Below are 115,343 nucleotides of genomic sequence, written 5' to 3'. Positions count from 1 at the left end.
CAACCGCGCGACGAAACGCTTCCTGCACCCCTTCGTCGGCCTTCTGGAGCTGGACTGCGAGGTCATGCTCAGCCATCTGCACCACCACCTCCTGGTCGTGCACACGGCGCGACCGGGCACGGAGGCGTACGAGCGGCTGCAGTTGTTGCGGGTGGTGGGGTTGCAGGACATGTCCCCCGCTGCGAGCGGGTGAACTCAGAAGCCCAGCTTGCGCAGCTGCCTCGGATCGCGCTGCCAGTCCTTCGCGACCTTCACGTGCAGGTCCAGGAACACCGGCGTGCCGAGCAACGCCTCGATCTGCTTCCGGGACTTGATCCCGACGTCCTTCAGCCGCTTGCCCTTGGGCCCGATGATGATGCCCTTCTGGCTGGGGCGCTCGATGTAGACGAAGGCGTGGATGTCGAGGAGCGGCTTGTCGGCGGGGCGGTCCTCGCGGGGGAGCATCTCCTCGACGACGACGGCGATGGAGTGCGGGAGCTCGTCGCGGACGCCCTCCAGCGCGGCCTCGCGGATCAGCTCCGCGATCATGACCTGCTCGGGCTCGTCGGTGAGATCGCCCTCGGGGTAGAGCGCCGGCCCCTCCGGCAGGAGCGGGACGATCAGGTCGGCCAGCAGGTCCACCTGCTTGTCGCCGACCGCCGAGACCGGCACGATCTCGGCCCACTCGAAGCCCAGCTCCTTGCCGAGCTGGTCGATCGCGATGAGCTGCTCGGCGAGGGTCTTGCTGTCCACCAGGTCGGTCTTCGTGACGATCGCGATCTTCGGCGTCTTCTTGATCGACGCCAGTTCCTTCGCGATGAAGCGGTCACCGGGGCCGAGCTTCTCGTTCGCGGGCAGACAGAAGCCGATCACGTCGACCTCGGCCCAGGTGGTGCGCACGACGTCGTTGAGGCGCTCGCCGAGCAGGGTGCGCGGCTTGTGCAGCCCAGGGGTGTCGACCAGGATCAGCTGGGCGTCGGGCCGGTGCACGATCCCGCGCACCGTGTGCCGCGTCGTCTGCGGCTGGTTCGCGGTGATCGCGACCTTCTGGCCGACCAGAGCGTTCGTAAGGGTGGACTTGCCCGCGTTGGGGCGGCCCACGAAGCAGGCGAAGCCGGCGCGGTGGGGTGCCTCCGACGATGCCGACGGCTCGGATGACTTGCTGCGAACGCTCATGGCGCCCATTCTCCCTGATCCAAAAGCCCCTGCCGCACAAGGGAGCGACCACCCCCTGTCGTGTGAGCTTCCGGAAACCCTCACGCAACGAAACCTCACGGAAACACATCCGTACGCGACCAGAAACGCGCGCCCGTGAATCTCTGACAAGCCCCCACACCGTTGGAGACCACCGTGCCTCTCGCCGCCGCAAGCGTCGACACCGGCGACACCGCCTGGCTGCTCGCCGCCACCGCACTCGTGCTGCTGATGACACCGGGCCTGGCCCTGTTCTACGGCGGCATGGTCCGCACGAAGAGCGTCCTCAACATGCTGATGATGAGCTTCGTGGCCATCGCCCTCGTCACGGTCGTATGGCTGGCCTGCGGGTATTCGCTCGCCTTCGGGGACGACGCGGTCGGCGGGCTCATCGGCGGGCTCGACCACGTCGGTATGGCCGGTCTGGGACCCGACAGCGTCCAGGGCACCGTCCCCACCCTCCTCTTCGCCACCTTCCAGCTCACCTTCGCGATCATCACCGCCGCGCTGATCAGCGGTGCCGTCGCCGACCGGGCCAAGTTCGGTGCGTGGGTGGTGTTCGTGCCGGTGTGGGCGCTCCTCGTATACGTTCCCGTCGCCCACTGGACCTGGGGCCCCGGCGGCTGGATCCTCGAACACCTCGGCGCCCTCGACTTCGCCGGCGGTCTCCCCGTCGAGATCACCTCCGGCGCCTCCGGACTGGCGTTGTGCCTGGTCCTCGGACCGCGGCTCGGGTTCAAGAAGGATGCCATGCGGCCGCACAACCTGCCGATGGTCGTGCTGGGCGCGGGGCTGCTCTGGTTCGGCTGGCTCGGGTTCAACGCCGGCTCGGCGCTGGGCGCGAACGGCCTTGCCGCCGCCGTCTTCCTCAACACCCTCGCCGCCGGCTGCACCGGTCTGCTCGGCTGGCTCTTCGTCGAGCAGAAGCGGGACGGTCACCCCACCACCCTGGGCGCCGCGTCCGGCGCGGTCGCCGGGCTCGTCGCCATCACGCCGTCCTGCGGCTCGGTCTCCCTGCCGGGCGCGCTCGTGATCGGCCTCGCCGCCGGTGTGGTCTGCTCGTACGCCGTCGGCTGGAAGTTCAGGTTCGACTACGACGACTCCCTGGACGTCGTCGGCGTCCACCTCGTCGGCGGTGTCATCGGCACCCTGCTGATCGGCGTCTTCGCGACGGCCACGATGACGGGCGGGGCCGAGGGACTGCTCTACGGCGGCGGACTCACGCAGCTCGGCAAGCAGCTGGTGGCGATCGTGGCCGTGGCGGCGTACGCCTTCCTCGTCACCTATGGCATCGCCAAGGTCATCGACAAGGCCATGGGCTTCCGGGCGAGCGAGGAGCAGGAGCACACCGGCCTGGACCTTACGGTGCACGCCGAGAGCGCCTACGATCACGGGGTCCTGGGGCACGGCGCCCCGGTCACCGCGTCCGTCTCCTCTTCCGTTCCCGCCGCGCAGAAGGTCAAGAAGCAGGCATGAAGCTGATCACCGCGATCGTCAAGCCGTACCGGCTCGACGAGGTCAAGACCGCCCTCCAGGAGATCGGTGTGCACGGTCTGACCGTGACCGAGGCCAGCGGCTACGGCCGTCAGCGCGGCCACACCGAGGTGTACCGCGGCGCGGAGTACCAGGTGGACCTGGTACCGAAGGTCCGGATCGAGGTCGTCGTGGACGACGCGGCGGCCGACGACGTCATCGACGCCATCGTGAAGGCCGCCCAGACCGGCAAGATCGGCGACGGCAAGGTCTGGGCGCTGCCGGTTGAGACGGTCGTACGGGTACGGACGGGCGAGCGCGGCCCCGACGCGCTGTAAGCGCCGGGCGTCGAGACCGCGCCTGTCGTCAGCGCGTCACGCGCGCCGGGTGTGTCAGTCGAACACGAACGGGCCCGGCGACTGCGGCCCGGTCGCCGTGCACGTGATGGTGATGCCGAAGACGGTCATCTGCAGCGAGCCGCCGAAGGCCTCCAGGCTGTCCCCGGAGGCGACGGTGCCGCTGAGCGGGCCGACCTGGACGGGGTCGCCGGCGGCCATCGCCGGGTTCTCCGTGCCGGAGAAGGAGGCGGTGCCGCCGCTCGCCTTGACGAGGGTGAGCGTCGAGGAGATCGAGTCCTCCCCGAGCGCGATCGGCGCGGTGATCGCGGAGGAGTTGACGGTGATCGTGGCAGCGGTGCCGTTCTGCGTCGCGGTGAGGGTGGCCTCGCCGCCGCCGAAGCTGCCGCAGTCGGCGGTGATGGTCGCGGTTTCGGGGGTGACGGCGAGGGCGGCGGGCGCGAAGGCCAGTCCGGTGACCGCGAGGGCCCCGGTCAACAGCGCCGCACCTGCTCCGATTCGCGTTCGTCTCATGGGGATGAGCTCCCTTCCCGGGTGGGGAATTGCCATGTGGGGATGGACGGGAAGTGCTTGAGCAGGCCCTCGGCCGCAGGCGAGCGTGGTGCGGGACGCTCGCGTGGGGGGTGAATCTGACGGTCCGTCGGAACTGCTGTTTCCATTGATACGCGTGAGGCGGAGCCCGGCAAGGGTGATTTCCGGACGACGACAACCGCTCTCTTTCCGGGCCCTTCCGCCCCGGGACAGCGGAGTGTGACCGCCCGGGTACGGCCGCGAGAAGGCCGTTCCGCCCATGGACCAGCTCATGAACCAGCCCGTGAAAACGGCCACCGCGAAAAGGCCTACGGCGTTGTCAGTCCCCCGGCGTACTCTTGAAATCGCCAGGCCGCCCACGTGGCAGGCGAGTCGTATCTAGGAGGATGAGCAGGCCTACAGAGCCGGCCCATGACTCAGACACCCACAGCTCACACCCCCGCGCAGGGGAACGCACGAGCACAGTTCACCGTCCCCGCCCAGCACCCCATGGTGACCGTCCTGGGGTCCGGCGACTCGCTCCTGCGCGTGATCGAGAAGGCCTTCCCGGCGACCGACATCCATGTCCGGGGCAATGAGATCAGCGCGGTCGGCGACTCCGCGGAAGTCGCCCTCGTACAGCGCCTGTTCGACGAAATGATGCTGGTGCTCCGCACCGGGCAACCGATGACGGAGGACGCAGTGGAACGCTCGATCGCCATGCTCAGAGCAAGTGAGAACGGCGAGCAGGACGGCCAGGAGACCCCGGCCGAGGTGCTCACCCAGAACATCCTCTCCTCGCGCGGCCGCACGATCCGCCCGAAGACCCTCAACCAGAAGCGCTACGTCGACGCGATCGACAAGCACACGATCGTCTTCGGCATCGGCCCCGCCGGTACGGGCAAGACCTACCTCGCCATGGCCAAGGCGGTGCAGGCCCTGCAGTCCAAGCAGGTCAACCGCATCATCCTGACCCGGCCTGCGGTGGAGGCCGGTGAGCGGCTGGGATTCCTGCCGGGCACGCTGTACGAGAAGATCGACCCCTACCTGCGCCCGCTGTACGACGCGCTGCACGACATGCTCGACCCCGACTCCATCCCCCGGCTCATGGCCGCCGGGACCATCGAGGTCGCGCCGCTGGCGTACATGCGTGGCCGGACCCTCAATGACGCCTTCATCATTCTCGACGAGGCCCAGAACACCAGCCCCGAGCAGATGAAGATGTTCCTCACCCGCCTCGGCTTCGACTCGCAGATAGTCATCACCGGTGACGTGACCCAGGTCGACCTCCCGGACGGCACCAAGTCCGGTCTGCGGCAGGTGCAGGACATCCTGGAGGGCGTCGAGGACGTCCACTTCTCCCGGCTCTCCTCGCACGATGTCGTCCGGCACAAGCTGGTCGGCCGTATCGTCGACGCGTACGAGAAGTTCGACAACCAGCACGGCACCCAGAACGGCACGCACAAGGGCCGCGGCGGCAAGGCCGGGCACAAGGGGAAGTAGAGAACACGCGCGACCATGTCGATCGACGTCAACAACGAGTCCGGAACCGAGGTCGACGAGCAGGCGATCCTCGACATCGCCCGCTACGCGCTCGCGCGGATGCGCATCCACCCGCTCTCCGAGCTCTCGGTGATCGTCGTGGACGACGACGCCATGGAGCAGCTCCACATCCAGTGGATGGACCTGCCGGGGCCCACCGATGTCATGTCCTTCCCGATGGACGAGCTGCGGCCGCCCTCGAAGGACGATGACGAGCCGCCCCAGGGGCTGCTCGGCGACATCGTGCTGTGTCCCGAAGTCGCCGCCAAGCAGGGGGCGGAGGCGCCCACCCAGCACTCCATGGACGAGGAGCTCCAGCTGCTCACCGTCCATGGGGTGCTGCATCTGCTCGGGTACGACCACGAGGAGCCCGACGAGAAGGCCGAGATGTTCGGCCTGCAGGCCGCCATCGTGGACGGCTGGCGTTCGGAGAAGGGCCTGACCGGGCCCTCCCCCGCCCCGACCGTGTCATGAGCATCCCCCTCATCTCCGGGGCGATCGCCCTCGTGGTCGTCGCCTGGCTCGCCGCCTGCGCGGAGGCGGGCCTGGCGCGCGTCTCCAGCTTCCGCGCCGAGGAGGCCGTACGCAGCGGGCGGCGCGGCAGCGAGAAGCTCGCGCTGGTCGCCGCCGACCCGACGCGCTATCTGAACGTCGCGCTGCTGGTGCGCGTGGCCTGCGAGATGGCGGCCGCCGCGATCGTGACGTACGCCAGCCTCCAGGAGTTCGACAGCACCACCGAGGCGCTCCTGGTCGCCATAGCGGTGATGGTCCTGGTGTCGTACGTCGCCGTCGGGGTCTCCCCGCGCACCATCGGCCGTCAGCACCCGCTGAACACGGCGACGGCGGCGGCGTATGTGCTGCTGCCGCTCGCGCGGATCATGGGGCCGATCCCGTATCTGCTGATCCTCATCGGCAACGCGCTCACGCCGGGCAAGGGCTTCCGCCGCGGTCCGTTCGCCTCGGAGGCGGAGCTGCGGGCGCTGGTCGACCTCGCCGAGAAGGAGTCGCTGATCGAGGACGAGGAGCGCCGTATGGTGCACTCGATCTTCGAGCTGGGCGACACGCTGGTGCGCGAGGTCATGGTCCCGCGCACCGACCTCGTCGTCATCGAGCGCTACAAGACCATCCGCCAGGCCCTCACCCTCGCGCTGCGCTCCGGTTTCTCGCGCATACCGGTCGTCGGGGAGAGCGAGGACGACGTGGTGGGGATGGTGTATCTGAAGGACCTGACCCGCAAGACGCACATCTCCCGGGACGCGGAGAGCGAGCTGGTGTCGACGGCGATGCGGCCCGCGGTGTTCGTGCCCGACACCAAGAACGCCGGTGATCTGCTGCGCGAGATGCAGAAGGAGCGCAACCACGTCGCCGTGGTCATCGACGAGTACGGCGGCACGGCCGGCATCGTCACCATCGAGGACATCCTCGAGGAGATCGTCGGCGAGATCACCGACGAGTACGACCGTGAGCTGCCGCCGGTGGAGGAGCTGGGCGAGGACCGGCATCGGGTCACGGCGCGTCTGGACATCACCGACCTCGGCGAGCTGTACGGCCTCGACGAGTACGACGACGAGGACGTGGAGACGGTCGGCGGGCTGCTCGCCAAGGCGCTGGGCCGGGTGCCGATCGCCGGGGCGTCGTCGGTCGTGGAGCTGCCCGACGGCCGTGCGCTGCGGCTGACGGCGGAGGCGGCGGCGGGCCGCCGGAACAAGATCCTGACGGTACTGGTCGAGCCGGTGGGTCCCGTGGACTCCCCGGAGAAGGAGACGAAGCCGGAGTGACCCCTCAGGAACTGCGGACCCTCTGTCTCTCCTTCAACGCGGCTGTGGAGGACTTCCCCTTCGCTCCGGAGATCTCGGTCTTCAAGGTGCTGGGCAAGATGTTCGCCCTGAGCTGGATCGACTCCCGCCCCCTCAAGGTCAACCTCAAGTGCGACCCGGAGGACGCGGTGCGGCTCCGCGGTGAGCACGAGGGCCTGATCATCCCCGGCTACCACATGAACAAGCGGCACTGGAACACCGTCACGGTGGACGGCGAGCTCCCGGACCGCCTGGTCCGGGAGCTCGTCGAGGACTCGTACGACCTCGTCGTCGCCGGTCTACCGCGAGCCGAGCGGCTCCGCCTCGACCGCCCCTGAGCTGTCCGCCGCTGAACCGGCAGCTCGCCGGGTCCGCAGGCCGAGTGCGATCAGGGCCGCGGTGACCAGCAGGATCCCCGTGTTGAGGGCCATGACCGTGCGGGTGCCGGACAGCAGGTCGTCGGCGGTGGTCGCGAGGACGCCCAGCAGCGGGATGCCGACCGTGAGGCCGACCTGCTGGGTGGAGGTGACCAGGCCGGTGGCCAGGCCCTGCTCCTCGTCGGGGACGCCGGAGGTGACCGTCAGACCGTAGGAGATGATCGCGCCCAGGTGGAACATGCTCGCCAGCGAGACGGCGGCGGTGGCGAGCCAGACGGACCAGGTGTGGGCGTTCAGGAACAGCAGGCCCGCGATGAAGGCGCCCTGCCCGGCCAGCGAGACGACCAGGGTGCGGCGCGCGCCGAGACGGCTGACGAACCGCGGGGTCAGTGCACCGGCGATCACCGACATGACGCCCTGGAAGCCGAAGACCAGGCCCGTCTCCCAGGCCGACAGGTCCAGGATCTCCTGCAGGTACAGGGTGAGCACGAAGATCACCGTCGACATCATCGAGAAGGTGACCAGACCGCCCAGGTTGCCCCACGCGACCGTGCGGCGGCGCAGCATCGGCAGGGAGACCAGGGGTGCCTCGGTGCGGGACTCGACGACCACGAAGGCGGTGAGGAGCGCGATGCCCGCGATCAGGGCCACGATGACGTCGACGCGGCCGAAGCCGTGGTCGGCGGCCGTCGTCAGGGCGTAGATCAGGGACAGCAGACCACCGGTGACGGTGATCGCGCCGGGCACGTCCAGCCGTGGGCGTTCCGGGGTGCGGGACTCAGGCAGCAGGCCGGGCGCGAGCGGCAGCACGACCAGCGCGAAGAGCGCGAGCAGGGCCATCGTGGAGCGCCAGCCGAGCGCGTCGGTCAGGACGCCGCCCGCGACCATGCCGATGGTGAAGCCGAGGGACATGAGCGTCCCGGAGATGCCGAGGGCGCGGGCGCGGGCCGGCCCCTCGGCGAAGGTGGTCGTCAGCAGGGACATGCCGGTCGGGACGATGACCGCCGCGCCGAGGCCCTGGAGGGCGCGTCCGGTGAGGAACGACGCGGGGTTCCAGGCGAACGTCGCGAGCACCGAGGCCGCGGCGAACAGGGCGAGGCCGGTGAGGAACAGTTTGCGGCGGCCGTAGAGGTCGCCGATGCGGCCGAAGAGGAGCAGGAATCCGCCGGACGGCAGCGCGAACGCCGTGACCGCCCACTGCAACGCCGACTGGCTCATGCCGAGGTCGGCGCCGAGGACGGGGAGGGCGACGTTCAGGACGGAGAAGTCGAGCGCGACCATGAACTGGGCGGCGCACAGGACGAACAGGACGAGTTTGTCGCGCGTCGACATCCGGGGGGTGTCGAGCGGCGGGGTCGGGAGGGAGCCGGGGGTGGGACTGGTGGTGGGACTGTCGGTGTCGATCGCCATGGGCAAGAGCCTGCTGCCGTCGGAATAGCCGTGGGGAGCGGGAAGTTGTCCTGGTGGTGGCACCACCAGCCAACAGGACGAGGGGGATTCGTACGTGGCGCAGGACACGCTGAGGAGCAGACGGCGGAGTGAGCTGCGGGAGTTCCTGATGACCAGGCGGGCCCGGGTGACGCCGGCCGAGGCGGGTCTGCCGGACGGTGGAGCGCGGCGCCGGACGCCGGGGTTGCGGCGTGAGGAGGTCGCGGTGCTCGCCGGGGTGGGTGCGTCCTGGTACCAGTGGCTGGAGCAGGGGCGGGAGATCTCCGTGTCGCCGCAGGTGCTGGACTCGGTGGCGCGGGTGCTGCGGCTGAGCAACGCCGAGCGGCGGCACCTGTATCTGCTGGCCGGGATGAATCCGCCCGAGCGCGAAGTGGCGCCCGAGAAGCAGGACATGTGCGACGGGCTGCGGCGGCTGATCGACGCGTGGATGCCGTATCCGGCGCACATCATGGACCGGTACTACAACGGCGTGCTGTACAACGACGCGGCGGCGACGGTGCTCGGCATGCGGCCCGGCAAGAACTGGAACTGCCTGCTCGACTTCTTCACCGATCCGATGTACCGGTCACGGTCGAGGAACTGGGAGCGCAACGCCCGCACGGTCGTGGCACAGTTCCGCGCCGCCTGCTCGGCCTCCCCCGACGACGAGGGGTTCCAGTCCGTGCTGGCCGAGGCGAAGGCGTCCAGCCCGGAGTTCCGCGAGCTGTGGGAGCGGCGGGACATCGAGGACGCCGGGCAGATCCGCAAGGAGCTGGACCATCCGCTGGTCGGGCTGCTGTGCCTGGAGTCGAGCGTGATGCAGATGCCGGCGCGGCCCGATCTGTCGATCGTCCTGCATACGCCGCTGGACGAGGCGAACACGGCGGCGAAGCTGGCGTGGCTGGCGTCGCCGGAGGGGCGGCGCGGGGCGATGTACCCCGTGGCCGGTTAGGCCGTACCCGGTGGCCGGTCGGGCCGTACCTGGTGGCTGGTTGGGCCTGCCCGGTAGCCGGTTGGGCCGCCCTACCCCGTGGCCGGTCCGGTCCGTCGCCGCTACGTATGCTCAGGTCATGACCGACAACAGCGCGCTCGACCCCGAGGACCGCAAGATCGTCACCCTGGCCCGTTCCGCGCGGGCCCGCAACGGTGTGCCCGAGGGGGCGGCCGTACGGGACGACACCGGCCGTACGTATGTTGCCGGGACCGTCGCCCTGGACTCGTTGCGGCTGAGCGCGCTGCGGACGGCGGTGGCGATGGCGGTGGCCTCCGGGGCGAAGTCGCTGGAGGCGGCGGCGGTCGTGACGGAGGCGGAGGCGCCGTCGGCGGAGGACCTGGCCGCGGTGCGGGACCTGGGCGGTGCCGAGACGCCGGTGTTGGTGGCGGGGCCGGACGGGGCGGTGCGGGCTACCGTGACGGCGGGCTGAGGTCCGGAGGGGTTTCGCCCCCGCCGCCCCTACCCGTCCCATCACTGGGGGCTGCCGCCCCCAGACCCCCGCTTCGGCCCTTAAGGGGCCTCGTCCTCAAACTCCCCCAGAGGGGGGACCCCCAGACGGGCTGAAATGCCCAGGCCTGCGCTTCAGGCCCGGGCCGCCGCCGTGATGTGGCTCAACACGCAGCGCCAGCCCTCGTCACCCCGTACGAAAACGTCGGTCGTCCACTCGTCGGCGTCGAAGCGCTCGCCCTTGTAGTGGGCCGTGTTCGTCACCCGGGTCGTCAGGACCGCCGAGTCGCCGTACACCTGGATCCGGGGCTCGCCGACGAGTTGGAAGGCCGAGTGGGTCAGGTCGCCGGATTCGACGTACGTCAGGAACTGGGCCTTGGTGGAGATGCCCGACTCGGAGACGATGACCCAGTCGTCGGCCATGAAGTCGGCGATGCGGGTGGGGTCGTTGGAGACCATGGCTGCCGCCCAGGCGTGTGCGAGGGCGGCGAGGCGGTCGGCGTCCGGGGGCTCCGGGGCCGTGTGCGCGTCGTCGCTCATGGGCGGATGGTAACCAGGGTCGGCCTGCGCGGCGCCCGGAGAGCGTCCGAGGGGCGGGTGTCGGTGCCCGGTGTCACGCTGGGGTCAGACGAGTCTGCGAAAGGGCGTCGCCATGATCACCACTGACCTCACCCCCGGCTCCCCCTGTTGGCTCGACCTCGGTGCCCCCGACGTCCGGGCCGCCGCGGCCTTCTACGGCGCGGTGCTCGGCTGGGAGTACGAGTCCATGGGCGAGGCGGAGGACTTCGAAGGCGGGATGTTCAAGAAGGACGGCAAGACGGTCGCCGGGCTCGGCAAGCTCACCGAGGAGGGGGCGCGCTCGGCCTGGATGATCTACTTCACCGTCACCGACGCGGACGCCGCGAAGCAGGCGGTCGAGGGTGCGGGCGGCTCGGTGCGGGTCGCGCCGATGGACCTTGAGGACTGGGGTCGGATGGCGCAGTTCAGCGACCCGCTGGGCGGCCAGTTCGCGGTCTGGCAGCCGGGGAAGGACTCGGGCTTCGAGCTGGCGGACGAGTCGGGGTCGCTGTCGTGGACCGAGCTGTACACGAGCGACGCGGGGGCCGCGAAGGAGTTCTACGGCACCGTCTTCGGCTGGCAATACAGCGATATGGAGCTGCCGGGCGGCGGGGGCGCGTACACCCTCATCACGCCTGCCGGTCAGCCCGAGGAGCGGATGCAGGGCGGCCTCATGGAGCTGCCCAAGGAGAACCTCGCGCTGGCGGGCGGGCTGCCGTACTGGCACCCGGTCTTCAATGTCGACGACTGCGACGCCGCGGTCGCCAAGGTCACGGAGAGCGGCGGCAGCGTGCAGATGGGGCCGGAGGACGCGGAGGGGGTTGGCAGGCTGGCCGTGTGCCTCGATCCGTCCAACGCGGACTTCGTGGTGCTGAAGCCGGCGACGCCCGGCTGAGGCCCCCTGCATCGAAGCATCGAGGAGCGTCACCGTCGGCCTGCGCTGTCACGCCAACCGTCTGAACCCGATCGTCGGCACCGCCCGCCGCAGCGGCCACGCTCTCGTCGCCTCCTCCGGCACCAGGTCCGCCAGGAACGCGTACCGGCGCAGGGCCTCGGGGTCCTGCCGGTCATGGGACTGCACCTGGCGCCACCACGCGCCGATCTCGGCCCAGCCGGGGGCCGACAGGGAGCCGCCGAACTCCTGGACCGAGAGGGCGGCCGTCAGGCCCGCGAAGGCGAGGCGGTCCGCCAGCGGCCAGTCGGCCAGAGTGCCGGCTACGAAGCCGGCGACGAAGACGTCCCCGGCGCCGGTCGGGTCGAGGGCCTCCACCTCGATGGCCGGCACCACGGCCGTCTCCCCGGTCCGGCCGTCCACGGCGTAGGCGCCCTCCGCGCCGAGGGTCACCACGGCCACCGGGACGTATGCCGTGAGGGCGTGGGCCGCCTCGCGGGGGCACTCGGTGCCCGTGTAGCGCATGGCCTCCTGGGCGTTCGGCAGGAACGCCTCGCAGTGCTCCAGGTCGGCCAGCCCGGCCAGATCCCACGCCCCGGTGTCGTCCCAGCCGACGTCGGCGAAGATGCGGGCGCCCTTGCTCGCGGCCTGCGCGATCCAGGGGGCGCGGGTGCCCGGCACCAGGGAGGCGACGGCGGCACGCGCGCGTGGGGGGCAGTCGGGCGCCGGTTCCTCCGGGGGCGGCTCATGGCCGTGGGAGACCATCGTGCGCTCTCCCTCGTACGCCATCGAGACCGTCACCGACGAGTGCCAGCCCGGCACCGTGCGCGACGGCGAGAGGTCGATGCCCTCGCCGTGCTCCAGCGCGTCCCAGCAGTACTCGCCGTAGTGGTCGTCGCCGAAGGCCGCCGCGAGCGACGTCTTCAGGCCGAGGCGGGCGAGGGCCGTCGCCATGTTGGCGACCCCGCCGGGGCTCGACCCCATCCCGCGCGCCCAGGACTCGGTCCCGCGCACCGGGGCCGAGTCGAGGCCGGTGAAGATGATGTCGAGGAAGACCGGGCCCGTGAGGTACACGTCCCAGGGCGGGTCGGCGGGCGTGCGCAGGCCGGCGAGGGGGTCGACCTGGGCCCGGCGATACGGCCCCGCCGCCTTGGACAGCGGTCTCTGGGGCGAGGGTCCCTTCCCATTGGGCGCGGTGGGCGTGGTCACGGTGCGCTCCCTGACGTGGTGCTGATCTGGCCAGTGTGCACCACGCCACCGACAACGCCACGGCGATCTTGCCCGATCCACCCCGTCCGGGCAGGTAGTCGGCAGGTCGGCGGCCTCCTACCAGCGCGGCACCGTCGGCGTCACCCACCCCGGCTCGGCGATCCGCATCGCCGCCGCGTCGTCGCGTTCCCGCAGCGAGCCGTCGTCTTCCAGCCACCGCCGGTGCAGCTCGGCGAGGCGGTCGCGGTCCAGTTCGACGCCGAGGCCGGGCGCGTCCGGCACGGCGACCTTGCCGTCGTCGAAGGTGAGGCGCTCGGTGAGGACGTCCTCGGACTGCCAGGGGTAGTGGGAGTCGCAGGCGTGGTGGAGGTTCGGCACGGTCGACGCGACGTGGGTCATCGCGGCCAGGGAGATGCCCAGGTGGGTGTTGGAGTGCATGGACACCCCGACGCCGAAGGTGCGGCAGATCGCCGCCAGTTGCTGGGTGTTGCGCAGCCCGCCCCAGTAGTGGTGGTCGGAGAGGACGACCTGGACGGCGTCCTTGGTGAACGCCTCCTTGATCTCCGTGAACGTCGTCACGCACATGTTGGTCGCCAGCGGCACCCCGCTCAGCGCGGCGACCTCGGCCATGGCGCCCGTACCGAGCGTCGGGTCCTCCAGGTACTCCAGGACGTCCCCGAGCTCCCGCGCCACCTGCAGCGAGGTCTCCACGGACCAGGCCCCGTTGGGGTCGAGGCGCAGGGGGTGCCCGGGGAAGGCCTCCGCGAGGGCCCGTACGGCGGCGATCTCCTCCTCCGGCGCGAAGACACCGCCCTTGAGCTTGAAGGACGTGAACCCGTACCGCTCCTTGAACCTCCGCGCCTGCTCCACGACCCCGGCCGGATCGACGGCGGCACCCCAGTCGTCCTTCTCCGCGGGCACGCCCTCCGGATGGTCGGCCCACTTGTAGAACAGGTACGCGCTGTACTCGACCGCGTCCCGCACCTTGCCGCCGAGCAGCGCGTGCACGGGCAGCCCGAGCGCCTTGCCGAGGGCGTCGAGGCAGGCGACCTCGAAGCCGGAGATGACGGACAGGCGCAGCTTGTCGGCGGTCTGGACGCCGCGCAGCCCGCCGACGTCGACCTGCCCGGAGACCCGGGACTGGTCGACGGCCACCTCGTCCGCGACGACGAACAGGCCGTTGAGGTCGGCGACCTGACGCCCGATCAGCTTCTCCGCGAACGGCCGGGCGAGTTCCAGGTACTTGGTGTCGCCGTACGTCTCGCCGACCCCGACGACCCCGTCCGCCGTCTCGACCTCCACGATCAGCCGGGGCGTGTACGGCTGGTGCACGCCCTGGGTGTTCAGCAGGGGCGGGTCGGCGACCAGGATCGGCGTCAGGCGGACATCGGTGATCGTGAGGTTCACAGTGCGGCTCCTGCGAGGTCGAGTCCGGCGGTGAGCAGGGTGCGCAGGTCGGCCAGATCGGCGGCCGACGGGTCGGTGAGCGGGGCGCGTACGGGGCCGACGGGGCGGCCGCGCAGCCGGGCCGCCGCCTTCACCAGTGACACGGAGTATCCGGGCACCCGGTCGCGCAGTTCGACGAGCGGGACGTAGAAGTCGCGCAGCAGCTTGTCGACCGTGCCGTGGTCGCCGGCCTGGAGGGCGGCGAAGAAGGCGTTCGCGATCTCGGGGGCGAAGGCGTGGACGGCGGAGGAGTAGGCGGGGACGCCGACGGTGGCGTAGGCGCGGGCCTGGATCTCGGCGGTGAGGGCGCCGTTGAAGAAGAGGAAGTCCTCGGGGGCGGCGAGGGTGAGGCGCTGGAGGCGGTCGAGGTCGCTGTGGCCGTCCTTGAGGCCGATGACGTTCGGGATGTCGGCGATGCGCTTCAACGAGGCGACCGTGAAGGCGACTTGGCCGCGCTGGTAGGCGATGAGGGGGAGGCCGGTGCGGGCCGCGATGTGCTCCAGCTGGGCGACCAGGCCGTCCTGCGGGGCGGCGATCAGATAGTGCGGCAGGACGAGGAGGGCGTCGGCGCCGGCCTCCTCGGCGATGCGCGCGAACCGGACGGCCTGCGCCCAGCCGTACCCGGTCCCGGCGACGACGGGCACGCGCCCGCCCGACTCCTCGACGGCGATCGAGACGATCTGCCGGTACTCGTCCTCGTCCAGCGAGAAGAACTCGCCGGTGCCGCAGGCGGGGAAGAGGGCGCCGGGGGCGGTGGCGAGCTGTGCGGCGACATAGGCGCGGAAGCCGTCCGGGTCCAGCGAGCCGTCCTCGTGGAAGCTCGTGAGCGGGAACGACAGGACGCCCTGCGCCATGCCGTCCCGCAGTCGCCGGGCCGTGTCCGTATCGAGGCTCACCCTCGTCATCTCCCCATGTAGACGTCATCCACGTATGAAAATGGAGATTAGATACGCGAACGCCGACCGTCAATGGCGCGGTCGAGCCGATTCGAGCCGATTACGATCGCCCCATGTCAGAGACAGGTGGCGTCCGCGAGGTGAAGTCCGCGGCGCGGACGGTCGAGTTGCTGGAACTCCTCGCCGCGCGCGGCGACCGCCCGGCACGCCTCCAGGAGCTGGCCGACGAGCTGGGCGTGCCGCGCAGCTCCATGTACGCGCTGCTGCAGACCCTGATCGCGCGCGGCTGGGTCCGCACCGACGTCACCGGCTCGCTCTACGGCATCGGCATCCACGCCCTGCTCACCGGCACCACCTACCTCGACTCCGACCCGCACGTCCGGGCCGTACGCCCCTATCTCGACGAGGCGTCCGACGCGCTGGGCGAGACGATCCACCTGGGGCGGCTGGACGGCCGGGACGTGGCGTACCTGGCGACGCGCGAGTCGCACGAGTACCTGCGGACCATCAGCCGCGTCGGCCGGCGCCTCCCGGCGCACGCGGGGGCGCTGGGGAAGGCCCTGCTGGCGGAGCGCCCTGACGCCGAGCTGGCCGAGGGCCCGTACGCGGCCCTCACCCCCAACACCCACACCACCCGCGAGTCCCTCGCCGCGGACCTCGGCGAGGTACGGGCGCGCGGCTACTCGGTCGACCGCGAGGAGGGCGTCCCCGGCATCGTCGGCTTCGGCTTCGCCCTGCGCTACGACATCCCGGCCCAGGACGCGATCAGTTGCTCGGTGCCGGTGGCGCGGCTGTCGGCGGGGCACGAGGAGCGGATCGTCGCGGTGATGCGGGAGATCAGGGCGAAGATCGAGGCGACGGTTCCGGGTGGCGGCGGGTCGGTGCACTGGCGCAGGTGAGGCCCGGGGACAGGGCACTTACGGGGCACCAGCGGGCCACTTGCGGCGCCCTCGAATACCCGCCCTCCGCCACCCCAAACAGAACGTGCCCCACATCACACAGCCCGCACTTCTTCGGGCCTCCCCCTCCTTGATACAAATTCTCCGCGCGTTCCTGTCCGTCGACGGCCTGCGCTCCTCCCCCTCTTGGCTCCTCCTGAGCCGCTCCTTTCGCATGCCCTGGGAACGCCCGTGTTCGCCCCCCGCACCACCCCCTGGCCCCTCGTCGCCCTTTTCACGGCCGGGTACCTCGCCCCGTATCTGCTGCCGACCGTCGTCGGCAGGCTCGACGCCGGGCTTCCGCTCTCCCCCACCCAGGCGGGTGCCGTCGGCAGCGCACTGCTGCTGAGCTCGGCGTCCGCCGGGTTCGCGCTGGCCTCGCGCGTCGACCGGATCGGGGCCCGCCGACTGGCCCGCGTCGGCCTCACCCTCGCGCTCATCGGCTACGGCGGGGCGGCCCTAACGCACCCCGTACCGGCCGTCGTCCTCGGCGTGCTCGTCGGCGGCTTCGGATCCGGTACGGCCACCGCGGTCGCCGCCACCCGCATCGCCGCCCAGCCCGACCCGCACCGGGCCACCACGGTCGGCCTCCTGGGCGTCTCCGCCCTCGCGGGCGCCGTCTATCTGACGGTCCCCCACCTCGGCCCCGGCCACGGCCTCCCGCTCGCCGCGATCGCCCTCACCGCGCTGGCCGTGTGGCCGCTGACAGGCCGTCTCCCGGCCGGCACGGCCAGGTCGCACCAGAGCGGTTGGGACAAGTCCCCCCTCCCTTGCCGCCGCCAGGGCCTGACCCTCGCCGTCTGCATGCTGTGCTGGTCCCTCGCCCAGAACTCCCTCTGGGGCGTCAGCGGCCGGATCGGCCTGACCCAGGCGCAGCTGACCGAGGCCACGGTCGGCGCGGTGTTCGCCGTCGCGCTCGGCGCCGGGCTGCTCGGCGTCACCGGGGCGGGCGCGCTCGGCCCGCGCCTGGGTCGCGCGCTGCCCATCGGAGTCGGTACGGCCCTCATCGCGGCCTGCATCGCGCTCAGCGCGTCCGCCACCGACCTGCCGACCTTCGCGACCGGCGAGATCGCCTGGAACACGCTCTACCCGATCGTCCTGTCGTACGTCATCGGCCTCGCCGCCTCCCTCGACGGGCGCGGCCGCTGGGCGGTGCTCGTCGGTTCGGCGTCGTCGCTGGGCACGGCGGCGGGCCCGCTGACCGGGAGCGTGCTGTCGGCGCAGGCCGGGTTCCCGGTGATGGGGGCGGTGCTGGCGGTCGGACTGCTGGTGATCGCCGTACCGCTGACGGTGGTGGCGCTGGGTGCGGGCAGGCGCCCGCTGCCGGTGGTGGAGATCCCGGTGGAGGCACCTGCCTACGACAAGGCAACCGCGGCCTGAGCGCCCTGGAGGGGCACTGAGCTAGGGGAACTCGTACGCCTCGACCTCCGCGAGATACCTCTCCCGCCGCTCCTCGTCATCCTCCAGGAAGGACGCCACAAAGGAGTTCCGGGCCAGCTCGCGCAGCCGGTCCTCGGTCAGGCCCAGCGCCGAGCGCACCGCGTCGAAGTTGTCGCCCGCGTAGCCGCCGAAGTAGGCCGGGTCGTCGGAGTTGACCGTGCACATCAGCCCGGCGTCGAGCATGGCGGGCAGGGGATGGTCGGCGAGGACGTCGACGGTACGCAGCCGCACGTTCGACAGCGGACACAGCGTCAACGGCACCCGCTCCCGCACCAGCCGCTCGACCAGCGCCGGATCCTCCATGCACCGCAGCCCGTGGTCGACGCGCTCGACGCCGAGGACGTCGAGGGCCTCGGTGATGTAGGCGGGCGGCCCCTCCTCGCCGGCGTGCGCGACGCGGCGCAGCCCGAGGGCGGCGGCGGCCTCGTAGACCTCGCGGAACTTCACCGGCGGGTGTCCGACCTCGGCCGAGTCCAGGCCGATGCCGGTGATCCGGTCGAGATACGGCTCGGCGGCCCGGAGCGTCTCCATGGCCGACTCGGCGGAGTCGTCGCGCAGGAAGCACATGATGAGCCGGGTGGAGATGCCGTGGTTCGCCTGGCTGCCCGCCAGCGCCCGCCACAGCCCCTCGACGACCGTGCCCAGCTCGACGCCCCGCTTGGTGTGGGCCTGCGGGTCGAAGAAGATCTCCGCGTGCCGCACACCCTGGGCGGCGGCGCGGGCGAGGTAGGCGTTCGCGAGGTCCGCGAAGTCCTGCTCGGTACGCAGGACGGCCATGAGCTCGTAGTACAGGTTCAGAAAGGACTGGAGGTCCTCGAACTGGTAGGCCTTGCGCAGCTCGTCGGTGTCGCCGTACGGCAGCTCGACGTGGTTGCGGGCGGCCAGTTCGAAGGCGAGCTCGGGTTCGAGGGTGCCTTCGATGTGGAGGTGCAGCTCTGCTTTGGGGAGGGGCATCGAAGCATCGTACGGCGAGGTCAGCGCCGCTTCGGCAACGGCACCCGCAGCAGGTCGTGCGCCACGGTCAGCTCCCCGTCGAACCCGGCCTCCCGGGCCTGCCGCTCGAACTCGTCGGGCTCGGTGTAGCGCTGGCTGAAGTGGGTGAGCACGAGATGCCGTACACCGCAGTCGACGGCGACCCGAGCGGCTTGACCAGCCGTCAGATGCCCGTGCTCCTCGGCGAGTTCGACGTCCTCGTCCAAGAAGGTGGACTCGATGACGAGCATCTCGCAGCCGTCGGCGAGGGTGTACACGCCGTCGCACAGCCGGGTGTCCATGACGAACGCGAACCGCTGCCCGCGCCGCACCTCACTGACGTCGTCGAGCGAGACCCCACGGAGCACCCCTTCCCGCTGGAGCCGCCCGACGTCCGGCCCCTTGATGCCGTGCGCGGCGAGGCGGTCGGGCAGCATGCGGATCCCGTCGGGTTCGACGAGGCGATAGCCGTACGACTCGACGGGGTGCGACAGCCGGGCGGTGTGCAGCGCGTAGCCGCCGGTGTCGGCGATGACCCCGTCGGCGCTGATGGGCGCCTCGGCGATGTCGACGGTCTCGCGGTAGGCGGTGGCGTAGCGCAGCCGGTCGAAGAAGCGCTGCCCGGAAAGCGGGTAGTGGGCGGTGAGGGGATGCGGCACCTTGTCGAGGTTGATCCGCTGGATGACGCCGGCGAGGCCGAGCGAGTGGTCCCCGTGGAAGTGGGTGACGCAGATCCGGTTCAGGTCGTGCGCGGCGACTCCGGCACGGAGCATCTGCCGCTGGGTGCCCTCGCCGGGATCGAAGAGGATGCCCTCGCCGTCCCAGCGCAGCAGGTACCCGTTGTGGTTGCGGTGGCGGGTCGGGACCTGGCTCGCGGTGCCGAGGACGACCAATTCACGTACGGACACGGCTACTTCGACTTACTTCCGGTTATCCAGGGGGCCACTGCATACCGCGGCCGCCGATGATGTGGGCGTGGGCGTGGAAGACGGTCTGCCCGGCGCCCGCGCCCGTGTTGAAGACGATGCGGTAGCTCTCCAGCTTGTCCTCGTCGGCGACGGCCTGGGCCTCACGCAGGACGTCCGCGGCGAGGGTCGGCTCGGCGGTGGCGAGGGTGGCGACGTCCGGGTAGTGCGCCTTGGGGATGACCAGGACGTGGGTGGGCGCCTGGGGGTTTATGTCCCGGAAGGCGACGGTCGTCTCCGACTCCCGCACGATCGTCGCCGGGACGTGCCCCTCGACGATCTTGCAGAACAAGCAGTCGTCCTGCGGCTCCCCTGCCATGTTCCCTCCGGGGGTTGGGCGCGTGGTGTACGTGGGGCATCGTATCGTCGTCGGGTGCGGGTGCGTGGGGGTTGATCGCGCAGTTCCCCGCGCCCCTAGGTGGGCAAACTGGGCGGCGTTTTGGCCGGCCGTTGCTCCAGTGCCTCCCACGCGATCCTGATCGCCTCGTCCAGTTGGGCGTCGCGCCCCTCCACCCAGTCCTGCGGGCGCTGGAGCACCTCCACGTCCGGATCCACCCCGTGGTTCTCCACGTCCCAGCCGAAGCCCTCCAGCCAAATGGCGTACTTCGGCTGGGTGATGAGCGTGCCGTCGACCAGGCGGTAGCGGCTGTCGATGCCGATCACGCCGCCCCATGTCCGCGTTCCCACGACCGGGCCGAGACCCAGTGCCCTGATCGCGGCGTTGACGATGTCCCCGTCGGAGCCGGAGAACTCGTTCGCCACCGCCACCACGGGGCCGCGCGGGGCGTCCATCGGGTAGCTGTTCGGCCGCATGCCGCGCGGCAGTTCCCAGCCCACGATCCGGCGGGCCAGCTTCTCCACGACCAGTTGGGAGGTGTGTCCGCCGCCGTTCTCGCGGACGTCCACGACGAGGCCCTCCCGGGCCACCTCGACCCGGAGGTCACGGTGGATCTGGGCCCATCCGGGCGCCTGCATGTCCGGTACGTGCAGATAGCCCAGCCGTCCGCCGGACTTCTCGTGGACGTACGCCCGCCGGTCCGCGACCCACGCGTGGTACCGCAGCGGCTGTTCGTCCGCGATCGGGACCACGACCGCGTGCCGTACGTCCCCGCCGCCCGACGGCGAGATCGTCAGCTCCACCGCCTTGCCCGCCGTGCCGACCAGCAGCGGCCCGGGCCCGGTCACCGGATCCACCGGCACCCCGGCCACGGCGACGATCGCGTCCCCTGCCCGCACCGCGACCCCCGGTGCGGCCAGCGGCGCCCGGGCCTCGGGGTCGGAGGTCTCCGACGGCAGGATGCGGTCGATGCGCCAACTCCCGTCCGGGTGGCGGGAGATGTCGGCGCCGAGGAGGCCCTGCCGGGCTCCGCCGCCCTGTCCGCCGCGCGGCGAGACGTAGGCGTGCGAGGTGCCCAGCTCGCCCTGCACCTCCCACAGGAGGTCCATCAGGTCGTCATGGGTCGCCACGCGGTCGACGAGCGGGCGGTACCGGTCCAGTACGCCCGCCCAGTCCACCCCGCTCATGTCCGGCCGCCAGAAGTGGTCCCGCATGATGCGGCCGGTCTCCTCGAACATCTGGCGCCACTCCGCCGACGGGTCGACCGTCTGCCGTACCCGCGACAGGTCCACGGTGATGTTCGAGTCGCTGTCCTCGTCGCCGGAGGCCCGCCGGTCGCTCGGTACGACCTTGAGCCGGCTGTCGGTCCACAGCAGCACCCGCTTGCCGTCGCCGCTGACCTCGAAGTGGTCGGCGTCGTCGGCGAGATGCTCGACGCGCCGCTGGAGAAGGTCGTAGCGCTCCAGCTCGGTCTTGGGCTCGGGGTCGTCGGGCGTGGCCCGGGAGGCGCCGAGGGCGCCGCGCACGGGGTGCCGCAGCCACAGGACGCCGTCCTTCGCGGCCCGCAGGTTGGTGTAGCGGGCGGCCTCGACCGGGAACGGCACGATGCGGTCGGCGAGGCCTTCGAGGTCGATGCGGGTGGTCGGGGTGCCCTCGCTGTCGGGCGTCTCGTCCTTGTCGGGCGCGTCGAAGGGGCGGCCGTGCCGCTGCGGGCCGAAGGGGGACGGGGTGGTCGCGGCGAGGGTGATCAGGTGCGGGCGGGAGCCGACCACGAAGGCGAGGTCGAAGACGTGCTCGTCGTAGACCGGGTCGAAGGCCCGCGTCGACAGGAACACCAGGTGCTTGCCGTCCTGGGTGAACGCGGGCGCGTAGTCCTGGAACCGCAGCGGGGTCGCCTCGGAGACCGACAGGTCGGTGGTGTTGGCGAGCTTCAGCTGGGACAGCGGGCGCGGGCCGGGGTGCGACCAGGCGAGCCAGGCCGAGTCGGGCGAGAAGACCAGCCCGGACACGTCGCCGTCCGCGCTGCGGTCGACCTCGCGCACCTCGCCGCTCTCCCGCTCGACGAGCAGCACCCGCCCGTCGTGCGCGGCGACCGCGGCCCGGCTCCCGTCGGGCGCCATGGCGAGCCCCAGCACCCGCCCGAGCTGCCCGGCGGCGAGCCTGCGCGGCGTGGCCCCGGGCGCGAGCCCCGTCGCCGGGGCGAACTCCAGCGCGTCGTCGCCCTCCGCGTCCGTGACCCAGACGACCCACTCCTCGCCGTCCGCCCGGAAGGTACGGGGCCGCCGGGCCCGTACCCCCGGCTCGGCGGCGAGCGCACGGGCGGGACCGGAGCGGTGGGTGACCCAGTGCACGGTGCCCCGGACGGCGACAGCGCTGCCGCGCGCGGTGTGGTCCGGGGCCGCCGACCCGAACCAGCGGCCGGCGTTCACCGGGAACGGCTGCCGGTCGGTGCGCTGCCCGCCGAGCCGGATGTCGAGCCTGCGCGGCTCGGCCCCGTCGAGGTCGTCGAGGAGCCACAGTTCACCGGCGCAGGCGTAGACGACGCGGGTGCCGTCGCTCGCGGCGTGCCGGGCGTAGAAGCCGTCGAGGGGGGTGTGCCGCCGTAGGTCGGATCCGTCGGGGAGGGAGGAGTACACCGCCCCGACGCCCTCGTGGTCGGAGAGGAAGGCGATGCGCTCCCCCACCCACACCGGGTACTCGATGTTCCCGTCCAGCTCCTCGTGCAGCCGTACGAAGTCCCCGGTGCCGTCCGGGTCGATCCACAACTTGCCCGCCGTACCGCCCCGGTAGCGCTTCCATCGCGCGGCCTCCAGTCCCATGGGCGCGGAGGCGAGCACGAGGTGCGGCCCGTAGGCGACATCGCCGACGGGGCCGTACGGCAGCGGGGTGGCCGGTCCGCCGTCGAGCGGGACCGTGTGGGCCCAGCTGCGGCGGCTGCCCGCCTGGCCGTGGGTGGTGATCGCGAGGACATGGCCGTCGGGGGTCCAGCCGCGCACCCGGGTCTGCCCGCTGCCCCAGTGGGTGAGCCGCCTCGACGGGCCGCCGTCGACCGGCGCGATATGCACCTCGGGGGCGCCGTCACGGGTGGAGGTCCAGGCGACGGTCGTCCCGTCGGGCGAGATGCGCGGCAGGGTGACCGGCACGTTGTCGGCGCTGACCCGCCAGGCCCGGCCGCCGTCGAGCGGGGCGAGCCAGACGTCGTCCTCCGCGGTGAAGGCGACCAGGTCGCCGTGCGGATGCGGATACCGGAGATACGAAGACGCGGTCGGGGTCGGGGACGAGGACGCGGCCGAGGTCTGTGTCACCCGATCACCCTAAGCAAGGGCGGCGGCCACGGACAGCCCTTTGGATCACTTGCCCGAACTCCCCCGCGGGCCCGCTCACTTGCCCTCCGGCCAGCAGTTCGGGTGCTGCTTGCAGTAGACGGTCTTGGTCACGGTCACCGTGACGGTGGGCCCGGGCTGCTGCCCGTTGCCCGGGTTGACGGGCGAGGGCTCGGAGTCGCAGTCGCCCAGCCCGTTCACATGGAACCACTCCTTGCCGTCGATCTTGGCGACGAGGTCCCCGCGCACACAGGAACCGCTCACGGCCCGGGTGATCCGGCCGGTGACGACGATGTCCTTGCCGTCCTTGGTCTCACCCTCGCAGTCGACCTTGACCACGGTGTTCTCGGTCGCGCTCGGCGCAGCGGAGCCGCCCTTGCCGCCCTCGTACGAGCCCGTGCAGTTGAGCCACTGCACCTCGGCCTTCTGCCGCTCCAGCTCCTTGGTCACCGTCTGGTCGGTCGTGAACGCCACGGTCGCGCTGCTCAGCCCGCCCGGATCACAGGCGACCGCCCCGCCGACGGCGACCACGGCGAGACCCGCCACGCCGGCCACCCGTGCCCCGTAGGTGCGACGACCGGCGGGACGTGTGCGACCCGTGGTGCGACCCGTGCGGCCCCAAACCCTCCTGAATGCCCCCATGGACGGCAGCCTGCCACTGTCCCGGCCGACGCGATAGAGCGCATACGGACACTCCCTGCTCTCGCACGTCACAATCGAGTGGCCCCGCCCCGACCCGCCCGACCGCCCCTGCCCGGAGGACCGTTGGCCCCCTCGCGGATCCCCGCCCGCACCCTGCCCGCGCCGCGCACCTCGGACGACGCCGACCGGTTCGGCGCGGACGGGCCGACGGCCCCGGCGGAGGGGCCGCCCGCGCCACCGCGCCGGCGCCGGGTGCGGATGCTCGTCGACGTGGTCGCCCATCCGGATGAAGTGGCGTATGTGACCGCCCTGTTCGAGGAGCGCGGCTGGACCGTGCGTCCGGCGGAGGACGACGAGGCGGCACCCGCCGGTGCGCATCGCAGCACGCTCGTCGTCGAGGTCCGGCTGCACGGAGCCCGCCTCGGCGCCCTGCGCACGGCCACTCTGGAGGTGGAACGGCTCGCCCAGCAAGCCGAGTTGGGCGCGTGGGTGCGGGACGCGGCCCTGGTCGAGCACGAGCGGCCGGCCCGGACGACGTACTACGTGCACCGCGCGCTGCCGACGCTGGGGCGGCTGTGGATCCGGTTGGGCGGGGCGGACGAGCAGCGTGCCGTGACCGTGCCGGCGGGCCCGCGCTCCCGGGAGGAGGCGGCGGCCGAGCTGGCGGCGCGTCCGCTGGGCGGCCGTCCCTTCGACGCCGAGGCGCACGGGCTGCGGGTGCCGGGCCACTCGGACGCGGACCCGCCCCGCGACGAGACCCCGCACGAGCGCCGGGTCCGGCTGGCCTGGCTGGCGGAGGGAGTGGCCGGCGTCGTCCTCGCCGTCGTCTGCGGGATGTACGTCGTCTGGGCCGACGGGGCCTGGAAGCTGCTGCCCGCGCTGCTCAGTCCGGCGGGGGCCCTGCCGCTGGGCCGCACTCTCAAGGAGACGCGGACCCGCGGGCCCGGCGTCCAGTGGGCCGCGGGAGTCGCCGGCACCACGGCGCTGGCCGCCTTCGGGGCCCTGGTGGGCCACGACACCGTGCCCCGGGTGCTGTGGGCGAGCGCGCTGGTGCTCGCCGTCGGCGCCTCCACCGGCGCGGGGGTGGTCCTCGCCCTGCGCCGCACCATCTTCATCCGGCACGCCGCCTGGCTGGTGCCGCTGTCCGTGCCGGTGCTGTGGTCGATGGTGGGCTGGCTGGGCGGGCAGATGCACGACGCGTACCTGGACCGCTTCGACATCCGCTTGGAGGCGGTGCCCGCACCGCGCCTCGGCACGTATCTGGTGGCCGCCGAGCCGATGGGCCTCGCACTGGGCAGCGCGCTGTTCGTCGTGGCGATCGTGGGCTGGCTGCGCCACTTCCACTTGGGGCGGGACGCCAACGGCCGCTTCTTCGCCGTCGTCCTGGCGACGCTGATCGTCGCGGTCTACGCCCTGGGCGCGGTCGCCCTGGGCATCGGCAAGGCGGCGAGCGCGGCGGGCCGGGACGCCGAGAACGCCGCCCGGCAGGGCATCCAGCCGCCCGACTACTTCGGCATCTACGGCCACTTCATGTGCCTGCGCCCGGTGGATGCCGGCAAGCCCGTGGCGGTGGAGAACGGCCCGGTCGCCACCGGCCGTCCTGTGGTGTCCTTCGGCACGTCCGGCGAGTGGATCTGGCTGTGGGACCCGGCCCGCAACAACGGCAAGGTCCAGGAGTCCTTCGCGGTGCGCCGCGAGGACGTCCAGCTGGTCCCGGCGAAAAACCCGGAGACCGGGCGGTGCCCGGCGCCGTAGCGTGGCCGGATGCGATCCGATCGCCGACTGCGCAGGCTCGTCGTGGACGAGCGGACGACGTACCTCTGGAGTGTCCGGCACCAGCATGGGGACGCGGAAGCCTGCCGTGAGGTCCTCCACCTGACCCTCGACGGTGTGCGCACCCGCGTCGTCTTCCGGGAGGGAAGGGGCCAGGCCATCTCCGGCGGCTACAGCTACGTCGGATGTGTGGCGACCGGGCCCGGGAAGCTGCTCAACCTGCGCGAACCCGGTGTCGTACGCGGAATCGTCGACGAGGCGACCGCCCGCGGACTCCTGCCGGGGACCGCGGAGTTGGACGGCTGGGAGCTGTTCGACGCCGTCCTCAGCCGCGCAGCAGCAGCCACTCCTGCAGTTCCACCAGGTTCCCCTCCGGGTCCTTGAGGTGGGCGACCCGCATCCGGTCGGTCATGGGGGCGGGGCCGTGCAGCAGGGTCGCGCCGCGGGAGGTGATCTGCGCGCAGTAGGCATCCAGGTCGTCCACCCGCAGGACGACCAGGGAGCGGTGGCCGGCGGGGGCGTCGCCGAGCTCGCCGAGGACCTCGGCCATCAGGGCGCGGTCCTGAAGCGCGATGCCCGCCGAGCCTACGGCGGGACTGAACTTCTCGTACGGCCCGTTCACCGCGCCCGACTGCGGCTTCAGCCCCAGGACCTCGGCGTAGAAGCGGTAACAGGCGGCGAAGTCGCTGACCAGCAGCCGTACTTGGGCGAGTTCCACGGCGAACGTCCCTCCCGGTTCAGGACCAGCGGCCGGTACGACCGAGGAGCAGTGCCGTCGCCGCGGTTCCGGCGGTGGAGGTGCGCAGGACGGTACGGCCCAGACGGTACGCCTTGGCGCCCGCCTCCTCGAAGAGGGCCAACTCCTCGGGGGACACGCCGCCTTCGGGCCCGACGACGAGCACGATCTCGCCCTCGGCGGGCAGTTCGGCGGTCGCGAGCGGCTCGCTGCCGTAGTCGCGTTCCTCGTGCAGTACGGCGGCGAAGTCGGCCTTGGCGAGAAGGGCGGCCACCTGCTTGGTCGTCGCCGCGTCCGCGACCTCGGGAAAGCGCAGACGCCTGGACTGCTTGCCGGCCTCGCGGGCCGTGGCACGCCACTTGGCGAGCGCCTTGAGGCCGCGGTCGCCCTTCCACTGGGTGATGCAGCGGGCGGCCGACCAGGGCACGACCGCGTCCACGCCGGTCTCGGTCATCGTCTCGACCGCCAGCTCACCGCGGTCGCCCTTGGGGAGGGCCTGGACGACGGTGATCCGGGGGCTGGGCTCGGGCTCGACCGGGAACTCGAAGGGCTCGACGACCAGATGGTCCTTGCCCGACGCGCTGAGAACGACCCCGGCCGCGCCCCGGCCCCGCCCGTCGGTGAGCACCACGTCCTCGCCGGACTGCAGCCGGCGTACGGAGACGGCGTGCCGTCCCTCCGCGCCCGTCACGTCGATGATCGAGCCGGGGCCCACGCCCTCCAGGGAGTCGACCACGAACACCGGCGCGGTCATCGGATCCCTCCGCCCGACAACGCTGTCGCCGCGGCGTCCAACTCGGCGACCAGCACCTCCACCAGCTGCCCGGCGGGCATCTCACGTGCCATCCGGTGCCCCTGCCCCGCCCACAGCGCCATGCCCTGCGGGTCGCCGGAGGAGGCGGCCTTCTTGCGCACGGGCGAGGTGAGGTGGTGGACCTCGGGGTAGGCGGCGGGGGCATACGGCCCGTGCTCTCGCAGGAAGCGGTTGACGAGGCCGCGGGCCGGGCGACCGGAGAAGGCGCGCGTCAGCTCGGTGCGGACGAACAGGGGGTTGGTCAGCGCCTGCTTGTGCAGGGCGTTGGCGCCGGACTCCGGGGTGGCGAGGAAGGCGGTCCCCAGCTGGGCGGCTGAGGCGCCGGCGGCCAGGGCGGCGGCGATCTGGCTACCGCGCATGATGCCGCCCGCTGCGACGATGGGCAGGCCGACGGCCTCACGGAACTGCGCGATCAGCGACAGCAGTCCGATGCTGGTGCCGTCGGTCTCGGGGTTGTCGCGATGCGTCCCCTGATGGCCGCCCGCCTCGACGCCCTGCGCGATCACCGCGTCGGCGCCGGCCCGCTCCACGGCGAGGGCCTCGTCGGGGGTGGTGGCGGTGACGAGGGTGAAGGTCCCGGCACGCCGGAGGGACTCCAGCACCTCGCTGCTGGGGACGCCGAAGTGGAAGGAGACGACGGGCACCGGGTTGTCGAGCAGCACGGCCAGCTTGGCCTCGTACCCGTCGTCCCGCCCGCTGTCCGGGTCACCCAGCTCGGTGTCGTACCAGGCGGCCTCGCCGGCCAGCTGGTGCGCGTAGACGTCGACGGCGGCCTTGTCGGCGTACTCGGGCTGCGGCATGAAGAGGTTGACCCCGAAGGGCTTCGTGGTCAGCCCTCGCAGCTGCTTGATCTCCTGGTACATCCCGTCGGCGGTCTTGTACCCGGCGGCAAGGAACCCGAGCCCACCCGCCTCGGACACGGCCTGGGCGAGATGCGGCACGGAGACGCCGCCCGCCATGGGGGCCTGCACGATCGGATGGGGGAAGAGATCGGTCAGTGCGGAGGACATGACGGCATGTTGTCACGTCCCCCGAACAAGTCCGAATCGGCCCTGCCCCATGCACGGGGCGGGGCCGGACCACCGGGTCAGCGACCGTTGAACGCGTCCTTCAGCCGGGAGAACAGCCCCTGCTGCCCCGGCTGGAACTGCCCCTGCGGCCGCTCCTCACCGCGCAGCTTGGCCAGCTCCCGCAGCAACCGCTCCTGCTCCGGATCCAGCTTGCTGGGCGTCTGCACCTCGACGTGGACGATCAGGTCGCCCCGCCCGCCGCCGCGCAGATGCGTCACGCCCCGCCCGTGCAGCGGAATCGACTGCCCGGACTGGGTACCCGGCCGGATGTCGACCTCCTCAAGACCGTCCAGCGTCTCCAGCGGCACCTTCGTACCGAGGGACGCCGCGGTCATCGGGATCGTCACCGTGCAGTGCAGGTCGTCGCCGCGCCGCTGGAAGGTGGAGTGCGGCAGCTCGTGGATCTCGACGTACAGGTCACCGGCGGGACCGCCGCCCGGCCCGACCTCGCCCTCACCGGCGAGCTGGATCCGCGTGCCGTTGTCGACACCGGCCGGGATCTTGACCGTGAGGGTCCGACGGGACCGTACCCGGCCGTCGCCCGCGCACTCGGGGCACGGCGTGGGAACGACCGTTCCGAACCCCTGGCACTGCGGGCAGGGACGGGACGTCATGACCTGGCCCAGGAAGGACCGGGTGACCTGGGACACCTCACCGCGACCGCGGCACATGTCACACGTCTGAGCGGAGGTGCCGGGGGCGGCCCCCTCGCCGTTGCAGGTGTTGCAGACGACCGCGGTGTCGACCTGGATGTCCTTCGTCGTACCGAAGGCCGCCTCGTCGAGCTCGACCTCCAGCCGGATCATCGCGTCCTGGCCGCGCCGGGTGCGCGAGCGCGGACCGCGCTGGGACGCCGTACCGAAGAACGCGTCCATGATGTCCGAGAAGTTCCCGAAGCCGCCCGCGCCGAAGCCGCCCGCGCCCGCGCCGCCCGCCTGGGACAGGGGGTCGCCGCCTAGGTCGTAGACCTGCTTCTTCTGCGGGTCCGACAACACCTCGTAAGCGGCGTTGATCTCCTTGAACCGCTCCTGGGTCTTCGGATCGGGGTTGACGTCCGGGTGCAGCTCGCGGGCGAGCCGCCGGAAGGCCTTCTTGATCTCTTCCTGCGACGCGTCGCGACGCACGCCGAGCACGGCGTAGTAGTCCGTGGCCACTTACGACTCCGCCAGGATCTGTCCGACGTAACGTGCCACTGCGCGTACCGCTCCCATCGTTCCCGGGTAATCCATGCGGGTCGGTCCGACCACGCCGAGCTTGGCGACTGCCTCGCCGCCCGAACCGTAGCCGACCGACACGACGGACGTGGAGTTGAGTCCCTCATAGGCGTTCTCGTGACCGATGCGTACGGTCATGCCCGAATCCCCGGCCTCGCCAAGCAACTTGAGGAGCACGACCTGCTCCTCCAGTGCCTCCAGGACCGGCCGGATGGTGAGGGGGAAGTCATGTCCGAAGCGGGTGAGATTGGCGGTGCCGCCGATCATCAGCCGCTCCTCGTTCTCCTCGACGAGCGTCTCCAGGAGGGTGGAGAGCACGGTCGAGACGGTGCCGCGGTCCTCTACGTCGAAGGCCTCGGGAAGGTCCTCGACGAGCGTCGGCACATCGGTGAAGCGCCGCCCCGCGACCCTGCTGTTGAGCCGCGCGCGTAGATCCGCGAGCGAGGCCTCGCCGAAGGGCGCCGGGCAGTCGACCATCCGCTGCTCGACCCGCCCGGTGTCCGTGATCAGCACGAGCATCACGCGCGCGGGTGCGAGCGAGAGCAACTCGACGTGCCGGACGGTGGACCGGGTCAGCGACGGGTACTGCACGACGGCGACCTGCCGCGTGAGCTGCGCGAGCAGCCGCACGGTCCGCGCCACGACGTCGTCCAGATCGACGGCGCCGTCCAGGAAGTTCTGGATGGCGCGCCGCTCCGGCGGGGTCATCGGCTTGACGCCGGCGAGCTTGTCGACGAACAGCCGGTAGCCCTTGTCGGTGGGGATGCGCCCGGCGCTGGTGTGCGGCTGGGCGATGAACCCGTCGTCCTCCAGGGCTGCCATGTCGTTGCGAATGGTCGCCGGGGAGACGCCGAGGTTGTGCCGCTCGGTCAGGGCCTTCGACCCCACCGGCTCCTCGGTCCCGACATAGTCCTGGACGATGGCGCGCAACACCTGGAGCCTGCGTTCACTCAGCATCTCGCGCACACCTCCAGTCGTTCCCTTTGGCACCTTGCCTGGCACTCTGTCCGTCCGAGTGCCAGCCGTCCCCGGCCCAGTGTACGGCGGTGGGGTACGCCCCGGGCAAGGCCGGTCCGGCACCGCCGTGCTGGACGGAGGTGTCTTGGCTAGCGTCGCGGTATGACGGTGACTTGGGAAGAGCTGGGGTGGGAGCGGCTGGCGGCCGGGGTCGGGCGGTGCCGGCTTCCGGGGTGGGACTGCACGGTGGGGCTGGTCGTCGGGGACGGGACGGCGTTGATCGTCGACGCGGGGTCGAGCCTCGGGGAGGGCGTGCGGCTGCGCACCCAGGCACAGTGGCTCGCCGGTCACCGTGTGACTCATCTCGCGCTGACGCATCCCCACTTCGACCATGTCTTCGGGGCGGCGGCGTTCGCGGGTGCGGAGGTGTACGCCGCGGTGGGCATGGACACGGTCCTCGACGGACGGCACGCGCGCGACGAGCTGCGCGGGGACGCGGTCCGCCACGGCCTGGACGCCGCCGCGGCGGAGGAGGCCGCGGACGCGCTGGTCCACCCCCACCACCAGGTGAGCGGCGAGTGGACCCTCGACCTGGACGGCGGCCACCAGGTCCTGCTGGCGAACGTGGGCCCGGCCCACACCGCCCACGACCTGGTGGTGCTCGTGCCGGGCGATCCCGAGGTGGTCTTCTGCGGTGACCTGGTGGAGGAGTCCGGCGAACCCCAGGCCGGCCCCGACGCCGTACCGTCCCACTGGCCGGCGGCCCTGGACCGCCTGCTGGAGCTGGGCGGCGAGGACGCACTGTACGTGCCCGGTCACGGAGCGGTGGTGGACGCGGCGTTCGTACGACGCCAGCGCGACGCCCTCGCGGCCCGTTTCGGCGTGTCGCGGTGATCCGTACTCCACCCGGCCCAGTCTTTCTCCTATCGTCATCCGAATGCGCCAGTACTCGCCGGACCTGACTCCGCCCTGGAAGAAGCCCAAGCCGGTGGCGGAGGTACCCGCCGACCCGGGCCTGGTCGTCGAGGAGGCGGGCACGGGTTTCTGCGGTGCGGTGATCCGCTGTGAGGCGGGCACGGTGACCCTGGAGGACCGCTTCGGCAAGCACCGGGTGTTTCCGCTGGAGCCGCGCGGGTTCCTGCTGGAGGGCAAGGTGGTGACCCTGGTCCGGCCGACCTCCTCGGCTCCGGTACGTCCCGCCCGCACGGCCTCCGGTTCGGTCGCCGTCCCGCAGGCACGCGCGCGCGTGGCCCGAGCCGGCCGTATCTACGTCGAGGGCCGCCACGACGCCGAGCTGGTCGAGAAGGTCTGGGGCGACGACCTGCGCATCGAGGGCGTTGTCGTGGAGTACCTGGAGGGCGTGGACGACCTCCCGTCGATCGTCGCCGACTTCGCGCCCGGGCCGGACGCACGACTGGGGGTGCTGGTGGACCACCTGGTCCCCGGCACCAAGGAGTGGCGCATCGCCGAGTCGGTGACGAGCGAGCACGCGCTGGTCGTGGGCCACCCGTACATCGACATCTGGGAGGCGGTGAAGCCGTCGTCGCTGGGGATCGCGGGGTGGCCTCGCGTACCGCGCGGACAGGACTGGAAGACGGGGGTGTGCCGGGCGCTGGGGTGGCCGTCGGAGAACACCGGGGCGGTGTGGCAGGCGATTCTGCAGCGGGTGGGGTCCTACAAGGACCTGGAGCCGGAGTTGCTGGGGCGGGTGGAGGAACTGATCGACTTCGTGACGGCTCCGGCGTAGAGCCGTCACGTCCCTCAGTCCACCAGGTCCCGCACCACCGCGTCGGCCAGCAGCCGCCCCCGCAGCGTCAGTACCGCGCGTCCTTCGTCATACGGCTCCTGCTGCAGAAGTCCGTCCGACAGGGCGCGGCGGGAGGCCCTCAGGCCGTCCTCCCGCAGCAGCTCCAGCGGTGCCCCCTCCAGCAGCCTGAGCTCCAGCAGGATCCGCTCCACCCTGCGGTCCTCCTCCGACAGCAGCTCGCGCCCGGCCCCCGGCGACCGCCCCGCCGCCAGAGCCGCCGCGTAGGCCCCGGGGTGCTTCACGTTCCACCAGCGCACACCGCCCACGTGGCTGTGGGCGCCGGGACCGGCTCCCCACCAGTCGGCGCCCCGCCAGTACAGCTCGTTGTGCAGGCAGCGGGCGGCCTCGGAGGTCGCCCAGTTGGACACCTCGTACCAGTCGAAACCGGCCGCCGTGAGCGTCTCCTCGGCGATCAGGTACCGGTCCGCATGGACGTCGTCGTCCGTCATCGGGACCTCGCCCCGGCGGATCCGACGGGCCAGCTGGGTGCCCTCCTCGACGATCAGGGCGTACGCGCTGACGTGATCCGGCCCGGCACCCAGCGCCGCCTCCAGCGAGGCCCGCCAGTCGTCGTCCGACTCGCCCGGCGTGCCGTAGATCAGGTCCAGGTTGACGTGCTCGAAGCCCGCCGCGCGGGCCTCCGCGACGCAGGCCTCCGGGCGCCCCGGTGTGTGCGTGCGGTCCAGGACCTTCAGCACATGCTGCCGCGCGCTCTGCATGCCGAAGGAGATCCGGTTGAAGCCGCCCTGCCGGAGGGTGGCCAGGTAGGCCGGGTCGACCGACTCCGGGTTCGCCTCCGTGGTGATCTCCGCGTCCGGCGCCAGTCCGAACTCGTCGCGGATCGCCCCCAGCATCCGTACGAGATCGTCGGCGGCCAGCAGCGTCGGCGTACCGCCGCCCACGAAGACCGTACGGACCTCGCGCGGGTCGTCGCCGAGGACCTTGCGGGCCAGCCGGACCTCGTCGACCAGCGTCTCGGCGTAGTTGTCGCGGGACGCCAGCACCCCGCCCGTGCCGCGCAGCTCGGTCGCCGTGTAGGTGTTGAAGTCGCAGTAGCCGCAGCGGGTCGCGCAGTACGGGACGTGCAGGTAGAAGCCGAGGGGGCGGTCGGCGGACCCGACGAGCGCGGACGCGGGGAGCGCGCCGTCGTCGGGAACGGGCTCGCCGTCGGGGAGTGCGGAGGGCATGGGTTCCATTGTCCCGTACCCCGCCGGTTGCTCGGGCCCACCGGTTGCCCCCGGCTATTCGGCCTGGAGCACCAGCAACGCCAGATCGTCCTCCGGAGGCTGGCCGCCGAACTCGTGCACCAGCCTGCGGATCCGTTCCGCGATCAGCTGGGCGTTCAGTCCCGTGCACCCGGCGAGCGCGGTCGCGAGGCCGTCGCCGTCGTCGAACTGGCGGGAGCCGCTGCGCCGCTCGGTCACCCCGTCGGTCACGCACAGCAGGGTGTCGCCGGAGCGCAGCTCGAAGGTCTCGCTGGTGTACGTCGCGTCCTCGACGACCCCGAGCAGGGTCTGCGGCTGAGCGGCCGTGTGGACCTCGCCGCCCGCGCCGAGGAGGAGCGGCAGGGGATGACCGGCGGAGGCGAGGGTGCAGCGGATACCGCCGTCGAAGGGGGTCAGTTCCCCGTACAGCAGAGACAGGAAGCGGGTCTGCGGGTCGTCGCCGGGGACGACCGGGCCCACCAGCGCGCGGGCGGCGGCGTCGGCGGCTTCCGTGGCGTCGTCGAGGAGGAGCTGGTTGAGGCGGTCGAGGACGTCGGCGACCCGGTAGCCCTCGCGGGCGAGGAGCCGCAGCCAGGGGCGGGCGATGCCGATCACCACGGCCGCCTCCGGGCCCTTGCCCTGGACGTCGCCGATGGCGAAGCACCAGCGGCCGTCGCCGGCCGGGAAGAGGTCGTAGAAGTCACCGCTCGGGCCGCCCTTGTCGCACGGCTCGTACACCAGGGCGCTGGCCACGCCGGGGATCTCCGCGACCGCGCCGGGCAGCAGCCCGCGCTGCAGCACCCGGCTGATGGTGGCCTGCCGGGCGTACTGGCGGGCCGCGCCGATGGCGAGGGCCACCCGGCGGCTGAGGTCCTCCACGAGCCCGGTGACCTCGTCGGGGAAGCGGTCGAGGCCGGCCCGCCCGATGACCAGCGTGCCCAGCGGGCGGCCACCGGCGATCAGGCGGTACGCGAGCGCCGTCCCGCGGATCCCGCGCTCGCCGAGCGCCTCCGCGGGCCACGGATAGCCGACGGGGCCGGTGCGATGGTGGTCGGACGGCTGCGGCGGCTCCTTCTCCAGGGCGCGGCGGAGCTCCTCGATGAGGCTCTCGGAGCCGTGCCAGACGCGGGCGAGCTTGGGCCCGGCACCCGCGGCGCCGTCCAGCGGCCTGCCGGCCCCGCCCCCGCCCTCGTCGGACCGGGGGTATCCCCAGCGCCCGGCGACCTCGTCCTCCAGCCACACTGCGCACCAGTCCGCGAGCCGCGGCACGATCAGTTGGCCGGCGAGCGCGGCGACCAGGTTCTCGTCGAGCTGCCCGGCGAGCAGGTCGGATGCCTCGGCGAGGAAGGACAGGGCGCCCCGGTTGAGCCAGTCCCGTTCCCGCTCGGGGCGATGGGGGTATGCCGGGTACGCCGGGTACACCGGCTCGCAGGGGTCTCCTTGGTCCAGCGAGGCCGAGAGCGGGGATGAAGCGGAGAGCTGGGACGAGGTCGTGAGCGGGGGCGGCTCCGGCGCGAGGATCTCGGCGACGCGCAACTCGCGCTCCAGCGCACGCTCCTCGGCGTATGTCTCGATGTCGTCCCTGCCCGCCACGGGATCCTCGGCGGGCAGCCGGGCCCACACGGTCTTGGCGCCGGTGCGGTAGGTGACCCCCCAGGACTCGGCGAGCCGGGACACCAGCCGCAGGCCGCGGCCGTACTCCGGTGTCTCGTACGGCGCGTCGACCTCGCCGTCGCGCGGGGCGCGCGAGGGGTGGTGGTCCAGTACCTCGACGAGGAGGGCGCCGGTGTCCTCCTCCAGCCGGCAGGTGAGCTCGACATCGGTGCCGGCGTGCACGACGGCATTGGTGACCAGTTCGCTGACGGCCACGACGGCGTCGTCGACGAGACGGTCGCTGACGCGCTCGGTGCCGGGGAGCCCCGAGGTGGCCCATTCGGTGAGGGCTGCGCGCACGAGGGAGCGGGCGAAGCCCGGGGAGAGAGGGGTGCCGGGGAGGGTGGTGCGGGTTTCGGGGCACGGGTGGATGTCGCGGCCCGCGCGCGGGCGCGCGCCCTCTGGCGCAGGCGCAGGCGCAGGCGCATCAGAGGCACGGGTAACGGTTTCCCGTTGCACCGGAATGGCCCCCATGGACAGCTCCCCGAGCGGTTCGGACGAATACACCTCAGTCGACGCCGACAGAGTGACAGACTGGCCACGCCCATAAGCACCGAGTTACCGAAGTGGGCCGCCATGAGTGAGAACCGTGCTACGCGTGTGCTCGAAGACGGACATAAAGACGGTCAAATTCGAGCATCGGAACTGCGCCCGCTGCTCGCCGCGATGACCGCGGCGCGCGACGGCGACTTCCGCCGGCTCCCGGAGACCGGCGAGGGAGTGGTGGCCGAACTGACGGCGGCCTTCAACCAGATCATGGACCGGAGCATGCACTTCAACGGCGAAGTGCAGCGGGTCAAACGGGAGTTGGTACGGCACGGCAGGCTCGACGAGCGGCTCTCGGCGAGCCCGGGCCAGGGCGACTGGACGACCCGCGTCAACGACGTCAACCACGTGCTCGACGCCCTGGTGGCCCCGGCGGCGAACGCGACGCGCGTGCTGGACGCGGTGGCCGGCGGTGACCTCACCCAGCGCGTCGATCTGCACGACGGCAGCCGCCAGTTACGCGGTGACCTGCGCCGCCTGGGCCGGGCCGTGAACAAGATGGTCGATCAGCTCTCCCTGTTCACCGGTGAGGTGACCCGGGTCGCCCGCGAGGTCGGCACCGAGGGCCGGCTCGGCGGCCGGGCCAAGGTGACGGGTCTGTCGGGCAGTTGGCGGGACGTGACCGAGGCGGTCAACACGATGGCGTCCCGGCTGACGGCTCAGGTGCGCGACATCGCCCTGGTGACCACGGCCGTGGCCCGCGGCGACCTGACCCGTACGGTCACCGTCGAGGCGACCGGCGAGCTGCTCGAACTCAAGCTGACCGTCAACACGATGGTGGACCAGCTGTCCGCCTTCGCCGACGAGGTCACCCGCGTCGCCCGCGAGGTCGGCACGGAAGGGCAGCTGGGCGGGCGGGCCCAGGTGCGCGGCGTCAGCGGCGTATGGAAGGACCTCACCGACAACGTCAACTTCATGGCGTCGAACCTGACCTCCCAGGTCCGCAACATCGCCCAGGTCACCACCGCCGTCGCCAACGGCGACCTGAGCCAGAAGATCACCGTCGACGCCCAGGGCGAGATCCTCGAACTGAAGTCGACCATCAACACGATGGTGGACCAGCTGTCCGCCTTCGCCGACGAGGTCACCCGCGTCGCCCGCGAGGTCGGCACCGAAGGAAACCTCGGCGGCCGGGCCCAGGTGCGCGGCGTCAGCGGCGTATGGAAAGACCTCACCGACAACGTCAACTTCATGGCGGACAACCTGACCTCCCAGGTCCGCAACATCGCCCTCGTGTCCACGGCCGTGGCGCAGGGCGACCTCGGCAAGAAGATCACGGTGGAGGCGAAGGGCGAGATCCTCGAACTCAAGTCGACCATCAACACGATGGTGGACCAGCTCTCCGCCTTCGCCGACGAGGTCACCCGCGTCGCCCGCGAGGTCGGCACCGAAGGAAACCTCGGCGGTCAGGCCCAGGTCCGGGGCGTCAGCGGCGTATGGAAAGACCTCACCGACAACGTCAACTTCATGGCGCTGAACCTGACCTCGCAGGTCCGCAACATCGCCCAGGTGACGACGGCCGTGGCCAACGGCGACCTGTCGAAGAAGATCACCGTCGACGCACGCGGCGAGATCCTCGAACTGAAGGACACCGTCAACACGATGGTGCAGCAGCTGCGCGCCTTCGCCGACGAGGTCACCCGCGTGGCCCGCGAGGTCGGCACCGACGGCCGGCTCGGCGGGCGGGCGCAGGTGCTGGGCGTCTCCGGGGTCTGGCGGGACCTGACGGACAACGTCAACTACATGGCCGACAACCTGACTTCCCAGGTGCGGAACATCGCCCAGGTCACCACGGCCGTCGCCAACGGCGACCTGTCCAAGAAGATCGACGTGGACGCGCGCGGCGAGATCCTGGAGCTGAAGACCGCCATCAACACGATGGTCGACACCCTGTCCTCCTTCTCCTCCGAGGTCACCCGCGTGGCCCGCGAGGTCGGCTCCGAGGGCCAACTCGGCGGCCAGGCACGGGTGGAGGGCGTGTACGGCACCTGGAAGCGCCTGACGACGAACGTGAACGAACTCGCGTCGAACCTGACCACCCAGGTCCGCGCGATCGCAGAGGTAGCCTCCGCCGTGGCCCAGGGCGACATGTCCCGCTCGATCACGGTCGAGACGCGGGGCGAGGTCGCCGAGCTGAAGGACAACATCAACCTGATGGTGGCCAACCTGCGCGAGACGACCCGCGCCAAGGACTGGCTGGAGTCCAACCTGGCCCGCCTCGCCGCCCTGATGCAGGGCCACCGCGACCTGATGGAGGTCGCCGACCTGCTGCTGCGCGAGCTGACCCCGCTGGTGAACGCCCAGTACGGCGCGTTCTTCCTGGCCGACCCGGACGAGGAGGGCGCCTCGCTGCGGGCCGCCGTTCCGGCGAAGGGACTCGCGTTCATCGCCGGGTACGGCTCGGCGCAGGGCAAGACGATCGAGACCGGCGGTCTCCCGGTGCACGGCCTGGTGCGGCAGGCGGCCAGCGAGAAGAAGCGGATCCTCGTCGAGGAGGCCCCGCCGGACTACATCAAGATCAACAGTGGGCTCGGCGAGGCGGCCCCCACCAGCGTCGTCATCATCCCGATCCTCTTCGAGGACAAGCTCCTCGGCGTGATCGAGCTGGCGTCCTTCTCGCGCTTCTCCGATGTGCACCTGGCGTTCTTCGACCAGTTCGTGAACACCATTGCCGTCGCCATCAACACGATCATCGCCAACTCCCGTACGGAGTCGCTGCTCGGCGAGTCCCAGCGCCTGGCCATGCAGCTCCAGGAACGCTCGGACGAACTCCAGATGCAGCAGGCGGAGTTGCAGCGCTCGAACGCGGAACTGGAGGAGAAGGCGGCCCTCCTGGCGACGTCGTCGCAGTACAAGTCGGAGTTCCTGGCGAACATGTCGCACGAGCTGCGCACGCCACTGAACTCGCTGCTGATCCTGGCCCGCCTGCTGTCGGACAACCCCGACGGCCATCTCTCCGACCAGGAAGTCCAGTTCGCGACGACGATCCACCGCTCCGGCTCCGACCTCCTGCAACTGATCAACGACATCCTGGACCTGTCGAAGATCGAGGCGGGCCGGATGGACGTACGCCCGAAGAAGCTCCCGCTCATCAAACTCCTCGACTACGTCCACGCCACATTCCGGCCCCTCACCCTGGACCGGGGGCTCGCCTTCGAGGTGTCGGTCGGCGAGGACGTGCCGCGCGAGATGTACTCGGACGAGCAGCGCCTGCAGCAGATCCTGCGCAACCTCCTCTCCAACGCGATCAAGTTCACCGCGACCGGCCGGGTCGAGCTGCGGGTGAACCGGGTGAAGGACCCCGAGCACCACTACGTCCGCGAGGGCGACGACGTGATCGCGTTCGCCGTGTCCGACACCGGCATCGGCATCGCGCAGGAGAAGCTCCCGGTGATCTTCGAGGCGTTCCAGCAGGCCGACGGCACCACCAACCGCAAGTACGGCGGCACGGGACTCGGCCTGTCCATCAGCCGGGAGATCGCGGGCCTGCTGGGCGGCCGTATCATCGCCGAGAGCGAGCCCGGCGAGGGCTCCACGTTCACGCTGTACGTCCCGGTCGTCAGCCCCGGTCACGCGGCCACCGGCCCGGTCCCCGAGGACCGTCTGCTGCCGGTGCCGGAGCAGTTGTCCACGGAGCCCTTCACGGCCACCCACGACGCGGACGAGACCTGGCCGACCCCGGTCAAGCTGGAGGCATGGCAGACGGGGCGGGCGGGCCGCGTGCTGCCCGGCCGAAGGGTGTTGATCGTCGACGACGACATCCGCAACGTCTTCGCGCTCACCCACGTCCTGGGCCGGGTCGGCATGCCGGTCCTGTACGCGGAGAACGGCCGCGAGGGCATCGAGACACTGGAGCGCAACCCGGACGTCGAACTCGTCCTGATGGACATCATGATGCCGGAGATGGACGGTTACGAGACGATCTCCGCCATCCGCCGCACCCCACGCTGGGCCGACCTGCCCATCGTCGCGCTGACCGCGAAGGCCATGCCCGGAGACCGGGAGAAGTCCATCGCGCGGGGCGCCCACGACTACGTACCGAAGCCGGTGGACGTGGATCAGCTGCTGACCGTCGTCTGCGACCTCCTGGACCCCGAGGGCGCGGAACGCGGAGCTGACGCCGCGCCACCGGAGTACACCGCAGAACCGGGACCGAGCGCCTCCGAGGAGGAAGAGGTCCCGCCGACCATCACCGAATGAGGCCACAACACCATGAGCGCTGAGGCAACGACCGACGAGCGTGCCGGCATCCTCCTGGTCGACGACATGGAGGACAACCTGATCGCGCTGGAGGCCGTCCTGGGGTCCCTCAACGAGCCGCTCGTCCGCGCGCGTTCGGGCGAGGAGGCGATGAAGGCGCTGCTGCGCCAACGCTTCGCCCTGGTCCTGCTCGACGTCCGCATGCCGGGCATGGACGGCTTCGAAACAGCCACCAACATCAAACGGCTCGACCAGACGAAAGACGTCCCGATCATCTTCCTCACCGGAGCGGAGGACGACCCCGGCTACGCCTTCCGCGGCTACGCGACCGGCGCGGCGGACTACTTGACCAAGCCGTTCGATCCGTGGGTGCTGCGGGCGAAGGTGACGGTGTTCCTGGACCTGTACCGAAAGAGCCGGGAGTTGGAACGCTTGCTGAGCCGGGAGCACGGCCACAGCAAGGAGCTGAGCATCCAGCTGGCAACCCTGGAGGAACAGTTGTCCGGCGACACACCCCCGAACCTGACGGACCTACGCGCGAGGGTCCACGAGATACGCCGGCTCATCGGCTAGGGGTGCGCGTCCCGACCTGAAGGGGCGCGGGGCTGTATCGATTTGCGGCTCCGCCGCGTGGGCGCGACCAGCCACAACGGACCGGCAGTCGCGCACAAGCCCCGCCACCCCTCCCCGTAGGCGCTACGCCTCCCGCGTACCCGCGTACATCTCCTCGATCAACCCCTTGTACTCCCGCTCCACAACCGGCCGCTTCAACTTCAGACTCGGCGTGATCTCCCCGTGCTCCACATCGAGATCCCGCGGCAGCAACCGGAACTTCTTGATGGTCTGCCACTTCTGAAGCCCGGCGTTGAGCTGCTTCACATAGCCGTCGACCATCTCGACGGTGGCCGGCGCGGCCACGATCTCCGCGTACGACTTCCCGGCCAGCCCGTTCTCCTCGGCCCACACGAGAATCGAGGGCTCGTCCAGCGCGATCAGCGCCGTGCAGAAGTTCCGGTCGGCGCCGTGCACCAGGATGTTGGAGACGTACGGGCACACCGCCTTGAACTGCCCCTCGACCTCGGCCGGCGCGATGTACTTGCCGCCCGACGTCTTGATCAGGTCCTTCTTGCGGTCGGTGATGCGCAGGTACCCGTCCGGGGACAGCTCACCGATGTCGCCGGTGTGGAACCAGCCGTCGGACTCCAGCACCTCGGCGGTCTTGTCCGGCAGCCCGTGGTAGCCCTCCATGATGCCGGGCCCGCGCAGCAGGATCTCGCCGTCGTCCGCTATGCGCACCTCCGTGCCGGGCAGCGGCTTGCCGACCGTGCCGGTGCGGTAGGCCTCGCCCGGGTTGACGAAGGACGCGGCCGAGGACTCCGTGAGGCCGTAGCCCTCCAGGATGTGGATGCCGGCGCCCGCGAAGAAGTAGCCGATCTCCGGGGAGAGGGCGGCCGAGCCGGAGACACACGCGCGCAGGTTGCCGCCGAAGGCCTCGCGGATCTTGGCGAAGACGAGCGTATCGGCGACCTTGTGCTTGGCGGCGAGGCCGAACGGCGCGGAGTGGGTGCCGGTGCGGCGGAAGTTGTCCTGGGTGACCTTGGCGTACTCGCGGCCGACCTCGGCGGCCCACTGGAAGATCTTGTACTTGGCGCCGCCGCCCGCACGGGCCTTGGCGGCGACCCCGTTGTAGACCTTCTCGAAGATGCGCGGCACGGCGGCCATGTACGTCGGCTGCACGACCGGCAGATTCTCGATGATCTTGTCGACGCGGCCGTCGACGGCGGTGACGTGCCCGACCTCGATCTGGCCGGAGGTGAGCACCTTGCCGAAGACGTGCGCGAGCGGCAGCCACAGGTACTGCACGTCCTCGGCACCGACCAGCCCGGTCGCGGCGATCGCCTTCGCCATGTACGCCCAGTTGTCGTGCGGCAGCCGTACGCCCTTGGGGCGGCCGGTGGTGCCGGAGGTGTAGATCAGGGTGGCGAGCTGGTCCTTGGTGATCGCGCCGACGCGCTCCCTGACCAGCTCGGCGTCCTTCTCCAGCCGGGCCGCGCCGCGCTTCTCCAGCTCGTCCAGGGTGAGGATCCAGTCGGCGGTCTCGACACCGGCGGCGTCGATCACGACGACATGGGTGAGGTTCGGCAGCTCGGCGCGCTTCTCCTTGGCCTTGGCCAGCTGCGCCGCGTCCTCGGCGATCAGCACCCGGCTCTCGGAGTCGGCGAGGATGAACGCCGACTCGTCGGCGTTGGTCTGCGGATAGACGGTGGTGGTGGCCGCGCCGGCGCACATGATGCCCAGGTCGGCGAGTATCCACTCGATCCGGGTCGAGGAGGCGAGGGCCACCCGCTGCTCGGGCTGGACGCCCAGCTCGATGAGCCCGGCCGCGATCGCGAAGACCCGCTCGGCGGCCTGCCCCCAGCTCAGCGACTTCCAGTCGTCCGGGCCCTGGGCGGTGGCGGCGGGCACCGGATAGCGGTACGCCTCGGCGTCCGGCGTGGCCGCTACGCGCTCCAGGAAGAGGGTCGCCACGCTCGGCGGGCGGTTCTCGATCAGTGTCTGTGTGTCGCTCACGACATCCTCCGGGGCCCGCGACAGTGCGGCTGGCTCAGGTTGCGGCTGTTGTTTAACTCGCGAGTAACTATCGAGCAGGGATCAGAGTAGATGCCGACCGGCCGGTGCGTAAGGGGCGGCGGGCTGTCACTTCCTACAGAGGAAAGCGGAGGGCCCGCCACACTACGGCGCGACGGGCCCATGGAATCGGTACACCTCGGGACTATTTCTTGCCCTTGCCCGATCCCGCGCTGTCATCACTGCTCAGAACGGCGATGAAGGCCTCCTGCGGAACCTCCACGGAACCCACCATCTTCATCCGCTTCTTGCCTTCCTTCTGCTTCTCCAGCAGCTTCCGCTTACGGGAGATGTCACCGCCGTAGCACTTGGCGAGGACGTCCTTGCGGATGGCACGGATGGTCTCGCGGGCGATCACCCGGGAGCCGATGGCGGCCTGGATGGGTACCTCGAAGGCCTGCCGGGGGATCAGCTCGCGCAGCTTGGCGACGAGCCGCACACCGTACGCGTACGCCGCGTCCTTGTGCGTGATCGCGGAGAAGGCGTCCACCTTGTCGCCGTGCAGCAGGATGTCGACCTTGACCAGGCTGGAGGTCTGCTCGCCGGTGGGCTCGTAGTCGAGCGAGGCGTACCCGCGGGTCTTGGACTTCAGCTGGTCGAAGAAGTCGAAGACGATCTCCGCGAGGGGCAGCGTGTAGCGGATCTCGACCCGGTCCTCGGACAGGTAGTCCATGCCGAGGAGGGTGCCGCGCCGGGTCTGGCACAGCTCCATGATCGAGCCGATGAACTCGGTCGGCGCGAGGATCGTGGCGCGTACGACGGGCTCGTACACCTCATTGATCTTGCCCTCGGGGAACTCGCTCGGGTTGGTGACGGTGTGCTCGGTGCCGTCCTCCATCACGACCCGGTAGACCACGTTGGGCGCGGTCGCGATCAGGTCGAGCCCGAACTCGCGCTCCAGCCGCTCGCGGATCACGTCCAGGTGGAGCAGACCGAGGAAGCCGACGCGGAAGCCGAAGCCGAGCGCGGCGGAGGTCTCCGGCTCGTAGACCAGGGCGGCGTCGTTGAGCTGGAGCTTGTCGAGGGCCTCGCGCAGCTCCGGGTAGTCGGAGCCGTCCAGCGGATACAGACCGGAGAAGACCATCGGCTTCGGGTCCTTGTACCCGCCGAGCGCCTCGGTGGCCCCCTTGTGCTGGCTGGTGACGGTGTCACCGACCTTGGACTGGCGGACGTCCTTCACGCCGGTGATGAGGTAACCCACCTCACCGACGCCGAGCCCGTCGGCGCCGAGCATCTCGGGCGAGTTCGTCCCGATCTCCAGCAGCTCGTGCGTGGCGCCGGTCGACATCATCTTGATGCGCTCACGCTTGTTGAGCTGGCCGTCGATGACACGGACGTACGTCACGACACCGCGGTAGGAGTCGTAGACGGAGTCGAAGATCATCGCGCGGGCGGGGGCGTCCTTGACGCCGACCGGTGCCGGGACCTCCTTGACCACCTTGTCGAGCAGCGCGTCGACGCCGAGGCCGGTCTTCGCGGATACCCGCAGGACGTCGCTCGGGTCGCAGCCGACGAGGTTCGCGAGTTCCTCGGCGAACTTCTCGGGCTGCGCGGCCGGCAGGTCGATCTTGTTCAGTACGGGGATGATCGTGAGGTCGTTCTCCATCGCCAGGTAGAGATTGGCGAGGGTCTGCGCCTCGATGCCCTGGGCGGCGTCGACGAGGAGGACGGTGCCCTCACAGGCCGCGAGCGACCGCGAGACCTCGTAGGTGAAGTCGACGTGCCCCGGGGTGTCGATCATGTTGAGGATGTGCGTGTTGCCGGGTTCGTGGGTGGGAGCCCACGGCAGCCGCACCGCCTGGGACTTGATCGTGATGCCGCGCTCGCGCTCGATGTCCATCCGGTCGAGGTACTGAGCACGCATCTGCCGCTGCTCGACCACACCGGTCAGCTGAAGCATCCGGTCGGCGAGCGTGGACTTGCCGTGGTCGATGTGCGCGATGATGCAGAAATTGCGGATCAGAGCCGGGTCGGTACGGCTCGGCTCGGGCACATTGTTAGGGGTCGCGGGCACGCAGGGTCCTGTCTCTTGAGGCGCCTTATGCCTCGGGTCGGATCTATACGTAGGTTCCATGGTCCCACGGGCGGCGACCGGGGGACGTTTTGGGCCGTCGGCCGGGCCACTGGTAGCCTGGGTGGCTGTGTCTCATGCCCTCTCAGCACGAGGCACTGAACATGACAAGGAAAGTGATGCGAAGGCACGTCCAGTGCTCGCACGCATCTCTACGTTGAAGAGGCTCATTCGTGGCGAACATCAAGTCCCAGATCAAGCGGATCAAGACCAACGAGAAGGCTCGGCTGCGCAACAAGGCCGTCAAGTCCTCCCTGAAGACCGCGATCCGCAAGGCCCGTGAGGCCGCTGCCGCGGGTGACACCGAGAAGGCCACCGAGTACCAGCGCGCTGCCGCGCGTCAGCTCGACAAGGCCGTCGCGAAGGGCGTCATCCACAAGAACCAGGCCGCCAACAAGAAGTCGGCGCTTGCTTCGAAGGTCGCTTCCCTCAAGGGCTGAACCCCTTATCTGGTCTGATCGCCGGAAGGACCCAGAGCGGGCCCTCTCTCATCCGCTCCCGACCGGCACCCCGGATTCGCACGCGGCCTGCGTTCGCCACGCGGGTGCGAATCCAGCAGCCTGATCCGAAGGCCCCGGCACCTCGCCCTTCCCCAGGGCGCGAGCCGGGGCCTTCGGCATGCCTGCGTCACGTCCAGAATTCGTCGGCCTTGTCGATGTCCGAGACGCACTCGTCGAGATCGGTGATCTTGTCACCGACGATCCGGAAGACGATGCCGCCGTTCTCGTCGATGTGCTTGTCGCCCCGGTCCGCGGTGAAGCGGTGCACGGACATGGCGTGCCCACGTCCGTCGACGAATATGTCGCGCAGCTCGACCTGGAACGACCCGCCCGTCTCCGAGTAGAGCCGGCCGTAGTACCCGTCGAGGATCGAGTCGATCCCCTTGAAGTCCCCCGAGAGCGGATGGGAACCGGGCACGTGGTGCGCACAGTCCCCGGTCATCATGGAGCGCAGAGTGTCCATGTCTCCGCGCTGGAATGCTTCGTAGCCCTTGCGGACGAGCGCCGCGTGCGGGTGTTCAGCCATGGCGGTCGCCACCTTTCCCCAATCCGGCGATGAACGACTGATACACCCGATTCTCCTCCTCACCTGGCGATGGGAGGGGCCCTCCTCTGGGGGAGGGCATGCCAGACCCCGCGACGCCGGGATGATCCGCCGGACAGGCCCTAGCCACGCCCTCTGGACCGAGCCGCCCTCGCGATCGTCACGACCGCCTTCTCCAGGGCGTACTCGGGGTCGTCCCCGCCGCCCTTCACACCGGCGTCGGCCTCGGCGACCGCCTGCAACGCGACCGCCACTCCGTCCGGCGTCCACCCCCGCATCTGCTGCCGGACACGGTCGATCTTCCAGGGCGGCATGCCCAGCTCCCGCGCAAGGTCGGCGGGGCGCCCGCCGCGGGCCGAGGACAGCTTCCCGATGGCCCGCACGCCCTGCGCGAGCGCGCTGGTGATCAGGACCGGCGCCACGCCCGTCGCCAGCGACCACCGCAGCGCCTCCAGCGCCTCCGCTGTCCGCCCCTCGACCGCCCGGTCGGCGACGGTGAAGCTCGACGCCTCCGCGCGACCCGTGTAGTACCGCCCGACGACCGCCTCGTCGATGGTCCCCTCGACGTCGGCGACCAGCTGACTCACCGCGGCCGCCAGCTCCCGAAGATCGCTCCCGATGGCATCGACCAGCGTCTGACAGGCCTCGGGCGTCGCCGACCGCCCGGTCGCCCGGAACTCCTGCCTGACGAACGCCAGCCGATCCGCCGGCTTCGTCATCTTCGGGCACGCCACCTCCCGCGCCCCCGCCTTACGGGCGGCATCGAGCAGCTTCTTGCCCTTTGCCTGACCGGCATGCAGCAGCACCAGGGTGATCTCCTCGGCGGGCGACCCCAGATATGCCGTCACGTCCTTGATCGTGTCGGCCGACAGGTCATGCGCATGGCGCACGACCACGACCTTGCGCTCCGCGAACAGCGAGGGACTGGTCAACTCGGCCAGCGTGCCGGGCTGCAGCTGGTCCGGAGTCAGCTCCCGCACGTCCGTGTCGGCATCGGCGGCCCTGGCGGCAACCACCACCTCCCGCACGGCACGATCGAGCAGCAGCTCCTCCTGACCCACGGCGAGGGTCACGGGGGCTAGGGGGTCGTCATTCGCAGTCTTCCTGGCCATCGCGTAAAGCATGGCATGGGGGACTGACAACGGGGGCGGCACCCGTATGCGCCTGGGTTGCGGGCAGCGGGACCGGCGTAGCCGACCGGACGATCGGAGGGGCTGCGTGGCCCACGCCGGGCCGACCGCAACGCCCGGCACCGGTCAAGCTACGAACTACGGCTCCTCCCGCCACCCGTCCCACTCCCCCGCGAACTCGTCCAGCTCCCCCGGATCCAGCCGCCCTGCCTCGTCCCGCAGCACCACCAGCCACTGCGCGTCCTCGGCATCGTCCTCTCCGGCCAGCGCATCCCGCACCAGCCGCGGCACCTCGTCGACCCCGAACCGCTCCCCGAGCGCCTCCGCGGCCTCCTCCGCCGCGTCACGATCGGGCAGCACCAGCACATGTCTCACATCGCTCACGGAGCAATTCTCAGGCACCGCCGAGACACGAACGCCCACCGAGTCCCGCGCACGAACAGCCCCCGGTGGCGGTGGCGGCGGCCCAGAGCGACCCCGAGCGCCCGTCCAACCCACGGTGCGATTCGCCCGAGTCGCCTGAGTCACCCGAGTCACCCAAGTCGTCCGACTGCGCCGACCCGATTCGCCTGAGCGAGGCGACTACCTCCGGCGCGACCCGCCCGAGCTACTTGACCATCCCCGGCACGATTCACCCGAGCGACTTGACCACCCGCGGCAGGATTCGCCGGAGCGGTCAGACGCCCCGGTCCGTTCTCCCGAGCGGCCCCCGGCCCAATCAGCCGTCCCGGCTCGGTTTCCGCACCGCCGGCACCCGATCCAGCTCGATCCCGAACCGCTCCCGGTACACCCCCAGCACCTCCTCGTCCGTGCCCAACTCCCTCGCCTCACGTGTCCCGTCGGCCGCCGTCGTCTTGAACGTGCGCCCGCTGAGCGTGATCCGCCCTCCTTCCTCCGTCACCCGCGAGCAGATCAGCGACTGCGTGAAGTGCGACCCCGGCGAGGTGCTGTGCCACCACGCCCCCACCACGAAGTCGCCCAGCACCCGAGGCCGTCGCTCCAGCCGGTACTCCGGCCTGCCGTCCATCACGACCTCCAGGTCCGCCGCCTCCGCCGCGTCATGCCCGCCGCGCACCCCGGCCGTGTCCGGCCCGGCCTCGACGATCCGGAACACGCCCGCCGGATCCACCTGCTCGCCCCGCGCCTCGAACGCCAGCGGATAGTGACTGTGCGCCCCGAAGCCGACGTCCGCCAGCCACGAGCCCCCGTCCACCGTCCCCACCTTCAGCGCCATGTGGTCGTAGGGAATCCCGAGCTGCCCCTCCTTCCCGTGCACCCGCGCCGCCAGCAGCGTCACGTCGAAGCCCAGCGCCGTGAGCAACACCCCGAACGCGCCGTTCAGTTCGTAACAGAACCCACCCCGTCCGGCCCCCACCACCTTGTCCAGCAGTCGCTTCTCCTCCAGCACGATCTCCTCGCCGAGATGGATGGAGAGGTTCTCGAAGGGCACGGTCTGCAGATGGCGCACATGCAGCTCGCGCAGCACATCCACCGTGGGCCACGCCGGGTGCTCGACCCCCAGGCGGCTGAGATAGGCATCAACCTCAACGGAATCCATGCCCTCAGTCTCCCGCCACCATGAGCTCCGCGCCCGCACCCGCGACCGCCAGCGCCCCGTCCTCGTCCGTCCGCAGCACCACCGCGCCCTGCGCCCGCAGCGCCGCGACGGTGCCGGGAGCCGGGTGGCCGTACGGGTTGTCCTCACCGCAACTGATCAACGCCAGCCGCGGCGCCGCCCGCCGTATGAGCTCCGGGTCCTGGTACGCCGAGCCATGGTGGGCGACCTTGAGCACATCCACGCCGCTCAGCAGCGCCCCGGCCGGCGATCTCAACAGCGCCCGCTGGGCCAGGGGTTCGAGATCCCCGAGCAGCAGGAGCCGCAGCCCGGCCGACCGGACGAGCAGGGTGACACTGGCGTCGTTCGGACCCTCCGGTTCCGGCACCGGGTGGGGCGGTGGCCACACCACCTGCCAGCTCAGGGCCCCGGTGCGCCGCGCCTCTCCGGCGGCGGCCCGTGTCACGGGGATGCGGTGGGCGGCGGCCTCCCTCCGTACGAACTCCACTTGGTCCACGGGCTCTTCGTGCCCCGTCGCCTCGATCGCGCCCACCTCACGCCCACGCAGCACGCCGGGCAGGCCCGCGACGTGGTCGGCGTGGTAGTGGGTCAGCACGACGAGCGGGATCCTGGTGATCCCGAGCGTGCGCAGGCACCGGTCGACCAGCGTCGGGTCGGGGCCGGCGTCCACGACCACGCCCGTGCCCTCGCCCGCCGCGAGTACCGTCGCGTCACCCTGCCCCACATCGCACATCACGAACCGCCACCCGGGCGGCGGCCACCCCGTGACCACCCTGGTCACCGGCGGCGGCTGGAGCACCACCAGCAGGAGCAGCGCCCCGCAGACACCGCACCACCAGGGGTGCCGTGACAGTCGCCGGCCGGCCAGCAGGACGACCACCGTGGCGAGCGCGAGCAGTGCCGCCCCGGTCCAGCTGCCGGGCCAGTCCACGCCCGCTCCGGGCAGTGCCGCGCCCGTCCGGGCGACGTCCGCGATCCACCCGGCCGGCCAACTCGCGCACCAGGCCAACGCCTTGGCCACCGGCATCGCGAGCGGTGCCGTCGCCAGGGCCGCGAAGCCCAGCACCGTGGCCGGTGCGATCGCGAACTCCGCGAGCAGATTGCACGGCACCGCCACCAGGCTCACCCGAGCCGACAGCACCGCCACGACCGGCGCGCACAGGGCCTGCGCGGCAGCCGCGGCCGCCAGCGCCTCGGCCAACCTCGGCGGCACCCGGCGCCGGCGCAACGCCGCGCTCCAGCGGGGCGCGAGGGTGAGCAGGGCGCCGGTGGCGAGCACGGAGAGCAGGAAGCCGTAACTGCGGGCCAGCCACGGGTCGTACAGCACCAGCAGCAGGACGGCCGTCGCCAGCGCCGGGATCAGTGATCTACGGCGTCCGGTCGCCAGGGCCAACAGCGCTACCGCCCCGCAGGCCGCGGCCCGCAACACGCTGGGGTCCGGCCTGCACACGACGACGAACGCGAGGGTGAGGCCTCCGCCGAGCAGCGCGGTCGTCCGCAGGGAGATGCCGAGGCGTGGCGCGAGGCCACGGCGCTCGACCCGCTGGGCCAGGCCGGGTGGGCCGATGAGCAGGGCGAGGATGATCGTGAGGTTGCTGCCGGAGACGGCGAGTGTGTGCGCGAGATCGGTCTCCTTGAACGCCTCGTCCAGCTCCGGGGTGATCCGCGAGGTGTCCCCCACGACCAGCCCCGGCAGCAGCGCCCGCGCGTCCCCCGGCAACCCGTCGGTCGCCTCCCGCAACCCGCCCCGCAACCGCCCCGCCAGCTGCTGCGCCGCAGTCGGCTGCCCCACGACCTCCGGCACGGCAGGGTCGCGCACCCGCAGCACAGCCGCGATCCGGTCCCCGTCGTCCAGCGCGGGAGCGAGGCGAGCGGTCACGCGCAGCCGCGTGGAGGGGAGGAGCCGCAGCCAGGGCGAATGCCGGTCAGCAGCGGACCGGGGTGTTCGGTTGGGGTCCTGGGACGTTCGGTCGGGGTCCTGGTCGGCGTCCTGGGTTCGGTCGACATCGGATGATGTTCGACCGGCGTCGTCGGCGGACCCCCATCCCCCGTCGACGATCATCAGCACCGGTGCCCGAGTCACCACCGTGCCGTCCGCCTCCTCTACGCGCCGTACATCCGCGTTGACCAGCACGGAGGCCGGTGCCATGTGATTCCCCCTGATCCGGGGCCGGGTGAGCCGTGGATCGGAGGTGACCTCGACCTCGGCGGTCACGGTGGCGTACTCCGCCGCCAGCCCCGGCACCGGTCCGCGCCGCAGATCGGCCCCATGGAGCCCGGCGGAGAGGGCTGCCGCGGCGACGCAGAGCAGGACAGCGGCGGCGGAGGTGCGGGGCCAGGTGAATCGCGCGGGTGCGGGGTCCTGCCTGTGCGGCTGCTTGAGCGGACCCGGCGAAGAATCCCGCCCCGCGGCTGCGTCCCGCACGGTCGCATGACCGGCGCGTCCATCCCCTCGCCGCCTCAACAGCAGCACGCCTGCCGCGACCAGGCATAAGACCGCCCCGCCAGCCACCCACACCGATGAGGCATCCAGCATCAGCGCCGCAGTTGCCCAGGCGGCAAGAGCGGGTGGGACGAGTCGAAGGTCCGTCGGTCCTTCCTGTCGGGGGTGGGACTCGCCGAGCCGGCTTCCGGACGCGGCGTGAACGGCGGCGCGGGAGGGCGCGGGGTCGAGTGTGCGGGTGGTTCCGCGGGCGGTTTCGCGGGCGGCTCCGCGGGCGTCGTGGCTCATGGCCGTACGAGATTCCGGAGGTCGGCGAAACGGCGGGCGCCGATGCCGTTGACTTCTTGCAGCTCGTCCACCGAGCGGAAGCCGCCGTGCTGGGTGCGGTAGTCGAGGATGTGCTGGGCCAGCACAGGACCGACGCCCGGGAGGGTGTCGAGCTGGTCGACGGTGGCCGTATTGAGGGAGACCGGCGCGGCGGGCCCCGCACCGGCGACGGCGGCAGCACCCGAGCCGGTGCCGGGCGCTGCCCCGGGGACGGCGGCCGGAGCGCCGACGATCACCTGCTCGCCGTCCACCAGGAACCGGGCCCGGTTGAGGCCGTCGGTGTTCGTGCCGGGACGCACCCCACCGGCCGCGCGCAGTGCGTCCGTGACACGCGAGCCCGCCGGGAGGCGATGAATCCCCGGCTCACGGACCTTGCCGCTGACGTCCACCACGATCTGCGGCGCAGCCGTGCCCTCGGCACCCGGCACACCGGCCGCCGACGCACCCGCTGCGGGCCCCTCACCTGGCTCCCCGTCCCCGTACGGGGCCGCCGCCCGCACCACCTCGGGCGCCCGCACGGACTGCGCTCGGCCGCTCCAGAAGTGCTGCGCGGCGAACCCGGCGGCCAGGACGAGCACCACCGTGAGCGCGACCACGCTCCGCCGCTCCAGCCCACACCTCGCCTGCAACCAGACCGGCATCCGCTCCCGCACCGCCAGCCCGGCCCGCGCCCGCCACTCCCGGGTGCCGGAGTCACCACTCCCGGCATCAGCGCGGTGACCGGCCCCTGCGACCGCACCGGCATCTGCCGTACCCGGATCCGGCACGGCACCGGCATCTGCCGTACCCGAATCCAGCACCACACCGGCACCCGCATCACGCGAGCCCAACACCACATCCCCACGCGGGACATCGGAGTCCACAGGGACATCAGCAGACGGACCCCCTGGACTCACGCCCGCATCCCCGCGCCGGGGATCGGGACTCACGCCCACATCCCCACGCCGGGGATCGGGACTCACCCTCACACCAGCCGACAGCGCACCGAGCCCCGCCCCCACTCCACGCCGCAGGCCCCCGGATTCCGCCTCCCCACCAGCCCCAGGCCCACCCGGTCGCCCCACCGCCCCACCGGCCCCAGGCCCACCCGAACCCTCGGACCAGCCGCGGGGCCCGTCCTCCGCCTCCTCCCTCGGCGGCCCCGCCCCCGACTCCCCCCACTCCCCGGCCCGTTCGGCGAAAATCACCTCCGCCCGCCGGCGCAGTTCCTCCGCCGATGCATACCGTTGCTGCCGCGCCCGACCTCCCGCATGCAGGCGTCGGTGGCGAGCACGGACGTCGGAGTGAGGGCCGCGGCCCGGGCCGCTGGTCACAGTCGTCGTGCGTGTGCGTGTGCCCGTACGGGGACGTGATCGAAATGCCATGCGACGAGCATCGGACACCTCGCCCCACCCGCGATGATCTTGCTCAATTCCCGGGGATTACCGCCCAGTTGTGGATAACTCCGCCACCCACACGAGTGGCTTCAAGAGACTCCGAGTGGCTAACCGCCGGAAACGCCCGTCACCGCGGCGAAACCACAACCCCCAACAACCCAGGCCCCGTATGCGCCCCGATCACCGCCCCGACCTCACTCACATGCAGATCGGCCAACCCCGGCACCCGCGCCCGCAACCGATCCGCCAGCGCCGACGCCCGGTCGGGAGCGGCGAGATGGTGCACCGCGATGTCGACCTGTGCGCTGCCCGCCCGGTCGGCCGCGATCTCCTCCAGGCGGGCGATCGCCTTGGATGCCGTCCGCACCTTCTCCAGAGGGCCGATCCGGCCGCCCTCCAGCTGCAGCAGCGGCTTCACCGCGAGCGCGGAGCCCAGCAGGGCCTGCGCGGCGCCGATGCGGCCACCGCGGCGCAGATAGTCGAGGGTGTCGACGTAGAAGTAGGCGGCCGTCGCCCCGGCTCGCTTCTCGGCGGCCGTCACCGCGTCGTCCATCGTGCCGCCCGTCTCCGCCGCCTCGGCCGCGGCGAGCGCGCAGAAGCCGAGCGCCATGGCGATCATCCCGGTGTCCACCACCCGCACCGGCACCGGCGCCTCGCGCGCCGCGAGGACCGCCGCGTCGTAGGTGCCGGAGAGCTCGGCGGACAGGTGCAGGGAGACGATGCCGGTGGCGCCGGACTCGGCGACCTTGCGGTAGTGCTCCGCGAAGACCTGGGGGCTGGGGCGCGAGGTCGTGACAGGGCGTCGCTTCTGCAACGCCTGAGCGAGGGAACGGGTCGAGATCTCGGTGCCCTCGTCCAGCGCCTGATCGCCGAGGACCACGGTCAGGGGTACCGCGGTGATGCCGTGGCGCTCCATCGTCCGCGGCGGCAGGTAGGCCGTTGAATCGGTGACGATCGCGACATGGCGGGACATGAGCTGGAGGTTACCTGGCGTAGCGCCCGGGCGGCAGCCCGACCCCGCTCACCCGGTCATGCCTTGACCTGATCATCGACTGCTCACACAGGCTCAAGTCGTGCTCTCGGGGCGGGTCTTCTTCTGCCAGGGGTACGTCGGGCGCGGGCCGGACGGGGCGATGGCGGGCCTGGTCGGCTCCTCGGCCCGCTGCGTCCGGGGGCTGTCCGGCCAGGTCTGCTCGGTCGTCGCGGTCTCGGGGGCCGGGGCCTCCGGCCACGGGGGCGGCGTCGACGACGGAGGCGGCGCCGACGGAGACTGCGACGGCGAAGGCTTCGACGGCTGAGACTGCGCCGATGCCTGCGACGAATGCTCCGTCGCGGGCTCCGCCGGGGAGGGCTCCGTCGTCTGCCAGTGCCGCAGGGCGCCGGTCTCCACGTCGATCTGCGCGCTGAGGCTGTCCAGGTCGTCTTCGGCGAAGCGGTGGGCGCGGTCGCGGACCGCCCAGCGCAAGGCGTCCGCCGACTGCACGATGCGCTCCGTGCGCTCGCGCAGGTCGGGCAGTCGCTCGGTGAGCGTCGAGCGGTCGGGGTCGGATTCCAGGCGTCGCAGTTCGGCGTCCAGTTCGTGCCCGTGCGCGCTGAGGCGCTGGAAGAGGCCCAGGGACTCCTTGAGGGACTCGTCCTCGGTCGCGCCCGCGTGCAGCGCGTCCTGGGTGGCCCGCATGGAGGTGCGCAGCTTCAGCCGCAGCTGGGCGATCTCACCGACCGGGCCCGGCTGGGCGAAGGACTTGGCCCGCAGGGTGTGGTCTTCGACGGTGCGCCGGGCGTGGGTGATCGTCTCGTCCACACGGCGCTTGGCGGCGCCGACCACCTTCACCGTGGCGTACGCACCGAGCGCCACGAAGAGCACGAAAAGCAGGGCGACGACTGCGATCACTGCTTCCACGAGCTCCTCCTCCGGCCGACCACGGCACATGCCGTGTCACTCTTCAACGGTAAACGCAGCGGGCAGGCCCGGAGTTCCAGCAGAACCCCGAACCTGCCCGTAGGGGATCACCCCGAGCCAAGATCACCCGGAGACATCCGCCACACTCACGGCGATTCCGAGCCGTCGCAGGCTCAAACCGCCGGACAATGCCTACGCCGGAACGATGTTCACCAGCTTCGGCGCCCGCACGATCACCTTCCGGATCCCGGCCCCGTCCAGCGCCGCCACGACCTTCTCGTCGGACAGCGCGACCTTCTCCAGCTCCTCCTCGGAGATGGCCGGCGAGACCTCCAGGCGGGCCTTGACCTTGCCCTTGATCTGTACGACGCAGGTCACGGTCTCGTCCATGACGTACGCCGGGTCGGCGACCGGGAAGTCCTGGTGGACCACCGAGTCGGTGCGGCCCAGCTTGCGCCACAGCTCCTCGGCGATGTGCGGGGCCAGCGGCGCGGCCATCAGCACCAGCGCCTCGGCCACGGAGCGCGACACCGCGCCGCCCGCCTTGGTCAGGTGGTTGTTCAGCTCGGTGACCTTGGCGATGGCGGTGTTGAACCGCATGCCCTCCAGGTCCCCGCGCACGCCGTCGATCGCCTTGTGCAGGGCACGCAGCGTGTCCTCGTCGGGCTCGGCGTCGACGACCGTCACGTCACCGGTCGTCTCGTCGACCACATTGCGCCACAGCCTCTGCAGCAGTCGGAACTGGCCGACCACCGCGCGCGTGTCCCACGGCCGGGAGACGTCCAGCGGGCCCATCGCCATCTCGTACAGCCGCAGTGTGTCGGCGCCGTACTCGGCGCAGATCTCGTCCGGAGTGACCGCGTTCTTCAGGGACTTGCCCATCTTGCCCAGCAGCCGGGAGACCTTCTCGCCCTGGTAGTAGTACGCGCCGTCGCGCTCCTCCACCTCGGCGGCCGGCACCGCGATGCCACGGCTGTCGCGGTAGACGTAGGCCTGGATCATGCCCTGGTTGAACAGCTTGTGGAACGGCTCCGCCGAGGAGACGTGCCCCAGGTCGAACAGGACCTTGGACCAGAAGCGCGCGTACAGCAGGTGCAGCACGGCGTGCTCGGCGCCGCCGACGTACAGGTCGACGCCACCGTGCGGCTGGCCCTCGCGCGGACCCATCCAGTACTGCTCGATCTCCGGGTCGACCAGCTTCTCGCTGTTGTGCGGGTCCAGGTAGCGCAGTTCGTACCAGCAGGAACCGGCCCAGTTGGGCATGGTGTTGGTCTCACGCCGGTACCGCTTCGGGCCGTCGCCCAGGTCCAGCGTGACGTTGACCCAGTCCTCGTTGCGCGACAGCGGCGTCTCGGGCTGGGTGTCGGCGTCGTCCGGGTCGAAGGTGCGCGGCGAGTAGTCCTCGACCTCGGGCAGCTCCAGCGGCAGCATCGACTCGGGCAGGGCGTGGGCGATGCCGTCCTCGTCATAGACGATCGGGAAGGGCTCGCCCCAGTAGCGCTGGCGGCTGAACAGCCAGTCACGCAGCCGGAAGTTGACGGTGCCCTCACCGACACCGGACCGTTCCAGCCACTCGGTGATACGAGCCTTGGCCTCGGCGACGCCCAGGCCGTCCAGGGACACGCCCTCACCGGTGGAGTTGATGATCTTCGCGTCGTACGACCCGAAGGCGTCCTCCCACGTCGAGGTGTCCGTGCCCCGGCCGTCCGTCGGCTCGACGATGCAGTGGATCGGCAGCTCGAAGGCGCGCGCGAACTCGAAGTCACGCTGGTCGCCGCAGGGTACGGCCATGATCGCGCCGGTGCCGTAGCCCATCAGGACGTAGTCGGCGATGAAGACGGGGACCTTGTCGCCGTTGACCGGGTTCGTCGCGTACGAGCCGATGAAGACACCGGTCTTGTCCTTGGCCTCGGCCTGGCGCTCGACGTCGGACTTCGAGGCGGCCTGCGCGCGGTAGGCGGCGACGGCCTCGGCGGGAGTCGCGTGACCGCCGGTCCACACGTCGTGGGTGCCCTCGGGCCAGGCGTCCGGGGTGAACTTGTCGACCAGGGGGTGCTCGGGGGCCAGCACCATGTAGCTCGCGCCGAACAGGGTGTCGGGGCGCGTGGTGAAGACGGTGATGCGCTCGCCGTCCACGGGGAAGTCGACGCGGGCGCCCTCGGAGCGGCCGATCCAGTTGCGCTGCTGCAGCTTGATGGCCTCGGGCCAGTCCAGCTCGTTCAGGTCGTCCAGCAGCCGGTCGGCGTATGCGGTGATCCGCATGTTCCACTGGCGCAGCTTGGCCTTGAAGACCGGGAAGTTGCCGCGCTCGGAACGGCCCTCGGCGGTGACCTCCTCGTTGGCCAGCACGGTGCCCAGGCCGGGGCACCAGTTGACCGGCGCGTCCGAGGCGTACGCCAGTCGGAACCCGCCCAGGACGTCGGCGCGCTCGGCGGTGCTCAGCTCGCTCCACGCGCGCGTGTGCCCCGGTACGGCCCGCTCACCGGACTCGAACTCGGCGATCAGCTCGGCGATCGGCCGGGCCTTCTTCGCCTCGTCGTCGTACCAGGAGTTGAAGATCTGCAGGAAGATCCACTGGGTCCACTTGTAGTAGTCCGGGTCGATCGTGGCGAACGACCGGCGCTTGTCGTGGCCCAGGCCCAGCCGGCGCAGCTGGACCTTCATGTTCTCGATGTTGGCCTCGGTGGAGACACGCGGGTGCGTGCCGGTCTGCACGGCGTACTGCTCGGCGGGCAGGCCGAAGGCGTCGAAACCCAGGGTGTGCAGGACGTTGTGGCCGGTCATGCGCTGGAAGCGCGCGAAGACGTCGGTCGCGATGTAGCCCAGCGGGTGGCCGACGTGCAGGCCCGCACCGGAGGGGTACGGGAACATGTCCATGATGAACTTCTTGGGCCGGGCGACGACCGCGGGGTCACCCGCCAGGTCACCCTTCGGGTTCGGCGCGGCGTACGTGCCCTCGGCGTCCCAGAAGTCCTGCCAGCGTGCCTCGATCTCGGCCGCCACGGCGGCCGTGTAGCGGTGCGGCGCTGCTGCCTCGGCGGCGGCAGCGGGGTTCGTCTCGCTCATGATCCTCAAAGCTCCATCGATCGTCTCTGCCAACGGCTGCGGTTCCCTGGAAACGAAAAATCCCCTCGCACAGGAGGGGACGCCGCGCCGATTCCGACCATCCGATTCACCCGGTGGTCGGGACTGATCAGCGCGGCCCGCTAAGCAGAAGGCGTACGGCACGCATGGCGTCAGGGTACCGCAGCGCCGGATCGGGTCGCGACGGGCTTCCGGTGGAGCTCGCGGCGGGCTTCCGGAAGGGCCGCGCGATGAACAACAGGGCCCTCGTTTGCGTACCTCAGAGTTGTGAAGACCTCGAAAAGTTGAACAGCGCTCAACTGTTACCTGGCGTAACAGTCACTAAGGGGCATCACAAGCCCCGCACAGCCCGTAGATAACAACGCAATAACTCAAACGCCGTACCCACCGGTATGGAGCCACTTAGAGTGCGGCAGCGGGACCGCCTTCCCGAACCGCTCGGAGTTGCCCCCATGAACCCTCGTCGTAGTAACAGTTCGCTCCCCAGGACGGGCCGGTCGGCCTACGGGGTGGCGACCGCTGCTGTTCTGCTGCTCATACCCCTGGTCGTGTTCCTCGGCGGCGCCTGGCTCCAGGAGTTCCTCAACTTCGGCGCCGGTGTCCTGTCGCTCGTCTGCCTCACCTGCTCGGTGATCTGGGGCCTCGTCGCCCAGGACCGGATGATCCTCAACACCCGCCAGCGGATCATCGCGCAGGGCATCCACCGGGTGACCGCCGTGGCCTCGATCGCGTTCCTTCTGGTGCACATCGGCGTCAAGCTGGCCCTGGACCACGCCAGCCCGGTCGCCGCACTGATCCCCTTCAGCCTGGTGCTCTTCGGCGGCGACGAGATCCCGGGCAGCGCCTTCCTCATCGGCCTGGGCTCCCTGGCGGCCCTGCTCATGGTCTTCGTGGGCGTCACCGGCGCACTACGCAACCAGTTCGCCTCCCCCGCACCGGTCGCCGCGCGCTGGCGCGCCATGCACATGCTGGCCTACCCGGCCTGGTGCGCCGCCCTGATCCACGGCCTGTTCGCGGGCCGCCCGGCGAAGACCTTCTTCATGGTCTGCTACGAGCTGTGTGTGGTGGCCGTCGCCGCGGCTCTCGCGCTGCGCGCCGCCCCGCGCCCGGTGAAGCGCAAGTTCGCCGACCGGATCGCCCTGCTCATCGGCAACGAGCCGGGGGGCCGCGAGGACCTGGAGGAGAGCCGCGCCAGGGTGGCGTCCGGGAACTCGCTGCCGGGCTACGAGGAGCAGCGCCCGTCCCGTTCGTCCCGCCCGTCGCGCGACGAACGGACCGGCCCGCTGCCCGGCATGCCGGCTCAGGCCCCGTCGGCCGCGGAGACCACAGGCGGCTTCGCAGCCGCCTACCGGGCCGTCAACCCCCGCTCCCGCGGGCAGCAACAGCAGCCGTACGCCGACCAGACCGCACGCATGGACCTGCCCCTGGACATGCAGCCGACGGAGGCGATCCCCCGCGTCGACGGCAGCGGCAGCAGCACGGGCAACTGGCCGATCCCCTCCCCGCCGCCGGTCGGCGAGGCTCCCCCGTCGGCCTACGACCCGCTCAACGACACGGGATACAACATCCCCGTCTACGGCAATTCGGGTCCCTCGGGCTATGGCTCGGGGGCTCCGGGCTACGGTTCGGGAGCCGCCGGCTACGGCTCGAGTGATGTGTACGACACCGCTGAGACGAACGCCGTCTTCGGTACGTACAACCAGAACGACACGTACAACAACAGCGGTCCCGCCACTGAAACACTCCCCGGTGCCTCGTACGACTTCGACGCACCGGGTTCGGGCGAACCTTGGAACACGCCTTCCGGAGGCTTTTAGTGAACGAGGCCCTGCCCGACGTACCAGAAGTCCGCGTGGTCGGTCTTCCCCAGCTCACGTCGGGCTTCGACCTTGTGGAAAGACTCGATCTGCCCATGCATCTGAAGGTGCACGGGCCGCTCGAACCGTTGGGCGGCGAGCAACTCGCGAAGCTCGCCGAGAACATCAACCTGAAGGGCCGCGGCGGCGCGGGCTTCCCCTTCCACAAGAAGCTGCGCTCGGTCGCCGAGTCCGCGATCAAGCGCGGGGTACGGCCGGTCGTCGTGGTCAACGGCAGCGAGGACGAGCCGGCCTGCCGCAAGGACACGGTGATGATCAACCGTGCCCCGCATCTCATCCTGGACGGCGCGCTGCTGTGTGCCGAGGCCCTGGGTGCCCGCACGCTCGTGGTCGCGGTCACCCGGGAGTCCACCCAGCGCTCGATGGAGGCCGCCCTCGCCGAACGCGGCCTCAGCAACAGCCGTCGGTCCGCGCTACGCGCGTTCGTCCAGCGCAACCCGGTGCGCATGGTCACCGGCGCCGCCGCCTCCGTGATCCGCTCCATCGACGGCGGCCCGGCGATCCCGCCCGGCCGCAAGGTCAGCGCCTCGCAGAACGGCGTCGGCGGCGCACCCACCCTGCTGTCCAACGCCGAGACCTTCGCCCAGCTGGCCATCGCCGCCCGCATCGGCCCGGAGCGCTACGGCAACACCGGCTTGTACGACGAGCCGGGCACCGTCATGCTCACGGTCTCCGGCGCCGTCGCACGCCCCATGGTCATCGAGGTCCCGACGGGCGTGCCGCTGCGCTACGTCCTCCAGCTCGCCGGCGCCCCGCCGGTGCCGCAGGGCGTCCTGACCGGCGGCTACCACGGCAAGTGGATCGACGCGGCGACGGTCAACGAGGCGATCGTCTCGCGCAACTCCCTGGACGCCGTGGGCGGTTCACTGGGCGCCGGCGCGATCCTGCCGATCACTCAGGAAACCTGCCCGCTCGGCGAGTCCCTCCGCGTCGCACAGTGGCTGGCCGAGGAGAGCGCGGGCCAGTGCGGCCCCTGCTACCTCGGTCTGCCCGCCGCCGCGCGCGGCATGGAGGACATCCTCAACGGCGGCGGACCGGCCGCCCTGGAGGCGCTCAAGCAGGTCGCCAAGAACGTGAAGCGGCGCGGCGCGTGCTCGCACCCGGACGGCTCCGCGATGTTCCTGGAGTCGACCATCAAGGCGTTCACCGACGACCTCGCGGCGCACGTCCTCGGCAACGGCTGCGGACGGCCCGTGGAGGGCGTTCTGCCGCTCTTCGAGGGCGGCAGGGGACCCTCGGGCATCCCGGGCGGCGCCGAGGCGGAGGAGAACGGCCCCAGCCGGCAGAAGATCTACGTCGACTGGACACTGTGCCGCGGCCACGGCCTGTGCGCGGACATCCTCCCGGAGGTCTTCCAGCTCGGCGCCGACGGCTTCCCGACCGTCGCCCAGGCGAAGGTGCCGCGCTACGCCGAGGCCAAGGCCATCCGCGCGGTCCGCCGTTGCCCCGCCCTCGCCCTGCGCCTCGAGGAGGACACACGCGCGCAGGACTCGTCCCGCAACAACCTGCCGGTCCTCTCCCAGGGCCGCGGCAGGCGCGCCCTGGGACGCTGACCGGGCACGCACGCGCAGAGGGGCCGTCGCCAGGCCGGACGGCCCCTCAAGTGTCTCTGGAACCAGGTGTAACCGAGTGGGACCAGGGGTCCGCGGAACGAACACAAGGGTTTCGGGAACGAAAAAGATCCCGCCGAATCGAAACGACTCGGCGGGATCTACTGTGGAGCTAAGGAGAATTGAACTCCTGACCTCCTGCATGCCATGCAGGCGCTCTACCAACTGAGCTATAGCCCCTTGCTTTGGTCCGCCCGGTTTCCCCGGCGGCGACGCCAACATTACCGGGCGACCTGGTGCAGCACCAAATCGATTCCGGTCCGCACCGATACGGGCACTAATGTCTGCCTTTGTGACCGTGATCGCGTCCCCCGCCGTCCGCCGTCGAGCGCCGGTCGCCCTGGGGGTGTGCCTGGTCTCCTTCGCCGCGTTCTGGGTGGCGCAGCGGGCCGCGCACGTCTCGATGATCGACCTGATGGTGTACCGGGCCGAGGGCGCGACCGTATGGGCCGGCGGCGACCTGTACGCGCTGCGGACGACGGCCGCCCGCCTCCCGACCACCTACCCGCCGTTCGCGGCCCTGCTGTTCACTCCGCTGACGCTCCTCGACACGGCGACGATGCGGACCCTGGGGACCGCCGGGAACCTCGCCCTGTTCGTGGTGTTCGTACGGCTGTCCCTGCGTCTGGTCGGGCACGCGCGCGCGGAGAGCGTGTGGTGGGTCGCGGCGCCGGCCGTGTGGTGCGAGCCGGTGTGGACGACGCTGCGGTACGGGCAGATCAACCTGCTGATCGCGGTCCTGGTGCTGTGGGATCTGTCACGGCGACCTCAGGACCGCTGGGTCGGCGTCGGCATCGGGCTCGCGGCGGCGGTCAAGCTGACGCCCGCGCTGTTCGCGGTGTTCCTGCTCGTCACGGGCGTCGTGGCGCACCGCCGGCACGGCTCGGGCCGACCGTGGCTGCGGCACGCGCGCGTGGCGGCCGCCTCGTTCGCCGGGGCGACCCTGCTGGCTACGGCTGTACTGCCGTACGACTCCTGGCGTTTCTGGACTCGCATGGTGTTCGCGGCGGGGCGCGTCGGGCACGCCGAGGACACCGCGAACCAGGCCCTGCGCGGCGTTCTCGCGCGACTGCTGCACACGCCGGAGCCCGGGGCCGTCTGGGTCCTCACGGCGGCCGTGGTGGCCGCTGCAGGGCTGGGCGTGGCCGTCGCCGCCGAGTTGCGCGGAGGGCGGGCCTGGGCGGTGACCGCGTGCGCAGTGACGGCGCTGCTCGTCAGCCCGGTGTCCTGGTCGCACCACTGGGTGTGGTGCGTGCCGGCCGTCCTGCTCCTCGCCACGCGCGCGTACCGGGCCGCGGCCCTGGGCACGCTGCTGGTCTTCTCCTCGTACACCCTGTGGTGGGTGCCACATGGCCGAGGCCGGAACGAACTGCACCAAAACGGCATCGAGTTGATGTTGTCAGCCGGCTACGGAACGGCGGGCTGCCTTTTCCTCGTGATCGCCGGGGTCGCCTTCCGGAACCCCGGCCGCGGTCAAGCCGTGACGAAGGAATAGAAGCGCTTGAGTGTGCAGTGTTCTTCGAGGAGACGACCGTAGATCGGTTCGCCCTCGAGTTCACGGTAGGTCTCGATGGGGTCGCCTTTTATGATCAGCGCCCGGGCGCATTCCTCGCACCAGTACTGGTAGTCGGGGTTCACCGGTTCCATGTCACGGACGATCGGCGTTCCGCTGCCGCACCAGTCGCACTTTCGCCTGTGTGCACCCATCGATCAGCTCCAGCTGTGGCCGCAGGCCGTGCACACGTAGGAAATTCCGCCGTTGTCTCCGAGGAGCTGGGCGACATGGACGGAGCCGCAGGAAGGGCAGCTGAGGCGGGTGATCGTATCCCGTGTCAACGCTGCTTCGAAGAGGTGACCGACCTCTCCGAGGATGCTCGCAGGCATCACCACTCCCTCCCGTCGGGCCGCGCCCCCTCCGGCCGTTTGATTCTGCCACGGCCGGACCAATACGGTCAGCGACGCCTCAGTACCAGTCCGGACACGGCAGCCTCCGCGGCCGTACGAACCGTGCGAACACGCACCCCAAAGCGCCTCTCCTGAGAGGTATACGCCTGCGAGGCCCAAGTGACTCAAGCCAGGCCCGGAGCAGTTCGGTGCGGATACCAGAAGATCCCGCCGATCGAAGCGATCGGCGGGATCTTGTTGTCTCGCTGTGGAGCTAAGGAGAATTGAACTCCTGACCTCCTGCATGCCATGCAGGCGCTCTACCAACTGAGCTATAGCCCCGTCTGTTCCTCCCGCTCGGCGGGCGAACAAGAAGAACTGTAGCCTGCGACCTGCCGGAAAGTGAAATCCGGCGTCAGTCGTCGTCGCCGAGCACAGGCTCCGGCAGGGTGCCGGCGTTGTGCTCCAGCAGACGCCAGCCGCGGGCGCCCTCGCCCAGGACGGACCAGCAGCAGTTGGTCAGGCCACCGAGGCTCTCCCAGTGCCCGGGCTGAAGGCCCAGGAGACGGCCGATGGTCGTCCGGATCGTGCCGCCGTGGCTGACCACGACGAGCGTGCCGTCGTCCGGGAGCTTCTCGGCGTGCCGGAGCACCACGGGCGCGGCACGGTCGGCGACCTCGGTCTCCAGCTCACCGCCGCCCCGGCGCACCGGCTCACCGCGCTTCCACGCGGCGTACTCCTCGCCGTACTGGGCGATGATCTCCTCGTGCGTCAGGCCCTGCCAGACGCCCGCGTAGGTCTCGCGCAGACCCTCGTCGTGCGTCACCTCCAGGCCGGTGAGCCCGGCCAGCTCGGCGGCCGTGTCGACGGCGCGCTGGAGGTCGGAGGCGATGATCGCGTCGGGCTTGAGGCTGACGAGCAGCCGGGCGGCGCGACGGGCCTGGGAGACGCCCGCCTCGGTGAGGGCGACGTCCGTGGAGCCCTGGAAGCGGCGCTCCACGTTCCAGGAGGTCTGGCCGTGCCGCCACAGGATGACGCGGCGGCCCCGGCCGGACCTGCCCGCGAGTACGTCGCCGGCGGCGCTCATCGCCACTCACCGCCCAGCTCGGCCGCCTCCTCGGCGGCCTGCAGCTTGGCGTGCTCCGCGGCCTTGCCGCGGGTGGCCTTGGCGTCGTCGGGCAGGTCGAGCTCGGGGCAGTCCTTCCACAGCCTCTCCAGGGCGTAGAAGACACGCTCCTCGCTGTGCTGGACGTGCACCACGATGTCGACGTAGTCGAGCAGCACCCAGCGGGCCTCGCGGTCGCCCTCTCGGCGCACCGGCTTGGCGCCGAGCTCCTTCTGGAGCCGCTCCTCGATCTCGTCGACGATCGACTTGACCTGGCGGTCGTTGGGCGCGGAGGCCAGCAGGAAGGCGTCCGTGATCGACAGCACGTCGCTGACGTCGTAGGCGATGATGTCGTGCGCGAGCTTGTCGGCGGCTGCCTGGGCAGCGGTGGTGACGAGCTCGAGGGAACGGTCGGTAGCGGTCACTACAAGGCTTTCGGGTCGGCGGTCACTTGACATCAAGGGTCTCACGGACCGCCGACAGCACCCCACGTGATAATCGGCTCACGTGGGGTGCCCCGCGGTCATGAGGACGAGGGTTCGTAGTCCTGGCCCAGGACCACCGACACGTCCGCGTTCCCCGAGACCTCGCCCTTGGTGACCGCGTCGGCGGACAGGCCCAGGGTCTTGGCGACCTCGGTGGCGTTCTCCTTGTCGGCGGCGTCGGCGTAGACGACCTCGGACGTGGCCGCGGTGGACGCCGTGCCGCCCTCCAGGAAGGTGAAGCCGCCGTTCAGCAGCACCACGCGCGCCTTGTCGGTGTTGCCCTTGGTGCCGCTGGCGTTCTGGACGGACACGCGGACGGCGGCGTCCTTGTCGGGGCTCTTGGCGGTGCCGCCGAGGACGTTCTTGACGACACTGGCGCTCGCCTGGGCGCTCAGCGTGCCGTCGGTCTGGACGGGCAGCATGGCCGTCTTGTAGTCGCCGCCCTTGGCGAGGTCGGCGAGCTTGGCGAGGAAGGCGCCGAGGTCCTTGTCGGTCAGCGGCGGCTCGATGATCATGCCCAGCGTCTGCACGGTGGTGGTCGCGCCCTGCGTGTCCGAGGTCAGCTTGCGCAGCGTGGCCTGCATGACCTGCCCGAACCGCTCCAGCTGGGCGTTCTGGGCCTCGCCGGAGGCCTGGTGGGTGGCGTAGGCGACGGCCATCTTGCCGCTGAGGGTCTGGGCCTTGCCCTTGCGGACGAGGGGCGCGGCGCCCTTGGACTTGGCGTCCGGGTCGGGCACGTCGGCGTTGGTGTCGACCTCGATGTTGCCGACCAGGTCGACCAGGTTCTGGAGGTAGGGGGTGTCCAGCCGCCAGGTGCCCTGGATCTCGGTGCCGAGGACGGTGTCGATCGCGTCGCGCGTGCCGGAGGAGCCGTCGTCGTCGACCGACTTGGCGAGGGTGGTCGTGCTGCCGTCGTCGCCGGCCAGGGCGAGGGAGTTGGGCAGCAGGACGGTGGTGCCCTGCTCGGTGGTGGTGTTGTCGACGAGCAGCGCCGTGGAGGTGCCGCCCTTCTTGGTGTTGTGCAGATGGACGACGATCACGTCGCGCTTCTGGGCGGCCACCGGGGTGCCGGTGCCGGTCTTCTCTTCAGACGACGACAGACCGGGCAGCTTCCCGGCGTACCAGAGGTAGCCGACACCACCGGCCGCGACGAGCGCCAGCACGACGGCGAGCGCGATCACGCGCGCGCGTGCCCGGCGCCGGGCCTCCTCGCGGCGCTCGGTGCGGTTCTCGGTGAACTTCAGCCAGTCGATGACGTCCTCGGAGTCCTGGTCGGGCTCCTCGACGAAGGCGAACTGCTCGGTGCGGTAGTCCCGGTCCCGCTGGTCCCCCCGGTCCTGGCTCCGGGGTTCCTCGACCGGCTCGACCGGCCCTGCCTGCTGCGGGATGTAGGCGGTCTGCTCGGTGACGCGGGGCTGGTGACCGCTGGTGGCGGTGCGGCCGTACGGGTCGTACGGCGGTGAGTGGCCGCCGGCCTGCTGCTGGTGCGTGCCGGTGCCGTACGGGTCGTAGGAGGGCGTGGGCGGCTGCCGACCGGTGTCGCCGGTGGCGTAGGGGTCGTACGGCGGGACCGGCTGCTGCCGGCCGGTCGCGTACGGGTCGTAGCCGTAGCCCTGCTGTGCGTAGGGGTCGTACTGCTGCTGGGGCGGTTGCTGCTGCGGTACCTGTCGGTACACCGGCCGCCCGTACTCGTCGTAGCCGACCAGTTCGTACTGGTCGGGGTCATATCCTGCGGCCCCCGCGTCGTATCGGTCGTTCACCGTCGCCCCTCTCGGCTCACTCGCCTCACTCGCCGCGGTACAGCTCGCGCTTGTCGATGTAGCGCACGACTCCGTCCGGCACCAGATACCAGATGGGGTCTCCCTTTGCGACTCTCGCGCGGCAATCGGTGGACGAGATGGCCAGCGCGGGAACCTCGACCAACGAGACGCCGCCCTCCGGGAGCCCGTCGTCGTCGAGGTGATGGCCGGGCCGGGTGACCCCGACGAAGTGCGCGAGGGAGAACAGCTCCTCCGAGTCCCGCCAGGTCAGGATCTGGCCGAGGGCGTCGGCGCCGGTGATGAAGAAGAGGTCGGTCTCGGGGTTGAGCGCGCGCAGGTCGCGCAGGGTGTCCACGGTGTACGTCGGGCCGCCGCGGTCGATGTCGATGCGGCTGACGGAGAACTGCGGGTTCTCGGCCGTGGCGATGACCGTCATCAGATAGCGGTCCTCGGCCGGGGAGACGTGCCGGTGGCTCTTCTGCCAGGGCTGGCCGGTCGGCACGAACATGACCTCGTCGAGGTGGAACTGCGCGGCGACCTCGCTGGCCGCGACGAGGTGGCCGTGGTGGATCGGGTCAAACGTTCCGCCCATGACGCCGAGACGGCGCTTGCCGGGGTTCGACGGGCCGTTTCCGGGGCCGGTAGGCATGTCCTGCTCTCCCATGCGTGCAGACCCTACCGGCCCCGCCTGAGAGCTCCGGCCGACAGCTGTCCGGGCGGAGCGGGAAGGGCCTGGCAGGCGCTCAGCGGTCGCGGTTGAAGCGGGTCGTGATCCACAGCAGCAGCATGAGGATGATGAACGCGCCACCTCCGGTGGCCCACGGGCTGATGCTCTGGTGGTTGCCGCCGTGCTCCTCGCCCTCGGCGGCGAGGGTGACCAACTGGGCAGCTGCGCTGTGGAAGCTCATCTTCGGCGTGACCTATCGGTGTGGGCGGGATAAAGATGTCGGCCCATCGTAAGCGGGCGCCCTGACGGCGAACACGCCGACTCCACCGTTGGAGAACGTCCGACGGTCCTCGGGGAACCTTCCCGGCGGCTCATTCGTCCTTCCGCCTGTAGCCCCGCAAGAGGAACCACGCGGTCAGCACACAGCCCACGACCATCACGATCAGCACGACCCGGAGCAGATTCCCCGCCCCCTGCTGCTCGGCCGCGCTCGCGGCCTCGGTCAGCCAGGCGGCTGCGGGGTTGTGCTCCATGGCGCGGAACTCCTTCGCTGTAGTGCCCGTCCACGGTAACTCCGCCTAGGCTGGGCTCTGCTTCGGGGGCGCAAAGGGCGGAACAAGGCTCCGCAAAGAGCCAGAGAGCCGCAGAGAGCCATCCACACGCACATGGGGGAAGACATGTCCGACGGCCACGAGCACAACGGGCACGAGAACGTACCGAGCAGGCAGCGCAGGCGTTTCCCGGGCATCTCCTCACGTGCCTACGAGCACCCGGCCGACCGCTCGGCCCTGGTCGCCCTGCGCAAGCTCAGCGGCTTCGACACGGTCTTCAAGGCGCTGAGCGGCCTGCTGCCCGAGCGCAGCCTCAGGCTGTTGTTCCTGTCCGACTCGGTCCGGGTGTCGGACCAGCAGTTCACGCACCTCAACGACATGCTGCGGGACGCCTGTTACATCCTGGACCTGGAGAAGGTCCCGCCGATGTACGTCAACCAGGACCCGGTGCCGAACGCGATGTGCATCGGCCTGGACGAGCCGATCATCGTGGTCACGACCGGTCTGGTGGAGCTGCTCGACGAGGAGGAGATGCGGGCGGTGATCGGCCACGAGGTGGGCCACGCCCTCTCCGGCCACTCGGTGTACCGCACGATCCTGCTGTTCCTGACCAGCCTCGCCGTCCGGGTCGCCTGGATCCCGCTGGGCAACCTCGCGATCATGGCGATCGTGACGGCGCTGCGGGAGTGGTTCCGCAAGTCGGAGCTCTCCGCCGACCGGGCCGGCCTGCTCGTCGGCCAGGACCTGCAGTCCTCGATGCGCGGCCTGATGAAGATCGCGGGCGGCAACCATCTGCACGAGATGAACGTGGACGCGTTCCTGAAGCAGGCCGAGGAGTACGAGGCGGGCGGCGACCTGCGCGACTCGGTCCTGAAGATCCTGAACGTCCTGCCCCGCTCGCACCCGTTCACCACGGTCCGCGCGGCCGAGCTGAAGAAGTGGGCCGAGTCCCGCGACTTCCAGCGGCTCATGGACGGCCACTACCCGCGCCGCAGCGAGGACAAGGACACCTCGGTCACCGACTCCTTCCGCGAGTCGGCGTCCCATTACGCCGATCACGTGAAGTCCTCCAAGGACCCGCTGATGAAGCTGGTCACGGACATCGCGGGCGGCGCGGGAGACCTGGGCGGCCGGGTCCGGCGGGGCTTCGGCGGCTTCACGGGGACGACGACGGCGCCCCCGAAGGACGAGCCGAGGCGGAACGACACGGACGACACGGACGACCAGGGGTCCGGCAGCTCCGGCAGCTGAGGACAGGGGCCCGGCGGCTGAGGACCGGCTCTCACACCTTCGGCTGGGCCCCCGCCGCCAGCGACCCGCACAGCGCCGTGGCCCCGCCCGTGGCGTAGGGGTCGGTCCCCGCCGGGCCGCCCTCCTTCGCCGTCTGCCCGGCCAGGAGCGGGTGGAGCCGGTTCGTGGAGTCCTCGGCGCAGGACAGCGGGCCGGCCTGGACGTAGGAGACGACCAGCTGCGCCTGGTGCAGCCGCAGGTCCTCGCGGTCGAAACGGAAGTGCAGCTCGCGCCGGACGGTGAACAGGGACGCCTCGCCGGTCTGCTCCGCCTGGGCGGCCCGCAGCGCGTACACGAACGTATGGTCCGCCGTGACCTCGAGCGTGGTCGAGTCGGTCTCGGCTGCCTGGAGCGTGCCCTGCACCCGGATCCTGCGGTCGGCCAGCTCGACCTCGGAGGAGTCGAAGCGAACCAGCCACCCGGTCGGCGCGTGCCGCCCGTCCGCGGCCGGCTGCCTGAAGCTCTGGTCGAACTGGTCCAGTTGATCGGGGTCGAGCAGCACCCGGACCGGCCGGACCTGGTCGCCCGTGACCACCTCGGGATACAGCGCGGACCGCACGATGTAGTCCTTCGCGATGCTCAGCGCGTTGGTCACCTGACTGTCCGAGAAGTGCGCCGTCCGCCGCGCGGCCGGAAGCGGTATGCCCTCCGCGCCGATGCGGAACTGCGCGGCGGGACTCTGCGCGTACAGCTGGTCGGTGTCGGTCGCCCCGGGCACCTTGCCCTGCGGGGCGAGCGGGATGACGGTCATCCGCAGGGGCTCGGCGGGCGGCCCGGAACTGGCGGGACTCTGATAGGGATGCCGTACACCCATATAGATCGCCGTACCGAAGGCCACGGCGATCAGGAGGACGAGGATCAGTGCCTGCCGGGACAGTCCCCGGCGCAGGGGTGGACGGCTGCGTACGGCGGGCGCGTGATCGCCTATGCGCTCCTGCGCGGAGAACTCCTGAAGGCGGGCAGCACGCACGAACGACTCGTCGAAGACGACGGATCGGTACTCGTCCTCTCCACCTCCGGGTCCGCCCTCGGGTGTCCCCTCAGGTGGGTCTCCAGGCCCTCCCATACTTTCAGGGTAGGTCGCCGGACCCTTCGGTAAACGCCCTGGTACACGACAAGTTCTGACAGGTTCTCACCAGGTCGGTCAGACAGCTCTCCGTGGCGTTCAGGCCCGCGATCAGGTCCGATCAGGGCGTACGCGGGGTCGCCGAGATGGCCGGCTGGGAGTGGTCGGCAGAGGCGGAGGGCACGGCTCCGGCGCCCTGTTCCAGCCCGGTGGACGTGGGCGCCGGGACCTGCTGCTCCCGGCCGCTGGACGAGGCGCCGCGGTAGACCGCCGCAAAGGCCAGCGCGACCATGCCGACACCCATCACGAGGGCGAGGATCCAGGCGACGGGACGATGCCAGCGGACCTGCTTGCCGTACGTCCCCGGGGCGCCGTAACGGCCCTCGTATATGTCCGTGTCGTCCAGATCGTCGAAGTCCGGATCATGGCCGAAAGGCGTGTGGTCGTCGGGGCCGAACCCGTCGTCGTACCGCTCGCCCCGGCCGTGCGCCCTGCGGGCTTCCGCCTCGGAGGCCTCCGCTCTCGCCTGGGCCGCGGCCAGGAGGCGCTCGACGGCGGTCGGCTCGTGCACCACGGCCGCCTGTACGAAGGCCTCGTCGAAGACCACGGAGGCGAACTCTTCGTCCGACACCCCGCGGTCGTGGTCGTCGTCGGGCTCCCAGCCGTCAGGGAACGGCGCGCCCCCCACGTCCTCCGGCACGGGATCCAGAGTAGACCTGGGGGGTCAATTTGGGCAGACGGTATGGAAATTCATCCGCCTTGTGAGACACCTCAAGTGCGTCACGGAAGCTGCCCGGGGGCGCGTGTCGGACGCATATGCCCTGGCCGTGCGCCCCGCGCCTCAGCGGCCGCCGACGCGCCCCGATGACGCGGATACGGCGCGAATCAGCGCCGTACGTGCCCGTCCCCGGTGACGATGTACTTCGTGCTGGTCAGCTCCGGCAGCCCCATCGGGCCGCGGGCGTGCAGCTTCTGCGTGGAGATGCCGATCTCCGCGCCGAAGCCGAACTGGCCGCCGTCCGTGAAGCGGGTGGAGGCGTTCACCGCGACCGTCGTGGAGTCGACCAGCTGGGTGAAGCGGCGGGCCGCCTGCTGCGAGGTCGTGACGATGGCCTCGGTGTGGCCGGAGGTCCACAGCCGGATGTGCTCGACGGCCTTGTCCAGCGAGTCCACGACCGCGGCGGCGATGTCGTACGACAGGTACTCGGACTCCCAGTCCTCCGCCGTGGCCTCGACGACGGTCGCCTTGGAGTCCTTGGCGTACGCCAGCACCCTCTCGTCGGCGTGCACGGTCACCCCGGCGTCCGCGAGGGCGTCCAGGGCGCGCGGCAGGAACTCGGGGGCGATGTCCTGGTGGACCAGGAGGGTCTCGGCGGCGTTGCAGACGCTGACCCGCTGGGCCTTGGAGTTGATCAGGATCTCGATGGCCATGTCGAGGTCGGCGTTGGCGTCTACGTAGACATGGCAGTTGCCGGTGCCGGTCTCGATCACGGGGACGATCGACTCCGAGACGACGGTCTGGATCAGCGAGGCGCCCCCGCGCGGGATCAGCACGTCGACCAGGCCGCGGGCCCGCATCAGCTCCCGCACGCTCTCCCGGCTCTCCCCGGGCACCAGCTGCACGGCGTCGGCGGGCAGCCCTGCCCCGCCCACGGCGTCGCGGATCACTCGGACGAGCGCGGTGTTCGACTCGTAGGCCGAGGCCGAGCCGCGCAGCAGCACCGCGTTGCCGGACTTCAGGCAGAGGGCGGCGGCGTCCACGGTGACGTTCGGGCGGGCCTCGTAGATGATCCCGACGACGCCGAGCGGGACGCGGACCTGCCGCAGGTCGATGCCGTTGGGGAGGGTGGACCCGCGCACGACCTCGCCGACCGGGTCGGGCAGCGCCACGACGTCCCGTACGTCGGAGGCGATGGTGCGCACCCGCTCCGGCGTCAGCGTCAGCCGGTCGATGATCGCCTCGCTGGTGCCGGCCTCGCGGGCCTTGGCGATGTCCTTGGCGTTGGCCTCGACGATTTCGCTCGTACGGACCTCCAGTGCGTCCGCGATGGCGAGCAGCGCGTCGTCCTTCTCGGCCCGCGGCAGCGGGGCGAGGTCGGCGGCGGCGGCCTTGGCGCGGTAGGCGGCCCGGTTGACCGGGGACATGGAGTCGTACGGCGAGAGCGTGGTCATGAAAGAAGGGTAGTGCGGTTGTGGGGCCGGTCCAGCGCGCATTCCGAACCGCGAGACAGACCCTCCAGGGCCGCTCAGTAGGGGTGGACGCCCACCGGGGTCGCCGGTGGCGGTCCGTAGCCCTCGGCGACGCGCAGGTGGTAGGTCTCGCGGTCGATGACCTCCAGGCCGACGATCTCCCAGGGCGGCAGTCCGGCGCTCTGCCGGTGCTCGCCCCACAGGCGCAGGGCGACGGCCGCCGCGTCGTGCAGGTCGCGGGCCTCTTCCCAGTAGCGGATCTCGGCGTGGTCGTTGGCGTATCTGCTGGTCAGCAGAAAGGGGTGGTCGTGGGCGAGCTGTTCGAGGGCGCGCCGCACCTCCTTCAGCGGGGCCTCCCGGCCGGAGACGCTGAGGGTGACGTGCCACAGACGGGGCAGATCCTTGGGCTCCTCGTACCGATCGCCGGCCGCGACGCTCGTCAAGGCGCGCTCCTCACGGGCCGCACGGGACGAGGCCCCACCGGCACCGCGGGACGCCACCCCAGGGCGCACTCGTCTCACAACGGCCTCCTTTGCGCAGTGCCCGGAATCGGGTGGTGCGGAATGTGTCCCCGAGACAAAGTTGAGCAGGCCGCAAGGGCTCGCGGGGCGGTTTTGCGGAACGTCCACCTGAGGGCGACATGGGTAACAGGGCGTTCCCCCTGTTTTCGGCCGGGGGTCCGGGGGTTGCCCCCGGGACGATGCAGCGCGGAACGTCCACCCGAGGGCGACATGGGCAACAGGGCGTTCCCCCTGTTTTCGGCCGGGGGTCCGGGGGTTGCCCCCGGGACGATGCAGCGCGGAACGTCCACCCGAGGGCGACATCAGTAACGGGGCGTTCCCCTGTTTTCGGCCGAGGACCGAGAGCCGACCCCCCTCACACACGCCCCTCAGGGCTGCAGGATCACCAGGTCGTCCCGATGGACGACCTCCCGCTCGTACTCCGCGCCCAACTCCCGCGCCAGCTCCCGCGTCGACCGCCCGAGCAGTTGCGGGATCTCCTTGGCGTCGAAGTTGACGAGCCCGCGTGCGACCGCGCGCCCCGCGCTGTCGCGCAGTTCGACCGGGTCGCCCGCGCTGAACTCGCCCTCGACGGCGGCGATTCCGGCCGGCAGCAGGGACTTGCGGCGCTCCACGACCGCCCGTACCGCACCGTCGTCGAGGGTGAGCGACCCCTGGGGCGTGGAGGCGTGCTGGAGCCACAGCAGCCGGTCGGCGGAGCGCTTGCCGGTGGCGTGGAAGTAGGTACCGGTGTCGCCGCCGTGCAATGCCTCGGCGGCGTGGATCGCGCTGGTGAGGACGACCGGGATGCCGGCGGCGGCGGCGATCCGGGCCGCCTCGACCTTGGTCACCATGCCGCCGGTGCCGACGCCGGCCTTGCCCGCGCTGCCGATCTCGACATGGGCGAGATCCTCCGGACCCCGTACCTCCGCTATCCGCGAGGTGCCCGGCTTGCGGGGGTCGCCGTCGTACACGCCGTCCACGTCGGACAGCAGGACCAGCAGATCCGCCCGTACGAGGTGGGCGACCAGGGCGGCGAGCCGGTCGTTGTCGCCGAAGCGGATCTCGTCCGTGGCGACGGTGTCGTTCTCGTTGACGATCGGGAACGCGCCCATCGCGAGCAGCTTGTCGAGGGTGCGCGAGGCATTGCGGTGGTGGGCGCGGCGGCTCATGTCGTCGCTGGTCAGCAGGACCTGGCCGACGCGGACGCCGTAGCGGGCGAAGGAGGCGGTGTAGCGGGCCACGAGCAGACCCTGGCCGACGCTGGCGGCGGCCTGCTGGCGGGCCAGGTCCTTGGGGCGCCGACGCAGGCCCAGCGGGGCGAGGCCGGCCGCGATGGCGCCGGAGGAGACGAGGACGACCTCCCGCTCACCGCCGCTACGGCTCTTGGCGAGGACGTCGACGAGCGCGTCCACACGGTCGGCGTCCAGCCCTCCCGACGCGGTGGTCAGCGACGAGGACCCCACCTTGACGACGATCCTGCGGGCCTCGTGCACACCCTGCCTTGCCCCTGCCACCTGTGCTCTTTCCCTCGCGTACATCCGGTTGCCTGCTCGGCAATCTACGCGAAGGGGATCGTTCGGCGCGCGGGGATTCCAGCCCCCGGACAGGCGGGCGGTAACTGTTTGCTCACGCGTCGCATACGGCAAAAAGGTTGCGTTGGTTGCCTATAGAAAATAACGACAGGGCAAACATATTTTGAACGCTGTGTCACACAATGCTCACGATGTACCCCGCGGGAAGCGCCTCCTCGTCCGCTCCGGCAAGAGCCCCTACGACGTGGTCTCCGTGGAAGAGGCCCTGCACCGGGACGTCATCGCCACCAACTCCGGCAATCTGATCTTCAGCGACGCCACGCACAAGATCCTCGAGACCCCGCACACCGAGGTCGTCTCGAACGGCATCCGCACCGACATCTCGGCGGCCGGCCGGATCAACGAGGAGTACGACGCCTTCGTCGTCCCGCTCGCGAACGCGTTCCGGCCGTCGTTCGAGGGGCAGTTGAAGCGGCTGACCCGGCTGATCGGCAAGCTGCGGATCCCCGTGGTCGTGGTGGGGGTCGGCGCCCAGGCCGGGCTCGGCTACAACGCGGCGCGGCTGAAGGGCATCGAGCCCGCGGTGCGCGAGTTCGTCTCCGCCGTGCTCGACCGCAGTGCCTCGATCGGGGTCCGGGGCGAGTTCACCGAGAAGTACCTGAAGGACCTGGGCTTCCGGGACGTCGAGGTCATCGGCTGCCCCTCGCTGTTCCTGTACGGCAAGGAACTCACCGTCACCAAGCGGGAGCCCGCCCTCGGCGCCGGCTCCCGGATCGCCGTGAACGGCTCGCACAGCGCGGTGCGGTCCCAGGGTCTGGACCGGGTCATCGACCGCGCCCACGCCCGCTACCCCCACCTGCGTTTCATCGGCCAGAACATCAGCGACGCACGGCAGCTGCACTGGCGGGACCTGTCCGACCCGAACGGCCTGGTCACGGCGATACCGACGCACCCCGAGCACCCGATGTACCGGGAGGACAAGGTCCGCGTCTACGTCGACCCGGTCACCTGGATCGACGACCTGCGCGCGTTCGACTTCTCCTTCGGCTCCCGTATCCACGGCAACATCGCCGCGCTGCTCGCGGGCACACCGGCGACCGTGCTCTGCGGTGACTCGCGCACGCTGGAGCTGTGCCGCTACTTCAACATCCCGCACCGCCGGATCGACAAGCTGCCCGAGGACCTGGACCCGGCGTCGCTGTACGAGGAGGCCGATTTCGGCGCCCTGATGAGCGGCCACCAGGAGCGGTTCGAGCGGTTCACGGCGTTCCTGGACCGCAACGGCCTGGAGAACACGTTCACCCACGGCGACGGCGGCGCCGCCTTCGACGAACGCATGAGGTCGCTGGCCTTCCCGGCGGGCGTCCGCCCCTGGAACGACGCCGACCTCACCTCGCTGACCACCCGGTTCGGCTGGCTGCAGAGCCGTATCGGCGAACTCGCCCTGGACAACGACCGGTTGCGGCGCGAGCTGTCCCGCGCCACCAAGGGCGGCGCGGGACTCCCGGCGGCGTCCGTGTACCGCCGGGCGCGCCGCGTGGTGGGCGGCCCGATACGGCGGGCGTTGCAGTCCGGACGGTAGGGGCGGCGATTCCGCCGGCCCGGTCACTCCAGGCCCCCAGGACACGTGCGTGTCGTCTGCAGGCCGCCGCGCGTTAACCCGGACGCACGACGTCCCGCGCCGACCTTGGAGTGACCGCAGTTGCCCACACCCCTGTCCCGTATCCCGGCGAGAGCGCTCGTCACGGCTCTCCTGGTCGCCGCCTTCGTCGCCCAGGCCGTGGCGGCGCTGCACCCGCACGTCCCGCTGCTGCTCGCCTCGACGGTCGTGTCCCTGGCCGTCGAGGGCGTGCTGTACCGCTGGGACCGGGGCATGCTGTCGGTGTTCGCCAAGTCGCACGCGGACATCACCGTGCGGCACGTACTGCGGGACCTGCTGCTGGTGGTGGGCCTGCTGCGGCTCGGTGAGCAGCATCGGGAGACGCTGTACACCCCGCTCGTCGCGGGCCTCCTCGCCTTCTACGCGCTGCACTGCGCGATCCAGGCCGTCTCGGTGCTGGTCCGCCGCACCCGCACCCTGCCCGTGGTCACGCGCAACATCGACGCCTCCGCCCTGCGCCTCTCCCCCGCCCCACCGGTCCTGCTGCGCCGCCCCGGCGACCGCCTGCTCGTCTTCGGCCTCCCGGCCACCGCGGGCCTGCTGACCACGGCGGCCACCGACGACCCCCGCTGCGCGGCCCTCGGTATCGCGCTGTCCCTCGGGCTCGCCCTGCTGGGCCTGTACGACCTTCTCGTACGGCTGCTGCCGAGCCGTCGCCCGGCGGGCGAGCGGGAGGCGCTGGCCTGGCTGGACGCGTGGCTCGCGGAGTACCGGCCGACGGCCGGCCTGTACTTCTCCGGCGGCGCCTCCTCGGCATACCAGGCGAACATGTGGCTGGAGCCGCTCGCGCACTTGGAGGGCCGTCCGCTGATCGTGCTGCGTGAGCGGTTCATGGTGCAGAAGATCGCGCCGACGGACGTACCGATCCTGTGTCTGCCGAAGGTCTCCACGCTGATGCGGCTGGAGGAGTCCTCGCTCCAGGTCCTCATCCACCCGTCCAACTCCGGCAAGACCTCCCAGGTCCTGCGCATCCCCACGCTGAAGCACACCTTCGTCAACCACGGGGAGAGCGACAAGCTGTCGTCCTGCAACCCGTACGCGAAGGCGTACGACGAGGTGTGGGTGGCGGGGCCGGCGGCGCGGGAGCGGTACGCGCTGGCCGAGGTGGGCGTCGAGGACAAGGACGTGGTGGAGATCGGCCGACCGCAGCTGGACGCCGTACGGCCGGACGAGGGCCCGTCGGACCGTGCCCGCGGCGGAGCCGCTGACGGACACCGCACGACCGTCCTGTACGCGCCGACCTGGGAGGGCTGGGACGGCAACCCCGGCAACACCTCGGTGGTCGAGGCCGGTGAGAACCTCGTGCGGGCGCTGCTCGCGGAGCCTGGTGTACGGCTGCTGTACAAGCCGCACCCGCTGACGGGCTCGGTGGATCCGCGGGCCGGGGCGGCCGATCTGCGGATCCGTGAGCTGATCCGGGCGGCGAACCGGGAGCGGACGGGCGAGCAGCCGCGCGACAACGGTGAACTCGCCCAGCTCACACGGGAGTTGGACCGGCTCACCACGACGACCGACCGGGCCGGCGCCGATCAGGTGGAGCGGATGCTGCTCCAGTCGGCGCCGGAGCCGGGGCGGGCTCAGGCGGTGGCGGCGGCCACGGCGGCCTGGGAGGAGGCGTACTGGGCGTCGCTGCCGGAAGGCGAGCACCAGGTCGTCACGGCCGCCCGGCCCACGCTGTACGCCTGCTTCAACGTGGCCGACCTGCTGATCAGCGATGTGTCGAGTGTGATCAGCGACTTCCTGGCGAGCGGCAAGCCGTACGCCGTGGCGAACACCAGCGGCCTCGCGGAGGACGTGTTCCGCAAGGCCTTCCCGACCGTGCGCGCGGCGACCGTGCTGACGCCGGACGCGGCCGGGGTGCCGGAGCTGCTGGACGCGGTGCGGCACCCCGAGAGGGACGAACTGGTCGAGGCGCGGGCCGAGTTGAAGCGGCACCTGCTGGGGCCGGACGAGCCGACCTCACAGGTGCGCTTCAACGACGCCGTACAGGCGCTGTGTTCGGCGGCCGGGCAGCACCGGGCGCGGATGGCGGAACGGCTGGCGGCGGAGTTCCCGGCGGAGATCCCGGACCAGCGCCGGTCCGTCACGCAGCAGCAGCCCGCCCGCCCGGCGTAGGACCGCCGGAACCGAGCGAATCCCGGCTAGTACCCGCGCAGGGCGGCCAGCCCGAAGCCGCTCAGGACGACCGCTGCCAGGACGGCCAGGGTGCGCGTGGCCACCTGGCGGCCGCTCATGGGCGGTGCGCCGGCTGCCCCCGGCCGTCCCAGCGGTGCGGGCTCGGACCACAGGTGGACCAGGAAGCCGGTTCCGGCGAGCAGGCAGGCGGCGTACCAGTGGCCCGCCGCGGCGCGGCGGTGCCCGCCCCGCGCGATGGACGCGAGGACGGCCACCGCGCACAGCAGCACCGACCAGGGCAGCCAGGTGCCGGGGATGAAGCGCCAGTAGAGGACGGGGACGAAGGCCGACAGTCCGCCCAGGTCCCGCAGCGGATCGTCCTCCACGAAGTCGACCGACCTGCCCTCGGCATCGAGCGCACGCTTCACGGACTTCTCGAAGGCCGCCACACCGCCCGGAGCGGACGGCAGCATGTCGAAGTGGTGGACGATCTCCTTGTCACCGAGGAACCCCGTCGACCAGCGGGCCCGCACCTCCAGCAGACCGGTCTGCCGGACGTGGACGACGAGTGACCCGTCCGGATCGGCGTCACGGGTGAGTTCTGTGACGCCGACCCGGTCGGGGATCAGGTACGACATCCCGCCCGCCGTCCCGGCCACGAGGACCAGAAGAGCCAGCAGCCGGAGCAGCACTGCTACGCCGCCCGCGCGCCGGGCGGATCGGTCCGCCCGGGATGCCGTGACCTCATTCATGCGTTCTCCCCTTCCGGGCCGCTCAGGCTACTCGCGGACCGTGAGGGTCCAGTAGTACGTCTGGTGCACGCTCGCGTACTGGTTGCCCTGGCCTATGTCCGGAAGGAAGTGGGTCAGGGATGCCGTGCCGGTGTTGTTGAAGGCCGCGAAGCCCACCGTGAACTGCCGGTTCTTCTTGTCCACGTTCAGCACCTGGTAGACCTCGTTGAACGAGCCCAGGAACGCGTCGGGCGTGCCCTTGCCCACCCGGCCGTCGGTCAGCATGCCCAGGACGTCCTTGGGGAACTCGGCGAGCTTCCCCATTCCCTCGCCGTCGACGTAGGCCGCGTTCCCACCGAGCTCACTGGGTGAGATGTCGTAGTCCGCGTCGGCGATCCGCTTCTGGATCTCCGTCAGCAGCCTGGTGTTGTGCGGTCCCGTGGCGAGCTGCTGAGTGACCTTGCTGCCGATGCCGAAGGTGAGGATGTTGCCCCGGCCGGTCGTCCATTCCTCCAGCACATCCTGCCAGGTGACGTCGGACGTGTAGCCGTCGAGGTCCATGCATCCGGCGGCCACACCGGAACTCGCCTCGACACCGGCGATGCACGGGCGGATGTTCCCGCCGAGTACCTTCACATAGGACTGCAGCTCGATCGCGAGCCTCTTGTTGATGTTCATCTTCTTCCACGTGCTCACCAGCGAGTTGAGCGCGTTCAGGCAGGCCTGGTCGCAGCCATGGCCGCTGGTCGTCGGAGTTCCGCGGTCCCCCGACGAGCCGCCGGTCGTACCACCGCCTCCGCCGGGCTTCAACGGCGGTCGGCTGCCGCACCGGCAGGCCCTGCCGTCGTCGAGACCGGTCGGGTCGCTGTAGTTGACCGGATCGTTCTCCGAGTAGCTGTACGAGCTGAGCTTCTGCGGCTGGTAGGGCGAGGTGAGCGGGTCCGTCGACAGGAAGCGGCCCAGTTCCGGGTCGTAGACGCGCGCGCCCAGCAGCGACAGCCCGGTGGACGGGTCCTCCGCCTTGCCGAGGAAACCGCGGTCGCTGCCGCTCAGCGGAACGGTGCTGTCCCGCTCGTCGCCGAACGGGGTGTAGCGCCGTCGGGTGACCACTCCGGCGACGGCCGTGACGGCCAGCTGCACGGAAGCCTGTCCGTCGCCGAGGAGCCAGGTCAGCTGCCCTTCGGCGGAGCCGTCGGCGGTACGCATCGCGAGGCTCGCGCCCTCGGCGGCGTAGTAGCGGGTCGCCTGGGCCGCGGCCGTTCCCGCCTTGTGCAGCTCGTGGCCGTCGAGGTAGAGCACCTTCTCGGTGGCCGAGGTGCGGGCGATGACGTTGCCGTCGGCGTCCCTGACGTAGGTGCTGGTCTTGCCCGCCTCGGTGATCGAGGCCAGCTGCCGCCCCGGCGTCCACACCAGGTTCGAGGAGACGCCGTCGACGGTGCGGCTGGTGAGCTGGCCCGCGCTGTCGTAGCCGTAGCTGTCCGTGCCGGATCCGGTGGTCACCGAGGCGACGGCGTGCGGGCGGTCCTGGTCCGGGGTGTAGGTGGACTCGTCGGCGCTGTAGCCCGCGTACTTGTAGTCCCGGGTGGCGGCGCCCGACGCCGTGGTGTCGGTGACGGACTGGATGTTGCCGAGACGGTCGTAGGTGTACTTCGTCTGGTAGGGGTCCGGACCGCTGAAGTCCGACTGCGGGGTGGCCGCGCAGGTGGTGGACGTGGTCGTCCAGGCGTCCGTCAGCCGGTTCAGGTCGTCATAGCGGTAGCACTGCTGCTGGTTCGCCAGCGTCTCGCGCAGCGCGGTGACGGAACCCGACTTGTCCCGGGTGAAGTTGTCGTCCTGGACCTCCTTGGTGACCGAGTCGACCACGGTGCTGGTGGTGATGTTCTTCAGCCACCCGGTGCCGTTGGCGTCGTCGTAGCCGAGGGTGCGGGTCACCGCGGCGCCGCTGCCCGCCGTGCCGAGCGTCCTGGACGTCAGACGTCCGTAGTCGTCGTAGCCGGTCGTGGCGAGGTAGGTCTTCAGTCCGCTGGACACCTTGGACAGGCGACCCTGGCCGGTGTAGGTGGAGGTCACGGTCTCCGCGGGCAGACCGCCGATCGCGGGATAGGCGACCGCGGTCATGTGGTCGGCCGCGTCGTACCCGTAGCCGAACGTGTACGAGCCGTTCAGACCGGATCCGTCGTCGGGCACGGTCAGGGTCTTCGACGTCTCCCGGCCCCGCGCGTCATAGGCGTCGACCTTGGCGGTGTACGCCTTGCCGGCGACGTACGAGATCGACGCCGCGGGCAGGTTCTTGCCGCCCGTGGCGGTGTCGTAGGTCCGCTCGGCCAGCAGGGTCGTGCCCTGCTTGGTCTTCGTCGGACGGTTCAGGGGGTCGTACTCGTAGGTGAGAACGGTGCCGTTGGCGTCGGTGGTCGTCTCGACCTTGCCGTTGGCGTCGTAGCTCGTGGACGACCCGCCCGCGTCGGGGTCGTCGGTCGTGACGCGGTCGCCGGCCCAGTTGTAGGTGTAGTGGGTCGTGTTGTCCTGCGAGTCGTGGACGTACTTCAGCTTGCCGCTGCGTGTGTACTCGTAGCGGGTCGTGGGCGACGTCGCGCCGATGTGCTCGACCGTCTTCACCGTCTGACCGTAGACGTCGGTGTACGTGTCGACCGCGCCGCCCTCGGGCGGGAACACCGTCACCAGGTCGGCGCCGATGTAGCGGGTGACCGTCCTGTTCACCGCCTGGTCCACGCCCTTGGCCTGGATCTGGGTGAGCGTGGTGCGCCCTGCCCAGTCCACCTGGGCGTCCGTGTAGGACGGGATGTCGGCGACAGCCGGGTTGACGACGCCGGAGCCCGCGGCCGAGGAGTTGTAGAAAGGCGCGGAGGTGCCCGCGACGTTGCCCGACGAGTCGTAGCGGGTGCTCGTGACGATCCGTCCGGTGCCGGACGGCGCCGGCTCCTGGGTCTCGCGGATCCGGCCCAGGCCGTCGCTGTAGCCCACGGAGAGGGCGTAGGTCGAGCCGGACTGCAGGGTCTGCGTCGTCGTCTTGAGTGCCGCGCCGGTCGCGACGTCGGGAACGCCGGTCTCGGAGGTGGCCACGGGGATGCTGTAGGTGAACTTCATCGACGGGTTGCCGTCGGGATAGTTCGCCGCCTCGGTCGGCTTGAACACCTGCGACAGGCGGCCCACCGCGTCATAGACGATGCGGGTGGTGTTGCCGTTGGCGTCCACGGTCTTCCACGGCTTCCCGAAGTGCCGTGACAGGTACTCGGCCGAGGTCATGGCGGTGCGGGATCCGGTGCCGTCCGGGTCCGGGGTCGTGGTCGTGACGCCGTCGACCGGCCATGAGGTGGCGGGGCTGTACGTCGTCGTGGTCAGGTTGTTCCTGCCGTCCCATGCCTTGGTACGCCGGCCCGCTTCGTCGTAGTCGCTCCGGGCCGACCGGTATGCGGAGGCACTGGTGTGCATGCGGATCTCGGTGGCGTTGCCGTCGGTGAGCTTGGTGTCGTTCTCCGAGAACGAGGTGGCCCCGTCGTAGAACGTCACCGTCCGCTTGTCCTGGTGCAGGGTGTCCTGGCCGGCCGCCTGGTCCTCGGCCTGTGTGGTGCAGGAGACGGTGTAGTGCCGCTCGTCGTCCTGGTAGACCATCCAGCGGATGGTGCCGGTGCCGTCCAGCGTGTCCGTGTTGTAGGTGCGGCCGAACTCGGTGCAGTGGTTGTCCGAGACACCGGTCTGGCCCCACTCGTCGATCCGCATGGGCAGGCCGAAGGTGGTGCTGGCCGCCTGGTCGTTCTCGAACTCCCACTGCGTCACGCGCTCACGCCATGTGGAGGTGTCCGAGTCGGTGGAGGTGTGCACCTTCTCCAGCGTGCGCACCTCCGACTCGCGGACGAACCGGGCGTCGGGGAGACCGGTGTACTGGGCGGTGTTGTACGTCCAGTACTCGTGCCACTCGCGCTTCTGGGACTCGTCCTCGTGGTCCCTGGCCGAGGTTTCGAGCGTCTTGCCCGCCAGCCAGGCGGAGTCCTTCCAGGCCGTGCCCGCGGAGTCGGTGACGTCCACCGACCGGGTCTGCGAGGCGTCGGTCTTGGAGGTGCGGTCGCCGTCCAGGCCCCGGTAGAGCCAGTGGTAGGTGGAGTGCCTGTTGGTGCCGGCGCCGGTGGTGACCAGGACCTTGCCGTAGCCGCGCCACTCCGACCAGGTCTCGTCCTCGTCCTTGGCGAGGGGGTCGGCGCCGAACCTCCAGCCGGGTGTGCCGTCGTACTCGTACGTCGTCGTCATCGACGGATTGCCATCGGCGAGGTCGCCCGGGTCGACGACCACCTGGGTGACGACGAACTTCTTGAACCAGCCCGTCTGCGCGGTCTCGGTGCCCTCGGGCGTCCACTTCTGCCAGAAGCACTCGTACTTGTTGTCCGACTGCGAGGGCAGGTTGTTCTCGTCGCACTGGCGCGAGATGGTGCCGTTGTCGTCGGTGGCGTGGCCGTAGGTGGCGGTGATCGTCGAACCGGTGTCGGTGAACACCTTGTTGACCCGGCGGAAGTTGAGCTCGCCGGCACCGACCTTGTTGTCCTGCCACTCACCGTTGAAGTTGATCGTGGGCAGGGTGATGTCGTCCCCTGCGTAGCCGCGGCGCTGGATGTAGTCCAGCCACAGCTGGTCGCCCACCGAGCCGGAGGGGTTCATCAGGGAGTACTTCATCTGGTACTGCCGGACGAGGTCCCAGGAGGCGTCGTTGTTGTCCCGGACCTTGATGTTGATGTCCCAGAGCATGTCGCGCAGGAAGAACGTCGGGTAGTACGTCTTGCCGGCGCAGGACTCGCCGTCGTCGGGTCCGTCGCAGATCAGGTCGACCGGCACGTCCGGATAGGACTCGGGCTCGGCGTCGATGGTCGGGCAGTCGGGCGCCACGTTGTCGAGCGGATCCTTCTCCGTCATCCGCTCCACACAGCGGTTGACGTGCTGGAAGTCGACCTGGGCGGGCAGTTGGGCACCGGGGATCTGGGAGGACCAGCCATAGTCGATGCGCTCCAGGTAGGAACCGGCGTCGTAGGAACGGGCCTTGTCGGCGGCGGCGACCGAACGGTAGTGGTTCTGCTCCTTCTTGTAGAAGTAGACGTTCTCCACCTCGTTCGGCGTCACCACCCGGTCGAGGTTCCACCGCCACGCCTGCTTGCACGGCTCGGGGAACTGGGCGTTGCACGGCTCACCGGTGTCGTCACCGATGACCGGCACGGTCAGCACCGAGTTCGTCTTCTCCCGCTCGCCCGAGCTGTTCAGGCGCTCGGTGCGGCCCCAGCCGAAGTAGTGCCGGGTTCCGTCCTGCTGGGTGACCACCCAGAACTCGTCCGTGTTGTCCGAGCCGTAGCCGCCATTGAGCTTCTGCACCTTCCAGCCCGGGTCGTCCTTCAGATGGAAGGAACCGGTGCCGGTGTTGTCCTGGATCAGCTCCGAGGCGACACCGTTCAGACTGATGACATACGCGGCGCCGTTGGGGTCCGCCGAGGAGTTCGGCGAGTCCCAGCACAGGTCGCCGAAGGTCGGGTGGCCGTCCTGGGTGCAGTTCTTGTAACGCCGCTCGATGTAGCCGACGTTCAGGTCCCAGCCCATGCCGACCCAGGAGGCCTGGTTGTTGGAGGCGGAGGTGCGTCCGTCGATGGACTGGGAGTTGTAGGTCAGGGCGAGATCCGGAGCCTCGCCCACCGGAGGCTTGGGCACCTCGATCGGCACCGAGTACGTGAAGGCTCCGGAGCCGAGGGAGACATCCCACTTGCCGGTCGGCGACAGGGTGCTGGCCCGGTAGTCGCCGTTGTCCGACGACGAGCCGGAGGTGACCGCGAGCACGGCCGGCTCCGACAGCGCCGACATCCCCGAGATCTGCTTGGTCTGGGGCGCGGCTTCCACCGTCGCCGTCAGGGTCTGGTCCTCGGTGTCGTTGACCGCCTTGACGTAACGCCCCTGGCGGCAGCGCTCGAGCTGCGGCGTGGTGGCCGCGCAGGCGGGCAGCTTCATCAGCCGCAGCCGGCCCGCGAAGTCGCCGCCATAGGCCTGAGCGAAGCCCGAGTAGTCCAGGGCGACCTCCACCGGAGCGGCCGTCCTGCCACCGTCCTGGCGCGCGACCCGCACCGCGAGTCCCACCGCACCGGCCGCTTCGGTCCGCTTGCGGTCCAGTACTTCCACCGCCACCTTGCCCGGCGACCGCTTCACCGCCGGACCCGACGCCTTGGCAGCCCGCACCGAGACGGCCGACGCCTCGCCGGCCACCGAACGCCACGTCCGCCGCGCCGCGGATGCCGCGCCGAGGTCGACCGTCTTGGTCGCGGCCTTCGGCCACACCACCTTCGGCGCCTTGGCCGTCCCGGTTTCCGCCGGGACGGACACCGGGTCGGCCAGCTCGCGCGACGGCACGCTCGGCTTCTCGCCGCTCGGCAACGCCACCGCCACCGCCGGCGCGAACACCAGCGCCGAAAGCAGCCCTGCCAGCAATCCCTTGCTGGTCAGGGCAGCCAGACTCCGTGAACGCAGAAATCTCACGCGACCCCACCCCTGAACGAGAACAGAACCCGGCACAACCGCCCGCCGACCCCCGCCTGTTCAGGTGGTCGCGCCTGGTACCACCCGATGACCCCGGACTCAGTACGGGATGAAGGTATGTAGCTCGATCTGACGTGTCTAGATCAACAAATCAGGATTCAGACGACACACAGACCGTTATCGGTCTCCGCCCGGACACCGAACAGACACTCCAACAACACCTCATGGATCCCGTCTGTTACTCCCCTTCACTGTCTGACAAGATCCCCTCCACCGAACACGCGAACTACAGACGTCAGACCGACCAGCGCGCGCCCCAGCCGTCACCCGCCTTGTCGTGTCCGGCGTGGAGGGGACCAACCCATGCGCTTCGCTTCCCGTTTCAGATCCCGCAGGATCGCCACCGTGATCAGCGCCCTGCTGCTCGCCGCGGGCCTGCAGACGGCCACGGCGCCCGAGGCCGCCGCCGCTCTGCCCGAGATCAGCACTGTGTTCAACAACCCGGCGGGCACCACGGACGAGCAGCAGGCGATACGGCTGCAGATACAGAGCTTCATCAACTCCGCTGCCCCGGGCTCCGACATAACGGTCGCGCTCTACCACATGTGGGACGAGACCACGGCCCGCGCGCTGGCCACCGCGCACACCGACCGGGGCGTCGACGTGCGGGTCCTGCTGGACTCCACCAGCGTCAGCGACAACCCGTCGAACCCCTCCTACGGCATTCTGAGCGCCGCCCTCGGCACGGACCGGGCCCAGTCCTCGTTCGTGGGCCTGTGCCCCCAGGGCAAGTCATGCCTGGGCGACCCCGCGGGCGGGGCCTCCATCAACCACAACAAGTTCTTCCTGTTCTCCCAGGTCGACGGCGCCTCGAACCTGGTGGTGCAGACGTCGTCCAACCTGACGCCGTCGGCGTACAGCCGGATGCGCAACGACGCGGTGCTGCTGCAGAACACCGGCATCTACAACGCCTACAACTCCTACTTCGGCAAGCTCGCGGCGCAGGACTGGGACTCGTGGTCGTACACCACGGCCACGTTCAGCCCGTACAAGGTGTACTTCTACCCGTACGTGCCCGGGACCGGGAACAGCGCCGACACGATCTGGAACATCCTCGACGGCGTGACATGCACCTGGACCGAGGGGACGACGGCCAAGTCCACCAAGGTCCGGGTCGCGATGCTGCGGTTCACCCGGCTCGGCGTGGCGGAGAAGCTCGTGGAGTTGAAGAAGGCGGGCTGTGACGTCGACATCGTCTACGCGGAGACGGACAGCGTCGCCAGCTCCGGCACCGCCGGCACGTGGGAGGAGCTGCACACCAGCGGCGGCCCCACTCTCCGCTGCTACAACTACGACGAGGACGGCAACTCCACCACCACGAACTCCGTGGTGCACTCCAAGTACCTGCTGATCGACGGCAAGTACAGCGGCACGGTCAACAAGGTGGTGTGGACGGGCAGCCACAACTACTCGGGTCCCGCGCTGCGGGAGAACGACGAGGCGCTGCTGAAGATCGACAGCACGGCCGTGCACGACCTGTACGCCGCCAACTTCGCCACGGTGAAGGCCGCGGCGCTTCCGGGCACGGCCGACAACACCCCGGCCTGCAAGGGTGTGTGACAAGTCGTCAGTACATGACTGTGCCCCACGTCGTCGTGGGGCACAGCGGTCACACCCTGTTCGTCACGCCGCCGCGGCGCTTCCGCCCGGCGCGGCGCCCCGCGACCTCAGCACCCGCCGCGCCTTGCGCACCGCCCGCCGCACGAACGAGTCCACGCCCCCCTCCCGGTACCCCGGGAAGGCGCGGGCCTCGCGCGGTTCGGCGAGGTACACGGAGTCGGGTATGCCGGCCGCCGCGTCCCGGAAGTGCGGGTAGGCGAGGTAGACCCGGCGGCCCTTCTTCTCCAGGAGGGCCGCCGCCTGCTTCTTGGCCTTGATGAACTCCACGACGGGCAGCAGGAGTTCGCCGCGCTGTTCGGCGACCAGGTGCAGCCGCAGGCGCTCTTCGACCTTGAGGCGGCGGGCGATGCTCGCGGTCCAGTAGGCGTCCATCAGGGGCGCCGCGAGTTCGAGCTTGTGCTGCCTGATCTTCTCGCTGTCCTTGGCGTACTTGGGGCCGAACTGCGGCAGCAGGGTGATGAGGAAGGGGCGGACCATCAGCGTGTCGCGCCGGTCGCCCGCCGGTACGTGCTCGGCTATCAGGTTCATCAGGGCGCGCGCGGAGTCGAAGCGCAGGGTGTAGCCGCCGCTCTTGGTCACGTGCTTGCCGTCGTCGCGGCCCACCAGGTAGTAGCAGGTGTAGTCGGCGACCACGGAGACGCCGTTCGCCCGCAGATACGCCTCCATCGTGAACAGCGCGTCCTCGCCGGTCCACAGGGACTCGTCGAAGCGCATGTTGTGCTTGGTCAGCAGCTCGCGACGGAACAGCTTCTGCGCGCTCAGGGTGAACTTGATGTTGGAGGAGAAGACGTCGGTACGGTCCAGCGTCTTGCCCCACATCGACTTGGGCGCGGTGCGGTTGACGCCCTCGACCCGGCCGAGCACGACGTCGGTGCCGTTCCTGTCGGCCATCGCGACCATGCGCTCCAGGGCCTCGGGGCCCAGTCGGTCGTCGGCGTCCAGGAAGAAGACGTAGCGTCCGGCCGCCTTGCCCAGACCGACGTTGCGCGGACCGCTGGGGCCACCGGAGTTGTCCTGCCGGATCACGGTCACCGGCATCGGGACCCGGGCGGCGAACTCCTCCAGGTACTCCCCCGTGCCGTCCGTCGACCCGTCGTCGACGGCGATGACCTCGATGCGCCCCGGATCGATGGTCTGTGCCTCGACGGATGCCAGGCACTCGATCAGATACGGCATCGCTTCGTACGCCCCGATGATCACACTCACATCAGGCTGCGTGACGGTCACGTTTCCCCCTTGTCAACGGGATATTTCCCCCGTATCGCCTCATTCGCTACTTGGTAGACGGCTGGGTGCTACAAGCGGTTGCCTCGAACCCACGAATCCGTGACTCAGGTCACATAGCGAACTGACATGGACTCACGCTATTCGGGAAACGTAAGAGGCCCGCTAGAAGCGGTGCGGGCGACCACAAGAAGCGGCGGTGCGGGCGACCGCAGAAAAACGGCGCGGCCCCCGAGGATCACTCCTCGGGGGCCGCGCCGTCAGGTGCCGTTGGGCACCGTCGATCTGCGGATCAGGCCGTCACATCGTCCCCGGTCACGGCCACCCGCGGCCCGGGCACGGTCGCCGGTGCGGCCTCGGCGGCTCCTGCCGCCGCCCGTGACTCCTGGCCGACGTTGCGCGACTCGGCCTTGAAGGCGAGGTTCGACACCGCGGTGTTGAACTGGACGATGGAGGTCGGCTCGTCCGGGCCCAGCAGGTACCGCTTGAGGTCCCTCCGGTCCTCGGCCAGGGGGTCGGCGGACGGATCCCGTACGGCGTCCAGCAGCTCGCCCAGCTCGGCCGCGCTGTTGGACAGGATCGTCGCGGCGCGCACCGCCGTGTTCTGCCGCTTGAACTCCTCCACGCCCAGCTCGGCGGAGTCGGTGACGGCGTACGGCTTGCCGCTGGCGATGAAGTCGGAGACCACGCTGGAGATGTCGGAGACCATCGCGTCGGAGACGTTGAAGCAGTCGTACAGCCGCGGCTCGGCGCCCGTGATGACGCGGTGCTCGTGGCCGGGGAAGGAGCGCCAGTACGCGGTGTTCCACTCGGCGCGCAGCCGGGCGACCTCCTCGTGCCGGGCGAGGTCGACCAGGCCGTCGCGGGTGGCCTCGGCCTCGTCGCCCTTGACGCTGCCGCTGCCCTTGCCGGACAGCTCGGCGAGGCGGGCCTCGATACCGGCCAGCTCGGCCTTGGCGGCGGTCTGTGCGGCGGCGTCGACCGTGAAGCGCGAGTCGGCGGCGCGCTCGGTGGCGGCCTGCTCGACCAGGGCGGTGATCCGGCGGTGCGCGGCGCCGGCCTCCTTGCTGACGGTGCCGGTGAAGGGGTGCGGCTTGTACAGGACGCGGACCGGCGGATCGGCCTTGACCAGCTTCTTCACGATGCTCTCGCCGGCCAGCACGATCGAGGTGTTGCCGGGGTTGCCGTCCCAGCCCTCCCAGGTGGGGGCGTAGAGGACGGTCGGGATCCGGCCTTCCGGAACACCGTCCCAGCCCTGGATCGGCGCCAGCTGCGGGCGGCCGACCTCGACGATGTCGTCGTCGCGGACGCCGACGTCGGCGATGGCGTAGCGGTCGCGGCCCGCGCGCCCGGCGGTCCACACCTCGTCGTAGACCTTGCTGTACGGGTTGACGCTGGCCAGCTTGTCGCTGTCGCCGTGGCCGATGAAGACGTGCTTCATGGTCGGGACGCGCAGCAGGTGGATGTTCTTGCCGACGTTCGCGGCGTACAGCGCGACGCGCACGTTGGACAGGTCCAGGTTCATCAGGTGCACGCCACCGGGCACGCAGATGACGGGGACCGTGGTGGGCGCCAGGCTGTTCAGGATGGCGCGCTCGCGCAGGATGATCAGCGGCTTGGAGTCCAGCTGCTCCATGGTCTCCAGCCACATGTTGACCTGGTAGGCGGAGTCCTTGGAGCCGGAGAAGTACAGCACCGTCTCGGGCCGGTACTCGCCCAGCCAGTCGTCGACGGCGGCCAGGACGGTCTCCGCGTTCGGCGGGATCTTCCGGCCGCGGACGTACGGCACGAGCGCGGCGACGTACAGGCAGCCGACGCCCACCGTGACGCCGATACCGATGAATCCGGCGACGGCCGACCCCAGGGAGGCCGAGACGAGGACGCCCGCGACGGCCGCGAGGTCGAGGTGCAGCATCTTCTCGGCGGAGCGGTGCAGCAGCCCCCTCGGCGGGGCGTCCGGGATACGGATGCGGGAGGCGAGGTCGACATTGCGGGTGGCGACCGGCATACGGCGGCGGTTGCGGATCAGGGTGACCAGCGCGCCGTGCGGGGCCTGGAGGCCGTAGAAGGCGATGAAGCAGGCGATCGCGCCGTAGTAGACCAGGTCGTCCGCGAAACCGAGGCGGGCCAACAGCAGGATCAGCAGCAGCTGCCTGATCAGGAAGCGGATCGACAGACCGGCCCGGACCTTGCTCAGACGGTTGACCAGATAGCTGCCCTTGCGGTGCAGATAGTGGTCCGCCAGGTACGTCACGGCGGCCGCGGCCGCGAAGGCGGGAACGCTCGGGATGAGCGCGGCCAGCATGAGCGCCGGAAAGCCCAGGATCATGAGGGCCGCCGCGGCCAGCTCGGCCGGGCTGCCCACCCGGGCGACGCGAATAGCGGTGGATATCACGGAGAACCTGCTCAGGGAGAGGGGCCGGTCTGATGGGCGAGGTGTGAACGGGGAAGGACTCAGGCCCCTGTGAATTCTTCGTGAACGAAGAATCGCAGAGGCCTGAATTCCATAAGGCTATTAACTGCTGATTATGCCACGCCGTCCTGGCGGTCCAGAACACTCGCCAGCGCCTGCTCGAAGCCGGACGCCTTTCCGGCGGGCGCCGTCGGGTCCTGCTGGCGGACGTCGATGACATGGCCGGTCAGCTCGGAGAGCAGCACGTCGAGGGAGGTGCGGGCGACGGCCTCGGAGGAGAGCAGGCTGCCCGCGGGCTCCTGACCGAAGGCCTTGGTGCGCATCGGGGTGGCGGTGCGCTCCGGGTTGATGCAGTTGACGCGGATGCTGTCACCGGCCCACTCGTCGGAGAGGGCCTGGGTGAGGTTCACCATGGCGGCCTTGGTCGAGGAGTACAGGCTGTACTCGGCGCGACCGCGGGTGTAGCTGCTGGAGGTGTACAGCAGCAACTGGCCCTTGGTCTCGGCCAGGTACTTGTACGAGGACCGCGCGATCTGCACCGGGGCGAGGTAGTTGACCTTCAGCGCCTCCTCGATGGTGGCGTTGTCGGTCTCGGCCAGCTTGCCGATGCGCAGGACACCGGCGGTGTTGACGACGTAGTCGATGCGTCCGGTCTCGGCGTACGCCTTGGACAGCGCGTCGTCGACCTCCTCCGGGTTCTCGACGTGCGTGCCGGTGGTGGAGCGGCCCAGCGCGTACACCGTGGCGCCGTAGGACTCGGCGAGCTCGGCGATGTCCTTGCCGATGCCGTACGAGCCGCCGAAGACGACGAACGTCTTGCCGGTCAGCAGCTGGCGGTACGCCTCCTCGCTCACCTGCTCGGGAGCGGCGGTGGAGGCCAGCTGGAACAGCTTGTCGGCGATGAAGACGTCGACGGGCTGGGTGACCTTCATGTTGTACTCGTCACCCGCGACGACGTGGATCGGCACGTCCGGCAGGTACTTGAGCACGACGGAGCAGTCGTCGGTGGCCTGGAAGTTGGGGTCGCCGGCGGCGACCTCGTAGGCCCGCTTGATCGTGGACAGCTTGAAGGCCTGCGGCGTCTGGCCGCGGCGCAGCCGGGAGCGGTCCGGGATCTCGGTGATGAACTCGCCGTCCTCGCCGTGCGTGCGCGTGACGATGATGGTGTCCGCGGACGGGATGGCGACGTCGACGGCCTGGAAGCGCTCCAGCGCCACGACACAGTCGTCGATCACGCGCTGCGACAGCAACGGACGTACGGCGTCGTGGAAGAGGACGTTGAGGTCCTCGCCCTCGGCCAGGCCCTCGCCGAGGGCGTCGATGGCGCGCTCGGTGGTCTCGTTCCGAGTGGAGCCGCCCTCGATGATCTTCTTGACCTTCGTGAACCCGGCCTTGGCGACGATCTTCTCGATGTCCGGCACATAGCCGGGCGCCATCAGCACGATGATGTCGTCGATCGAGTCGGCCTTCTCGAAGGTGGTCAGGGTGTGCTCGATGACTGCCTTGCCGGCGATCTTCAGCAGCTGCTTGGGGATCGACAGACCCACCCGCTGACCGGTGCCACCGGCCAGGATCACTGCGGTGGTACGGGGCTTGGCTATGTGCTGGGACACAGGTGACCTACCTTGTGGCGACTGGGAACTTGGAAATGGTCCCACTTGGGGTTACCGCAGTGCAAGGTGAGCGCCCCCGGCCGCATATGTGCGCGCAACCTGTCATTCACCTTGTACGCATGGTCCTTGCCGAGAGTACCCGCGCGGGTGCCCGGGAATTGCTGTGAGTAACCGCACAGGCTCACCGAAGCCGCAGCCGCTTGAGGCAGCGGTGGCCGAGCACCCGCACCAGTTCCTTGGACGACGTCTGGTGAACCGTGCGCGACTTGGCGGCAGCGGTGTGCCGCACGGGCGCGGCGGCGGCCGCGGCGAGGGCGCCGTAGAGCGCCTGGGCCGCGGCCTCGGGCGCGATGCGCGGCTCCGCCTCGGTGCGGGTCGCGGGCTTCTGCGTCTCGGACAGCAGCCGCATGTCACCCAGGACGCGCACCCCCGTCCCACCGATACGCTCCGCGATCTCCGCGCCGATCTCGGCGGCCTCCTCGACGGCCCACCGCGGGGTGGAGATCTTCACGTCGCCTGGACCGGGAGCGCACGTGTTCTTCATATGCATCACGGCGCCGTTCCGGACGAGCTGTGAATAGAGCTCCTCGGGCAGTTCATTGGCACGGAATTCCTTATTAAGATTCCGCAGCATTTCGGTCTCGGCGAGGGTGAGCGACCGATTCGCCGCGTCCGGAACCGGTCGCAGAAGGTGAGCGGGCAGTCCGAGCAACTCCTCGAAGGTGCGCATCAGCCCCTCCCGGTCCCGGTCGTCGACCACGACGACGGTGACCCGCTCAGGACCGGCCACCCGCGCCCAGCGCTCGACGAGCCGGTCATGCCGGTGCCGGCGCCAGAAGCTGGGGTTGGGCTTCTCGTACGGCGGCTTCCTGAGCATGTGCTCCAGCCAGTCCTCGTAGCCCATGCGCAGTCCGTTCTGCACGTACTGCTGCCACTGCGAGGGCATGATCCGCGCCAGTGGACGCAGCGTGACCAGGACGTGCACACGGTCACCGCCGAGCTGCCCGACGATCCGCCCGATCGTCTCGTCGTCCGGGGCGTCGGCGAAGAACTCGCTGCTGATCACGGACGTACGCCGCCCGGTGCCCCGCACCTGCTCCAGCAGCCGTTCCCAGTGCCGCTCGGTGGGCGCGGCGTCGCCCAGCATTCCGGCGCGGGCGCAGGCGGCCAGGACGGCCTCCATGGGGTGCCGGGTGGTGGCCGGCCACTCGACGCCGTACCGGGCCATCTCGTCCTTCGCCTCGAACAGCGCGCCCTGGATCGAGGTGGTGCCCGTCTTGTGCGGGCCGATGTGCAGCAGGCGGGTCCCGGCGGGCAGCGGGGTGATCACGCCGCCGTTCGCAGGGAGTTCATCTCTCGTACAGTCCGTCTCCATGGTCAGAGGACGGTAAGAGCACTTCCTGAGACTGTGCTGAGAGTGACCTGGGACACGGATGAGTCCCAGGTCCCCCACCGGTGGTGATGGGCGTTACACGACCTCGACGCCCGGCCGCCCCGCCTCCACCCGCAACCGCGCCAGCGTGCTCGGCGTGGCCGTCTGCTGCCGGACCGTGTCCACGATCCGCACCTGGGCGTCGATGCCGTCGCGGCGGATGTCGAAGAGGTGGTAGCCGCGATGGGCGTCGAGGAGCTTCCAGTGCGGGTTGTCCGGCAGGCGCGGGTCCCACTCCCTGTGGAAGGCGTCCTGGTCCTGGTCGCCGTTGCTGGAGATCGACGTACCGACGAACTCCGCGCCCACGACGTCCGAGCCCGGGTCGGCGTAGTCCTCCTTGAGGTCGCTGATCATCGTCAGATGGCGGTCGCCGGTGAACACGACCGGGTTGCGGACCTGCTTCAACTCCTGCATCAGGGCGTTGCGTTCGATCTGATAGCCGTCCCAGGCGTCGTAGTACCAGAGCTTGCCCTCGCCGACCTTGAGGTCGGTCTCGGCCATCATGATCTGCGAGCCGATCATGTTCCAGCGGGCCGGCGAGTGGCGCAGCCCGTCGACCAGCCACTGCTTCTGCTCGGCGCCGAGCATGGTGAGCGTGGGGTCCTGGGCGCCTTCCTGGCTCTTGGCCTGGTCGCTGCGGTACTGCCGGGTGTCCAGCACACTGAGCCGGGCCAGACGGCCGAACTCCAGGCGGCGGTACATCTGGATGTGCGGGCCGTTCGGGATGGCGCTCGCCCGGACCGGCATGTGCTCGTAGAAGGCCTGGTAGCCGGCGGTCAGCCGGGCCACGAACGCGTCGTGCGGCTGCTTGTCCGGGTCCTGCGGGATCTCGCCGGCGAAGTCGTTGTCGATCTCGTGGTCGTCGAAGGTGACCACCCAGGGCGCGTTCGCGTGCATCGCGGCGAGGTCCGGGTCGGTGCGGTACTGGGCGTACCGATTGCGGTACTGGACCAGGCTGTACGGCTCACCGGTGCCCTCGTGCCGCCGTACACCCGTCGCCGACGGCGTGGACTCGTAGATGTAGTCGCCGACGAAGAGGACGAAGTCGGGGTCCTGGTCCAGCATGTCGGCGTACGGCGTGAACCAGCCGTGCTGCCAGTTCTGGCAGGAGGCCAGCGCCATGCGCAGCCGTCCTCCGGAGCTGTGCGGGTGGGGCGCGGTGCGGGTGCGGCCGGTGGGCGAGAGCTGGCCGCCGACGCGGAAGCGGTACCAGTAGGTACGGCCCGGGCGCAGCCGCCGTACGTCCACGTGAACGCTGTGCCCCAACTCGGGCCGGGCCTGAGCGACTCCACGCCGCACCGGTTTTCTGAACCGCTCGTCCTCCGAGAGCTCCCACTCGACGGACACCACGCTGTCGGGCATCCCGCCGCCGTTCAGCGGGTCCGGGGCGAGGCGTGTCCACAGCACGATGCCGTCGGGCAGTGGGTCACCGGAGGCGACACCGAGGCTGAACACGCCGTCGGGCAGCGGGGTTTCGGCGGCCCGGGCGGCCGTCGGCAGCCACAGCTGGGCGGAGGCCGCGGCGCCGAGCACGGCGGCTCCGGCGGTCAGAAAGCGGCGTCGGTCGGGCGATACGGATCCGGAAACACCGGTCATCGTGCGAACTCCCCTGCCTCGCTGGCCTCTTGGACACTTCGGATGCTCACGCCCGTGGGCGGCCTGGCTGCTGAACTGCGAGCTTCGCGTGCATGACAACTAGGGAGACAACAGAAGACCCGTTGCGGCACCGGAACGTGCCCTTGCCACAACGGGTCTGTCGGTGGATCAGTAATTGAACCCGGAGCCCAGCTTCGCGTTCGCCGCGACGGTGCCGAGGGTCCCGGCCCCGAAGGTGAACGAGCCGGTCGGGGTGATCCCGGCCGACGTGGGCTGGAACACCCACACCGACCCGGCGTTCGCGTTCTCCCCCGGTGCGCCGACGACGAGTTCGGCACGGCCGTCGTGGTTGGCGTCCACGAGGTGGGTCGTACGGCCGAAGGCGTCGTCGGTCTCCGCGGCGCCCGGCACACCGGCGGTGTCCTGGTTGACGCCCGTCGCACCGGCACCGGTCAGCCCGCTCGCACCGCCGCGCAGCACGATGACGCCGCCCGCGTTGCTCAGCCCGTCGAAGTCCTCGGCGGGGACGCCGGTCGAGACGTCGGCGTACCCGTCGCCGTTGACGTCCGCGACCGAGACGTCGGAGCCGAAGCCGTCCCCCCGCTCGGCGGCGCCCGGGACCCCGGCGCTGTCCTGGTTGACGTACATCGCCTTGCTCACGACGGGGCCGTCGGCGCCGCCGGGGACGAAACCGACCCGGCCGCCCTTCGGGAGCGGGGTGTCCAGGTCGCTGTCGTAGCCGTCGACGGCGCGGCCCGCGACGATGTCGTCGTAGCCGTCGCCGTTCACGTCACCGAGGTCGAGGGACTCGCCCTGTATCCAGAAGCCCCGGCTGTCCTCCAGCACGATCTTCTCCGCGAGACCGTCCGGCGTGCCCCGCCAGTACTGGATGCGGCGGTGGTCGTACTCGTCGCCGTCGTTCATGGCGCCGACGACGTCGTCGATGCCGTCACCGTTGACGTCACCGGTGGCCAGGTCCAGGAAGCGGGGGTCGGAGTTGTCGAGGACGGTCTGCTCACCGCTCGCGGCGCCGTCCCGCCCGAAGGGGCCCTTGATGACCCGCAGCTTGTAATTCCTCTCGATGACCACGAGGTCCGGTGCCCCGTCCCCGTTCACATCGCCGACGGTGAGCTCGCCCCGCTCACTGAGCCGGTCGTACGTCTCGTGCCCGTACGCCAACGCGGCCCCGCCCGACAGCCCGTTCGCGCCGCCCCAGACGACCTGCACGAGCCCGGTCTCGGCGCCCCCTTCCACGCTGTCCTCGCCCGTGACGCCGACTATGAGGTCGTCGTAGCCGTCCCGGTCGAGGTCCGCGCTGCTCACCGCACTGCCGAACAGGTCGCCCGTCTCGGCGGAGTCGGTGACACCGGTGGTGTTCTGGCTGACGACCTGCTTGGACGAGGTCTTGAGCCCGGTCGCCGAGCCGTACACCACGGCGACGTATCCGGCCTTCGTCTTGCCGTCGACGGTCGCCTCGGGCGCCGCGATCGCCACGTCCGAGTAGCCGTCGCCGTTGAAGTCGTCCTGGAGCTTCGCGGTGGCCGACGGGGCGTCGCCGGCCGCGTGGGCGGCGGGCGGAACCGCCGCACCCGTCACCGCCATGACGACGGCGAGTCCCGTGCGCCAGGTTCCCTTGCGCCTGTTCATGGTGCTGTCTCCTGTCGTTTCGTGGGGGGATGTTCGTACGGGATGGGTCTTCGTACGAGGACCTCGTCGCCGTCAGTCCGCCAGCGAGGCCCCGAACTTGGCGCCGGACGCGGGGAGGCCCATGGTGGCCGAGCCGAACGAGAACGAACCGCCGGCCGTGATGCCGCCCGAGGTGGCGGAGAAGACCCACACGGAACCGTTGCCGGCGTTCTCCGCGGGGTCGCCGACGATCAGCCCGGCCTTCTTGTCGCCGTCCGCGTCGACGAGGGCGGTCTCCGCACCGAAACGGTCGCCCTTCTCGGCGGTCCCGGGCACAGCGCTGGTGTTCTGGGTGAACGTTTTGACGCCGGTGGCGGTCAGGCCGTTCGCGCTGCCGCGCAGCACGAGCACGGCGCCGGCATCGGTGATGCTGCCGAGGTCCTCGCCAGGCAGGCCGGTCGCCACATCGAGGTAGCCGTCGCCGTTGGTGTCGGCGATGGAGAGGCCGGATCCCATGCCGTCGCCGCGCTCTCCCGTACCTGGCACACCAGCCGTGTCCTGGTTGATCCACACCGGCTTGCGGGTGGTGGACACACCGGCCGGGCCTCCATGGACGACCGCCAAGGCGCCGCCCTTGGTGGGGAGTTCGACGTCGCTGTCGTAGCTGTCGAGGGAGTGGCCGACGACGATGTCGCCGTAGCCGTCCTTGTTGAGATCCCCGATCTCGACGTCCTCGCCGCCGACCCTGCGGCCCTGCGCGTCCTTGAGCAGACCCTTGTAGGTGAAGCCGTCGGCGCCGCCCAGGAGCAGTTCGACCCCGCGCGAGTCGGACTCGTCGACGAAGGTGGACTGCACGGCGAGGTCGGCAATGCCGTCGCCGTTGACGTCGCCGGAGGTGAGCGCCTCGTAGTTCTGGTATCCCTCGGGATTGATGCGGAAGTAGCTCTTCCGCGCGGGCCAGCCGCCATGTTCGAACGGCCCGTGGAACACCGTGCCGTCCCCGTTGTCCGTCTCGGGGGACTCGCCCATCCAGTTGTCGTTGCTCAGGGTCACCAGGTCCGGGTGCTTGTCGCCGTCCACGTCCGCGACCGTGAACTGGCCGGTCCACCCCCCGGCAAGGGACCCCTGCGGGGCCCAGGCAAGCCTCGTCGCGGTGGTCGAGAGCCCCTTGGGGCCACCCCAGTTGACCTGGACCGCATAGCCGTCCTCGAGATCCATCACGTAGGCCTTGAGGGACGAGAGGAGATCGGCGTATCCATCCCCGTCGAGGTCCGCACTCTGCAGGTGCCCGCCGTACAGGCCCTGCCACGCCTCCGGGTCGGGGACGCCCGGCCCCTTGAGCACCTGCTTGCGGGAGGTCGACAGGCCGCTCGCGGAGCCGTACAGCACGCTCACCGACCCGGCACCGGACTGGGTGTTCACGGTGGTGCCCGGCGCGCCGATCGCCAGGTCGGGATACCCGTCCCCGTTGAAGTCGTCGTGCAGCCGCTTGGTGCTCGGCGTTGCGGTCGCGGCCTCGGTGGTGGCGGCGTTGACGGCGGGCACCGCCAGCGCCCCGGCGACGAGCACGACGCCGGTGGCGAGGCCGAGCCGTCTGCGGCGGGAGAGAAGGGTGCGGCGGTGGGAAGGCGAAGCCATGGAATTCCTGACGTAGAAAGCAAGTGATCAGAGGAAGGGTCGGGACCCGCGGAAGGGCCGGGATCAGCGTGGGAACCGGTCACCGAGCCGGGCGCCGCTCGCGACCGTCCCGAGCGTGCGGGCGCCGAAGGCGAAGGAGCCCTTGGCCGTGACACCCGCCGAGCCGGACCGGAACACCCACACGCCACCGGCGTACGAGTCCTCCCCGATCGCGGCCACTACGGGCTCGGCCCGCCCGTCGCCGTTGCCGTCGACGAGATGAACCCGCTCGCCGAAGCGATCGCCCTTCTCGGCGGTCCCGGGAACATCCGCGCTGCTCTGGCTGAGGAGTGTGCCGCCGGCCCCGGTGGGCCCGTCCGGTCCGCCGGGTACGACGACGAAGGCGCCGGCCTGCTTCACCGTGCCCAGGTCCTCGAACGGGTCACCGGCCAGGACGTCGCCGTAGCCGTCGCCGTTGACGTCGCCGACCGCGAGGTCGAGCCCGAGGACATCCTCGGGCTCGTCGGCGCCGGGCATGCCGGGGGTGTCCTGGGTGATGGTGCGGGGGGCGACGGAGTCGGCGGGGCCGTTCACCGTGCCGTAGATGAACCTGAGCCGTCCGTAGCCCATGACGATGTCCCCGCGGTGGTCGCCGTTGACGTCGCCGATGGCCAGGGTGTGATCGGGGCTGATCCGCTCGCCCTGTGCGTCCCTGAGGACGACGAGCGGGCGCAGGCCGTCGCGGCTTCCGCGCAGGAAGTTCAGGTGCTCGCCGTGGTTGCCCTCGTCATCGTCGTCGAACGACTGGGCAAGGGTGACGACGTCGGTGATGCCGTCGCCGTCCACATCTCCGGTCACCACCTTGACCAGTTGGATGTCGCCGTCGACGAGCTGCACCCCGGTCGTGCCGGCGGGTACACCGTCACGCCCGAAGGGCCCGTACTCCACACGGCCGTTGTCGAGCAGGTCCTGATGCCCGTCACCGTTGAAGTCGCCGGTGACGGTCCCTGCGCCGCTCTGGTACCGGCCGTCGCCTACGGCGGGCCGCACCTTCCCCGAGGTGAAGCCGCCCTGGCCGCCCCACAGCACGGTCCGGCTGCCCTCCCGGGCGATGCCGCCCTGCTCCCACCGCTCGTCGTCGGCCGACACCTGGAGGTCGGTGTACCCGTCGCCGTCCAGATCGGCGGTGACCAGGTCCGAGCCGAAGCGGTCACCGGCCTCGACGGTGCCCGGAACGCCGGCGGAGGCCTGCGTGTACACCTTCGCGGCCGTGCCGCGCAGCCCGTTCGCGGACCCGTACAGCACGGCGACGTAGCCCGCCTCGGCCTTGCCGTTCACGGTGGCGTCGGGAGCGGCCACGGCCAGATCGCCGTACCCGTCGCCGTTGAAGTCCTGCCGCAAGGTGCCGGTCGCCGCACGGGCGGGCCCGGCCGGCAGCACACCGGCACACACGGCCACCACGGCGACAGCTACGGCAACGGTACGCAGTGTCCTGCGCGGAACAGCCTCGACCACGTCGACTCCGGGAATCGGAAGGGCAGTTGAGCGTGGAGAGGTCCCGAAAATTCAAGATCCTCATCCACGCCGCCCAGTACGACTCACCGAAGAGCGAAGGGGTTGCCCTGAGATACGCCGCGATTTTTCCCGCAGTTAACCAAACAGGCCAACGGCACCCCTCAAACGCCGGCCCGGGCATTCCAGCCCGTCCGGCGTTTGAGGACAAGGCCCCTTAAGGGCCGAAGCGGGGGTCTGGGGGCGGCAGCCCCCAGCCGACGCCAACGACAACGCCGGGTAACCCCAGAATCAGAACGGCTCGAAGTCGTCGTACTCCCGGAGGGCCTCGTCCCGCTCGGCATCCCGGTCACGCCGCCGCTGCGCAGCAGGCCGCGGCGCCTCGAAGCGATGGTCCTCGCCACGCCGCCCCAGCATCTCCGCACCGGCCGTCAACGTCGGCTCCCAGTCGAAGACCACGGCGTTGTCCTCGGGCCCGATGGCGACGCCGTCACCGGACCGGGCCCCGGCCTTCACCAACTCCTCTTCGACACCGAGCCGGTTGAGCCGGTCCGCGAGATACCCCACGGCCTCGTCGTTGTTGAAGTCGGTCTGCCGCACCCAGCGCTCGGGCTTCTCACCGCGCACCCGGAACAGCGGCTCGCCGCCGGCCTCCTCGCGGGTCACGGTGAAGCCCGCGTCGTCGACGGCCTTCGGCCGGATCACGATCCGCGTCGCCTCTTCCTTCGGCTTGGCGGCACGCGCGTTGCCCACCAGCTCGGCCAGCGCGAAGGACAGCTCCTTCAGCCCGATGTGCGCCACCGCCGACACCTCGAAGACCCGGTACCCCCGAGCCTCCAGGTCCGGCCGCACCATCTCGGCGAGGTCCTTGCCGTCCGGTACGTCGATCTTGTTGAGGACCACGATCCGGGGCCGGTTGTCGAGCCCGCCGTACTCCCGCAGCTCCGCCTCGATGATGTCCAGGTCGGAGACGGGGTCCCGGTCGGACTCCAGCGTCGCGGTGTCCAGGACGTGCACGAGCACACTGCACCGCTCGACGTGCCGCAGGAACTCCAGGCCCAGGCCCTTGCCCTGGCTGGCGCCCGGGATGAGACCGGGGACGTCGGCGATGGTGTAGACGGTCGACCCCGCCGTCACCACGCCCAGGTTCGGCACGAGCGTCGTGAAGGGGTAGTCCGCGATCTTCGGCTTCGCGGCGCTCAGCACCGAGATCAGCGACGACTTCCCGGCGCTCGGGTAGCCGACCAGCGCCACATCGGCGACCGTCTTCAGCTCCAGGACGATGTCCTGCAGGCTCCCCGGCTCACCGAGCAGCGCGAAACCGGGCGCCTTGCGCCGCGCCGACGCCAGCGCGGCGTTGCCGAGCCCGCCCCGGCCGCCCTGCGCGGCGACGTACGACGTGCCCTGCCCGACCAGGTCGGCGAGGACATTGCCGGCCTTGTCGAGTACGACGGTGCCGTCCGGCACGGGAAGGACCAGGTCCTGCCCGTCCTTGCCGGACCGGTTGCCGCCCTCGCCGGGCTTGCCGTTGGTGGCCTTGCGGTGCGGGGAGTGGTGGTATTCGAGGAGCGTGGTGATCGACTGGTCGACGGTGAGGGTCACGTCCCCGCCGCGCCCGCCGTTGCCGCCGTCGGGTCCGCCGAGCGGTTTGAACTTCTCACGGTGAACGGAGGCACAGCCGTGGCCTCCGCTACCCGCGGCGACATGCAGTTCGACGCGGTCCACGAAGGTGGTCATGTGGGGTGCCTCCAGCACTTGAAATATTCGTACGGTTCTCTACTGCTCTAACACGCGAAAGGCGGACCCGCCTTCCCGAACCGGGAAGTGAGGTCCGCCTCGCGAAAGTGTCCGATCAGGCGACCGGAACGATGTTCACGACCTTGCGGCCACGGTGGGTGCCGAACTGCACCGAACCGGCCTGCAGCGCGAACAGCGTGTCGTCGCCGCCACGGCCGACACCGGCGCCCGGGTGGAAGTGGGTGCCGCGCTGACGGACCAGGATCTCGCCCGCGTTGACGACCTGACCACCGAAGCGCTTCACGCCGAGGCGCTGAGCGTTGGAGTCACGACCGTTACGGGTGGACGATGCGCCCTTCTTGTGTGCCATCTCTCCTCAGTCCCTTACTTCGCAGCCGCGGGGATCTCAGTGACCTTGATCGCCGTGTACTGCTGGCGGTGGCCCTGACGACGGCGGTAGCCGGTCTTGTTCTTGTAGCGAAGGATGTCGATCTTGACGCCCTTGTGGTGGTCCACGACCTCGGCCTGGACCTTGATGCCGGCCAGGACCCACGGGTCGCTGGTCACAGCGTCGCCGTCGACAACGAGCAGGGTCGAGAGCTCGACCGTGTCGCCAACCTTGGCAGTGGAAATCTTGTCAACCTCAACGATGTCGCCGACAGCAACCTTGTGCTGGCGACCACCGCTGCGCACGATGGCGTACACGCGGATCTCACTCTCTCGCTCGGGAACGGCACCCCCGCAGTCCAGCCGCCCGGCTCGCGAGTGGCCTCTCCGGAACACCGAGTGCTCTGGAGGAAGAGGTTTACGGGGATGTGGCGTGCCTCTACATGCGGACACGCCGACGGTCAAGGTTACGGGGCCGTGGCCGAGGGGGTCAAACCGGGCCGGGCCCCACGAGAGTGCGGCCGGTCACAGGGACCGGCCGCACCTCGCATCACTCGTAGCTGAGCGTCACTCGTCGGCGAGCATCACTCACCGGTGAGTGTCACTCGTCGGTGGCAGCAGAGACCGTGGTCTTCTTCGCCGTCGACTTGGCCGCGGCCGTCTTGACGGTCTTCGCCGCCTTCTTGACCGTCGCCTTCTTGGCAGCCGTCTTCTTGGCCGCGGTCTTCTTGGTGGCCGCCTTCTTCGCCGTGGCCGTCTTGGCCGTCTTACGGGCCGTCTTCTTGGCCGGAGCGACCTCCTCGACGCCCTCGTCGGCAGCCGGGGCCTCCGCCTGAGCCTCGTCCCCGGTCGGGACGACCACCACGGCCGCCTCCTCGGACGCGGTCGGCGCGGTGGCCTTGCGCACGGCGCGGCGGCGCGGACGGGCCGGAGCAGCACTCTCGGCGACAGCCTCGGCCGGAGCCTCCTCGGCCTGCTCCGCCGAAGCCGCGGCAGGAGCCGCAACCGGGGCCTCCGCCACCTGCTCGGCCGCAAGGGCCGCGGTCTCGCTGACCGTCACCACGGCGGCCTCCGCCCCCGCGGGCGACCCGGCGGGCGCCGACACCTTACGGGTCGCGCGACGCCGCGAACGCCCCTTGGGCGCGGCCTCCTCAGCGGCCGGAGCAGTGGCCGCAGCCTCCGTGACCGGCGCTTCAGCACCCGTGGCCTCGGCGGCCGAGGTCTCGACGACCACGTCCTCCACGGCGACCGGCTCGGCCTTCGCCGCTGCGGCCGACTCCGGCTGCACCGGACGGGCGATCTCCTCGGCGACGGTCACGCCCTGGGCCGTGGCAACCGTCTCGGGCTTGCGGGGCGCGCCGGCCGGAGCCGACACCCGCCGACCGCCACGGCGCCGCGAACGACCGCCGCGAACGGCGGCCTCCGCCTCGGCGACGCTGCTGTACAGCTCCTCGTCCGGGGCGAACGCGGGCTCGGCCAGCGCGGCCGGCTCGGCGACCTCGGCGGCCACCTCGGCCTCGGTCTCCGCCTCCTCCTCGGCCGTCTCGACCGGCTCGGTGGCGACGGACGCCTCGTGCACGTGCTCGGGCCCGGCACCGGCACGCGCGCGCTTCTTGCGCTTGCCGCCACCACCGCCGCCGACGGCCGTCGGCTGCTCCATGTGCACGATGACGCCGCGCCCGTTGCAGTGGACGCACGTCTCGGAGAAGGACTCCAGCAGCCCCTGCCCGACCCGCTTACGGGTCATCTGCACGAGCCCCAGCGAGGTCACCTCGGCGACCTGGTGCTTCGTACGGTCGCGGCCCAGGCACTCCAGCAGACGCCGCAGCACCAGGTCGCGGTTGGACTCCAGGACCATGTCGATGAAGTCGATGACGATGATGCCGCCGAGGTCGCGCAGCCGCAGCTGACGGACGATCTCCTCGGCCGCCTCCAGGTTGTTCCTGGTGACCGTCTCCTCGAGGTTGCCGCCCTGACCGGTGAACTTGCCGGTGTTGACGTCGACGACGACCATCGCCTCGGTCCGGTCGATCACCAGCGAACCGCCGCTGGGCAGCCAGACCTTGCGGTCCAGCGCCTTGGCGAGCTGCTCGTCGATCCGGTAGGTGGCGAAGACGTCGACCTCGGAGGTCCACTTCGACAGCCGGTCGGCCAGGTCGGGCGCGACGTGCGAGACGTATCCGTGGATGGTCTCCCAGGCCTCGTCACCGCTGACGACGACCTTGGAGAAGTCCTCGTTGAAGATGTCCCGGACGACCCGGACGGTCATGTCCGGCTCGCCGTACAGCAGCGTCGGCGCGTTGCCGTTCTTCGACTTCTTCTGGATGTCCTCCCACTGCGCCTGCAGTCGCTCGACATCGCGGCGCAGCTCGTCCTCGCTCGCGCCCTCGGCGGCGGTGCGCACGATGACGCCCGCGTCCTCGGGGACGATCTTCTTGAGGATGGTCTTCAGCCGGGCCCGCTCGGTGTCGGGCAGCTTGCGGCTGATGCCGGTCATCGAGCCCTCGGGGACGTACACGAGGTAACGGCCCGGCAGGGAGACCTGGCTGGTCAGGCGCGCGCCCTTGTGTCCGATCGGGTCCTTGGTGACCTGCACGAGGACCGACTGACCGGACTTCAGGGCGGACTCGATGCGCCGCGGCCCGTTGGCCATGCCCAGCGCCTCGAAGTTGACCTCACCGGCGTACAGGACGGCGTTGCGGCCCTTGCCGATGTCGATGAAGGCGGCCTCCATCGACGGCAGCACGTTCTGGACCTTGCCCAGGTAGACGTTGCCGACGTACGAGGTCGACTGCTCCTTGTTGACGTAGTGCTCGACGAGCACGTTGTCCTCGAGGACGCCGATCTGCGTACGGTCGCCGTGCTGACGGACGACCATCACGCGCTCGACGGCCTCGCGGCGGGCCAGGAACTCGGCCTCGGTGATGATCGGGACGCGACGGCGGCCCTGCTCACGGCCTTCCCGGCGGCGCTGCTTCTTGGCCTCCAGGCGCGTGGAGCCCTTGATGGACTGCACCTCGTCGGACGGCTCGGCACCCCTTTCCCGCGAGGGACGGGGCTCACGAACCTTGACGACCGTGCGCTCGGGGTCGCCCTCGTCGGGCTCGGTGTCGGCGGCGGTGTCACCGGCGCGACGCCGACGGCGACGGCGGCGACGGCTGCTGGAACTGGAGCCGGCACCCTCGTCGCGGGCGTCCTCGGCGTCCTCTTCGTCCTCCTCGGCGGCGTCCTCGGCGTCCTGCGCGGCCTGCGCGGCGGCGAGTTCCTCGGTGTCCGCGTCGCCGCCCTCGGCGTCCGCGGCCTCACCACGACGGCGGCGCCGGCCACCACGCCGACGACGCCGACGCGACCCGGTCTCCTCGGCCTCGTCGGCCTCATCGCCCTCGGCGATGTCCTCGACAGCCTCTTCGGCTTCCTCGGTCTCGTCCTCGGCGGCGGCCTCGACGCCCTGGGCCTCGGCCTCCTCGCCGAACGCGCCACCCCGGCGCCGACGACGACGCCGCGACGCGGCGGGCTGCTCCTCCGGGAACTCCTCGACATCCTCGGCCTCCGGCTCCGCCTCCGCTGCCGCCGCGGCGGCAGCGGCCCGCTGGGGCGTCTGGAACTGCGGCTCGGTGAACACGGGCGCCTGGAACACGGCCACCGCGGGCCGTGCCGGCCGCGGAGCCTCGGACGCCTCGTCGGCGGCGGCCCGAGCGGGCTCGGCGAACCCGGCGGCGGCCCGGCGCACGACCCGACGGCGACGGCGCGGGGCGGCTTCGTCGTCGGCCTCGGCGGCGGGCGCCTCGACGGTCTCGGCGGCCTTCGTCTCGATGCCGGAGGTCACGGGGGTCTCCGCGGCCACCGGCTCCTCGGCAGGAGCCTCGGCCTCGGCAGCGGCGGCAGTCTCGGGCGCGGACACGCGCCGCGTGGCACGACGACGCGCACGGCGGGGGGCGGCCTCCTCGGCAGCCTCGTCCGACGCGACGGGAGCAGCAGTCTCCGCCGGCTCCTCCGCCTCAGCGGCGGCCTCGGCACTCACGGGCGCCTCGGCGCTCTCCTCGGCCGCGGCGGGAGCGGCTGCCCGACGGGTGGCACGCCGACGCGTACGACGCGGCGCCTCCTCCTCGGCAGGGGCAGCGGTTTCCGCAGCGGCAGGCACCTCAGCGGCGGCAGAGCTCTCGGCTCCCTCACCGGCGCCGGAGACCACGGTCTCAGCGGCCTCCTCCGCCGCCGGAGCAGCGGCAGGCGCGGACACCCGGCGGGTGGCACGCCGACGCGTACGAGGCGGCGCGGCCTCCTCGGTCACCTCCGCGGGCGCTTCGGGAGCGGCCTCGCTCTCCTCCTCGGCGAGGGACGCGGCGGCAGCAGCCGGAACCACGGTCTCGACTGCCTCGGCGGCAGCGGGAGCACCGGCAGGCGCCGACGCCCGACGGGTGGCACGCCGACGCGTACGAGCGGCAGGCGCGGCCTCCACCGCCTCCTCGGCCTCTTCGGCTTCCAGGGCTTCAGGAGTCACCTCGGCCTCGACGGCCTCGACGCTCTCCGCAGCCTTCTCGGCCTCATCGGTCACCGCCGCGACATCGGCGGCATCGGCGACCGGTATGGCCGGCTCGACCACCTCTGCGGACTGCGCCTCGGCGGCAGCCGACGGCGGACCCGCCGGGCGGGACGCGGCACGGCGCCGACGACGCGGCGGCAGGGTGTCGCTGGGAGTGTTCAGTTCGGAACCCTCAGTGGGTTCGGTCGGTTCGAGCATGCGGGCGTTTCTCCCGTCAGGCTCCCGGGCGCCGCGCCTGGTCCGGCGATATGCCGGTGACGTCCGCGGCTCGCGCGATGCGCGACTGCCGCCGTCCGGGGCGCGGGCGCCGCACGGGAGCTCTCTGTGTCCTGTCTCACCGGTTCCGTACGCCTCATGCGCACGGCCTGGCGAAAGTCTTCTGGTCGGTGCGCTGCCCGACCCAGGTGGCTCCCGAGTACGAGGGCTGCGCTTCGACGTACGTCCCTACGCGGAACCTTCCTTACGCCGGCGCCGTCGCGGCGGCAGCGGTCTCGGCCTCGGATGGGGCCGTCGCTGCCTCGCGGTCGGGCGCGAGCGGGTCGGTCACCGTGCTGGTCTCTTCATCGAACAGCCCCTGCGCCAGCCTGGTCACCGCTGCGGGGACCGGCGGCGCCAGGTCGGCCACGGCGCGGAGACCGGACAGGACGTCGTCGGGTCGTACGGCAGGCGTCACGTGCCGAACAACCAGCCGCAGTATCGCACAGGGCTGGTCGGTCGGCCTATCAGCCGTCGAACTGTGCGTTTCTGTTCCTTCGCTGCTTTCCAGGTGGACGACCGCCGGGCGGGCGTCGAAAGTGCGCACGCCGTTCTTGGTCATGCGCTGGACCTCGACGGTCCCGGCGGCGTTGAAGGCGGCGACCGCGCGCCCGGCGTCGGCCGGATCCACGCCGTCGAGCCGCAGCTCCCAGACGGACGCCGTGAGCCGGTCGGCGAGCCCGGAGGTCCGGGCCTCGACCGAGTCGATGACGTCGAGCCCGGCGGGCAGCGACTCGTCGAGGAGCACTCTCAGCTGCTCCGGATCGCGCGCCTCGGTGAGCGCGATCTCCAGGTACTCGGCCTCACTGCCCGTGCCGGTGGGTGCGGCATTGGCGTACGACACCTTCGGATGCGGCGTGAACCCCGCCGAGTACGCCATAGGCACCTCGGCGCGGCGCAGCGCACGCTCGAAGGCGCGCTGGAAGTCACGGTGGCTGGTGAACCGGAGGCGGCCGCGCTTGGTGTAGCGCAGTCGGATGCGCTGCACCGCGGGTGCGGGCGGCGGGCCTTCGGGCTGTCGCTTGCCCAGTGTCGTTCAGTCCTTCGTGAGAGCGGTCGTACTGCTACCAAGAGTACGTGTCTCGGGGCCCCGAGGTTCCCGCCCGGTGACAGCCTCCCGCTGCTTCGGCTCCCCGAACACCATCCGCCGGAAGTCGGCGCGCGCCTGCCGCACGGACTCGCGGGCGGCGGTGAGGGCCTGCCGGGTGGCTCGCCCCACACTCCGCGCCGCCTCGGCGGTGGGCCGCAGCACCGCGTCCCGCACGACGTGCCCGACCGGTGTGAGCACCGTCCGGTACACCCAGCGCACCGGCTCGACGAAGGTCCACCGGAAGAGAGTCGCGAGGAAGCGCCCCACGGCGAGCGAGATGTGCCCGGCGATGCGCCACGCGTGCCCGAGCGCGTCCCAGATCTCCCTGCCGATGACGGCGAGCACACGGCCGACGGGGGCGAGGACCCAGCGGTACAGGGCCAGCGCGGGCAGCACGAACAGCACGCGGGCGATCCAGTACAGGGCGACCCCGATCCCGGTGACGACCGAGCTCACCACCCACACAAGGCCCCTCACACACCAGGCGATCGCCCGCCCGACCGGCGTAAGGATCCACTCGTAAACCCACAGGGCCGGCACCACGACCAGATACCGCACCAGCCACGCCACCACGCCGAACACGCCGATCCCGATCGCGGCGAGCACCGCACCGAGCCCGTTGAGGACCCACATCACGGCATGCCCGACCGGCGTGAGCAGGCGCGCGTACACCCACGCCAGCCCGGCCCCGATCCCTCGCGCCACCCACGCGCACGCGTGCCCGATGCCCCGGGCCACCCACGCACACGCGTGCCCCACCGGGGTCAGCACATACCGGTACACCCACACCGCGGGCACGACGACGAGCACGTTCCCCAGCCAGGCGAGACCCTTCGCGAGAGGCACGACGACATACCGCCACAGCCCCACGAACGGCCACACGAACACCGCCCGCCCGAGCCACAGCAGCGCCCGCCCCACCGGCCGCAACACCGTGTCGTTCAGAAACCGCCCGGCGACAACAAGCGCGTCCCACACCATCCGCACCGGCACGACCAGCACGAGCACGACGATCCGCACCGGCAGGCGAATCGCGACGACCAGACACCCTTCGGGTTCGTGGCGCGGCGGTGGCGGTTTCTCGAGATCCATATCCTCGTAGACGTCAGAAGGGCCTCGGCGGATGCAGCTCGGGGCGGAGCCGACAACGCAGCGGCCAGGACGAAGCGCAGGCCGCCCTCGAAGTCGAGGTAGTTGTCCGGGGCGAACTCCTCGTCCGTCCAGTCGGTTGGCCATCGCGTGGAGAACGCCGGCAACTCACGCTCGAACCACGCCGGTTTGCTGCTGCTCACGAGGCTCAGACAGCCACCTCGCCCCGGCTCACCTCAGTGCGAATGACCACTCGGCGCCGGCGCAGCGTTCTTCACCGTAAGCGGCAGCAGCTTCTTCCCGGTCGGTCCGATCTGGATGCTCGTGTCCATCTGCGGGCACACCCCGCAGTCGAAGCACGGCGTCCACCGGCAGTCCTCCACCTCGGTCTCGTCGAGGGCGTCCTGCCAGTCCTCCCAGAGCCAGTCCTTGTCGAGGCCGGAGTCGAGGTGGTCCCAGGGGAGGACCTCCTCGTAGGTGCGCTCGCGGGTGGTGTACCAGTCGACGTCGACGCCGAAGTCGGGCAGCGTCTTGTCCGCGCAGCTCATCCAGCGGTCGTACGAGAAGTGCTCGCGCCAGCCGTCGAAGCGGCCGCCGTCGTCGTAGACCGCGCGGATGACGGCGCCGATGCGGCGGTCGCCGCGGGAGAGGAGGCCTTCGACGATGCCGGGCTTGCCGTCGTGGTAGCGGAAGCCGATGGAGCGGCCGTACTTCTTGTCGCCGCGGATCTTGTCGCGGAGCTTCTCCAGGCGGGCGTCCGTCTCCTCCGCACTCAGCTGCGGGGCCCACTGGAAGGGGGTGTGGGGCTTGGGGACGAAGCCGCCGATCGAGACCGTGCAGCGGATGTCGTTGGAGCGGGAGACCTCGCGGCCCTTGGCGATGACCTTCGTCGCCATGTCGGCGATCTGCAGGACGTCGTCGTCGGTCTCCGTCGGCAGGCCGCACATGAAGTACAGCTTCACCTGGCGCCAGCCGTTGCCGTAGGCGGTGGCGACCGTGCGGATCAGGTCGTCCTCCGAGACCATCTTGTTGATGACCTTGCGGATGCGCTCCGAGCCGCCCTCGGGGGCGAAGGTCAGGCCGGAACGGCGGCCGTTGCGGGTCAGCTCGTTCGCCAGGTCGATGTTGAAGGCGTCGACGCGGGTGGAGGGGAGGGACAGACCGATCTTGTCCTCCGTGTAGCGGTCGGCCAGGCCCTTGGCGATGTCGCCGATCTCCGAGTGGTCCGCCGAGGACAGGGAGAGAAGGCCCACCTCCTCGAAGCCCGTCGCCTTCAGGCCCTTGTCGACCATCTCGCCGATGCCCGTGATCGAGCGCTCCCGGACCGGACGGGTGATCATGCCCGCCTGGCAGAAGCGGCAGCCGCGGGTGCAGCCGCGGAAGATCTCGACGGACATGCGCTCGTGCACGGTCTCGGCGAGGGGGACGAGGGGCTGCTTGGGGTAGGGCCACTCATCGAGGTCCATCACCGTGTGCTTCGAAACGCGCCACGGAACACCCGACTTGTTCGGTACGACGCGGGCGATACGGCCGTCGGGGAGGTACTCGACGTCGTAGAACGCCGGGATGTACACCGCGCCCGTCTTCGCCAGGCGGAACAGGACCTCCTCGCGGCCGCCCGGCCGGCCCTCCGCCTTCCACTGGCGGATGATCTTCGTCATGTCGAGCACGGCCTGCTCGCCGTCGCCGATGACGGCGGCGTCGATGAAGTCGGCGATCGGCTCGGGGTTGAAGGCCGCGTGTCCGCCGGCCAGGACGATCGGATCGTCGACGGTGCGGTCCTTGGACTCCAGCGGGATACCGGCCAGGTCCAGGGCCGCGAGCATGTTCGTGTAGCCGAGCTCGGTGGAGAAGGACAGGCCGAACACGTCGAAGGCCTTGACCGGCCGGTGGCTGTCCACCGTGAACTGCGGGACGTCGTGCTCCCGCATCAGCGCCTCCAGGTCCGGCCACACGCTGTACGTGCGCTCGGCGAGGACGCCCTCCTGCTCGTTCAGGACCTCGTAGAGGATCATGACGCCCTGGTTGGGCAGCCCGACCTCGTACGCGTCCGGATACATGAGCGCCCAGCGGACGTCACAGGACTCCCACGGCTTGACCGTGGAGTTGAGCTCTCCGCCGACGTACTGGATCGGCTTCTGCACATGCGGGAGCAGCGCTTCGAGCTGCGGGAACACGGACTCGGCAACCGCAGCGGCTTCGGCAGGCATCTCGCGAACCTTCGTGGGCTGGACTGAACTGACAGGAGTGACCATCTAGCCTAACGCGATCGCGGACACCCCCCGTACGCCCGAAGGGTCAGAGGACGTCCGTCGCGTCCTTGACCCCGTCCCAGAACCCGGGCAGCTCGGCCTCCACGGCCGCCGCCCGCTGCTCCTCACGCCCGTACAGCAGCCCGTACGTGAAGGCGCTCTCCCCCGCCGCGTGCGCGACCGCGGACAGCTCGCGCAGGGTCCCGCGGGCCATGACGCTGTCCTGGTGCTCGCCGAGCAGGTTCTGCAAGGACTTCATGGTCTTGACCAGGTCCTTGGCCGACTTTCCGAGCGCCGGAGTGGCCGCCTCCGCCGCATAGCGGGTGCGCTTGGTCTTCTTGCGGGCCTCGTGGATGGCGACGTCGCGATCGCTGCCGGGGTCCAGTTCCAGCGCCTGCTCGACGAGCCCGGTCACCTTGCGGAAGTCCTTCTTCACGGCCTTGGAAAGCGCCTTGCCGGGTTTCTTCCCGGCCGCCTCCAGCAGCGGCGGGTCGGCGAGCAACGCGTCCACGGTGTCGAGCAGGGTCAGGTAGCGGTGGGAGTCGAGGACGCCGATCAGCCGGCCGCTCGCCCCGCCGGGCCGGTCACCCGCCCAGTGGCTCACCCGCTCGGCGACCGGCCCGGAGACCAGCGTGTGGGGAATCTCGTCGAGTGCCGCGCTCAGGCGTTCGTGCAGCACCTCGCGGTCCCGGTCCACGCCCAGCTCGCCGGCCAGCCACTTCAGCTCGTCGCCGATCGGGTCGGTGACCTCCCGGTCCAGGACCTTGCCGAAGGATTTGAAAGTGCTGCGCATCCGGCGGGTGGCGACGCGCATGCTGTGGACGGAGTCCTCGGCGTCCTGGCGTACGGCCGGGTCGAGTTCGACGATCGCGTCCCGCTGGGCGCGGACGTAAGCGAGCACATGGTCGCCGGCGGTCACGGGGTCCTCGAAGGACCGGGGAGCGAGCTTCTTCGGGGCGGTCTCGGCCAGCGCCCGCGCGAGCTTCGACGCCGACTTCGACGGCCGTACGCCCGCCTTCCTCAGCCGCTTCTCGACCTTGTCGAGGAACGCCGGGTCGACGCCGTCGGCCAGCTCCACCTCGATCTCGGTCCACTGTGCGGTGCCGCCATCGCCGCTGAGGCGTTCTGCCTGTACGGCGTCCACGCTGACCTCGGCCAGCAGCTGCCCCTCGGCGTCGACGAGGTCGCGCACATCCCGGTCGGAGCGCAACCGGACCAGCGGCACCAACTCGGCGTCCCGGACCCGGGAGCGGACCAGGCCCGCGAGCGTGCGGGGCAGGCTGTCGGAGAGCGGGGCCTGGATCTCGTCCCGTACGCCCGGGCTGACGGGGAACTTCAGATGCCAGCCCGCGTCGGAGCCGCCCGTCCTGCGCCGCAGGGTGACGGACGATGCGGCGAGGCGCTCGTCCACGGTGTCGTAGTAGGTGGCGTCCAACTGCGCGACACCCTTGTCGATGACCGTCGCGACCCCGGCGACACCGGTCAGGTCGGGCAGGCCGCTCTCGTCGGACTCGTACTTCCGCTCGATCTCGCGCTTTGTGTCCGCCATGACCCGAATCTAATCCGAGTCACGACGTGATAACAGGGCCCACCAGGCATGAACCCCAGGCAAACGGGCGATGGCCACAGGGCATCCGACACCCCAGCCCCGGGTTCCGGAACCCAGCCCAGCCCGACCGACATAGCGCTACGCGGACATCGGTCGCTGCACCCGGATCGACTGCAACAACCCCACCGCCACCCACACCGCGAACATCGACGATCCGCCGTACGACACGAACGGCAGCGGCAGACCGGTCACCGGCATGATCCCCAGCGTCATCCCGATGTTCTCGAACGCCTGGAAGGCGAACCACGCCACGATCCCCGCCGCGACGATCGTCCCGTACAGCTCGGTCGTCTCGCGCGCGATCCGGCAGGCCCGCCACAGGATCACGCCGAGGAGCAGGATGATCAGCCCGCCGCCGACGAAGCCCAGCTCCTCCCCCGCCACCGTGAAGACGAAGTCGGTCTGCTGCTCCGGCACGAACTGGCCGGTCGTCTGCGACCCGTGGAACAGCCCCGAACCCGTGAGCCCGCCCGAGCCGATCGCGATACGCGCCTGGTTGGTGTTGTAGCCGACCCCCGCCGGGTCGAGCTCGGGGTTGGCGAAGGCCGCGAAACGGGCGATCTGGTAGTCGTCCAGGACGCCCAGCTGCCAGATCGCGATCGCGCCGACCGTCCCCGTGCCGATCAGCCCGAAGACCCAGCGATTGGACGCGCCGGACGCGAGCAGCACGCCCAGCACGATCACCACCATGACCATGACCGAGCCGAGGTCGGGCATGAGCATCACGATCAGCATCGGTACGGTGGCCAGGCCCAGCGCCTGCACGACTGTGCGGTGGTCGGGGTACTGCTTGTCCCCCGCGTCCACTCTCGTCGCCAGCAGCATCGCCATGCCCAGGATGATCGTGACCTTCACGAACTCCGAGGGCTGGAGGGAGAAGCCGCCGGGGAGCTTGATCCAGGAGTGGGCGCCGTTGATGGTGGAGCCGAGCGGGGTGAGCACCAGCAGGATCAAGAAGACCGACAGGCCGTACAGGATCGGCACGGCCGTACGCAGGGTGCGGTGGCCGAGCCAGACCGTGCCGATCATCAGGGCGAAGCCGATACCGGTGTTCAGCAGATGCCGGATCAGGAAGTAGTACTGGTCGCCCTGATTGAGTTCGGTGCGGTTGCGGGTCGCCGAGAAGACGAGCAGCGAGCCCATCAACGACAGGGCGATCGCCGCCAGCAGTATCGTCCAGTCGAGCCTGCGGGCGAGCGAGTCACGGGCGAACAGACGGGTCCAGCCCGCCCGTTCCGGCCCGTACCCGGAGACCTGGAAGCTGTTGGCGCCGGTCATGTGAGCATCCTCCGGCTTCCCCGCCTACGGCTCCGCTGCCGCCTGCGCCGTGTGTCGCGGTTCTCTGCCGTCGGCGTCGCCACCGTGCCGGCGAGCTGCTGCTCGTCCAGGTCGGTCTTGCCCTTCTGGCGAGCCCGCTCCTCCTTCGCCGGGTCCTTGGAGACCTTCGGCGAGGTGATGGTGCCGTCCGTCCGGACCTTCGGCAGGCTCTTCTGCGGCTTCGGCAGCAGCGCCTTCTTCTTATCGATCGTGCCGTCGTCGGAGACGCCGTACAGCGCGTCGTAGATGTTGCGCACGGCCGGACCCGAGGCCCCGGAACCCGTACCACCCTGAGAGATCGTCATGACGACCGTGTAGTCCTTGGTGTACGTGGCGAACCACGAGGTCGTCTGCTTGCCGTAGACCTCCGCCGTACCGGTCTTGGCGTGCATCGGGATCTTGTCCTGCGGCCAGCCGACGTCCGCGAACCGCCAGGCGGCGGTACCGCGGGTGGCGACGCCGGCGAGGGCGTCGTCCATCTCGGCCAGCGTCTTCTTGCTTATGGGCAGCTTGCCGTGGGACTTGGGCTTGATCTCCTGGACGGTCTTGCCGTCGGCGCTGATGATCGCCTTGCCGACGGTCGGGTCGTACAGCGTGCCGCCGTTGGAGATGGCCGCGTAGATCGTGGCCATCTGGATCGGCGTGACCAGCGTGTCACCCTGACCGATGGAGTAGTTGACCGAGTCACCCGCGCGCAGCCGGTTGCCTTCGAGGCAGTTCTCGTAGGCGATCTTCTCGGCGTACGAGCCGTCCTTCTTGCCGTACTTGCACCAGGCGTCCTTGTTCGCCTTCCAGTAGTTCAGCTTCCACTGGCGGTCCGGGATGCGTCCGGTCACCTCGTTGGGCAGGTCGATACCGGTCTCCGCACCGAGGCCGAACTGGTGCGCCGTCTTGTAGAACCAGTCCTTCGCGTTCTTCTTCGGCTTCGTCCCGCCGTCGCGCTTCCATTCCTGGTGGGCGAGGCGGTAGAAGACGGTGTCGCAGGAGACCTCCAGCGCCCGGCCGAGGCTGATCGGGCCGTGTTCCTTGGACTCGAAGTTCTTGAAGACCTGGTTGCCTATGGAGTACGAGCTGGAGCATTGGTAGGGGCCGTTGAAGGAGTAGCCGGCGTTGACCGCGGCCGCCGTCGGGACGACCTTGAAGATGGAGCCGGGGGCGGACTGGCCCTGGATAGCGCGGTTGAGGAGCGGGTAGTTGGAGCTCTTGCCGGTGAGCCTGGTGTAGTCCTTGGCGGAGATACCGCCCACCCAGGCGTTGGGATCGTAGGTCGGGTTGGACGCCATCGCGACGATGCGGCCGGTCTTGGCCTCCATCACCACGACCGCACCCGAGTCGGCCTTGTACGGCTCATTGGTGTTGCGGTCCCACTCCTTGCGGGCCTGCTTCATCGCGTCGTTCAGCTCGTACTCCGCCACCCGCTGCACGCGGGCGTCGATGCTGGTGACGAGGTTGGAGCCCGCCTGAGCGGCGTCCGCCTTGGCCTGCCCGATGACCCGGCCGAGATTGTCGACCTCGTAGCGGGTGACACCCGCCTTGCCGCGCAG

At 70.5% G+C, this 115,343-nt stretch carries 88 protein-coding genes and 2 tRNA genes (1 of these 90 running past the window's edge); 26 read left to right on the top strand and 64 right to left on the bottom strand.

All coding sequences use genetic code 11. The features are described from left to right. Positions 1-193: the end of a helix-turn-helix transcriptional regulator gene (locus BLU79_RS31880; protein ID WP_093909437.1), read on the top strand. It extends 659 nt beyond the left edge of the window; only the last 193 of its 852 coding nucleotides appear in the window; its start codon lies beyond the left edge, outside the window; its stop codon occupies positions 191-193. Between the two features lie 2 nt (positions 194-195). Here the strand turns inward: BLU79_RS31880 and era are convergent, their stop codons facing one another. Continuing rightward, on the bottom strand, positions 196-1,164 hold the full coding sequence (gene era / locus BLU79_RS31875; protein WP_093909436.1) for a GTPase Era: 969 nt from the start codon (positions 1,162-1,164) through the stop codon (positions 196-198). 165 nt (positions 1,165-1,329) lie between these two features. Between era and BLU79_RS31870 the strand changes: the two genes are divergently transcribed. Then, positions 1,330-2,649 carry an ammonium transporter gene (locus tag BLU79_RS31870; RefSeq protein WP_093909572.1) on the top strand — a complete coding sequence of 440 codons (1,320 nt, stop codon included), beginning with the start codon at positions 1,330-1,332 and terminating at the stop codon, positions 2,647-2,649. Beyond that, a complete protein-coding gene (locus tag BLU79_RS31865) occupies positions 2,646-2,984 on the top strand; it encodes a P-II family nitrogen regulator (RefSeq protein ID WP_062715372.1) in 339 nt (112 codons plus the stop codon). Before BLU79_RS31870 ends, BLU79_RS31865 begins: the two co-directional genes overlap by 4 nt. Positions 2,985-3,038: 54 nt before the next feature. On the opposite strand, the gene BLU79_RS31860 is transcribed toward BLU79_RS31865, so the two are convergent. Then, on the bottom strand, positions 3,039-3,515 hold the full coding sequence (locus tag BLU79_RS31860) for a hypothetical protein (protein ID WP_093909435.1): 477 nt from the start codon (positions 3,513-3,515) through the stop codon (positions 3,039-3,041). Positions 3,516-3,944: 429 nt separating this feature from the next. Between BLU79_RS31860 and BLU79_RS31855 the strand changes: the two genes are divergently transcribed. The 4 genes from BLU79_RS31855 to BLU79_RS31840 are packed head-to-tail and all read left to right on the top strand — an operon-like array spanning position 3,945 to position 7,188. After that, positions 3,945-5,015 (top strand): PhoH family protein, encoded by a 1,071-nt coding sequence (locus BLU79_RS31855; protein WP_093909434.1) that lies wholly within the window; start codon positions 3,945-3,947, stop codon positions 5,013-5,015. A gap of 15 nt (positions 5,016-5,030) precedes the next feature. Next, on the top strand, positions 5,031-5,528 hold the full coding sequence (gene ybeY / locus BLU79_RS31850; protein WP_093909433.1) for an rRNA maturation RNase YbeY: 498 nt from the start codon (positions 5,031-5,033) through the stop codon (positions 5,526-5,528). Next, positions 5,525-6,832 carry a hemolysin family protein gene (locus tag BLU79_RS31845; RefSeq protein WP_093909432.1) on the top strand — a complete coding sequence of 436 codons (1,308 nt, stop codon included), beginning with the start codon at positions 5,525-5,527 and terminating at the stop codon, positions 6,830-6,832. Before ybeY ends, BLU79_RS31845 begins: the two co-directional genes overlap by 4 nt. Beyond that, positions 6,829-7,188: an MmcQ/YjbR family DNA-binding protein gene (locus BLU79_RS31840; protein ID WP_093909431.1), complete on the top strand. Its 360-nt coding sequence runs from the start codon at positions 6,829-6,831 to the stop codon at positions 7,186-7,188. Before BLU79_RS31845 ends, BLU79_RS31840 begins: the two co-directional genes overlap by 4 nt. On the opposite strand, the gene BLU79_RS31835 is transcribed toward BLU79_RS31840, so the two are convergent. Then, positions 7,150-8,637: an MFS transporter gene (locus tag BLU79_RS31835; protein WP_093909430.1), complete on the bottom strand. Its 1,488-nt coding sequence runs from the start codon at positions 8,635-8,637 to the stop codon at positions 7,150-7,152. The genes BLU79_RS31840 and BLU79_RS31835 overlap by 39 nt on opposite strands. A gap of 148 nt (positions 8,638-8,785) precedes the next feature. Here BLU79_RS31835 and BLU79_RS31830 point away from each other — a divergent pair, with 148 nt between their 5' ends. Beyond that, complete coding sequence (locus BLU79_RS31830; protein WP_256333533.1) at positions 8,786-9,607, top strand: helix-turn-helix transcriptional regulator; 822 nt, start codon at positions 8,786-8,788, stop codon at positions 9,605-9,607. 118 nt (positions 9,608-9,725) lie between these two features. Beyond that, complete coding sequence (locus BLU79_RS31825; protein WP_093909428.1) at positions 9,726-10,079, top strand: hypothetical protein; 354 nt, start codon at positions 9,726-9,728, stop codon at positions 10,077-10,079. A 152-nt stretch (positions 10,080-10,231) separates the two neighbouring features. On the opposite strand, the gene BLU79_RS31820 is transcribed toward BLU79_RS31825, so the two are convergent. Then, positions 10,232-10,636 carry a nuclear transport factor 2 family protein gene (locus tag BLU79_RS31820; protein WP_093909427.1) on the bottom strand — a complete coding sequence of 135 codons (405 nt, stop codon included), beginning with the start codon at positions 10,634-10,636 and terminating at the stop codon, positions 10,232-10,234. A 112-nt stretch (positions 10,637-10,748) separates the two neighbouring features. Between BLU79_RS31820 and BLU79_RS31815 the strand changes: the two genes are divergently transcribed. Next, positions 10,749-11,549, top strand: coding sequence for a VOC family protein (locus BLU79_RS31815; protein ID WP_093909426.1), 801 nt, complete (start codon positions 10,749-10,751; stop codon positions 11,547-11,549). Positions 11,550-11,597: 48 nt separating this feature from the next. On the opposite strand, the gene BLU79_RS31810 is transcribed toward BLU79_RS31815, so the two are convergent. The 3 genes from BLU79_RS31810 to BLU79_RS31800 all read right to left on the bottom strand — a co-directional run bounded on the left by BLU79_RS31810 (position 11,598) and on the right by BLU79_RS31800 (position 15,106). Further along, positions 11,598-12,755: a carbohydrate kinase family protein gene (locus BLU79_RS31810; RefSeq protein ID WP_371131979.1), complete on the bottom strand. Its 1,158-nt coding sequence runs from the start codon at positions 12,753-12,755 to the stop codon at positions 11,598-11,600. A gap of 117 nt (positions 12,756-12,872) precedes the next feature. Continuing rightward, positions 12,873-14,162 (bottom strand): glucarate dehydratase family protein, encoded by a 1,290-nt coding sequence (locus BLU79_RS31805; protein WP_093909425.1) that lies wholly within the window; start codon positions 14,160-14,162, stop codon positions 12,873-12,875. Beyond that, positions 14,159-15,106, bottom strand: a complete 948-nt coding sequence (locus BLU79_RS31800) for a 5-dehydro-4-deoxyglucarate dehydratase (protein ID WP_177001254.1) — start codon at positions 15,104-15,106, stop codon at positions 14,159-14,161. The genes BLU79_RS31805 and BLU79_RS31800 overlap by 4 nt, the downstream gene beginning before the upstream one ends. Before the next feature lie 104 nt (positions 15,107-15,210). Between BLU79_RS31800 and BLU79_RS31795 the strand changes: the two genes are divergently transcribed. Then, complete coding sequence (locus BLU79_RS31795; protein ID WP_093909423.1) at positions 15,211-15,996, top strand: IclR family transcriptional regulator; 786 nt, start codon at positions 15,211-15,213, stop codon at positions 15,994-15,996. Between the two features lie 231 nt (positions 15,997-16,227). After that, positions 16,228-17,415, top strand: coding sequence for an MFS transporter (locus BLU79_RS31790; protein ID WP_093909422.1), 1,188 nt, complete (start codon positions 16,228-16,230; stop codon positions 17,413-17,415). Positions 17,416-17,436: 21 nt separating this feature from the next. Here BLU79_RS31790 and BLU79_RS31785 read toward each other — a convergent pair whose 3' ends face one another. The 5 genes from BLU79_RS31785 to BLU79_RS31765 all read right to left on the bottom strand — a co-directional run bounded on the left by BLU79_RS31785 (position 17,437) and on the right by BLU79_RS31765 (position 23,627). Next, positions 17,437-18,429: an adenosine deaminase gene (locus BLU79_RS31785; RefSeq protein ID WP_177001253.1), complete on the bottom strand. Its 993-nt coding sequence runs from the start codon at positions 18,427-18,429 to the stop codon at positions 17,437-17,439. Between the two features lie 20 nt (positions 18,430-18,449). Then, positions 18,450-19,355: a ribonuclease Z gene (locus BLU79_RS31780; protein ID WP_093909421.1), complete on the bottom strand. Its 906-nt coding sequence runs from the start codon at positions 19,353-19,355 to the stop codon at positions 18,450-18,452. 22 nt (positions 19,356-19,377) lie between these two features. Beyond that, entirely contained in the window at positions 19,378-19,731 is a 354-nt protein-coding gene (locus tag BLU79_RS31775; RefSeq protein WP_093909420.1) for a histidine triad nucleotide-binding protein, read from the bottom strand. 95 nt (positions 19,732-19,826) lie between these two features. Continuing rightward, positions 19,827-23,054 (bottom strand): S41 family peptidase, encoded by a 3,228-nt coding sequence (locus tag BLU79_RS31770; RefSeq protein WP_093909419.1) that lies wholly within the window; start codon positions 23,052-23,054, stop codon positions 19,827-19,829. Between the two features lie 75 nt (positions 23,055-23,129). After that, positions 23,130-23,627: a hypothetical protein gene (locus BLU79_RS31765; RefSeq protein WP_093909418.1), complete on the bottom strand. Its 498-nt coding sequence runs from the start codon at positions 23,625-23,627 to the stop codon at positions 23,130-23,132. Positions 23,628-23,837: 210 nt separating this feature from the next. On the opposite strand from BLU79_RS31765, the gene BLU79_RS31760 reads away from it, so the two are divergent. Together BLU79_RS31760 and BLU79_RS31755 are read left to right on the top strand one after the other, a co-directional pair. After that, entirely contained in the window at positions 23,838-25,469 is a 1,632-nt protein-coding gene (locus tag BLU79_RS31760) for a hypothetical protein (RefSeq protein WP_093909417.1), read from the top strand. 9 nt (positions 25,470-25,478) lie between these two features. Beyond that, the gene (locus BLU79_RS31755) at positions 25,479-25,871 is read left to right on the top strand and encodes a hypothetical protein (protein ID WP_093909416.1); all 393 of its coding nucleotides are present in this window, start codon (positions 25,479-25,481) and stop codon (positions 25,869-25,871) included. Here BLU79_RS31755 and BLU79_RS31750 read toward each other — a convergent pair. From BLU79_RS31750 to hrcA, 5 genes are all read right to left on the bottom strand, one after another. Further along, positions 25,813-26,205: a VOC family protein gene (locus BLU79_RS31750; protein ID WP_093909415.1), complete on the bottom strand. Its 393-nt coding sequence runs from the start codon at positions 26,203-26,205 to the stop codon at positions 25,813-25,815. The genes BLU79_RS31755 and BLU79_RS31750 overlap by 59 nt on opposite strands. Positions 26,206-26,224: 19 nt before the next feature. After that, the gene (locus tag BLU79_RS31745) at positions 26,225-26,977 is read right to left on the bottom strand and encodes a 16S rRNA (uracil(1498)-N(3))-methyltransferase (RefSeq protein WP_093909414.1); all 753 of its coding nucleotides are present in this window, start codon (positions 26,975-26,977) and stop codon (positions 26,225-26,227) included. After that, complete coding sequence (locus tag BLU79_RS31740) at positions 26,974-28,047, bottom strand: nitronate monooxygenase (RefSeq protein WP_093909413.1); 1,074 nt, start codon at positions 28,045-28,047, stop codon at positions 26,974-26,976. Before BLU79_RS31740 ends, BLU79_RS31745 begins: the two co-directional genes overlap by 4 nt. Before the next feature lie 77 nt (positions 28,048-28,124). After that, the gene (dnaJ, locus tag BLU79_RS31735) at positions 28,125-29,261 is read right to left on the bottom strand and encodes a molecular chaperone DnaJ (RefSeq protein WP_093909412.1); all 1,137 of its coding nucleotides are present in this window, start codon (positions 29,259-29,261) and stop codon (positions 28,125-28,127) included. Continuing rightward, on the bottom strand, positions 29,262-30,278 hold the full coding sequence (gene hrcA, locus BLU79_RS31730) for a heat-inducible transcriptional repressor HrcA (protein ID WP_093909569.1): 1,017 nt from the start codon (positions 30,276-30,278) through the stop codon (positions 29,262-29,264). Positions 30,279-30,440: 162 nt separating this feature from the next. Here hrcA and BLU79_RS31725 point away from each other — a divergent pair, with 162 nt between their 5' ends. Both BLU79_RS31725 and BLU79_RS31720 read left to right on the top strand, forming a co-directional pair. Then, positions 30,441-31,172, top strand: coding sequence for an MBL fold metallo-hydrolase (locus tag BLU79_RS31725; RefSeq protein ID WP_093909411.1), 732 nt, complete (start codon positions 30,441-30,443; stop codon positions 31,170-31,172). 43 nt (positions 31,173-31,215) lie between these two features. After that, positions 31,216-32,025 (top strand): DUF3097 domain-containing protein, encoded by an 810-nt coding sequence (locus BLU79_RS31720; RefSeq protein ID WP_093909410.1) that lies wholly within the window; start codon positions 31,216-31,218, stop codon positions 32,023-32,025. A gap of 14 nt (positions 32,026-32,039) precedes the next feature. Here BLU79_RS31720 and hemW read toward each other — a convergent pair whose 3' ends face one another. After that, complete coding sequence (hemW, locus tag BLU79_RS31715; RefSeq protein WP_093909409.1) at positions 32,040-33,272, bottom strand: radical SAM family heme chaperone HemW; 1,233 nt, start codon at positions 33,270-33,272, stop codon at positions 32,040-32,042. A gap of 54 nt (positions 33,273-33,326) precedes the next feature. Continuing rightward, positions 33,327-35,417 carry a SpoIIE family protein phosphatase gene (locus BLU79_RS31710; RefSeq protein WP_177001252.1) on the bottom strand — a complete coding sequence of 697 codons (2,091 nt, stop codon included), beginning with the start codon at positions 35,415-35,417 and terminating at the stop codon, positions 33,327-33,329. Between the two features lie 192 nt (positions 35,418-35,609). Here BLU79_RS31710 and BLU79_RS31705 point away from each other — a divergent pair, with 192 nt between their 5' ends. Beyond that, entirely contained in the window at positions 35,610-39,689 is a 4,080-nt protein-coding gene (locus BLU79_RS31705) for a HAMP domain-containing protein (protein WP_371131978.1), read from the top strand. 12 nt (positions 39,690-39,701) lie between these two features. Continuing rightward, positions 39,702-40,262, top strand: coding sequence for a response regulator (locus BLU79_RS31700; protein ID WP_093909406.1), 561 nt, complete (start codon positions 39,702-39,704; stop codon positions 40,260-40,262). Between the two features lie 123 nt (positions 40,263-40,385). On the opposite strand, the gene BLU79_RS31695 is transcribed toward BLU79_RS31700, so the two are convergent. Both BLU79_RS31695 and lepA read right to left on the bottom strand, forming a co-directional pair. After that, a complete protein-coding gene (locus BLU79_RS31695) occupies positions 40,386-42,260 on the bottom strand; it encodes an AMP-dependent synthetase/ligase (protein WP_093909405.1) in 1,875 nt (624 codons plus the stop codon). Between the two features lie 202 nt (positions 42,261-42,462). Next, positions 42,463-44,331, bottom strand: coding sequence for a translation elongation factor 4 (lepA, locus tag BLU79_RS31690; RefSeq protein WP_093909404.1), 1,869 nt, complete (start codon positions 44,329-44,331; stop codon positions 42,463-42,465). Between the two features lie 230 nt (positions 44,332-44,561). On the opposite strand from lepA, the gene rpsT reads away from it, so the two are divergent. Then, entirely contained in the window at positions 44,562-44,828 is a 267-nt protein-coding gene (gene rpsT / locus BLU79_RS31685; RefSeq protein ID WP_093909403.1) for a 30S ribosomal protein S20, read from the top strand. 187 nt (positions 44,829-45,015) lie between these two features. Here the strand turns inward: rpsT and BLU79_RS31680 are convergent, their stop codons facing one another. The 9 genes from BLU79_RS31680 to leuS all read right to left on the bottom strand — a co-directional run bounded on the left by BLU79_RS31680 (position 45,016) and on the right by leuS (position 57,250). Then, the gene (locus tag BLU79_RS31680) at positions 45,016-45,414 is read right to left on the bottom strand and encodes a nuclear transport factor 2 family protein (protein ID WP_093909402.1); all 399 of its coding nucleotides are present in this window, start codon (positions 45,412-45,414) and stop codon (positions 45,016-45,018) included. A gap of 140 nt (positions 45,415-45,554) precedes the next feature. Then, complete coding sequence (gene holA / locus BLU79_RS31675; RefSeq protein WP_218137801.1) at positions 45,555-46,544, bottom strand: DNA polymerase III subunit delta; 990 nt, start codon at positions 46,542-46,544, stop codon at positions 45,555-45,557. A gap of 156 nt (positions 46,545-46,700) precedes the next feature. Next, complete coding sequence (locus BLU79_RS31670) at positions 46,701-46,946, bottom strand: hypothetical protein (RefSeq protein ID WP_093909400.1); 246 nt, start codon at positions 46,944-46,946, stop codon at positions 46,701-46,703. 334 nt (positions 46,947-47,280) lie between these two features. Beyond that, the gene (locus tag BLU79_RS31665) at positions 47,281-48,120 is read right to left on the bottom strand and encodes an arylamine N-acetyltransferase family protein (RefSeq protein ID WP_093909399.1); all 840 of its coding nucleotides are present in this window, start codon (positions 48,118-48,120) and stop codon (positions 47,281-47,283) included. Positions 48,121-48,124: 4 nt separating this feature from the next. Next, positions 48,125-50,869, bottom strand: a complete 2,745-nt coding sequence (locus tag BLU79_RS31660) for a ComEC/Rec2 family competence protein (protein ID WP_093909398.1) — start codon at positions 50,867-50,869, stop codon at positions 48,125-48,127. Beyond that, the gene (locus BLU79_RS31655) at positions 50,866-51,738 is read right to left on the bottom strand and encodes a ComEA family DNA-binding protein (protein WP_256333526.1); all 873 of its coding nucleotides are present in this window, start codon (positions 51,736-51,738) and stop codon (positions 50,866-50,868) included. Before BLU79_RS31655 ends, BLU79_RS31660 begins: the two co-directional genes overlap by 4 nt. 673 nt (positions 51,739-52,411) lie before the next feature. Next, entirely contained in the window at positions 52,412-53,257 is an 846-nt protein-coding gene (locus BLU79_RS31645; protein WP_093909397.1) for a DegV family protein, read from the bottom strand. Between the two features lie 93 nt (positions 53,258-53,350). Then, positions 53,351-54,184 (bottom strand): hypothetical protein, encoded by an 834-nt coding sequence (locus tag BLU79_RS31640; RefSeq protein ID WP_093909396.1) that lies wholly within the window; start codon positions 54,182-54,184, stop codon positions 53,351-53,353. A 192-nt stretch (positions 54,185-54,376) separates the two neighbouring features. Then, the gene (gene leuS, locus BLU79_RS31635; protein WP_093909395.1) at positions 54,377-57,250 is read right to left on the bottom strand and encodes a leucine--tRNA ligase; all 2,874 of its coding nucleotides are present in this window, start codon (positions 57,248-57,250) and stop codon (positions 54,377-54,379) included. 470 nt (positions 57,251-57,720) lie between these two features. Here leuS and BLU79_RS31625 point away from each other — a divergent pair, with 470 nt between their 5' ends. Both BLU79_RS31625 and BLU79_RS31620 read left to right on the top strand, forming a co-directional pair. Further along, complete coding sequence (locus BLU79_RS31625) at positions 57,721-59,085, top strand: ferric reductase-like transmembrane domain-containing protein (RefSeq protein WP_177001251.1); 1,365 nt, start codon at positions 57,721-57,723, stop codon at positions 59,083-59,085. Beyond that, positions 59,085-60,698: an NADH-quinone oxidoreductase subunit NuoF family protein gene (locus BLU79_RS31620; RefSeq protein ID WP_093909392.1), complete on the top strand. Its 1,614-nt coding sequence runs from the start codon at positions 59,085-59,087 to the stop codon at positions 60,696-60,698. Before BLU79_RS31625 ends, BLU79_RS31620 begins: the two co-directional genes overlap by 1 nt. 164 nt (positions 60,699-60,862) lie before the next feature. Here BLU79_RS31620 and BLU79_RS31615 read toward each other — a convergent pair. Further along, positions 60,863-60,935: transfer RNA gene (locus BLU79_RS31615), tRNA-Ala, on the bottom strand. A 112-nt stretch (positions 60,936-61,047) separates the two neighbouring features. Between BLU79_RS31615 and BLU79_RS31610 the strand changes: the two genes are divergently transcribed. Then, on the top strand, positions 61,048-62,250 hold the full coding sequence (locus BLU79_RS31610) for a glycosyltransferase 87 family protein (RefSeq protein ID WP_371131977.1): 1,203 nt from the start codon (positions 61,048-61,050) through the stop codon (positions 62,248-62,250). Here BLU79_RS31610 and BLU79_RS31605 read toward each other — a convergent pair. The 8 genes from BLU79_RS31605 to BLU79_RS31570 form a co-directional block, all read right to left on the bottom strand. After that, a complete protein-coding gene (locus BLU79_RS31605; protein ID WP_003976229.1) occupies positions 62,229-62,462 on the bottom strand; it encodes a hypothetical protein in 234 nt (77 codons plus the stop codon). The genes BLU79_RS31610 and BLU79_RS31605 overlap by 22 nt on opposite strands. 446 nt (positions 62,463-62,908) lie before the next feature. Beyond that, positions 62,909-62,981: transfer RNA gene (locus BLU79_RS31600), tRNA-Ala, on the bottom strand. Positions 62,982-63,054: 73 nt separating this feature from the next. Next, on the bottom strand, positions 63,055-63,726 hold the full coding sequence (locus tag BLU79_RS31595; RefSeq protein ID WP_093909390.1) for a histidine phosphatase family protein: 672 nt from the start codon (positions 63,724-63,726) through the stop codon (positions 63,055-63,057). Continuing rightward, on the bottom strand, positions 63,723-64,169 hold the full coding sequence (gene rsfS / locus BLU79_RS31590; protein WP_093909389.1) for a ribosome silencing factor: 447 nt from the start codon (positions 64,167-64,169) through the stop codon (positions 63,723-63,725). Before rsfS ends, BLU79_RS31595 begins: the two co-directional genes overlap by 4 nt. 98 nt (positions 64,170-64,267) lie before the next feature. After that, the gene (locus BLU79_RS31585) at positions 64,268-65,989 is read right to left on the bottom strand and encodes an LCP family protein (protein WP_093909388.1); all 1,722 of its coding nucleotides are present in this window, start codon (positions 65,987-65,989) and stop codon (positions 64,268-64,270) included. Between the two features lie 25 nt (positions 65,990-66,014). Continuing rightward, on the bottom strand, positions 66,015-66,653 hold the full coding sequence (gene nadD, locus BLU79_RS31580) for a nicotinate-nucleotide adenylyltransferase (protein ID WP_093909387.1): 639 nt from the start codon (positions 66,651-66,653) through the stop codon (positions 66,015-66,017). 79 nt (positions 66,654-66,732) lie between these two features. Then, positions 66,733-66,897, bottom strand: a complete 165-nt coding sequence (locus BLU79_RS31575; protein ID WP_093909386.1) for a hypothetical protein — start codon at positions 66,895-66,897, stop codon at positions 66,733-66,735. 130 nt (positions 66,898-67,027) lie between these two features. Then, positions 67,028-67,189 (bottom strand): hypothetical protein, encoded by a 162-nt coding sequence (locus BLU79_RS31570; RefSeq protein ID WP_093909385.1) that lies wholly within the window; start codon positions 67,187-67,189, stop codon positions 67,028-67,030. A gap of 132 nt (positions 67,190-67,321) precedes the next feature. On the opposite strand from BLU79_RS31570, the gene BLU79_RS31565 reads away from it, so the two are divergent. Further along, positions 67,322-68,458 carry a M48 family metallopeptidase gene (locus BLU79_RS31565; protein ID WP_371131976.1) on the top strand — a complete coding sequence of 379 codons (1,137 nt, stop codon included), beginning with the start codon at positions 67,322-67,324 and terminating at the stop codon, positions 68,456-68,458. A gap of 31 nt (positions 68,459-68,489) precedes the next feature. Here the strand turns inward: BLU79_RS31565 and BLU79_RS31560 are convergent, their stop codons facing one another. The 5 genes from BLU79_RS31560 to proB form a co-directional block, all read right to left on the bottom strand. Further along, positions 68,490-69,563 carry an SCO2583 family membrane protein gene (locus BLU79_RS31560; RefSeq protein ID WP_093909383.1) on the bottom strand — a complete coding sequence of 358 codons (1,074 nt, stop codon included), beginning with the start codon at positions 69,561-69,563 and terminating at the stop codon, positions 68,490-68,492. Between the two features lie 121 nt (positions 69,564-69,684). Next, positions 69,685-70,263: an SCO2584 family spore wall biosynthesis protein gene (locus tag BLU79_RS31555; RefSeq protein ID WP_093909382.1), complete on the bottom strand. Its 579-nt coding sequence runs from the start codon at positions 70,261-70,263 to the stop codon at positions 69,685-69,687. A gap of 185 nt (positions 70,264-70,448) precedes the next feature. Further along, positions 70,449-71,735, bottom strand: a complete 1,287-nt coding sequence (locus BLU79_RS31550) for a glutamate-5-semialdehyde dehydrogenase (RefSeq protein ID WP_093909381.1) — start codon at positions 71,733-71,735, stop codon at positions 70,449-70,451. 74 nt (positions 71,736-71,809) lie between these two features. Further along, positions 71,810-72,265: a hypothetical protein gene (locus tag BLU79_RS31545; RefSeq protein WP_093909380.1), complete on the bottom strand. Its 456-nt coding sequence runs from the start codon at positions 72,263-72,265 to the stop codon at positions 71,810-71,812. Between the two features lie 377 nt (positions 72,266-72,642). Beyond that, a complete protein-coding gene (gene proB, locus BLU79_RS31540; RefSeq protein WP_093909379.1) occupies positions 72,643-73,770 on the bottom strand; it encodes a glutamate 5-kinase in 1,128 nt (375 codons plus the stop codon). Positions 73,771-73,960: 190 nt separating this feature from the next. On the opposite strand from proB, the gene BLU79_RS31535 reads away from it, so the two are divergent. Beyond that, positions 73,961-75,370: a polysaccharide pyruvyl transferase family protein gene (locus BLU79_RS31535; protein WP_256333525.1), complete on the top strand. Its 1,410-nt coding sequence runs from the start codon at positions 73,961-73,963 to the stop codon at positions 75,368-75,370. Positions 75,371-75,490: 120 nt separating this feature from the next. Next, positions 75,491-77,563 (top strand): hypothetical protein, encoded by a 2,073-nt coding sequence (locus tag BLU79_RS31530; RefSeq protein ID WP_093909377.1) that lies wholly within the window; start codon positions 75,491-75,493, stop codon positions 77,561-77,563. 26 nt (positions 77,564-77,589) lie between these two features. On the opposite strand, the gene BLU79_RS31525 is transcribed toward BLU79_RS31530, so the two are convergent. Continuing rightward, complete coding sequence (locus BLU79_RS31525; RefSeq protein ID WP_093909376.1) at positions 77,590-78,315, bottom strand: hypothetical protein; 726 nt, start codon at positions 78,313-78,315, stop codon at positions 77,590-77,592. Between the two features lie 27 nt (positions 78,316-78,342). Further along, positions 78,343-84,810 carry an RHS repeat-associated core domain-containing protein gene (locus BLU79_RS31520; protein ID WP_143052538.1) on the bottom strand — a complete coding sequence of 2,156 codons (6,468 nt, stop codon included), beginning with the start codon at positions 84,808-84,810 and terminating at the stop codon, positions 78,343-78,345. Positions 84,811-85,173: 363 nt separating this feature from the next. On the opposite strand from BLU79_RS31520, the gene BLU79_RS31515 reads away from it, so the two are divergent. Beyond that, positions 85,174-86,430 (top strand): phospholipase D-like domain-containing protein, encoded by a 1,257-nt coding sequence (locus BLU79_RS31515; protein ID WP_093909374.1) that lies wholly within the window; start codon positions 85,174-85,176, stop codon positions 86,428-86,430. A 63-nt stretch (positions 86,431-86,493) separates the two neighbouring features. Here the strand turns inward: BLU79_RS31515 and BLU79_RS31510 are convergent, their stop codons facing one another. From BLU79_RS31510 to BLU79_RS31425, 18 genes are all read right to left on the bottom strand, one after another. Continuing rightward, on the bottom strand, positions 86,494-87,717 hold the full coding sequence (locus BLU79_RS31510) for a glycosyltransferase family 2 protein (RefSeq protein ID WP_093909373.1): 1,224 nt from the start codon (positions 87,715-87,717) through the stop codon (positions 86,494-86,496). A gap of 289 nt (positions 87,718-88,006) precedes the next feature. Beyond that, on the bottom strand, positions 88,007-90,079 hold the full coding sequence (locus BLU79_RS31505) for a hypothetical protein (protein ID WP_093909372.1): 2,073 nt from the start codon (positions 90,077-90,079) through the stop codon (positions 88,007-88,009). Between the two features lie 161 nt (positions 90,080-90,240). Then, entirely contained in the window at positions 90,241-91,740 is a 1,500-nt protein-coding gene (locus BLU79_RS31500) for a bifunctional cytidylyltransferase/SDR family oxidoreductase (RefSeq protein WP_093909371.1), read from the bottom strand. 181 nt (positions 91,741-91,921) lie between these two features. After that, positions 91,922-93,115 carry a hypothetical protein gene (locus BLU79_RS31495; RefSeq protein WP_093909370.1) on the bottom strand — a complete coding sequence of 398 codons (1,194 nt, stop codon included), beginning with the start codon at positions 93,113-93,115 and terminating at the stop codon, positions 91,922-91,924. A gap of 93 nt (positions 93,116-93,208) precedes the next feature. Next, on the bottom strand, positions 93,209-94,768 hold the full coding sequence (locus BLU79_RS31490) for an alkaline phosphatase D family protein (protein ID WP_093909369.1): 1,560 nt from the start codon (positions 94,766-94,768) through the stop codon (positions 93,209-93,211). Between the two features lie 168 nt (positions 94,769-94,936). After that, positions 94,937-96,415 (bottom strand): FG-GAP-like repeat-containing protein, encoded by a 1,479-nt coding sequence (locus BLU79_RS31485; protein WP_093909368.1) that lies wholly within the window; start codon positions 96,413-96,415, stop codon positions 94,937-94,939. Positions 96,416-96,487: 72 nt separating this feature from the next. Further along, complete coding sequence (locus tag BLU79_RS31480; RefSeq protein WP_093909367.1) at positions 96,488-98,032, bottom strand: FG-GAP-like repeat-containing protein; 1,545 nt, start codon at positions 98,030-98,032, stop codon at positions 96,488-96,490. A gap of 63 nt (positions 98,033-98,095) precedes the next feature. Next, on the bottom strand, positions 98,096-99,526 hold the full coding sequence (locus BLU79_RS31475) for an integrin alpha (protein WP_093909366.1): 1,431 nt from the start codon (positions 99,524-99,526) through the stop codon (positions 98,096-98,098). A 288-nt stretch (positions 99,527-99,814) separates the two neighbouring features. Then, positions 99,815-101,260, bottom strand: coding sequence for a GTPase ObgE (gene obgE / locus BLU79_RS31470; protein WP_093909365.1), 1,446 nt, complete (start codon positions 101,258-101,260; stop codon positions 99,815-99,817). A gap of 115 nt (positions 101,261-101,375) precedes the next feature. Beyond that, a complete protein-coding gene (gene rpmA, locus BLU79_RS31465; protein WP_010041940.1) occupies positions 101,376-101,630 on the bottom strand; it encodes a 50S ribosomal protein L27 in 255 nt (84 codons plus the stop codon). A gap of 14 nt (positions 101,631-101,644) precedes the next feature. Further along, the gene (rplU, locus tag BLU79_RS31460; protein ID WP_007381993.1) at positions 101,645-101,965 is read right to left on the bottom strand and encodes a 50S ribosomal protein L21; all 321 of its coding nucleotides are present in this window, start codon (positions 101,963-101,965) and stop codon (positions 101,645-101,647) included. Between the two features lie 283 nt (positions 101,966-102,248). Continuing rightward, positions 102,249-106,385 (bottom strand): Rne/Rng family ribonuclease, encoded by a 4,137-nt coding sequence (locus BLU79_RS31455; RefSeq protein ID WP_093909364.1) that lies wholly within the window; start codon positions 106,383-106,385, stop codon positions 102,249-102,251. Between the two features lie 262 nt (positions 106,386-106,647). Next, entirely contained in the window at positions 106,648-107,430 is a 783-nt protein-coding gene (locus BLU79_RS31450) for a TIGR03936 family radical SAM-associated protein (RefSeq protein ID WP_093909363.1), read from the bottom strand. Between the two features lie 48 nt (positions 107,431-107,478). Then, positions 107,479-108,624, bottom strand: a complete 1,146-nt coding sequence (locus tag BLU79_RS31445) for a phage tail tape measure protein (RefSeq protein ID WP_093909362.1) — start codon at positions 108,622-108,624, stop codon at positions 107,479-107,481. A gap of 233 nt (positions 108,625-108,857) precedes the next feature. Continuing rightward, entirely contained in the window at positions 108,858-110,831 is a 1,974-nt protein-coding gene (locus BLU79_RS31440) for a TIGR03960 family B12-binding radical SAM protein (RefSeq protein ID WP_093909361.1), read from the bottom strand. 88 nt (positions 110,832-110,919) lie between these two features. After that, positions 110,920-112,422 carry a CYTH and CHAD domain-containing protein gene (locus tag BLU79_RS31435; protein ID WP_093909360.1) on the bottom strand — a complete coding sequence of 501 codons (1,503 nt, stop codon included), beginning with the start codon at positions 112,420-112,422 and terminating at the stop codon, positions 110,920-110,922. Positions 112,423-112,560: 138 nt separating this feature from the next. After that, a complete protein-coding gene (rodA, locus tag BLU79_RS31430) occupies positions 112,561-113,760 on the bottom strand; it encodes a rod shape-determining protein RodA (protein ID WP_093909359.1) in 1,200 nt (399 codons plus the stop codon). Then, the coding region (locus tag BLU79_RS31425; protein ID WP_093909358.1) for a penicillin-binding transpeptidase domain-containing protein at positions 113,757-115,343 on the bottom strand (1,587 nt) is incomplete at its 5' end. The genes rodA and BLU79_RS31425, both read right to left, overlap by 4 nt.

Source organism: Streptomyces sp. cf386 (assembly GCF_900103585.1).
Taxonomy (GTDB): domain Bacteria; phylum Actinomycetota; class Actinomycetes; order Streptomycetales; family Streptomycetaceae; genus Streptomyces.
The sequence above is the reverse complement of the archived record's forward strand: the minus strand, read 5'-3'. Positions and strand labels throughout refer to the sequence as shown.

Bases quoted from the DNA above. Each gene is read 5' to 3' on its own strand.
- era (WP_093909436.1), bottom strand. From the start codon at position 1,164: ATGGGCGCCATGAGCGTTCGCAGCAAGTCATCCGAGCCGTCGGCATCG.
- BLU79_RS31865 (WP_062715372.1), top strand. From the start codon at position 2,646: ATGAAGCTGATCACCGCGATCGTCAAGCCGTACCGGCTCGACGAGGTC.
- BLU79_RS31860 (WP_093909435.1), bottom strand. From the start codon at position 3,515: ATGAGACGAACGCGAATCGGAGCAGGTGCGGCGCTGTTGACCGGGGCC.
- BLU79_RS31855 (WP_093909434.1), top strand. From the start codon at position 3,945: ATGACTCAGACACCCACAGCTCACACCCCCGCGCAGGGGAACGCACGA.
- ybeY (WP_093909433.1), top strand. From the start codon at position 5,031: ATGTCGATCGACGTCAACAACGAGTCCGGAACCGAGGTCGACGAGCAG.
- BLU79_RS31845 (WP_093909432.1), top strand. From the start codon at position 5,525: ATGAGCATCCCCCTCATCTCCGGGGCGATCGCCCTCGTGGTCGTCGCC.
- BLU79_RS31835 (WP_093909430.1), bottom strand. From the start codon at position 8,637: ATGGCGATCGACACCGACAGTCCCACCACCAGTCCCACCCCCGGCTCC.
- BLU79_RS31830 (WP_256333533.1), top strand. From the start codon at position 8,786: ATGACCAGGCGGGCCCGGGTGACGCCGGCCGAGGCGGGTCTGCCGGAC.
- BLU79_RS31825 (WP_093909428.1), top strand. From the start codon at position 9,726: ATGACCGACAACAGCGCGCTCGACCCCGAGGACCGCAAGATCGTCACC.
- BLU79_RS31820 (WP_093909427.1), bottom strand. From the start codon at position 10,636: ATGAGCGACGACGCGCACACGGCCCCGGAGCCCCCGGACGCCGACCGC.
- BLU79_RS31815 (WP_093909426.1), top strand. From the start codon at position 10,749: ATGATCACCACTGACCTCACCCCCGGCTCCCCCTGTTGGCTCGACCTC.
- BLU79_RS31800 (WP_177001254.1), bottom strand. From the start codon at position 15,106: ATGACGAGGGTGAGCCTCGATACGGACACGGCCCGGCGACTGCGGGAC.
- BLU79_RS31795 (WP_093909423.1), top strand. From the start codon at position 15,211: ATGTCAGAGACAGGTGGCGTCCGCGAGGTGAAGTCCGCGGCGCGGACG.
- BLU79_RS31785 (WP_177001253.1), bottom strand. From the start codon at position 18,429: ATGCCCCTCCCCAAAGCAGAGCTGCACCTCCACATCGAAGGCACCCTC.
- BLU79_RS31775 (WP_093909420.1), bottom strand. From the start codon at position 19,731: ATGGCAGGGGAGCCGCAGGACGACTGCTTGTTCTGCAAGATCGTCGAG.
- BLU79_RS31755 (WP_093909416.1), top strand. From the start codon at position 25,479: ATGCGATCCGATCGCCGACTGCGCAGGCTCGTCGTGGACGAGCGGACG.
- BLU79_RS31745 (WP_093909414.1), bottom strand. From the start codon at position 26,977: ATGACCGCGCCGGTGTTCGTGGTCGACTCCCTGGAGGGCGTGGGCCCC.
- BLU79_RS31740 (WP_093909413.1), bottom strand. From the start codon at position 28,047: ATGTCCTCCGCACTGACCGATCTCTTCCCCCATCCGATCGTGCAGGCC.
- hrcA (WP_093909569.1), bottom strand. From the start codon at position 30,278: ATGCTGAGTGAACGCAGGCTCCAGGTGTTGCGCGCCATCGTCCAGGAC.
- BLU79_RS31725 (WP_093909411.1), top strand. From the start codon at position 30,441: ATGACGGTGACTTGGGAAGAGCTGGGGTGGGAGCGGCTGGCGGCCGGG.
- BLU79_RS31720 (WP_093909410.1), top strand. From the start codon at position 31,216: ATGCGCCAGTACTCGCCGGACCTGACTCCGCCCTGGAAGAAGCCCAAG.
- hemW (WP_093909409.1), bottom strand. From the start codon at position 33,272: ATGCCCTCCGCACTCCCCGACGGCGAGCCCGTTCCCGACGACGGCGCG.
- BLU79_RS31710 (WP_177001252.1), bottom strand. From the start codon at position 35,417: ATGGGGGCCATTCCGGTGCAACGGGAAACCGTTACCCGTGCCTCTGAT.
- BLU79_RS31705 (WP_371131978.1), top strand. From the start codon at position 35,610: ATGACCGCGGCGCGCGACGGCGACTTCCGCCGGCTCCCGGAGACCGGC.
- BLU79_RS31700 (WP_093909406.1), top strand. From the start codon at position 39,702: ATGAGCGCTGAGGCAACGACCGACGAGCGTGCCGGCATCCTCCTGGTC.
- BLU79_RS31680 (WP_093909402.1), bottom strand. From the start codon at position 45,414: ATGGCTGAACACCCGCACGCGGCGCTCGTCCGCAAGGGCTACGAAGCA.
- holA (WP_218137801.1), bottom strand. From the start codon at position 46,544: ATGGCCAGGAAGACTGCGAATGACGACCCCCTAGCCCCCGTGACCCTC.
- BLU79_RS31665 (WP_093909399.1), bottom strand. From the start codon at position 48,120: ATGGATTCCGTTGAGGTTGATGCCTATCTCAGCCGCCTGGGGGTCGAG.
- BLU79_RS31660 (WP_093909398.1), bottom strand. From the start codon at position 50,869: ATGAGCCACGACGCCCGCGGAGCCGCCCGCGAAACCGCCCGCGGAACC.
- BLU79_RS31645 (WP_093909397.1), bottom strand. From the start codon at position 53,257: ATGTCCCGCCATGTCGCGATCGTCACCGATTCAACGGCCTACCTGCCG.
- leuS (WP_093909395.1), bottom strand. From the start codon at position 57,250: ATGAGCGAGACGAACCCCGCTGCCGCCGCCGAGGCAGCAGCGCCGCAC.
- BLU79_RS31625 (WP_177001251.1), top strand. From the start codon at position 57,721: ATGAACCCTCGTCGTAGTAACAGTTCGCTCCCCAGGACGGGCCGGTCG.
- BLU79_RS31605 (WP_003976229.1), bottom strand. From the start codon at position 62,462: ATGGGTGCACACAGGCGAAAGTGCGACTGGTGCGGCAGCGGAACGCCG.
- BLU79_RS31595 (WP_093909390.1), bottom strand. From the start codon at position 63,726: ATGAGCGCCGCCGGCGACGTACTCGCGGGCAGGTCCGGCCGGGGCCGC.
- nadD (WP_093909387.1), bottom strand. From the start codon at position 66,653: ATGGGAGAGCAGGACATGCCTACCGGCCCCGGAAACGGCCCGTCGAAC.
- BLU79_RS31575 (WP_093909386.1), bottom strand. From the start codon at position 66,897: ATGAGCTTCCACAGCGCAGCTGCCCAGTTGGTCACCCTCGCCGCCGAG.
- BLU79_RS31570 (WP_093909385.1), bottom strand. From the start codon at position 67,189: ATGGAGCACAACCCCGCAGCCGCCTGGCTGACCGAGGCCGCGAGCGCG.
- BLU79_RS31565 (WP_371131976.1), top strand. From the start codon at position 67,322: ATGGGGGAAGACATGTCCGACGGCCACGAGCACAACGGGCACGAGAAC.
- BLU79_RS31560 (WP_093909383.1), bottom strand. From the start codon at position 69,563: ATGGGAGGGCCTGGAGACCCACCTGAGGGGACACCCGAGGGCGGACCC.
- BLU79_RS31550 (WP_093909381.1), bottom strand. From the start codon at position 71,735: ATGACCACGCTCTCGCCGTACGACTCCATGTCCCCGGTCAACCGGGCC.
- BLU79_RS31525 (WP_093909376.1), bottom strand. From the start codon at position 78,315: ATGAATGAGGTCACGGCATCCCGGGCGGACCGATCCGCCCGGCGCGCG.
- BLU79_RS31515 (WP_093909374.1), top strand. From the start codon at position 85,174: ATGCGCTTCGCTTCCCGTTTCAGATCCCGCAGGATCGCCACCGTGATC.
- BLU79_RS31495 (WP_093909370.1), bottom strand. From the start codon at position 93,115: ATGGAGACGGACTGTACGAGAGATGAACTCCCTGCGAACGGCGGCGTG.
- BLU79_RS31490 (WP_093909369.1), bottom strand. From the start codon at position 94,768: ATGACCGGTGTTTCCGGATCCGTATCGCCCGACCGACGCCGCTTTCTG.
- BLU79_RS31485 (WP_093909368.1), bottom strand. From the start codon at position 96,415: ATGAACAGGCGCAAGGGAACCTGGCGCACGGGACTCGCCGTCGTCATG.
- BLU79_RS31480 (WP_093909367.1), bottom strand. From the start codon at position 98,032: ATGGCTTCGCCTTCCCACCGCCGCACCCTTCTCTCCCGCCGCAGACGG.
- obgE (WP_093909365.1), bottom strand. From the start codon at position 101,260: ATGACCACCTTCGTGGACCGCGTCGAACTGCATGTCGCCGCGGGTAGC.
- rpmA (WP_010041940.1), bottom strand. From the start codon at position 101,630: ATGGCACACAAGAAGGGCGCATCGTCCACCCGTAACGGTCGTGACTCC.
- BLU79_RS31455 (WP_093909364.1), bottom strand. From the start codon at position 106,385: ATGCTCGAACCGACCGAACCCACTGAGGGTTCCGAACTGAACACTCCC.
- BLU79_RS31445 (WP_093909362.1), bottom strand. From the start codon at position 108,624: ATGGATCTCGAGAAACCGCCACCGCCGCGCCACGAACCCGAAGGGTGT.
- BLU79_RS31440 (WP_093909361.1), bottom strand. From the start codon at position 110,831: ATGCCTGCCGAAGCCGCTGCGGTTGCCGAGTCCGTGTTCCCGCAGCTC.
- BLU79_RS31435 (WP_093909360.1), bottom strand. From the start codon at position 112,422: ATGGCGGACACAAAGCGCGAGATCGAGCGGAAGTACGAGTCCGACGAG.
- rodA (WP_093909359.1), bottom strand. From the start codon at position 113,760: ATGACCGGCGCCAACAGCTTCCAGGTCTCCGGGTACGGGCCGGAACGG.